The organism is Erwinia sp. PsM31 (genome assembly GCF_030433775.1).
Lineage (GTDB): Bacteria > Pseudomonadota > Gammaproteobacteria > Enterobacterales > Enterobacteriaceae > Erwinia > Erwinia aeris.
On the sequence record NZ_JARUWZ010000008.1, the window covers coordinates 1 to 113,141 of the forward strand.

Genomic DNA, 113,141 nt, shown 5'->3' on the forward strand with positions numbered 1-113,141 from the left:
AAGCCAGCAAGCCAGCAAGCCAGCAAGCCAGCAAGCCAGCAAGCCAGCAAGCCAGCAAGCCAGGATGGCTTACACAAAGCCCCCGTTACTCCGCCTGAACACTGGTGCATCGTCGCTATCCTGCAACGCGCCGGGGAAATCCTTTATCCACTGCTTCACCTTTTTATGATTGATATGCGCTACGCTCAATCCCTCAACACAGCCCCACAGCTCGCGGCCGTTTTGCGCCGTGATCACAATACATTCCGGCATCACGCGTACTTTCAGCGGCATCCCTTCGGCAAAGCCTGCCTGTTCTATCCACTCGCCGCGTAAAAATATCGCTCGGTGCGCGGCGCGGCTGTAAAACTCGCAGCGAGTGGTCGGCTGCGGCGCTTCAGTTACGCGCGGTTCTGACTTACAATCCTTCTTAGCCATGATTAACTCCCAAACAGTTATTTGTGGTTAGCGGTGATAGCGGGCTCCACCCCGTTATTACCGCGCTAAAAACACCTCTCTTCTCCTTCTTCCTGTCTTCCCTCATTGCTTAAATATACGCCTTCTCCTGTGCAAACTCGCTGAAAACGCAACGATAAAATGCGAGGCAGTTCCACAAACTGCATTAATGTTTTTCTCTGACGTACCTCGCCTGGTTAATATCTTTTTTTACCATTGCTGAAACCGATTTCTGTGCCGGACGACAGGCTATTCAACGATAAATAACGGCAAGTCGGGGCAGACAGGCAATCCTCGCCAGACGGCCAGCGGCGGAAAATCGGCGATCGGCGTCCGACTGGTCAGCGACCCGTTCTCCACTAAACTCATTAAGGTAGTTGATAGATCCCCTTTATAACGGCAAGGAGAACGGCATGTCTGAACAAAGTGAAATGACTAACGTGTTCGCCAGTAAAATGCGCGACGCCGATCTGAACTTTATCGCTAATATCGCCAGTAAATTGGGCGTCGGCCTGGGCGTTACGCTGTTTGTAAAAGGCGCGCTGGTAACGGGCAACACCATTTCCGGTAAGGAATATTACGAGAAAATCGTCGAGTTTTTTGGCGACGCGCAGGAAGGCACGGTAGAGCAGGCGATAGCGAATTATTTTAAACGCACCGGCGAGGCGTACTACACGCCGGAAGATGACGACGCGTCAGTGCCGCTTAACTTTTTGCATCTGAAAGATGTCGCCTTCCGGTTAGGATCGGAAAAGTTCTCGCATCATAAAAACGGGCTGTTAAGGATTAAAATAGAAGAGATAGATGGCTTTATGTTGGGCATTTCGTCGAACGAATAATAGCGCGGCGTGCAGAGCTTTAGCGGAGAATAATCGTGTTAGCCTGTTATGCTCAGGCTAACCGTGCACCTGTCGGTAAAGCACGCCGTTGCTGCCTGCTGAGGGCAGGCGGCAACGGCAGCAGACGCATCAGGCGGCGTTTTCCAGCACCTGCGTCATAAAGTCGCGCACCCATTTCACCCGCAGCTTGCGCTCGGCGAGGTCGCGCACAAACTTCAGCTTCGTTGGGCCGTCAAGCCGCCAGTTCTGCGGCTCTTTTTGCAACAGGCCAATCAGCCAGGACGGGTCGGCTTTGTTTTTCTCCGCAAACTCGATAAAACCGCCTTTCTCGCTCGCTTCAACGCGCCGGATGCCAATTTTCTTCGCCAGCAGGCGCAGCGTGGCGATATCCAGCAGGTTGCGCGCCGGGTCCGGCAGCTGGCCGAAGCGGTCTATAAGCTCCACTTTCAAATCGTCCAGCTCGCCTTCCTGCTGCGCGCTGGCGATGCGCTTATAGAACGACAGGCGGGTATTCACATCCGGAATATAATCGTCCGGCAGCAGCGACGGCATCCGCAGTTCGATATCGGTCTGGCTGTTGGTCAGATCTTCCAGCGACGGCTCGCGGCCTTCCTTCAGCGCGTCCACGGCGTTTTCCAGCAGCTCCATATACAGCGAGAAGCCAATCGTCTCCATCTGACCGCTCTGATCCTCGCCCAGCAGCTCGCCCGCGCCGCGAATTTCCAGATCGTGCGTTGCCAGCGCAAAACCGGCGCCCAGATCCTCCAGCGAGGCGATCGCCTCCAGACGCTTGTGCGCGTCGGTGGTCATCGCTTTTGGATGCGGCGTCAGCAGCCACGCATAGGCCTGATGATGCGAACGGCCCACGCGGCCGCGTAGCTGATGCAGCTGCGCCAGGCCAAAATGGTCGGCGCGCTCGATAATAATGGTATTCGCGGTCGGGATATCGATGCCGGTTTCAATAATCGTGGTGCAGACCAGCACGTTAAAGCGCTGATGATGGAAATCGTTCATCACCCGTTCCAGATCGCGCTCGCGCATCTGGCCATGCCCCACGGCGACGCGCGCTTCCGGCACCAGCTCCGCAATGCGATGGGCGGCTTTTTCGATGTTCTCCACGTCGTTATAGAGGTAATAAACCTGGCCGCCGCGCAGCACTTCACGCAGGATAGCTTCGCGTACCACCAGATTATCGAACTCGCGGACAAAGGTTTTCACCGCCAGACGACGGGCAGGCGGCGTGGCGATAATCGACAGGTCGCGCATGCCGCTCATCGCCATATTCAGCGTGCGGGGAATAGGCGTCGCGGTCAGCGTCAGAATATCAACATCGGCCCGCATCGCCTTGATGCGCTCTTTATGGCGTACGCCGAAGCGGTGCTCTTCATCCACAATCAGCAGCCCCAGATCGCGCCATTTGATTTCGCTTTGCAGCAGCTTATGGGTGCCGATCAGAATATCAATTTTGCCTTCACGCGCTTCTTCCAGGATCTGCGCCTGCTCTTTCGCGCTGCGGAAACGGGAGAGCATTTCAATGCGCACCGGCCAGTTGGCGAAGCGATCGCGGAAGTTGTCATAATGCTGCTGGGCGAGCAGGGTGGTCGGCACCAGCACCGCAACCTGCTTGTGGTTCTCTACCGCGAGGAAAGCGGCGCGCATCGCCACTTCGGTTTTACCAAAGCCGACGTCGCCGCACACCAGGCGATCCATCGCCAGCGGCTGGCACATATCGCTGAGCACCGCGTTAATCGCCTGCGCCTGATCCGGCGTGGTTTCAAACGGGAAGCTGTCGCAAAACAGCTGATACTGCTCGCGATCGTGCTTAAAGGCAAAGCCCGCTTTGGCCGCTCGCTGAGCATAGATATCCAGCAGCTCGGCCGCCACATCGCGGACTTTTTCCGCTGCTTTCTGCCGCGCGCGCGACCAGGCATCGCTGCCGAGCTTGTGCAGCGGCGCGTTTTCGTCTGCGCCGCCGGCATAGCGGCTAATCAGATGCAGCGAGGAGACCGGCACGTAGAGTTTGGCGTCGCCGGCATAGGTCAGCATCAGGTATTCCGCCGTGATGCCGCCGGTTTCCAGCGTGGTCAGGCCAATATAGCGGCCGACGCCGTGCTCCAGATGCACCACCGGCTGGCCGGGATGCAGCTCGGCCAGGTTGCGGATCAGCACGTCCGGGTTGATAGAGCGGCGCGTGTCCTGACGGCGGCGGCTGACGCGCTCACCCAGCAGATCGCTTTCGCAAATCAGCGCGCGGTTGCGCAGGCTGTCGATAAAGCCGTGCTCGCTGGCGCCGACGATCAGGTAAGCGCCGGGCTGCTCCGCCTCATGCAGCGCGTGAATGGTCTTCGGCACCAGCTTGATGCGGGCCAGCAGCTCCTGAAGCGCCTCGCGACGGCCTTCGCTCTCTACCGAAAAAATCACCGGGCCGCTGAACGATTCCAGAAAACGACGCAGCGCATCCAGCGGCGCTTTCGCCTGCGCCTGGACGGCCAGGTCGGGCAGCGGCTGATAGCCCAGGTTAGTGTTGACGGCCTTTTCCGGCAGCGCCTCGTTTTTCAGCTGCACGCGCGGCCAGTTTTTCAGCTCGCTGAACAGTTCGTTGGTGCGCAGCCACAGCTTTTCCGGCGGCAGCAGCGGACGCATCGGATCGACGCGACGGTTTTCAAAGCGCGCCATCACTTCCTGCCAGAAGCGTTCCGCTGCGCCTTCCAGATCGCCGGTGTTAATCAGCAGCGTATTGGCCGGAAGATAGCTGAACAGCGCGGGCAGCGACTGCTCAAAAAAGAGCGGCTGCCAGTATTCGATACCGGACGGCAGCGTGCCTTTGCTGACCTGCTGGTAAATGTGCTCGGCCTCGCGTCGGACGTCAAAGTGCTCGCGCCACTGGGTGCGGAACAGCTCAATGGCCGCTTTGTCCGTAGGAAACTCGTGCGCGGGCAAAAGATTGATCGCCTCGACCTCTTCCAGCGTGCGCTGGCTGTCGACGTCGAACAGGCGCAGGCTGTCGATTTCATCATCGAAAAAGTCGATGCGGTAAGGCTGCTCGCTGCCCATCGGATAGAGGTCCAGCAGCGCGCCGCGCGTGGCGTATTCGCCGTGCTCCATCACCTGATCGACGTGACGGTAGCCTGCCTGCTCCAGCTGGGAACGCAGCGTATCCCGCGACAGGCGCTGGCCCTTGCGCATCACCAGCGCATGGCCATGCAGAAAGCTGTGCGGACAGACGCGCTGCATCAGCGTGTTAACCGGCAGGATCAGCACGCCTTTTTCCAGCGAGGGCAGATTATAAAGCGTGGAGAGACGGGAAGAGATGATTTCCTGATGCGGCGAAAAGCTGTCGAAAGGCAGCGTTTCCCAGTCGGCCAGCGTTAATACCGGCTCATCGGTAAACTGGCGGATTTCATCCTGCAGCCGCAGCGAGGTTTGCATATCCGGTGCGATAAGCATCACGGGGCCGCCGTGTCGCGCCAGGATTTCAGCACATTCCACCGCACAGGCGGCACCGGTTAATTGTCCCAGCTGGCGCTGGTCGCCTGCTTTTGCTGGCAGGGTATATCGGGCTTGTTCAGGCATAGTCAGTTAGTCGGTCTCTTCACATAAAGGGAGAGCAGAAAACGACGCGTTTCCTGTTCGGCTAACCGAGTATACCTCTATTTCGGCGATTGTTGGGTGTAGTGCATTCTGGGTCGGTCAATGTTTGCCCAAATGAGTTCTTTTTCGCCGTGATAGCTGTGATTGCCATCGTCCCACTTCACGTAATAGCCCGCCGGCGCATCGCCCTGTTCAAACACGTTGACGACCAGTCCTTTAATTTCGCCCGTTTTATGCCGGACAATACTGCCTTTTTCATACTTTGACATTATGACCACTCCCGCCTTTACTCTACGCTGCTCCCTTTAAGGGATAATTAAGTCTATGCCCTTTTTTGCGTAATAATTGAGTAATTAACGGTCGTTTTTAGTGTGATATTTCGCCAATAAAAGCGCGTGTCGCAAGAGATAACAAAACTTAGCAAAAGAGTCAGCGGCTTAGAGGTTCCATAACGCCGGGCTAACCTTTATCATCTTCGATCACTTTTTGCCTTATTACCGCCAGAAGACGGATTACATGTATCAACCTGTCGCGTTATTTATCGGCCTGCGTTATATGCGCGGGCGAGCATCAGACCGCTTCGGGCGGTTTGTATCCTGGCTTTCCGCCATCGGCATCACGCTGGGGGTGCTGGCGCTGGTCACCGTGCTGTCGGTGATGAACGGCTTTGAACACGAGCTGGAAAAAAGCACCTTAAACCTGATGCCCCAGGCGCTGATTAGCAGCGAGAAAGGCTCGATCGACCCGCAGCAGGTGCCGGCGGATTCGCTGCAGCTGAAAGGCGTCAGTCGCGTCACGCCGCTGACCACCGGCGACGTGGTGCTGCAAAGCGCCCGCAGCGTCGGCGTCGGCGTTATGCTGGGCATCAACCCTGACGAGCCGGATCCGCTGACGCCGTATCTCGCCAATGTGAAGCAGAGCGACCTACAGCCCAATCAGTACCGCATTATCGTCGGCGAACAGCTGGCGGAACAGCTTGGGCTGAAGCGCGGCGACCAGCTGCGGCTGATGGTGCCGTCCGCCAGCCAGTTTACGCCGATGGGGCGGCTGCCCAGCCAGCGCCTGTTTACCGTTATCGGCACGTTCGCCGCCAACAGCGAGGTGGACGGCTATCAGATCCTGGTCAACCAGCAGGACGCCTCGCGCCTGATGCGCTATCCGGCTGGCCATATCACCGGCTGGCGGCTGTGGCTGGACAAACCTCTCCAGGTGGATACGCTCAGCGAGCAGAAGCTGCCGGACGGCCTGGTCTGGAAAGACTGGCGCGAGCGCAAGGGCGAGCTGTTCCAGGCGGTGAAGATGGAGAAAAACATGATGGGGCTGCTGCTCAGCCTGATTGTCGCCGTCGCCGCGTTTAATATCATCACCTCGCTGGGCCTGCTGATTATGGAAAAGCAGGGCGAAGTGGCGGTCCTGCAAACTCAGGGGCTGACCCGCCGGCAAATTGTGCTGGTATTTATGGTGCAGGGCGCAACCGCCGGCATCGTTGGCTCGCTGGTCGGCGCGCTGCTGGGCGTGCTGCTTGCCAGCCAGCTGAATAATCTGATGCCGCTGATCGGCATCTTCCTGGATGGCGCGGCGCTGCCCGTCGAGATTTCCGCCGTTCAGGTGGCCACCATTGTTGTTATCGCGATGGCCGTGGCGTTGCTTTCCACGCTCTATCCCTCCTGGCGCGCCGCCGCCGTTCAACCCGCTGAGGCTTTACGTTATGAGTAACCCGATTCTGTTGCAGTGCGACAACCTGTGCAAACGCTACCAGGAAGGCAGCGTCCAGACGGACGTCTTGCGTAATGTTTCTTTCAGCGTGGCGCCTGGCGAAATGATGGCGATTGTTGGCAGCTCCGGCTCCGGCAAAAGCACCCTGATGCACTTGCTGGGCGGGCTGGATACGCCAACCTCCGGCGACGTGGTGTTTAACGGCAAGTCGCTGAACGGCATGTCTTCGTCGGCAAAGGCGGAGTTGCGCAACCGCGAGCTGGGCTTTATCTATCAGTTCCACCATCTGCTGCCCGATTTCAGCGCGCTGGAAAACGTCGCCATGCCGCTGCTGATTGGCAAGGCCAGCAAGGCGCAGGCCGAGGCGAAAGCCATTGATATGCTGCGTGCGGTTGGTCTGGAAAAGCGGGCGGCGCACCGGCCTTCCGAGCTTTCGGGCGGGGAACGGCAACGCGTGGCGATTGCCCGCGCGCTGGTAAACAATCCGCGTCTGGTGCTGGCGGATGAGCCGACCGGCAACCTGGACGCGCGCAACGCCGACGCCATTTTCGATCTGCTGGGCGAACTGAACGTGCGTCAGGGCACCGCTTTTCTGGTGGTGACGCACGATCTGCATCTGGCGAAGCGGCTTAACCGCCAGATGGAAATGCGTGACGGCGTGCTCAGCGAAGAACTGACGCTGGCGGGCATGGCGTAATGGCAAGTTCTCTTTCTCTGCTCCTGGGCCTGCGCTTCAGCCGTGGGCGCCGTCGCGGCGGTATGGTATCGCTGATTTCAGCGATCTCTACGGTTGGCATTGCGCTGGGCGTGGCGGTGCTGATTATTGGCCTCAGCGCCATGAACGGCTTCGAACGCGAGCTGAATAACCGCATTCTGGCCGTGGTGCCGCACGGTGAAATCGAACCGGTCAACCAGCCCTTTACCGGCTGGCAGTCGCTGCTGCCGAAGGTGGAGCAGGTTCCGGGCATTGCGGCGGCTGCACCCTATATCAATTTCACCGGCCTGATTGAGAGCGGCGCAAAGCTTCAGGCGATCCAGGTTAAAGGCGTCGATCCGCAGCAGGAAACCAAACTGAGCGCGCTGCCTGCCTATGTGCAGAATAATGCCTGGCAAAGCTTCGGCGCGGGCAAGCAGCAGATTATTTTAGGTCAGGGCGTCGCCAACAGCCTGAAGGTAAAGCAGGGCGACTGGCTGACTATTATGATCCCCAACAGCGATCCCGAACATAAGCTGCTCCAGCCGAAACGCGTGCGCCTTCAGGTCAGCGGCATTCTGGCGCTGAGCGGGATGTTGGATCACAGCCTGGCGCTGGTGCCGTTGCAGGATGCGCAAAATTATCTGGCGATGCGTGACAGTGTCACGGGCATCGCGCTGAAGATGACCAATCCGTTTGCCGCGCAGAAGCTGGTGCGGGACGCGGGCGAAGTGACGCACGCCTATGTCTATATCCGCAGCTGGATTGGCACCTACGGCTATATGTACCGCGACATCCAGATGATCCGCGCCATTATGTATCTGGCAATGGTGCTGGTGATCGGCGTGGCCTGTTTTAACATTGTCTCCACGCTGGTCATGGCGGTGAAGGACAAGAGCGGCGATATTGCGGTGCTGCGCACGCTGGGCGCCAGGGACGGACTGATCCGCGCTATTTTTGTCTGGTACGGGCTGATGGCTGGCCTGCTGGGCAGCGTCAGCGGCGTGGTGGTCGGCGTGCTGGCGGCCTTTAACCTGACGCCGATTATCCACGGTATCGAAACCTTAACCGGCTACCACTTCCTGTCCGGCGATATCTATTTTATCGATTTTCTGCCGTCAGAAGTGCACTGGCAGGATGTGGGCATCGTGCTGCTTACCTCGCTGCTGCTGAGCCTGATCGCCAGCTGGTATCCGGCCAGACGCGCCAGCCGCATCGATCCGGCGCGCGTGCTGAGTGGGCAGTAACATGTATTACGGCTTTGACGTCGGCGGCAGCAAAATCGCGCTTGGCGTCTATAACGAGCAGCGCCAGCTTATCTGGAGCCAGCGCGCCGCCACGCCCACGCATGATTACGCGCAGCTGCTCGACAGGCTGGCGGCGATGACGGACGAAGCCGATAAGTTCTGCGGCACGCGGGGCAGCGTCGGTATGGGCATCCCTGGGTTGCCCGTGCCGGATGACGGCACTGTCTTTACCGCCAATGTGCCGGCGGCGCAGGGACAGCGCCTGCAGGCGGATCTGAGCCAGCGGCTGGGGCGGGAAGTGCGTATTGATAATGACGCCAACTGTTTTGCGCTGTCGGAAGCCTGGGACGACGAGTTCAAAGCCTATCCGGTGGTGCTGGGGCTGATCCTGGGCACCGGCGTGGGTGGCGGGCTGATAGTGGAAGGCAAACCGCTGACCGGACGCAACTTCGTCGCAGGCGAGTTTGGCCATATGCGGCTGCCGCTGGATGCGCTGGAAGTGCTGGGCCGCGACGTGGCGCAGCCCCTCTGCGGCTGCGGCAAGCGCGGCTGTATCGAGCCGTGGCTTTCCGGGCCGGGCTTTGCCCGCCTGTGGCGGCTGCATAATCAGTCAGATCTCAGTGCGCCGGAAATCGCCAGCCGTTATTATCAACGGGACGAGCAGGCCATAGCCCATACCGCCCGCTATCAGGCGCTGTTGGCCGTTTGCCTGGCAAACTGGCTGACGCTGGTGGATCCGCATCTGGTGGTGCTGGGCGGCGGGCTGTCTGGTTTTGACGCGCTTTACGACGGGCTGGAGCAGCAGGTGGCAACGCATCTGCTGCCGCGAGCAAAGCCGCCGCGTTTTGCCAAAGCCCGCCATGGCGATGCAGGCGGCACGCGCGGCGCCGCTTTTTTGCACATTAAGGATTAGAGGATTTAACATGCGTACACCCCGTCGCCGGCTGAGACTGGCTCGCTACAAGAAAACCCGACGCAAGGTGCAGCAGCGTTTGCGTCAGCGCATTTTCGAACGCGACCGCAATCTGGAGATCGCCATGCATCCTTTACCGCGAGTTGTTGTCCTGACCGGCGCAGGTATCTCTGCCGAGTCGGGGATCCGCACTTTCCGGGCTGCCGACGGCCTGTGGGAGGAGCACAAGGTGGAAGACGTGGCGACGCCGGAAGGCTTCGCGCGCGATCCGCAAAAAGTGCAGGCGTTTTATAACGCCCGCCGTCGCCAGCTAACCAGCGGCGATATCCAGCCCAATGCGGCGCACAAAGCGTTGGCCGAGCTGGAAGCCGCGCTGGGCGACCACTTTCTGCTGGTAACGCAAAATATTGATAACCTGCACGAACGCGCGGGCAGCCGTAACGTTATCCATATGCACGGCGAGCTGCTGAAGGTACGCTGCGTCTCCAGTGGCCAGGTGCTGCACTGGCAGGAAGACGTCAAGGAAGACGATCGCTGCCACTGCTGTCAGTTCCCGTCGGTGCTGCGGCCGCACGTGGTGTGGTTTGGCGAAATGCCGCTACAGATGGATGAGATCTATCAGGCGCTGGCGCAGGCGGACTACTTTATCGCTATCGGCACCTCCGGCCACGTCTATCCGGCGGCGGGCTTTGTGCATGAGGCGAAACTGCAGGGCGCCCACACCGTCGAGCTGAACCTGGAGCCAAGCCAGGTCGGCAGCGAATTCGAAGAGAAAGAGTACGGACTGGCAAGCGAGGTGGTGCCGGAATTTGTGCAGCGTCTGCTGGCGAAGATCAAGTAACCCATGCCATATGGGACGGCAACCTGCCGTCCTTTTTCTGCATGGCTTTTGCGATTGTGTATATGATTGCCGTTACGTTTCTCAGGCAAAAATGCAGTTCAGGCGGGATGGCTTCCGCCTTTTCGCCAGTGTTACGCCACGACTTCAGAAATCCACTTCACTGACTTGATATTAGTAAAGTTTGCCACATCACCCACAATCTCATCGATATGGCCTTCCATGCCTTTTTGCAGATCCTCGACAGAGCGGCAAACCAGATGGCAGGCGGCAACATAAGGTGCTGGCGTACCTTCAGGTGTGCCAATGATTTTGTCGATGGAGAAGGACACCAGATAGTCGCCCATCCTTGCCTGGATCAGCGGCAGATGCACATCGCGATAGTAGTCATGATCGAACTCACCGTTTTCAACGTTCGGGTATGACACGCTATATTTAATCAAATTTCACCTCTTTGGTTGCGCCCGGCACGCAGCGCGCCGGGTAATCCTCATTATAGCGAGGAGGCTCGCAAGGTGATTAGCGCTCTGAGTCACGACTGTATCTGTGCTTTGCCTTTGGCAGCGTGGCTGATACAGCAGGCCGCGCGCATAGTCTCTGGCGCAACGGCAGTCACGCCAGCCGGTAAAATAGCGTTCAAATCGGCAACCCGTCCTGGCGGCGTGGCAAACAAAAAACCAGATGCGCCACTATCCCACCCACCAGCCCCCAGAACGCCGCGCCAATCCCCAGTAGCGACAGGCCCGACGCCGTGATCAGAAAGGTAATCACCGCCGCGTCACGTTGTTTATCCTCCGCCAGCGCGCGCTGCAGGCTGCCCGCTATTGTTCCCAGCAGCGCCAGCCCGGCGAGGGTATGAATAAGCGCAGGCGGCAGCGCGCTGAACAGCTGACCAATCGCGCCGCCAAACAGGCCCGCCAGCAGATAGAAAAAGCCTGCGCAGACCGCGCCCCAGTAGCGACGCTGCGGATCGGGATGCACGTCCGGCCCCATACAGATTGCCGCCGTAATGGCCGCGATACAGACGGAAAAACCGCCGAAAGGAGAGAGCAGCAGCGAAGCCAGCCCGGTCCAGCTCATCAGCGGCGAAACGGGCACCGGATAGCCTGCCGCTTTCAGCGTGGCGATGCCGGGTGCATTCTGTGAGGCCATCGTCACTATAAAAAAGGGAACGCCAATGCCGAGCAGCGATGACCAGCTAAAATGCGGCGCGATAAATGCCGGCACGGCAAAGGTCAGCGGCTGCTGCGAAAGGTGGATCTCTCCTTTTATCGCCGCGACGGCCAGACCCACCAGCAGCGTCAGCACAATGGCGTAGCGCGGCAGAAAACGGCGCGCTAACAGGTAAGCCAGGCACATGCTGGCCGTCAGCGTAAAATCAGGCTGCAGCGAGGCGAAAGCATCCAGACCAAAACGCAATAAAATACCCGCCAGCATGGCGGCGGAAATCGCCTGCGGAATATGGTTCATCAGGCGTGCAAACAGGCCGGTCACGCCGCAGAGAAAAATCAGCCCGGAAGCAAAGATAAATACGCCGATGGTTTCCGGCATCGGCGTGCCGGGCAGGCTGGTGACCAGCAGCGCCGCGCCCGGCGTGGACCAGGCCGTCAGCACGGGCGCGCGATAATAGATCGACAGCCCAATTGAGGTCACGCCCATTGCCAGACCCAACATGCTTAGCCAGCCGCCAGTCTGCGCCGCCGTTGCGCCGGCGGCCCCGGCGGCCTGGAAAATAATGGCGGCAGAGCTGGTGTAGCCCACCAGCACCGCGACAAATCCCGCCACCACGGCAGGAAAAGTCAGGTGACGTAAAGAAAAGGCAGGACGCATGATCCTCTCCCGATTGACCGTTATAACGCACAAGCTAGCACTGTGCGCTATAACGCACAAGTGTTATGCTAAGGAAAAAAACGGGGGAGTTTTGATGCCACAAACACTACCGGAACCTGGTCGTATTCTGAGAGCGCTGCGCCTGGCGCGCGGCTGGAGCCTGACGGAAGCCGCCGTGCAGACAGGCGTCAGCAAAGCGATGCTTGGCCAGGTAGAACGCGGCGAATCCAGCCCAACCGTGGCGACGCTATGGAAGATAGCGACCGGTTTTAACGTGCCTTTCTCGCATTTTATTGCCGACCCCGCCCCTGAGAGCGCCTTTCTTCGCAGCGTAGGAACCGATGGCTGGCGACAGCAGCATACGACCATGCAGGCCAGCCCGCTGTTTCCCTTCGATCGCCAGTTGGGTTTTGACATGCTGGTGGTTGAGCTGGCCGCCGGCGCGCTCAGCGAGTCTTCCGCCCATGAGCGCGGCGTAATTGAACACGTTGTCGTTATTGAAGGCGAACTCCGGCTGGCGACCGGCGCGCAATGGCATACGCTTAAAGCAGGCGAAGGGCTGCGTTTTCAGGCCGATACGCCGCACAGCTACCGCAATGACGGCACAGCGCCGGTGCGTTTTTACAGTCTGATCCACTATCCGTGCGCCTTTAGCCTTCCGGGCGGGGGCGCGCCGAAGCCGCAGGATCCGAGCAGGTAACTGACCTGACGCAATAAACGTCGGGCAAAATAACAGATAATAACCGTCCGCACTCAGAGGGAAGGCAGATGACAAATTTACTCGAACGCTTCTTGCACTATGTTTCATTCGACACGCAGTCCAAAGCACATGTTCGGCAGGTTCCCAGTACGGAAGGGCAATGGCGGCTGGCTCGTGAGTTAAAACAGGAGCTGGAAGCGCTGGGGCTGAGCGACGTCACGCTGAGCGGGCACGCCATCGTTATGGCGACCCTGCCTGCAAACGTTGCCTGGCCTGTACCAACCATCGGGTTTATCGCCCATATGGACACGTCGCCGGACTTTACCGGTAAAAATGTTAATCCGCAGATCGTTGAGAACTATCGCGGCGGCGACATCGCGCTGGGCATTGGCGATGAGGTGCTGTCGCCGGTGATGTTCCCCGTGCTGCACCGCCTGACGGGCCACACGCTGATCACCACCGATGGTAAAACGCTGCTGGGCGCGGATGATAAAGCGGGCGTGGCGGAGATCATGACGGCTATCGCCCGGCTGAAAAGCGAGAACGTGCCGCATGGTGATATCCGCATCGCTTTTACCCCGGACGAAGAAATAGGCAAAGGCACCAGCTGTTTCGACGTGGCGGCTTTTGGCGCCGAGTGGGCCTATACCATCGACGGCAGCGATCTGGGCGAGTTTGAATATGAGAATTTCAATGCCGCTTCCGCTACCGTGAAGATTGTCGGCAACAACGTGCATCCCGGCAGCGCTAAAGGCGTAATGGTCAACGCGCTGGATCTGGCGATGCGTTTTCACGCCGCCATGCCGGAAAAAGAGGTGCCGGAGCAGACTGAAGGCTATGAGGGCTTTTACCATCTGCACGGTATCAAAGGCAGCGTGGATAAAGCGGAGCTGCACTACATCATCCGCGATTTCGACCGCGACAGCTTTGAAGCCAGAAAACAGGTGATGAAAGATATCGCCGCCACGCTGAGCGAGGGCAAACAGCCGGGCGTCAGCATTGAGGTGCAGACGGAAGACAGCTATTACAACATGCGCGAAAAGGTCGAAGTGCATGCGCATATTATTGAGCTGGCGCTACAGGCGATGCGGGAAAGCGGCGTGGAGCCGGTGACGAAGCCGATACGCGGCGGGACCGACGGCGCGGCGCTGTCGTTTAAGGGACTGCCTTGCCCGAACATTTTTACCGGCGGCTATAACTATCACGGCAAGCACGAGTTCGCCTCGCTGGATATTATGGAAAAAACGGTGACGGTGATTATGCGCATCGCGGCGCTGACGGCGGAAAAAGCGAAAAAATCCTGAGCAAGTAAAAACGGCCCTGAAATCAGGGCCGTTACGGTTATTCTTCTTCGCTGAAGTACCAGTAGCCGCTGTTAACCAATGCCGCCAGCTGCGCCAGGAAAGACGGATCGTCCAGCGCCTCGCCCAGATCCGCCGCGTGCACGGAATGCTGATTCGCTAACACCCGCAATGCGTCCGGCCGCTGCGATTCAAGCTGCTCGCCGTTAACGAACACGGCATCGCCAATAGACAGCACGCGCAGGCCGCCCAGACGTTGCAGGCTGTCGCCCTGTTGCAGCGCGTCGTAAATCTCATCCGGCTGGTAAGGGGGTTCCGGCGGCGCCACATCCAGTTCGTGGCGGGACTGGGAGATAAACTCGCCAAACCACTGGTTAAAGTGTTCCGGCTGGTTAATCACTTCCAGCATCATTTCGCGGATACCGTCCAGCTCCTGCGGCAGAATTTCTGCGGTATTTTCACGCGCTGGCACGTCCGGATCGGTAAAGCGACGGCTGCCCAGCTCGCGCGACAGCACATAGTCCGCAAAGCCGCTAATCAGCTCGCGGCCGCTTGGCGCGCGGAAGCCAACGGAATAGTTAATCGCGCTTTCCAGCGAGTAGCCTTCGTGTGGGAATCCTGGCGGAATATAAAGGATATCGCCCGGTTCCATTTCCTCATCAATAATCGCGTCGAACGGCTCGACCTGTAGCAGGTCCGGATGCGGACAGTGCTGCTTCATGGCCACTTTTTCGCCCACGCGCCAGCGGCGACGGCCGGTGCCCTGAATGATAAAGACATCGTACTGATCCAGATGCGGACCAACACCGCCGCCGGGCACGGAGAAGGAGATCATCAGATCGTCAGTGCGCCAGTCCGGCAGAAAGCGGAAAGGGCGCATCAGCGCGGCCGAAGGCTCGTGCCAGTGGTCGACCGCCTGCACCAGCAGCGACCAGTTGTTTTCGCCAAGGTGGTCAAAGCTTTCAAACGGCCCGTGCGCGACCTGCCACTTGTCGTTGTCATGACTGACCAGGCGGCTGTCGACCTCGTTTTCCATCGCAAGACCGGCCAGCTCGTCCGGCGAAATAGGATCGACAAAATTTTTAAAGCCGCGCTTGAGCACGACGGGACGCTTTTGCCAATAGCGCTGGATAAAATCGGGCCAGTTGAGATCGAGCTGATAATCCATAATGGGTCTTCCTGAAACGCTGAATTTCATCGATTATAACAGTCGGAAAGGATGGCAGGGAAAAGCATTTGCGGCCGCCGCCGCAAATAGCCGCCTTCAGGGTTTTTCGCCGACCACTTCCTGACGGCGGAAGATGACTTCCATTCGGGCGCCGCCCAGTTCGCTGGTGGTGGCGATGATATCGCCGGCATACTGCTCCACGATATCGCGCGCTACGGCCAGACCAATGCCCTGGCCGGGACGCAACGTGTCGGCGCGCTGACCGCGAATAAAAATCATATCGCGTTTGCTTTCCGGAATGCCCGGCCCGTCGTCTTCCACGATCAAATGCAGCTCATCGTCGGTCTGGCGACCCCGGATTTCCACAAATTCCAGGCAGTACTTGCAGGCATTATCCAGCACGTTACCCAGCACTTCCATAAAGTCATTTTGCTCGCCGACAAAGGTAATTTCCGGCGAGATATCCAGCGTCAGCTCCACGCCTTTCAGCTGATAAACCTTGTTCAGTGCCGAACAGAGGCTGTCCAGCAGCGCCGGCACGGAATGCAGCTCGCGCTTCAGCACGTTGTGATCGGCCTGCATGCTGGCACGGTGCAGATAGTAGCCGATCTGCTGCGAGATACGGCTGATCTGCTCCAGCATAATAGGTTCGGCCTGCTCGACGGAAAGGTTGCGGCCGCCGCGCAGCGAACGCAGCGTGGTTTGCAGCACCGCCAGCGGCGTTTTCAGGCTGTGGGTCAGATCGCTGAGCGTGGTGCGATAGCGGGTGTAGCGCTGACGCTCGTTATCCAGCAGGAAATTCAGGTTGCGCACCAGGCTTTGCAGCTCCTGCGGCGTTTCGTCGGCCAGGGTTTCGCGCGTGCCGTGCTCCAGCTCGCGCAGCTGTGCGGCCAGCAGGCCTATCGGCCGCAGGCTCCAGTGCGCGGCCAGCCACAGCAAAGGAATGACCAGCAGCAGGTTGACCAGCAGCACATAGCTGAACCACGACCATACCACGTCGGAATGCTGCAGCTCCTGAGGAATAGAATCCACCACGACCACGGTCAACGCCGGAAGGGTCGGCGTCGCCGCGTAGCGGTTTACCGCTACCGAGTGGGTAAAAGTATCGTTGTTATCGTCGTCATAGGCGGTCAGCTTATTTTGCGCTTCCTTATTATCGCCCAGCGCCTGGCGACTGATGTTGTTATCGGCATCAATTTCATAGAAATCAGCGCGCTTAAGCCATTCTCGCTTGATGCGAGAACGGATCTCCGGCACGTCGCGCAGCTGCCACAGCAGCTTGCCGTCCTCGTTATAGATAAAAACCAGGGTAGGGAAGTTAAGCGATACCCGCTCGGGCTGGGCAATGGTTAACTGGTTATTCTGCCACTGCGCCAGCGTAAAAAAGAGATTGCTCTCCGCGCGCATTACCCGGTAGGTGTTTTTATCAAAACTGACCACGTAGCCGACAACGGCCACCATGCCATAAGAGAGCGACAGGATCAGAACGACCGCCGCCGTAGCTAACAGAAAGCGGGCGCGCAGTGAAAAAGGCGTATCAGGACGAAGTAACGTCATTAAAGATCGAACCGATAACCCTGCCCGCGGACGGTGGTGATCACATCCTGCGGCCAGACGGCCTGAATTTTTTTACGCAGGCGCCCCATCAATACGTCGATGGTGTGGCTCTCACGCAGTTCAGCGTCGGGATAAAGCTGGAGCATTAGCGAATCTTTGCTGACGACCTTACCGGCATTGCGGATCAGCGTTTCGATAATGGTGTATTCAAAAGCGGTCAGCTTAATTTGTTGCTCGTTGACGCTCAGCTCGCGCCGCGACAGATCGACCTGAAAAGGCGCCAGCGAGATGATTTGTGAAGCCAGGCCGCTGTTGCGCCGCATCAGCGCCTGCATACGGGCCACCACTTCTTCAATATGAAAAGGCTTGGTCACGTAGTCATCGGCACCGGCTTCCAGCGCTTCTACCTTAGCCTGCCAGCCTTCGCGAGCCGTCAGCACCAGGATCGGCTGTTTGACTTCCAGACCGCGCCAGCGGCGGATCATCGTCATGCCGTCTTCATCCGGCAGGCCTAAATCGACCAGGGTAATATCGGGGGTATGTTCGGTAAGAAAATAGTCAGCTTCTTTGGCATCTTCCGCCGCATCTACCTGATGGCCCATTTCGCGCAGCTGCACGGCCAGATGATGACGCAGTAAGGGATTATCTTCCACAATCAATACGCGCATAACATTATCCTTTCAGTAGATTCGGTCAAAGACCGGGGCCGATTACGATCTGAGGAAAGTATAGGTTAAAGCAGATAAACAATAGATTAACACAGGCCGACTTGCGTCGGCCTTCTGATGTAGCGCGAACCAGACGTCGCGCGGAAAATTACGGCAGCTCGTCGACCATCTGCACCGCGCGGCCCAGATAGTTGGCGGGCGTCATAAGCTTCAGGCGGGTTTTCTCTTCTTCCGGCAGCGCCAGACCATCGATAAAGGCTTTCATGCCTGCGGCATCCACGCGCTTGCCGCGAGTCAGCTCTTTCAGTTTTTCGTAAGGCTTTTCAATACCGTAACGGCGCATCACGGTCTGGATTGGTTCCGCCAGCACTTCCCAGTTGTGATCCAGCTCGTCCAGAAGGCGATCGCGGTTCACTTCCAGTTTGGACACGCCTTTCAGCGTCGCCTGATAGGCGATCAGCGCATAGCCCATGCCGACGCCCAGATTACGCAGCACCGTGGAGTCGGTCAGATCGCGCTGCCAGCGGGAAACCGGCAGCTTGCTTGCCAGGTGCTGCATCACGGCGTTAGCCAGACCCAGGTTGCCCTCGGAGTTTTCAAAGTCGATCGGGTTGACCTTGTGCGGCATGGTGGAGGAACCAATTTCGCCCGCAATGGTTTTCTGTTTGAAATGATTCAGCGCGATATAGCCCCACACGTCGCGATCGAAGTCGATCAGAATGGTATTGAAGCGCGCGATGCAGTCAAACATTTCGGCAATGTAGTCGTGCGGCTCGATCTGGGTGGTGTAGGGGTTCCAGGTAATGCCCAGCGAGGTGACGAAGCTTTCGCTCATCTGGTGCCAGTCCACTTCCGGGTAGGCGGCGATGTGGGCGTTGTAGTTGCCGACCGCGCCGTTGAGTTTACCCAGCACCTCGATGCGCTCCAGCTGACGCAGCTGGCGCTCAAAGCGGTAGGCGACGTTCGCCATCTCCTTGCCGAGCGTGGAAGGCGTGGCGGGCTGGCCGTGCGTACGGGAAAGCAGCGGAATATCGCGATACTGTACCGCCAGGTCTTTAACCGCCGCGATAATTTTGTTCCAGTAGGGCACGATGACTTCACGACGCGCAGTGTTAAGCATCAGCGCATGCGAGAGGTTGTTGATATCTTCAGAAGTACAAGCGAAGTGAATAAATTCAGATACGGCGTGCAGCGCGGCAACCGGCTCTACTTTCTCTTTCAGGAAATACTCAACCGCTTTGACATCATGGTTGGTGGTACGCTCGATGGTTTTAATACGCGCGGCGTCTTCTTCGTTGAAATTAGCGACAATTGCATCAAGGTAAGCGTTTGCGTCAGCGTCAAATGCAGGAACTTCCTTGATCTCTGCGCAGGCGGCCAGTTTCTGTAACCAGCGTACTTCAACCTCAACGCGGAATTTCAGCAGGCCAAATTCGCTGAAAATAGCGCGCAGCGGGCTGACTTTGTCGCCATAACGGCCATCAATAGGGGAGACGGCAGTCAGAGAGGATAATTCCATCAGTGTAACTCCTGAAGATTAAAGAGGTTGGGGACAACGGGATAAAATTTGTTTCGCCTCTTTCACAAGGCGATTGCGTGAAAACATCAGCTGCAGGCGGCCGCCGCCTACCTGATGCCAGAGTACGGCGGAGCGAATACCGGCCAGCAGCGCGGCGCGGACTTTGCTCTGAATTTGCGAGTTTTGCAGCACGGCGGGCGAGCCGGTGACCTGGATACGCGGGCCAAGCGGGCTAATCACATCCACATAGATGGCGGCCATAGCGCTCAGCAGCGTATCGGATTCCAGGTCGTAATGCGCCAGCTGGCGATCCAGCTGCGCAATGCGTTTTGAGAGTTCGTCCAGCGCGGTTTTACTGGCGCTCAGCTTGCGCTCCAGCACCATCATGCTCAGGGTGTAGCGCGTCAGCTCCGCGCCCGCGCCGTGACGGCTGCTGCTGTTCAGCACGGCAATCAGCGTCTCCAGCCCGAAGCGCAGGTTCTCTTCTTTGCCACCGTAAACGGCGAGCGTCGAGGAGGGGTTGAGATCGACCACGCTCGACAGCGACACCTTTAGCGACTCGGGCGGGCAGTGTCCCTGATGCGCCAGCTGCTGCACCAGGTGCGCGCCCTGGCAGATGCCCGCGAGGGCCAGCGTAATGTCGTAATAATTTTTCGCCACGGTAACTCCTGTATGCGCCGCCGGACAGAGGCCCGCCCGGCATAACCTTTTTAAAGCGGCAGACGCTCTTCGATAATGCCGCCGCCCAGACAGATTTCACCCTGATAGAACACGGCGGACTGGCCCGGCGTGACCGCCGCGACCGGCTCGTCAAAACGCACTTCCAGCCGATCGGCACCCAGCGGCGTTACCGTACAGGGAATATCGCTCTGGCGATAGCGGGTTTTCACCGTGCAGCGCATTGGCGCGGCGATAATTTCGCGGTCGACCAGATGCAGCTGCTGGGCGATCAGCCCGACCGACATCAGGCGCGGATGGTCGTGACCCTGCGCAACCACCAGCAGATTGTTCGCCACGTCTTTATCCACCACGTACCACGGCTCTTCGCTGCCTTCTTTGGTGCCGCCGATCCCCAGTCCTTTGCGCTGGCCCAGCGTGTGATACATCAGCCCCTGATGCTCGCCCACCACGTCGCCTTCCGTACTGACGATAGCGCCGGGCTGAGCGGGCAGATAGCGCCCCAGGAAATCGCGGAACTTGCGTTCGCCGATAAAGCAGATGCCGGTAGAGTCTTTCTTCTTCGCCGTCACCAGTTCCAGATCTTCGGCAATGCGGCGCACTTCTGGCTTGGTCAGTTCACCAACCGGAAAGAGGCTCTGCGCAATTTGCTCATGGCCCAGCGTGTAGAGGAAGTAGCTTTGGTCTTTGTTGTCGTCCAGACCGCGCAAAAGCTGGCTTTTGCCGTCAACGTCGCGGCGACGCACGTAGTGACCGGTAGCGATAAAATCCGCACCCAGATCTTCGGCCGCGAACTCCAGGAAGGCTTTGAATTTGATCTCTTTGTTGCAGAGAATATCCGGGTTAGGGGTGCGGCCAGCCTTATACTCTTCGAGGAAATGCTCGAACACGTTGTCCCAGTATTCCGCCGCAAAGTTCACCGTATGCAGGTGGATGCCCAGCTTGTCGCAGACCGCCTGCGCATCCGCCAGGTCTTCCGCTGCGGTACAGTATTCCTCACCGTCGTCCTCTTCCCAGTTTTTCATAAACAGGCCTTCAACCTGATAGCCCTGCTGTTGCAGTAACCAGGCGGAAACGGAGGAGTCCACGCCGCCGGACATACCGACGATCACTTTTTTACCTAATGACATGAGAAATACCCGACTTTGAGTTGCAGTTAAAGGCTGCACTTTAAAATTGCGGCATATTCTACCACGCGTCGGCGGCGGGCGCATCCTCGCTAAAGGGCCACTGGAACGCGCTCAGCACCTCAAGCGGATAGCGTACGCCCTGCTGATAAATCCGCAAACTTTCGGCAACCAGCGGCGAACGGAGCTTTTTCGCGCCGATAATCGCCTCCGGCGGCAACCATAATGCGCGATCGATATCGCGATCCTGAGGGCTGGTCGGCAGCATTTTCGGTAAATCCAGCGCGAACAAAAAGCGTAGAAATGGCGTATTGTCGGGCGCGATCCATTGATGAAGCCGCAGAAAAACCTGAGGAACGGCCTCCAGGCCCGTCTCCTCGTACAGCTCGCGCGCGGCGGCCTGCAGCAGGGTCTCGTTGGCTTCCAGGTGGCCTGCGGGCTGGTTCCAGGTGGCGCGGCCGCGCACCATTTCCTCAACCACCAAAAACTGGCCTTCCGCCTGAACGACGGTGGCTACGGTAACGTGCGGTTTAAACATGCTGACTCCTTGCAGGCTTAGAGGGGAAAGTCGCCGGTGACGTCGCGCCATTCGCCGGGCGATAAGTTTTGCAGCTCCGTATTGCCCATAGCAAAGCGGATCAGACGCAGGGTAGGGAAGCCGATATGGGCGGTCATGCGCCGCACCTGACGGTTCCGACCCTCGAATAAAGTGATTTTCAGCCAGCTGGTGGGAATAGCCTTGCGCTCGCGTACCGGCGGGTTGCGCGGCCAAATCCACTCCGGCTCCTCGACGATTTCTACGCCAGCGGGCAGTGTAGGGCCATCTTTCAGATTAACGCCATCGCGCAGCGGCTGAATATCACGCTCGCCCGGTGCACCTTCCACCTGAACATAATAGATTTTTCCGGTGCGTTTGCCCGGCTGCGTCAGCTTAGCCTGCAGCGCGCCGTCGTTGGTCAGCACCATCAGGCCTTCGCTGTCGCGGTCCAGACGGCCGGCAGCATAAACGCCGCTAACGGGAATAAAATCTTTTAACGTGCTGCGGCCTGCCTCGTCGCTGAACTGCGGCAGGACGTCAAAGGGTTTGTTAAAAACGATAACACGCCTTGGCCCCTTGTCGGCGGCTTTGGCGCTGCGGGCCGGGCTGAATCGTTTAAGGCGGTGATTATTAACGGAAGATTTACGCATAGTCTTTGCACTTGTTCACAATGGGCGCATTATAACGCAAAGCGGTGAAGATTGGCGCGGCGTGAATATTCGAGTAGTATTGACGCGCATCTTACAAATCATTAACAAAAAAGCGCTCGAAGGAGAGGTTAATGGAAAGCAAAGTAGTTGTTCCGGCGGAAGGTCAGAAAATCACCCTGGATCAGGGCAAGCTGAACGTCCCAAACAATCCAATCATCCCTTTTATTGAAGGTGACGGTATTGGGGTCGACGTTTCTCCCGTGATGATCAAGGTGGTCGATGCCGCCGTGCAGAAAGCTTATAACGGTGAGCGTAAAATTTCCTGGATGGAAATTTATACCGGTGAGAAATCAGTAGAGCTGTACGGCCAGGACGTCTGGCTACCGCAGGAAACCCTCGATTTAATCAAAGAGTACCGTGTGGCGATTAAAGGCCCACTGACCACGCCAGTTGGCGGCGGTATTCGTTCCCTGAACGTGGCCCTGCGCCAGCAGCTGGATCTCTATATCTGTCTGCGCCCGGTCCGTTACTATACCGGCACGCCAAGCCCGGTTAAACGTCCTGAAGAGACCGATATGGTGATCTTCCGCGAAAACTCCGAAGATATCTATGCCGGTATCGAGTGGAAAGCCGGTACGCCGGAAGCGGATAAGGTGATCAAATTCCTGCGCGACGAAATGGGCGTGAAGAAAATTCGCTTCCCTGAGCAGTGCGGCATCGGCGTGAAGCCATGTTCAGAAGCAGGCACCAGGCGCCTGGTACGCGCGGCGATTGAATACGCCATCACCAACGATCGCGATTCTGTGACCCTGGTGCACAAAGGCAACATCATGAAGTTCACCGAAGGCGCATTCAAAGACTGGGGTTACCAGCTGGCGAAAGACGAGTTCGGCGGCGAGCTGATTGACGGCGGCCCGTGGATGAAGATCAAAAACCCGAACACCGGCAAAGAGATCGTTATCAAAGACGTGATCGCCGATGCGTTCCTGCAGCAGATCCTGCTGCGTCCGGCAGAATATGACGTTATCGCCTGTATGAACCTGAACGGCGATTACATCTCCGACGCCCTGGCGGCGCAGGTTGGCGGTATCGGTATCGCACCTGGCGCAAACATCGGCGACGAATGCGCGCTGTTTGAAGCCACCCACGGTACGGCGCCTAAATATGCAGGTCAGGATAAAGTGAACCCGGGTTCCGTTATTCTGTCCGCAGAAATGATGCTGCGTCACATGGGCTGGTTCGAAGCCGCAGACCTGATTGTTAAAGGTATGGAAGGCGCAATCGCCGCCAAAACCGTGACCTATGACTTCGAACGTCTGATGGACGGCGCTAAACTGCTGAAATCTTCAGAGTTTGGCGATGCTATGATCCAGCATATGTAAGCTGAGTTTTGTAACATGTAGCCAACATAAGATGTAAGTTTTATGTTGGCTTTTTATATTCCAGGCCTTTATCCAAATCCTTTTAAAACGGTACATAATAAGCGCAGTTTAAATAGTGCTAACGCCCCGTCTCGCAATGGAAACAGGTTATAACCCACTCTTAAAAGGGGCATCCCTGAACCGTTTCCACACCTGATTATTAAGATGTCCAGATCTCTTCACCACACAATATCCTGGGCTACATGACGTGCCTAGTGATTGCTCTAAGCGTGGCAATGCCATCGCCTTTGAAAAATTTGCAGATAATATAAATAATTCTACTGTTTCATGCAAAAGTGGTGTGATCGCTACAGAGTTATAACAGCACATCTGACGGGAGAGAGAATCCCCAGGCTATACCTCAGGAAACCGTGAGATCGCCGGGTTTGTAACGGGAAAAGTAAGATAACGGCTTGCCGATCCCTGGCAGGCTTCATCTCTCCTGTGCCTTACCATAAGGCCCGATCCCCACCGACTGTCGGCGGATCAGTTCGCCCGGCATCAGCGCCAGCGGCTCGACCTGCCCGCCATCCAGCATTTTCGCCAGCTGCATCATCGCGCTGGACACCATCTTTGCAACCGGCACGCGTACGGTAGTCAGCGCTGGCGTCACATAGGCGGCGACGGGGATATCATCAAAGCTGAGCAGGGAGACATCGTCCGGCACTTTCAGCCCCACGGCGCTCAGCGCGCAGGCGGCGCCGATCGCCATATCGTCATTACTGGCGACAATAGCGGAAAACCTGACGTTGCGCCGCAGCAGCTCGCAGGCCGCCAGCCTGCCGCTCTCGTTAGTCCAGCCGCCTTCCAGCATCAGCGCCGGATGTGGCGTAATCTCATGCCGTTTTAGCGCGGATAAATAGCCGTTCAGTCGACTGAGACCGGTGTGGGATCCCGCCATGCCTTTGATAAACGCGATTTCCCGATGTCCCTGGCCAATCAGATAATCTACCGCCTGGAACGTATCGTTTTCATGATCGGCGCAGACGGCATAGTGTGGGAACGTTTTTAAACTGCGGTTCAGGATCAGCATTGGCTTACTGATCGTCGGGATCAGCGCGTCGATCTCTTCCACGCTCAACGATCTTGGATAAATGATCAGGGCATCGCAGCGGCTGTCGATCAAAAAATTGATGGCCTGCCGCTCCTGGTCCGCCGTGTGTTTGCCGTCGGCCAGCACCAGCTGCGACCCCAGCTGTTCGGTCAGCGTCGCTACCTGATAGAGCAGCTCGCTAAAAAAGGGGCCGTTATAAAGGGTATTGGGCACCATCAGGCCAATGCTCTGGCTGCGGTTGGTCGCCAGATTACGCGCCAGTAAGTTAGGCCGGTAGCCCATCTCCTCCACGGCGCTCATGACCTTGTCCCGCACCGTTTTCGACACGTAGCCATGCCCGGCCAGCACGCGAGAAACGGTCGCTTTTGAGACGCCAGCACGCCTGGCCACATCCAGCATCGTAATCATGGAGAGTTTCCTTTCTGTATCGGCCGCTTATTGTAACCAAAAACGCAGCGGTTAAAACCCGCATTTTTTCTCGCCACGCCAGAAAAGATTAAATGATGCACGGTAAATATATTCAGATGCGTCATAAATAAATAATCTGTAACCGGTCTCACATTATTTTATGTTTAGCGATAAATAAATTACTGAATGAGTGGGTGATGGATCACAAAAAGCAAAAAGAGGATCTGTAACCGGTTGCAGGCTGATCGAATGGCGCGTAAAAATTCAGGAAACAAAGGGGGATGTTATGATCAAGATATTATTATGTTGCTCTGCAGGCATGTCCACAAGCATGGTGGTGCAGCGGATGGAAAAGGCCGCCGTAAAGCTCGGGATTGATACGAAAATTCAGGCAGTTGGCATGGAAGAGTTCAGCGAAAAGATCGCTGATTTTGACTGCTGCCTGCTGGGCCCGCAAATCAAATACAAGCTCAATGATTTTCAGAAATGCGCGGCCGAATACCATAAACCGGTTGCCGTTATTAACACCATGGATTATGGGATGCTTAACGGCGAAAAAATTCTGCAATCCGCCCTGTCGCTTATTGAATCTCATCAGGGGGCATAATGAGCACACTGGCCGATTCGCTGTTTGGGGTGATTGAAAATCGTATCAGTCCGGTAGCCGCGCGCTTATCTTCACAAAGACATGTTGTCGCTATTAAAGATGGCTTTATTGCTTCCATGCCGTTTTTAATTGTAGGTTCCTTTATGCTGTTGTTTTCTCATCCGCCGTTCAGTGAAAACAGCCAGTGGGCTTTTGCAAAATGGTGGCTGGGCATCGTCAGGCAATATAACGACCAGCTGATGATGCCTTACAATATGACGATGGGGATTATGGCCGTCTTCATCACCAGCGCTATCGCCTATAACCTGGCGCAGAGCTATAAGCTCAACGGCCTGATGGCCGCGCTGCTCTCGCTGATGACCTTTCTGGTGGTCGCCGCGCCGCAAAAAGATGGTGCGCTGTCGGTTGCCTCTCTGGGCGGTGAGGGCATCTTCACCGCCATTCTTATCAGCCTGTACTGTACCGAAATCATGCATCTGCTGACGAAATACAATATCGGCTTTAAGCTTCCCGAACAGGTGCCGCCCAAAATCCGCCAGTCTTTCGATCTGCTGATCCCGATTCTGGTTATTTTCCTCACGCTTTATCCGCTGAATCTGCTTATGGAGAGCCATTTCGGGCTGATCCTGCCGCAGGCAATTATGTCTCTGTTTGCGCCAATCCTGTCCGCTGCGGACTCATTGCCCGCCGTGCTGATAGCCGTGCTGCTGTGCCATCTGCTCTGGTTTGCCGGCATCCACGGCGCGGCAATCGTCGGCGGCCTGCTTCAGGCGTTCTGGCTGGCTAACCTGGGTATTAACCAGGAAGCGCTTAACGCGGGGCAGGAGGTCACCAAAGTCTTTGTTGAGCCGTTCTGGCAGTTCTTTATTACGGTGGGTGGCTCCGGCGCGACTATGGGTCTGGTGATCCTTTATCTGCGCAGCAAGTCTGCCCATCTGCGCTCGATCGGTCGTCTGGGCCTGGTTCCCGGCATGTTCAATATCAACGAGCCCATCATTTTCGGTTCGCCGGTAGTAATGAATCCGCTGCTGTTTATTCCCTTTGTGACCACGCCGCTGATCAACGCGGTTATCGCCTGGACAGCGACGCGCACCAACCTGATTAACCATGCCATTTCCCTGGCGCCGTGGACTACGCCCGGCCCGATTGGCGCTGCCTGGTCTACGGGGTGGGACTGGCGCGCGGTGGTGCTGGTCGCGTTTCTGATTGGCCTGTCGGCGTTAATTTATTACCCGTTCTTCAAAATGTATGAACGCCAGCTGCTGCAACAGGAAGCGGAAATGGCTGACGGCATGGTTCTGGCTGAGGAGACCAAATAATGGATGCACCACAGGATATGGAAACGACGGTGATGGAGCTGATTATCCATGCCGGTGAAGCGCGCTCTGCTGCCATGCAGGCGCTCCAGGCGGCGCGAAAGCATAGCTGGGAAGAGGCAGACGCCTCGCTGCTGGAGGCGACAAAAGCCGTGCGTGAAGCACACAGGATCCAGACTGAGCTGATCGGCGCGGACGAAGGCTGCGGCAAAATCCCGGTCAACCTGATCCTGGTGCATGCACAGGATCACCTGATGAACGCCATGCTGTGCCGTGAGCTGGTGGAAGAGATTATCTACCTGCATCGTGAAGTGCAGGAGCTGACCAAAACCCGTACGCAGTAGTTTTTAAAAAGGAACCATTTATGTCTGACAAATTACCCGCTGATTTTTTATGGGGCGGCGCCGTCGCTGCTCATCAGGTTGAGGGCGGCTGGCAGGAGGGCGGCAAAGGCCCGAGCATTGTCGACGTGCTGACGGGCGGTTCGCACGGTGTGGACAGAGAAATCACCGACGGCGTGATTGCCGGTAAAAATTATCCTAATCACCTCGCCACGGATTTTTATCATCGTTACAAGGAAGATATCGCGCTGTTTGCGGAAATGGGCTTTAAGTGTTTCCGTACCTCTGTCGCCTGGACGCGTATTTTTCCGCAGGGTGACGAGGTCGAGCCTAACGAGGCGGGCCTGAAGTTTTATGATGACGTTTTTGACGAGCTGTTAAAGCACGGCATTGAGCCAGTGATCACGCTGTCGCACTTTGAAATGCCGCTGCATCTGGTTAAACAGTATGGCGGCTGGCTTAACCGGGAGCTGATTGACCTCTTTGTGCGCTACAGCGAAGTGGTGCTAAAGCGCTATAAGCACAAAGTGAAATACTGGATGACCTTTAACGAGATCAACAATCAGCGCAACTGGCGCAAGCCGCTGTATGGCTACAGCAACTCCGGCGTCATTTTTACCGATCACGAAAACCCTGAAGAAGTGATGTACCAGGTGCTGCATCACCAGTTTGTTGCCAGCGCCAGAGTGGTGAAGCTGGGCCACGCCATCAATCCGGATTTTAAAATTGGCTGCATGCTGGCGATGGTGCCGCTCTATCCGTGGTCCTGTCATCCGGACGACGTAATGTACGCGCACAAAGCGATGCAGCAGCGCTATCTGTTTGGCGATGTGCATATGCGCGGAGCTTACCCTGCCTGGGTTCGCAAAGAGTGGGCGCAGCGCGGATTTACTATCAATATGGCGCCGGAAGACGAGCAGACGCTGCGCGAAGGCTGCACCGACTACCTTGGCTTCAGCTACTACATGAGCAACGCCGTAGAGTACGCGACCGCCCGGCAAACTGACGATACGCCGCTGGAGGCGTTCCCCGGCAGCCGCAAAAATCCGCACGTAAAAGCTTCCGACTGGGGCTGGCAGATCGATCCGGTCGGCCTGCGCTACACGCTTAACGTGCTCTATGAACGCTACCAGAAACCGCTGTTTATCGTGGAAAACGGCTTCGGCGCGTTCGATAAGGTTGAGGAGAACGGCGAGATCAACGACGACTACCGTATCAGCTACCTGCGCGAGCATATTGTGCAGATGAAAAAAGCCGTGCTGGAGGATGGTGTCGATCTGATGGGCTTTACGCCCTGGGGCTGCCTGGACTGCGTCTCTTTCGGCACGGGACAGTACGATAAGCGCTACGGTTTTATTTACGTTAACCGCAGCGATGACGGCAGCGGCGATTTCTCACGCGCCAAAAAGAAAAGCTTCGACTGGTATAAAGAGGTTATCGCCTCTGACGGTGCATCCCTTTAAATCCGGCTGACCGGAAAGGCCTGACGGGCGGTGCCATGCCGCCCGCCAACAAGCCGGAGTGAATGATGAGAATTGCAGCTTACGATATTGGCGGAACCGCCTTAAAAATGGGCGTGCTGAACGAGAAGGGCGAGATCCTGGCGCAGGAAAAAACGGCGGTCCCGAATTTTTCCGGCGAGCACATACTGGCGTCGATTCAGGCATGGCTGGCGAGCCATTCCGAATGTGAAGGAATAGCCCTGAGCGTTCCCGGCTACGTCGATCCCTGGACGGGCTTTATTACGATGGGCGGCTCTCTGCGCGATTTTGACGGCTTTGCTTTACAGGCGTGGCTACAAAATAAAACTGGCCTGCCCGTTAGCGTAGAAAACGACGCCAACTGCGCGTTGCTGGCCGAACGCTGGCTGGGCAACGCGCAGACGATGCGGGATTTTCTGATGATGACTATCGGCACGGGCATTGGCGGCGCGCTCTTTTGCAACGGCGAGCTGGTGCGCGGGCATCGTTTCAGGGCGGGCGAATTCGGCTACCTGCTCAGCGAACGGCCGGGCGCGGGACGGCTGAACAGCTACACCATGAATGAAAACTGCACGCTGGCGGTCCTGCGCAGGCGCTATTCGCTGATAAGCGACAGGCCGCTGGAAACGGTCACGGGCGAAGAGATATTCGCCGGCTATGACCAGGGAAATAAAATTTGCGTCCGGCTGGTTACGCAATTTTATCAGGATCTTTGCTCGGGCATTTATAACCTGGCGCATCTGTTCGATCCGGAATGTGTCTTCCTGGGGGGAGGCATAACCGAACGGCCAGGCTTTATCGACGAGATCAAAGCGCATCTGGCCTGGTATGGCCTGACGGTGTCTGTCGCCAGAGCCAGCCATGGCAACAGCGCGGGGCTGACGGGCGCGGTGTATCACTACCTGAACAGCCGGCATAAATAAAGCCCAGCGGGTTTTATTCAGTCATTCATCATCCATGCGGTGAGGGGCAGGGCTACCTGCTTTCAGCCCACTCTCTGTCTGTCCGCTCATTCAAGGAGCTTTTTGTATGCAAAACAAAATAAAGATTGTCACCATCGGCGGCGGATCCAGCTATACCCCGGAACTGATCGAAGGGCTGATCCTGCGCAAGGATCGGTTACCTATTGCGGAACTCTGGCTGGTGGATATTGCGGACGGCGCCGAAAAAATGGAAATCGTCGGCAATATGGCGAAGCGTATGATTGCGGCGGCCGGACTGGACTGGCAGGTTCATCTGACGCTCGATCGTAAAGCGGCGCTGAAAGATGCCGACTACGTGACCACGCAGTTTCGCGTAGGGCTGCTGGATGCTCGCCTGAAAGATGAGGTTATCCCGCTGGCCAACGGCCTGTTGGGGCAGGAAACCAACGGTGCGGGCGGGCTGTTTAAAGCGTTCCGCACCATTCCCGTTATTCTGGAAATTATTGACGATATGCGCGTGCTTTGTCCCAACGCGTGGCTGGTCGACTTTACCAATCCGGCCGGGATGGTGACGGAAGCCGCGATAAAATATGGTCAATGGGAAAAAACGGTGGGGCTGTGCAACGTGCCTTTCAGCCATATCACCCAGGCCTGTGAGCTGCTGGAGACCCCCGAGGCCGAACTAAACTTCAAGTTCGCCGGGCTTAACCATTTTCACTGGCACCGCGTCTGGGACAACAAAGGAAATGAACGCACCGCCGAACTGATCGATAAAATCTATGCGCCGGAACAGCGCGATCGCTCTGATGAAGGCCTGAAAAATATTCACCAGATCCCTTTCCACTATGAGCAGGTCAAACACCTTGGCATCCTGCCGTGCGGCTATCATCGCTATTACTATTTACAGGAGCCGATGCTGGCGCACGCTGTTGAAGAATTCAGGCAGTATGAAACGCGCGCCGAGGTGGTGAAAAAAACCGAAAAGCGGCTGTTTGAACTCTACAAGGACGTCAACCTTAACTACAAACCGGAAGAGCTGAGCCAGCGCGGCGGCGCACACTACAGCGATGCGGCCTGCGATCTGATCGCCGCTATCCAGAACAACACCGGTAAACAGATGGTGGTGTCAACGCGCAATAACGGCGCCATTGCCGATCTGCCTTTCGACTGTATTGTGGAAGTGACGGCAGCTATTACCGCGCATGGCCCGGAGCCGCTGCGTTGGGGAGCGCTGCCGCCTGCGGCGCGAGGCATGATCCAGCTGATGAAGGCGATGGAGGAAACCACTATCGAAGCGGCCGTGACCGGCGATTATGGCGCGGCGCTGCATGCGTTTACCATCAATCCGCTGATCCCGGCTGGCGATACGGCCATCAAAGTGCTGGATGCGCTACTGTATGCCCATAAGGCGTATCTGCCGAAATTTGCCGAAAAAATAGCGCAAATAGAGCGGGATAAGCCGGAAATCGTCGCGTTTGTCGACCAGCTGTTGGCGGACCGCGAAGCGCATGCCTGACGGCCAGCACCTGCCGTCCGTGTCGGGCGGCAGCCTGTATACCTGATATCTTCCTGATGCCATCGCTATCCTTTTTTAAAAAATAAGGTGATGCCATACCTGCTCAAAGGCGTAAAGAAACCTTCTTGTCGGAGGCTGATAAACACTTTATTCAGCGCCGTTACAGGTTTTTAGCGCGCTATCCGTTCATTGCCCTCTGATTTCTGACGGCCAGCATGCTGTTCTTTTTTAAGTTTACTGCTGACAGGGGGAGCCTGGCGATCTGTGGTGGGGGGAGTGCTGTTTGCGGTCGGCGATGATGAGCGCTGAACCTGTTCATCTAAAGCCGTTATAAAAGGCGCAATGTTGCTGTGTCAGGTCTTTGCCATGCTGATAAATGCTTGCGCCTTGATAAAAAATCACTCGGGGGCGGTGCTCTGAAAATAAGACTCAGTAAGAGCAATAGCCGCCTTTATGATGGGAACCGGTACCGCCATGGGGATGTTGTCCCTTAGGACAGGCGAATGCTGAAGCAGACAGCACAGCCATCAGGGACGCCAGCAAAAGCAAGGTCGTTTTTTTCATCTCTGTTCTCTTTAAGTGACGAAGCAAAGATAATATACGCTTATAAATCCCAATAAGGATCCTGATAAAAAAACAGTACTATCACGCTGTTTCCGCCAGGCTGTCCAGCTCAGCCTGCGGCGGTAAGGTAAGCGACAGTAACTAATAAACTTTCGTTACAAAAGGGCGAGTTATGCCTGCTACGAGCACGTGAAAAAAAGGGAACGGCATGGGCGGCCTGCCGTTTTTCGCTGCTACGCTTATCGAAAAGGAGGAGATTATGTGCGGACGTTTTACTCAATACCGATCCCGTGAGGCTTATCTGGAAGCCTTGAGCAACAGTATCGAGCGGGATATCGCTTACGATCCAGAGCCGCTTGGCCGCTATAACGTGGCGCCAGGTACGCGCGTACTGTTGCTCAATGAACGTGACGCGACGCTTCATCTCGATCCTGTCCATTGGGGATACAGCCCGGAATGGTGGCACAAGCAGCCGCTGATTAACGCTAAATCGGAAACGGCGGCGACGGGCAAAATGTTTAAGCCGCTCTGGCGCAGCGGGCGGGCGATAGTCATGGCCGACGGCTGGTACGAATGGAAACGCGACGGCAGTAACAAGCAGCCTTACTTTATTTATCATCAGAGCGGCGGGCCGCTTTTTTTTGCGGCCATCGGTAAAGCGCCTTTTAACAAAGAGGACGACCATGAGGGCTTCTTGATCGTAACGGCCGCCAGCGATAAAGGACTCCTGGATATTCACGATCGTCGGCCGCTGGTGCTGACGCCCGAGGCCGTGCTTGCCTGGATAAGTGAAAAAACCACCCCGGAGCAGGCGAGCGAAATAGTAAAAGAGGGGGCCGTCCCGATTGATGAATTTGCCTGGCATCCGGTTAGTAAGGCCGTGGGCAATGTCAAAAATCAGCGTCCCGAGCTGATTGATGAGGTTGAAACGGCCTGAGGTCGCACATAAAAACATCCCTTTCCGCTGCAAACAGCAAGAAGATCGTAAGGACAGGCGCTATGAGATTAAAATGGGTATTAAGCCTGGCGATAATATTTTTTTATGCAGACCCGGCGCTGGCTGCCCGGTTGTCGGACGAGGAAGTGCAGCAGCGGATTGTAGCCGAGTCCATCGCAGACTATTCGGGTAGCTGCGCCTGCCCGTTTAATTCAGCCAGAAACGGCAGCCGCTGCGGTGGACGAAGCGCATGGAGCAGGCAGGGCGGTGAAGCGCCGATTTGCTATGTAAAAGAAGTGACGGCGGAAATGATTAATCAATGGCGAGCGGCCAGTAACGAGGATTAGGCGGCACGCCGTGCCGCCGGAAACATCAGGCCTGTTTAGGCTGACCGTTGGATGCCATGATACCGCCATCGACCGGCAGATTAACGCCGGTGATATAGCGGGCGTCATCGCTGGCAATAAAGGCAATCGCGCTGGCGATATCTTCCGGTTCACCTGCACGCGCCAGCGGAATACGCTCATAGAACTTATTCAGCAGCTGCTGGTTATCTTTCATCTCTTCCGTCAGATCGGTAAAGGTAAAGCCGGGACAGATGGCGTTTACGCGTACGCCGTCTTCGCCATAATCCAGCGCCAGCGAGCGGGTAAAATTGGTGACCGCGCCCTTGGCGGCGTTGTAAACGCTCATTCCCCAGTCGCCACCCAGCCCGGAAACGGAAGAAACGTTAACCACGTTGCCTTTGCTTTTCAGCAGCGCGGGCATAAAGTAGTGCACGCAGTAGAACACGCCGTCCAGGTCAACCTTCATCAGCTGTTTCCAGTCGTCCAGCGCGATCTCATGAATGCGGCCCTGCACGATCTGGCCGGCATTATTTACCAGCACGTCCACCCGACCATATTTATCCAGTACGTTTTTGGCAAGCCGTTCTACCTGTTCCGCCTCGCCCACGTCGCAAGTTGCAACCAGATGCTCACCCTGAGCCAGTTTCGCCAGCGTCTTATCCAGCTTTTCTTTCGTGCGGCCTACCAGCACCACGGAAGCGCCTTCGCTGGCGAAGCGTTCTGCCGCAGCCTGACCAATACCGGAACCTGCACCGGTTACCACCACGACTTTTTGCTGAAAACGGGCCATATTAACCTCCTGTTGGAATAAATCTCTTGTTAAAACGCTCCGTTAACCCTGGCAGGCCTGTGACGGATCGCAAGCCCTGCAAAAAGGGGAGACAATTAACTTATTGTTATTTAGCTGGTTTTTCAGGGGTTTCAGAATGTAACTTTTTCTGAATGTAACAGCCCGGCCTGCATCTCCATGCAGAGCAGATCGCCCGCCAGCGCAGAGTGGTAAACCGATTCTCTGAGCAGCGTAAAGCCGTGACGCTGGTAAAATGTCATGGCGTCCGGCGTGGAGGAAAGGGTGAGCGTGGTGATGCCCCTGGAGAGGGCCTCATTTTTTATGGCCGTCAAAATTTGCGTGGCGTACCCTTTGCCCATATGGTCCGGCAGGGTAAAAATGGCCTCCACGCTGTGCTTTTCGCTGTCAAGAAAGCCTGTCGCTACGGGAAAACCCGGCGCGTCTGCCACAAAAAAAGGGTGCTGAACAATGGCCTGAAGATAGCCACCAGGCATTTTGTCCGGCGTCCAGGCCATGACCTTCTCTTCACCGTAGGACGCTCTACAACCGGCGCGGATAGCCAGATTGCGTAGTTGCCATAGCGCCCGCGCTTCTTCCGGGCGTGCCCGTCTGATCATCGGCTTGACCTTAGCCAGCGTGGCTGGAATAACGTTTGATGTTAAAACCTTCTTCTTTTACCGGCGCAACAAAATAGCGGCTGATAAGCTCATATTCGGCCTCTGTAGCAGCAAAATCATGGTTTTTGGCCTGGTTTCTTAACGCCAGCCGGGTTTTACACAAACTGTCTGGCTCATCCAGGAAATGCAGGATGTGCATACAGCGGGCCTGGTCCACAATTTGTTTCATCCACTGGCGTTGCGCAAGCGTATTTGCCGGAAAATCAAGCACTACGGAAGTGCCCGTTGTCAAGAGGGCAACAAGATGAGGCGTCAGCGTATCGCGCAGCCTTGCAGCGTATTTGACGTAATCCATGACGTTTTTCATTTCCGGGCCATAAAGCCCGAACAGCCAGCTGTCTTCAGACAGGATAAGCGTGCGGGGAGCACTGGCAAGCTGCTGCGCCAGGGTGGATTTACCGGAAGCAATTTTACCGCACAGCAGATGCAGCAAGGGTGGAGAAGCAGCAGAATCGACCATAACATTCCTCGTTAACGACAATACCCTTTTTACAGCAAACCGTTCAGGGCGAGCGAAGGCGCATTAGAAACAGCGCCAGATGGTAAAGCACATCCTCTACAGCGAACCTGATGGGCACCGAATAATTGATAATCAGCACGGCTAAAACCAGTAAAATCAGGCAGCTTGTTATAATACGCGGCATTATCACCTCTCTGCGCCCCTGGAGCGGCAAACCCAATGAAACCGGAAAAAGTCGTAAACATAGTTAAACACAACGGTATAAGGCAGAAAAAAGGCGACCAGCGCAATTTGCAACATAAAGGCTTTCAACAATGAGACGGTAAACCACCAGGCGGTTACCGGGATCAGGACGGCAAGCAGTCCGGCTTCAAAAAGGACGGCGTGGAGGATCCTGACAGGCAGGCTCCGCCTGAAACCCATTCTTATCTGAACAGCATCAAACAGGCGATTAAAAATAACATTCCACAGCATCGCCGTGACGGCGGACAGCGCTGCCAGCACGGCAGATTGCGTTACGGGCACGGCTAATATCGCCGCCAGCATGAGCGCAATCAGGACATTAGCCACCACCTCAAAAAGTATTGAGTGAAAAACCCTTTCTTTCAACGTTTTGTTTAACACTGTTTCCATTAAAGTTTCCGATAATCTCAACGGTTGCGCCCGGCAGGCAGGCGGTTACGGGCCGGTAGGGTAGCAATCCTGCTTACCGGAAACTTTGTCTACCATCATTTCTTGTCTTTATCGCGGGATCCTGAACACATAAAACAGGTTAACGCACCCTGTGGCGTCATTTCTGAGACTGAAAGCGAAAAAAACTTGATAAACTGCTGGTCACAGCAGAAGCGACGCCTTTCGCCGAATAAATGCCGCGCCGTCTACCTTTCCTTTACGACCTCATGACCCTTCAGGCAGCGTCATAGCGTCGAACCGCACGGTTCCCTTATCAGGACTGACAGCTCGTCTGGTTAGCTGCGTGGCTTTTCAGAATCAGCACCAAATAAATTTACAGCGCCCTCACGCGTACGCATTTCCCGCACTAATGTAAAAATATCAACTACTCCAGCTGTGCTAAATCGAATTTTCTTATTCCTGGCGCAGGCCGGGATTTTTTTCTCGTCCATTTGAGAAGACGCTGAAGCAGAAAGGGGGCTCTATGTTCATTCATGAAATGGTAGTGAGGATTGGTGTTGTATCTTCAGCCGGAGCGAGTGTGGCGAGTCAGTTAGGTGGCATGAACTACAGCGTGTTGTTTGGCTCTTTTGCCGGAGCGGTGTTTTATGTTGCCGGCGCAGCTGACATCGCTTTGCGCGTGCGGGCTGCTTATTTTGTTGTCTCATGGATCGTGGGCGTGTTCGGCGCCGATGTTGTAGGCGCCAAACTGGCTGGCCTGTTGGGATATAGCGACAGGCCGCTGGATGGGCTTGGAGCGGTACTGCTCTCGGCGCTGGCCATTAAAACCTTAACATTCTTTAATCAGCAGGATCCGGCCGCCTGGCTGGCCCGCATCAAAGGAGGCTTTCATGGTCACAAATGATCCTATGGTGATTACCAATGTGATCACCTGCTCGGCAATTGCCCTGCGGCTGATGTTTTTCCGTAAGCCCGGCGCGCACCATCAATGGTGGGCATCATGGCTGGCCTATCTGCTGGTGCTGGCCTATGGTTCGGTTCCGTTTCGTTATTTCTTTGATGATTACAGTCATAGCAGCTGGGCTTCTATCCTCATCAATCTGGTGTTCTGCGCGGCGGTATTTCGCTCAAAAGGCAACGTAGCGGAGATCCTTGCCGTGCTGCGCCCCGGTAGATGAAATTTTCGCCTGCCGGTCGGCTTGTCTCACTGGCAGGAGTTCTTTTTTTGAACGGTACTGTTAAGGTCATACGCCGTATTAATATATTATTCTTACCTAAGCTAAATTAGCGTAATAAATACATGTTCACTCTGCCGCTTATCCATCAATCTGTTGCGCGTTCTTTTCAGACATAACCTGCTGTATTAAAAGGCAGTCAATCCCCGCTCCCGCTATTAATAAATCGCTTTCTTTCACGATGCGAATAAAGCCAAATCCGCCAGAAATGTTCTGTTACGGGAAAGTTTCATTAATAATGGTAAAACGAACGATTTCCTTACATTATTTACCAGCGGTAGTTAATCTTCATTGGGTTTACAACTTTCTTCTGCCAGGATTAGTCTGTTTTTCTCTTTAATCCCCTGTAGATTTGCCGGATAAAGAAACATTTTCCGGTAAAAGATGGGTAAAAATGGCAAAAAAGTTAAATCTGTTTAAATCAAGGGTTGAGATGCTCAGCCATTGCTCAGTAAAATAGGGCCAAAACTCAAATCAGGAGAATTTCGTGTCAGAAGCTGCGTATGTCTATCATCCGGAACGACTGGAAGAAGCGAAGAACATCGCTTTGGGGTGGCGAATTGTAGGCCAGATGGAGCCGCAAACGCTTGAGGATGCTATTCAAATGTTGCGAGACAGCTCGGCCTACGCTGCACAGGTGTACGATCTGCTTTACGCCGAAATCGCTGAGCATCAAAAAGCGCAGGAAAACCGCTGATTACCTTCGGGCCAGCGCGTCGGCCCGATAGCGTTGCCAGGTTTCCCAGCATTTTTGCGGATCGACATTAGCGTATCCGCAAAAAGGATCCAGCGTGCGGGCTATATTATCCGGTACTAAAACCTGCGTGGTGATATCCCGAATCTTTTCCACTTCTTCCTTCGTTAACGGCGAGCCTTTACGCCATTCAGCCTTCGCCAGTAGCCCTCCCAGCGCAGGAACAGATATAACCGCCATAGTTGCGTCTCAATTAATTGCCTGCTCAGATCGTCGGCTCGTCCGGAGAAAACTTTAGGTTGTTACGAAATTTAAATTTATTTAAATAAATTTTAACAACTCATTAAAGTAATAAAGAGGGGGATGTATCAGTGCGGTTTCAGTTTTCAGATAAAAAAATGCCCGCAAAGAGGATAATCACGGGCCAACACCAGGGAAACTTGATAGAAGAATAGTGGCATGAAGACGGTAAAACGCAACCGTCCACGGGCAAAAATCGTTATAATAACGCCTGAAGTGCGAGGGTTATCAAAATTCTTCTGCAATCAGCCACTGGTCCGCTTCATCGAACATTTCTTCAATAATTCTCAACATTACCGATTTGTCGCTTTTGCTGGCGTCCGTTTTCACGCCGTTTGCCTGCATAGGTTTTACTTTGACGTCGGCATCGGGGAAAACTCGCTTAATGCGCTTTTCCAGTTCATCTAAAATCAGCTGCTGCGCGTTTGGTAAGCCCGCAACGTTGCGCTTATCGTAAATCAGTTCAACAAACATGAGAGGGATCCTGGTTATCAATGCTGGATAAAAATACAGTTAAATCTGCCTGGCTTCAACTGAAATTTGTTGGTGGCGGCGATAACTTTCCTTATCTGGTCGACACTTGCGGCCCCTCCCGCTGCGCAGCAATCATCAAAAATTGCTGTGCACATAGACTACACTTTCCTCGGTTAACTTAAGGAGAGAAAAGATGAAAAAATTGTTACTTTTTCCACTGATTGCCGTGGCCACTTTGCTGAGCGGCTGCGCAAATGACCATATCATTCATATGCGCGACGGCAGCACAAAGGTGGTTGAAGGGAAGCCGGAAATTGATAAGGCGACCGGTATGGTTATCTACACCGATGAATCCGGCAGGCAGCAGGCGGTAAACCAGGCGGATATTAAAGAGATGAGCAGCCTGTAACGCAGACCAGGCCACTTCCGATTGCGGCCCAACCACGACGCGGGCAGGATACTGTGCCAGACCTGTCAGACACTTGCCCGGAGAATGCTCATGCTTCGTTTACTTGCCCTCGGTGGCCTTTGCGCCTCTTCTTTTTTTGCTCAATCCTCTGAAGGCACTGCGCCGTTACAAAACAGCGAGTATCAGATTACCTGTCCGGGCAGGCCAACCATGACAGTGACCAACGCACAGTATGGCCTGACCACGGTATTGTGGGCGGGCGATAACTTCCAGATTGCGTCCGGCAGCCAGCAGTCCCGTACCGATAACGGCGATAAAGTGGCTATCGTGCTGTTTCGCAACGGCGACCAGATGGTGATGAACAAAAGCACCAATGAGACCTTTTTCTCGTATGACGGTAAGAAAAACCTGGTTTCCTGTAGCCGCACCGGCGAACGCGAAAACAGCACGGTAACATTGCAACGAACCGATGCGTCGGGAAAGGTCGAATCCTGAGTAGTCAGTCGGGCAATCTTGCCGGGAGGCCGGAGCGGGCCGCAAACTTTTACGTATAAAAGAGGAGTCTATGACTATCAGAATAACGCACCAGCCTGGCGCGGACGAACTGGCGGAAATTGAAGCCGGCCTGCTGGCTTATAACTCGCAGTTTATGGCTATCGGCGAGTTAAAAAGTATCGGGGCATTTATTGAAGACGCCAGCGGCAAAAAACTTGCCGGCCTGACGGGTTCAACGGTGGGCAACTGGTTGCGCATTAATATGCTTTGGGTAAGCGAAGCATTGCGTGGGCAGGGTACAGGCACGGCGCTGATGCAGGCGGTGGAAGAAGAGGCCCGTCGACGCGGCTGCCTCTACGCTCAGGTCGATACCGCCAGCTTCCAGGCCCGGCCCTTCTATGAAAAACAGGGCTACGTCGTCCGGCTGGTGCTGGATAACTATCCGCGCGTGCACCAGCGGTTTTACCTGACGAAAACGCTGTAGCAGGAAGACGACGATTATTCTCCTGGCCGCTGACGCAGATCCAGCGGCGAGTTCTCCGCCTCGTCCAGCAGCGCCAGCCACTCCCGCATCGTCACTTCCTGCCAGGACAGATGGCCTTTTGTGGTTCCCATCAGCACCACGTCCGGGCGCAGCGCCCGATAAAACTCCAGCGTTTTTTTTAGATCGGCCTCGTTGCTTTCCGGCACCAGCACGGTTACCCAGCGCTGGTGGCTGAGGCTGATAGTATCGCCGACAAACAGATAGGTTTTGCCATAGGGCGAAGCATAAAGGTAGGTGGTGCTGCCCGGCGTATGGCCCGGCGTGGGCACCACGTGCAGGCTGCCGCAGTGCACTTCCGCCTGATTAAAGGTGTCGTCCGCTTCGGCGAACGAGCTGACGGGGCCAAGCGCGCGGTTGTGGCAATAGAGCGCCGAATTAAAGCGCTGCTGCAGCAGTCGCGCGCCCGGGCCAGCCTCGTGCCAGTGGGTCAGATAGTGGCGAAAAATCCCGCCGAGATCGCTGATAATATTATGGTCTTCATGATCCTCAACGCGTGAAATCAGCACGTTGCCGCGTGAAAGCTTCAGCAGAAAACCGTGCATCATCACTTCCGGATCGCGTTCGCCCGGCGGAAACTCCGGCGTTGAGATCCACAGATCTTCATACAGCTGCTTCATGAATGCTCCCGCAGTACCGCATGCCCTGACAGAGTCAGCCTGCCGACATCGCCTGCGACCCGCAGCTGGCCATGCGCGCCAAGCGGCAGCGTGACGGTGTTCCAGTGATGGCCAAATTCCAGCCCGGTCACCACCGGCAGGCCGGTCAGCTCGCGTATTAGCGTCCACACGCTGTCAAAGTCATAGCCGTTGTCGTACTCGCTGAGTTTTACGCCGGTAAAACTGCCGGTGACAATGGCTTTCTGCCGTGCCAGCACGCCGTGCTGCGCCAGCTGCAGCAGCATTCTCTCCACGCGGAAAGGGTGCTCGTTAATATCCTCAATCACCAGGATGCCGCCGTCGATCTCCGGCAGCCAGGGCGTACCGATCAGCGAAGTCAGCATCGCCAGATTTCCGCCCCAAACCGTGCCCGAAACGTCTACATCCTGCGGCGCGGTGGGCCATTCCAGCGTGAATTCGGGCGAGGTCAGCGCCCGCCAGAAATGATCGAGGGTGAAATCAGAAACGACCTCCGCGCCAAAATTGCCTGCCAGCATCGGGCCGCTGAAGGTTTGTCCGCCCGCCTTCAGCAGCGCCATCTGGATCACGGTAAAGTCGCTGTGGCCGCAAATTGCCAGCGGGCGCTCGCGCAGACGCGCCGCCAGCGCGGCGGCATCGAAACCGGGAAGCAGCCTGGTGGCGCCGTAGCCGCCGCGAACCGTCAGCACAATATCCGCTTCGACCTGTCGTAAATCCAAATCCTGTAGCCGCTGCTCGTCGCTACCGGCAAAACGTTGGCTGCGACGGGCGATCGTTTGCAGGTTAGTCACCTGATGACCCTGCTCCTGCAAACGCCGCACGGCGAGCTGCGCGGCCGCCTGATTCTGGCAATAGCCGGAAGGCGCGATCAAATGAAAAGTGCGTGGAGTAACGGACATAATCTTCACTTTTATCCTTAATTGGCTAAATTTTGGCCCTTATTCAACGGTTTTTCGTCGCGGTAAAGCTGTTAGCCTTGTACTTTCAGGCGGGACATCTGTTTTCTGCGCAGGGTTAATGAATCATTTTACGCAATCCAGGGTCCAATACGGCTGATAATGACGAAAAGCGCAGCTGAAGTCATCCACCGCTGCGCTAAATTAAGAGTTTCGGTAATATTATCCCGGCAAATCGCCGCTATGATAAAACGCGAAGCTAAAGCTGAGAGGAATAAAATAGCGTGAAGAGCATAAAAACAGTGGCGATCGTGAGTATGCTCCTGCTGGCAGGGTGCGCCAGCCAGCCGCATAAACCGAATGAACATCAGCGGCAAACCCCGCTCACCAAGGCGCCGCCGGGGAAGGTTGCTCAGGCCTGGTCGCTGTTTACGGAAAACGCCGCGCATAACTACGGCGTCGATCAGAAGCTGGTTGAGGCGATCATTTCCGTGGAATCGGGCGGCAATCCAACGGTAGTCAGCAAGTCGAATGCCATTGGATTGATGCAGATAAAAGCCTCTACGGCGGGCCGGGAAGTCTATCGGGTACAGGGCCGTCGCGGGCAGCCAAGCACCTCGGAACTGCGCGATCCGGTGAAAAATATCGATATTGGTACGGCTTATCTGAAAATTTTGCAGGATAGTTCGCTGTCGGGGATCCGCGATCCGAAAACGCTGCGCTACGCCACTATTGTTTCCTACGCCAATGGCGCAGGCGCGCTGCTGAGAACGTTCTCACGCGACAGGGATCGGGCTATTGCCATGATCAATGCCATGACGCCGGAAGAGTTTTATCAGCATGTACAGAACAAGCATCCGGCAGCGCAGGCGCCGCGCTATTTGTGGAAAGTGACCACGGCCTACCGGACAATTTAGCGGACGCGCGACCTGATAAAGCTTGCTGAGTCAGCGGGATGGCTTACGGCTACTGAAAGCGGGTGGCTTTTTCGCGCGCCAGACGTTCCAGCGAGAAAATCACGTTCTGTAACAGGCGCTCCTGGCTGAAATCCAGCGAGGCGAAGCGAAAGCTCAGGCGCGGCGTGACCACGGTTTCATTTTTATTGCCTACCACGCTGCGCTCGCCGACGTTAATCAGCGTAGCGTCCGCCTCAAGGCGACCATATTCGCCCAGTTCAACACACACTTTCTTAAAGATTTCGCCACCCTCCAGGCTTTCCGGAATGGGAGAATCGCTTAACACGCCGATACCGCCCAGCGAGAGATCCTGGACTCGCATCCGGCCCTGGCCGCTGCCGTCCGGCCATTTGACATAGCAGTAAAAAATGGGGTCAAGCGGGACGGCCACGCGAAAGAACTCACGTCGTTGGATCATCAACAGTTCGTCGGGCAGCCCGGCGCCAAAGGCAGGCAGGCCTTCATGACTGTCGTTTTCAAGGGCGTTAAGCGTAAACTCGACTTTTGCGCCGTAGGTTTCTGCGGCCAGATGCAGTTCATTCATTTCCAGCGCCAGCTGGTTTTCATACTCATTGCTGCCGTAGTCGACGATCAGACGCTCTTTATCCGCATACAGCAGCCGCGTAATAAACTGGCCCCTTGCATGGGAAACCAGAACAGGCGTCTGATTTTTCAGCAGATTTTTTAATACGGCAAGCACGGCGAGCGGGCCACGCTTGAGATATTGTTCTTTTTCTTCTTCTTTCACGTCCTACTCCGATTGGGTGTCAGCAAACCCGCACCTGGCGGTGTTACGTCAAATTATCGGCATCGGCGCGTGACGCTTTAGCCGGTCCGAAAAAAAAATTGCAAAAAGTTTGGCTTTAAATCACAGAGTTAGAAATCTTGCCTATACTTATGCCGTCTAATCAGTACAAGCAAAGGAGCAGTAAATGGGAATTTTGTCATGGATCATTTTCGGTCTGATTGCCGGTATCATCGCTAAGTGGGTTATGCCGGGTAAAGATGGTGGCGGTATTATTATCACCGTGATCCTGGGCGTAGTCGGCGCCGTGGTCGGCGGCTGGATCAGTACGCTGTTCGGTTTCGGCAAGGTAGACGGCTTCAACTTCGGCAGCTTTATCGTGGCGGTCATTGGCGCCATCGTTGTGCTGTGGATCTACCGTAAAGTCAGAAGCTAATCGCGCAGCGGTAAAGCTTACTGAGAAACCCCACGCTCCGGCGTGGGGTTTTTCTTATCTGCCTCAGAAATCGTAGCCGACGGTGGCCATCACCGAACGTTCCGCTCCCCAGTAGCAGTAGCCCGTGCCGTAGCAGGCCGCGACGTAGTGACGGTCGGTGAGGTTAGTCGCGTTAAGCTGCACAAACGCGCCTTTCAGGCTGGGGTTCCAGACGCCAAGATCGGCCCGTACCGAAGCGTCAAACAGCGTGACGGAGGGCAGGCGCGTGGTGTTTTCATTGTCTGCCCACTGCTTGCCGATATAGCGTACGCCCGCGCCCGCGCTGACGCCCCACGCAAACTGATATTTACCCCAGAAAGAAGCCATCGAATTTGGCGTCACATAAGGCGTGTGGCCGTCGTTGCCGTCCACGGCATCCTTATAACGGACGTGATTAAGCGTGTAGCTGGCCAGCGTGCTCAGGCGCGGCGTCCACTGGTGATGGGCTTCCAGCTCCAGCCCCTGCGAATGCACTTTGCCTGCCGGGTCGTAATAGGATTCCTTAACCACGCGGTTGCCCACATCTTTCTGCGTTAAATCGTACACTGCCGCGCTATAGAGATCCGAGGTGCCCGGCGGCTGATATTTCACGCCGGTTTCATACTGCTCCGAGGTCGTCGGCTGCAGCAGATTGCCGTTAATGTCGGAAAGGGACTGCGGCGTAATCGCCTGGCTGTAGCTGACGTAAGGCGAAACGCCGTTGGCAAAGGCGTAAAGCAGCGCGGCGCGCCCGCTGAGATGATCGTCCTGGCGGCGATGCTTGTCTGCCGTCGCATCGTTCTCCGTTTGCGATACGATACGGTCATAGCGCCCGGACAGATCCAGATGCCACTGCTGCCAGCTCATCTCGTCCTGCAAATAAACGCCGGTCTGATAGTAGCGGCGCTGCGAGCGGGAAAAATCGTAATCCGGCTGCGGCCCCAGCGCTTCACCCGTGCGCGCGTTCAGCTGGCTGGCGTTGCCGCTGGCTTCGTAAAGATCGTTTTTATACTGATGGTACTCCGCGCCCAGCACGACTTTGTGTGCCAGCTCGCCCGTGGCGAAATCCGCCTCCAGCTGATTATCCAGCGCAAAGGCATCGAGTGACGAGCGGGAGCCGGAGTAATAGCGGTTCAGCCGATCCGCGTCAGCCGTATCCCAGCCAATTTGGTAAACCTGATCGAGATCGACATTGGAATGGGCGTAGCTGGCGTTGGAGCGGAAAGCCCAGGTATCGTTAAAGCGATGGGCAAATTCATAGCTGTAAATCTGCTCGCGCCGTTTAAATTGATCCAGAGAACTGTCGCCATCGTAAAAGCCGGTACTCAGCTTGCGTCCGTTATGTTCAGTAATACTGCCGTCGCCGGGCACCGCGCCGTGATAGCCACCGGAAGGATCCTTCTGTAGATAAGCGCGCAGCAGCAGAGAGGTATCTTCATCCGGCTGCCAGAGCAGGGAAGGGGAAAGGGCGTATTTCTCTTCGCGCGTATGATCGTATTGCGTATCGCTGTGGCGGCTAAGGCCGGTCAGCCGGAATGCCCACTGTTCGTTAATGGCGTCGGTATAATCAAAGGCGGTGCTGGTGCTGTTATGGTTGCCCGCCGAGGCGCGGAAATGGCCCTGCTGGCTGAACTGCGGACGCTTCGAACTTTCCATCACCAGCCCGCCGGGCACCGTTTGACCGTAAAGCGCCGATGAGGGGCCTTTAATTACGTCGATACGTTCCAGAAACCAGGGATCGACCTGCAGTATATTGTAGCTGCCGGGATCGCTCATCAGCCGCAAGCCGTCCAGGAAGATATTATCCACGTCGCCGCCGTGGAAGCCGCGCAGCGAAACGGTATCGTAGCGGCTGGCTGCGCCGGCAAAATTCGTAAAAGCACCGGCGGTATAGCTCAGCGCCTGGTTGACGTCGGTTGCGCCCTGATCCTCCATCTGCTGTCGGGTGACAACGGAAACGGCCTGCGCGGTAAGCGCCAGCGGCCGGTCGGTTTTCATTGCGCCCTGGCTGGTGGTGGCGTTATAGCCGGAGGTCGGCGTAGTGGCCGTTTCGGCAGGAGCGGCGGTAACGACCAGCGTATCGGCGGCGCAAAGGGCAACGGGCGAGACAAACAGCGTAGTACAGAACAGCAGGCGTTTTTGAGCGAAAACCATGCTTCTTCCCTTTCAGAGTTCAAACAGAAAGCGCTGCCGGACTTGTTAACGGCTGGCAGCAAAAGTGTAAAGAGTATGACAATCTTAATGATAATTATTATCTTTACAACTACGGCGTACAATCCGTGATTTTTCTGATAAACGGCGTGAAGGGGAAAAATAAGCAGGAGGAATCAGGCAAGCGTGCGTGATTTTCTGGTAAGCAACGAAGGGAGAGAAACAAGCAGGAAGAAATCAGGCGATCCTGGACCGCCTGAAGAAAGGCTTACTGGCCTTTAGTGATATCGCCGACGTTATTACATACCACCCCTTTCGGGCAGTAGAGATCCATTAACTTCAGCGTGACGCCGTTGGTCCAGCCGAAGCCGTCCTGTAGCGGGTATTCACCGCCGCCGCCGCCGCCCAGGTTATTGCCTTCCACCACATATTTTTCGACCAGCTTGTGCTCTTTGTCATAGGTGGTCTGCACGTTTTTCAAAAAGCGCATGCCGATATCTTTCGCCAGCGTCTGCTTGCCGTAGTTGTTCAGCCCTTCCACGGCTGCCCACTGCAACGGCGCCCAGCCGTTTGGCGCATCCCACTGCTGGCCGTTGTTGACGTTGGTTGTTACCAGGCCGCCTTCCTTCACCAGCTGCGCCTGGACCGCCGTCGCCGTGCGGTTGGCCTGATCCGCCGTTGCCGCCTTGAGATAAAGCGGGAACAGCGTCGCGGCCGTCAGCTGCGGACGAACTTGCGCCATCTTCCAGTCATAGTCGGCGTACCAGCCCTGTTTTTCATCCCAGAAATAGCGGTTAATCGCCTGCTGGCGCTGTTCGGCCCGCTGCGCAAAGCGCTCGCTGGCGTCCGCCTGACCGGCCTCTTTATTGGCGCGCGCCAGCGTTTTTTCCAGATGAAACATCAGCGAGTTCAGATCGACCGGCAAAATAGCGGTGGTTTGAATCGAGGAGATATCGTCCGGCTTAGCGAACCAGCGTGAGCTGAAATCCCAGCCGGAGGCCGCGCCCGAGCGAAGATCGCGATAAAGCTCGCCCTTATCGCGTCCTTTAGCTTTTTCCACCGTCGCGATGTCGTCCATATAAGATTCGGTACGCGGCACGTCACGGGCGTCCCAATAGCGGTTCAGCAGCGCGCCGTCTTTCAGCTTCACCAGCCGCTTGCTGGCTTCGCCCGCTTTGAGGTGGTCAGCGCCGTTCATCCAGTAGTCATACTCTTTCTGCAGCTCCGGCAGGTACTGACGATAGACGCTGTCGCCTTTATGCGTCGCCAGCAGGTCGACCATCAGGCTGAAGAAAGGCGGCTGCGAGCGGCTGAGATAATAGCTGCGGTTGCCGTTAGGGATATGGCCATATTTATCCAGCAGCGAGGCGAAGTTATCCACCATATCCTGCACGCGATCCCAGTGGCCGCTTTCCGCCAGGCCAAGCATCGTGAAATAGCTGTCCCAATAGTAAATCTCCCGGAAGCGGCCGCCCGGCACGACGTAAGGCTTGGGCAACGCCAGCAGAGAATCCCACTGGTTAACCGGCGTGGCGTTACGGGTCAGTACCGGCCACAGCCCGTCGATATGTTCACGCAGGCTCTGTCCGGCAGGCGGCACGTAGGCCGGGCCGTTGGTGGGCAGCGTGAAGTTAGTATTCACAAATCGGCGCAGGTCGAAATTGCGCTGTTTTCTCTGCATCTGCCAGTCTGCCAGGATCAGGCTGGGACTGGTTTTCGGCAGGGCGTCTGCGAAGGTCTTTTGATCGGGAAACAGTTTAGCGGCCTGCACCGCCTTAAACAGCGGCCCCAGCGTCATATCAGGCGGCTGCGGCTGCCCATCGGCGGCAGCGGCGAAGCCGGCCTGCGTCAGCGCGGCAATCAGCAACGGCAGCGACAGCACGGTTTTCCATTGACGTTTTTCAACTTTCTGCATTAGTCGTTCTCCCTATCCCAATCGAATAGCTGTAAGTTATTGACCCTGAAACAAACTTTAGACGAAATTCCGGAGTTCGCCCGGGCCGGTGCCGCGAAATGTGATGCACCAGGCTTTTTATCAACGGCGCATGAAAGAAAAGGGGTACAAACTGGAAATATTTAATCAAATCTATTAAGCAAATAAAGTAAAAATGGCTTATTCAGGATGCGGCGGCTAATAGCTTCCTGAAAGCCATCTGATATCAGCGGCCGTCCGTAAAAAACAACCCGCTAACTGGAACGGTGGTTTTATGAAGGATCTTTTTTCGATAATTGTTTAGCGAGCTGTTTGCTACGCTTGCCAACAAGCCGCCGCTTTATGTTACTGAAAAAGGTCGGATGGTGAAATAATGAAAATAAAAGCCGCCTGTTTTGTGAAGAAGCATCCTCATTGCAACGAGGAACGATAAATTACTTTTGCAAATCACTATTATGGTTAATATATTACAGGTGACTTTAGGATGACATCACGGTTTTATCCTCTGTCCTGAGGAAAATTTTTTATCGTGACGTGGGAAAGTATATTGACGCAAACGCTTGAGGTCCATTCAGGGATTGACAGAATTATTGGAAAAAAGGAACAACCGGCATGACAACACACGGCGACAATATTTTGCAGACAGGCGGCGATCCTCGCGCGCTGGCGGAATTTTCCGCCCTGCGGCAGGAAATCGCCTTGCTCAATCAGCCTGGCGAGTCAGGCCCGGACTGGCAGCGCGTGGAGGCGCTCGCGATCGCGCTTTTTCGGGCGAACGGCATGGATTTGCAAAGCGTGGCCTGGTATACGCTGGCCAGGGCGCACAGCGCCGGGCTGCCGGGATTGTGCGAAGGGTTTGAAATCATTACGGCAATGATGAAACATCAGTGGCCGACGCTCTGGCCGCAGCCGCTTTCCGCCCGGCTGGCGATTGTGACCTGGCTGAGCGCCGGGATGCAACAACGGCTTAAGGAGCTTCAGCCGGAAGCGAGCGATCTCGATCTGCTTTACCGACTGCAGGCGCAGCTGGAACAAAATGTCAACACGCTTGAGGTGCTGGCCTACAAGCATCTGAGCCAGCTTGATCGCCTGAATATCCAAATCAGCGAGCTTATAGCGCAGCTTACCGTGCCGGAACGCCAGCTCAAAACTGACCGGACCATGCTGACGAGGGCGACCCTGGCGCGGGCTGGCCGTAGCGATGAGTTCACGCCGCTGGTTTACGTGCCGGGTGATATGACCAGCTCTGGCGCGCTCACGGTCAGTTTTAGTTTTTGGGAGCGTAGCCGGGGCTTTTTTGCCGGCATGGTTGTCGCCTGCCTGCTGTGCGCTTTAGGCTCGTGGGCTTTGCAGCTGATGCAGCCCGAGCCGGATAAAGCGCAGCGGATTGCTCTGCTGGCCCGCCAGGTTACGCCAGAGCTGGGCGGCCAGGATAAAAACTGGCAGGAGGCCGTTATGCTGGCCGCGCTGCCCAGGGAGCAGCTGGTGCTGTGGCATACGGCACGGTTGAGATTAAAAAAAATGCTGGCGCTGGTGAAGGTGCCGGAGGAGCAGCGCGCTGGCTGTCTTACCTATACGGAATTCGAGGCTCAGCTGGTCACTCTTCGGCAGCCTCTGGAAGCGATGCAGCCCGCAGAGGAGCTGTTGCGTCAGCTTGAGTCGAATCCGCTATCGCCGGTATTAAGAGGGAAAATAGAGAATCGCTTAAAACAGCTGCTGGCGCGCTACGCGCTTATTCTTCAGTCTGCCAGTAAAGACGCTTCGGAGAATAATAAATAATAGCCTGCGCGCTTCTTTTTAAACGAATGACGTTTTCCTGAAATAGTATAAAGAAGATGGGCGGAATATGTGTTCTGTTTCTTAACGGAGCTTTTCATCGTTATAGCCAGGCTCGTAACAAGACCCGCTTGTTTTACCAGTCGTTTTTCAAAAATAACCCTGTGGTATTTTATCAGGTTCATTTTTACTGCGCGCTTCTGTTTCCCCCAGAGATGGGGCGTAGGTTATTTTTACAGGGGGTAAGCAGCGCCAGCAAATAAACAGGGTGGATAAGAAGCGAATTTACAGGGCATGTAACGGGCAGGGCACTGTCGTTGTATTAGCGCGCCAGCAGCCGTTATCTGGCGCGCTTATGGCTGGCTCCTTTATTCGATAAAGGGGCCGCTGATTATTTAGCGCATTTACCGCACTGATTTTGCGCAATCAGCGTGAAAAAGTCGTTGCCTTTATCATCGACCAGGATAAACGCCGGGAAGTTTTCCACCTCAATCTTCCACACTGCTTCCATACCCAGTTCCGGGTATTCCACGCACTCCAGGCTCTTGATACTCTGCTGCGCCAGCACCGCCGCCGGGCCGCCGATACTGCCCAGGTAAAAGCCACCGTGTTCGCGACAGGCATCGGTCACCTGCTGGCTGCGGTTGCCTTTCGCCAGCATAATCAGGCTGCCGCCGTTGGCCTGTAAACGATCGACATAAGAATCCATTCGTCCGGCGGTCGTCGGGCCAAGCGAGCCGGAAGCATAGCCTTCGGGGGTTTTGGCCGGGCCGGCGTAGTAAACGGGGTGATCTTTCAGGTACTGCGGTAAACCTTCGCCTCTTTCCAGCCGTTCGGCGAACTTCGCATGGGCGATATCGCGCGCTACGATAATGGTACCGCTCAGCGAAAGCCGGGTGGAAACCGGGAAGCGCGACAGCTGCGCCAGCACCTCTTCCATCGGCCGGTTGAGGTTAATCTGATGCACCTCGCCTTCACCCTGCTGGCGCAGTTCGGCCGGAATATAGCGTCCCGGATTATCCTCCAGCTTTTCAATCCAGATGCCATCGCGGTTGATTTTCGCTTTGATATTGCGGTCGGCGGAGCAGGAAACGCCCATGCCGACCGGGCAGGAAGCGCCGTGGCGCGGCAGGCGGATCACCCGAATATCGTGGGCGAAGTATTTGCCGCCGAACTGGGCGCCCAGCCCCAGCTTCTGCGCGGCCGCCAGCAGCGCCTGCTCCAGCTCGCGATCGCGGAACGCCTGGCCATGCTCATTGCCTTCAAACGGCAGGCCGTCATAGTAGTGCGTTGAGGCCAGCTTGACCGTTTTCAGGGTGCTTTCGGCCGAGGTGCCGCCGATCACAAAGGCGATATGGTAAGGCGGGCAGGCCGCCGTGCCCAACGTGCGCATTTTCTCGGTCAGCCAGGCTTCCAGCCTGCCGGGGTTGAGCAGAGCGCGCGTCTCCTGCCACAGGTAGGTTTTGTTGGCGGAGCCGCCGCCTTTAGCCATGCAGAGAAATTTATACTCATCGCCGTCCACGCTGTAGAGATCGATCTGCGCAGGCAGGTTAGTACCGGTATTAATCTCGCGATACATATCCAGCGCGACGTTCTGCGAGTAGCGCAGATTATCCTGGCTGTAGGTGTTGTAAACGCCCTGCGACAGCGCCGCTTCATCGCCGCCGCCGGTCCAGACGCGCTGGCCTTTTTTGCCCATAATAATGGCCGTGCCGGTATCCTGGCAGGTTGGCAGCACGCCTTTCGCCGCGATCTCGGAGTTTCTTAAAAATTGCAGCGCCACATACTTGTCGTTCTCGCTGGCCTCCGGATCGCTCAGAATAGCGGCGACCTGGCGCTGATGTGCGGGACGCAGCATAAAAGCGGCATCGTGAAACGCCTGCTGCGCCAGCAAAGTCAGCGCTTCCGGCTCGACTTTCAGCACTTCCTGACCGGCGAATTCGCTGACGGAAACGTGATCGCTGCTCAGCAGATAGTATTCGGTTTCGTCAGGGGCGAGAGGAAAAGGGTTCTGATAGACGAAAGGTTTGTTTGACATTTTGCTCACCTGGTAAGCCGTAGCGTGCGCCACGGCAAGGAAAGAGGCCGGGGCCGGAAAAGGCCCGTCAGCCTGGGTTTTTTTACGGTCAGAACATCATGACCATCCACGGATAGGCAATCAGCATCATGCCGCCGAGGAAAATCGCGCCGAAAATAGTGCCAAGCCGCCAGTAGTCTTTGGTCGGCAGATAGCCGCTGCCGTAGTAGATTGGGCTGGGGCCGGTGCCGTATGGGGTAATAATCCCCATCACGCCGAGCGAGGTCACCATCATCAGGCAGTAGACCGGCATATTGATGCCCGGAATGGCGGCAGCGATGGTCAGCATGGCCGGCAGCAGCGCGGTGGTATGAGCGGTGGTGCTGGCAAAAAGGTAGTGCAGCAGGAAGAAGGCCACCAGCAGCATCACGGCCGCCACTTGCGGATCGATGCCGGTCAGCAGCTGGCCGCCTTCTTTGCCCAGCCAGGCAATAAAGCCGACGCGCGCCAGGCCATCCGCCAACGCCACCAGCGTGGCGAACCAGGCGAAGGTGTTCCAGGCCGGTTTATTGCTGGTAATATCGTTCCAGTTCAGCACGCCCGTCCACAGCATCAGCACCACGACCAGCAGCGCCGCCATGGCCGGTTCAATCCAGCTGGTGGCGAAAATCCACATCAGCAGCGCGCAGCAGACAAACAGCAGCAGCAGCATTTCGTTGCGCGACAGCTTGCCCAGTTTTTCCAGCTCGCTTTTTGCCCAGCGCGGCACCTCGTCGTTGATCTTCACTTCCGGCGGATAGAACCAGTAGGCCAGTAAAGGCATGGTTAAGATCAGCAGCAGGCCCAGTGGCAGGAAGGCGAGGAACCAGTTCCCCCATGAGATATCGAAGCCCACGATGCTTTTCACCAGCGCCAGCGCCAGCAGGTTAGGCGCGAGCGCCGACAGGAACATCGAGCTGGTAATACAGGCTGCGGTGATCGCCACCCACATTAAATAAGAACCAATTTTGCGCGCGCTGGGATCGTTGGGTTTGGAACCGTACAGCGGCGGCAGGTTAGCAATAATCGGGTAGATAGTCCCGCCGCTGCGCGCCGTGTTGGACGGGGTAAAAGGCGCCAGCAGCAGATCGGCGAAGGTAATGGCGTAGCCCAGCGTCAGGCTGCGTCGCCCCAGATACTTCACCAGGATCAGCGCCAGACGGCGGCCAAACTGCGTCTTGTCATAACCCGCAGCGAACATAAACGCGCCGAAAATCAGCCAGACCGTAGAGTTGCCGAACCCGCTGACCGCCCATTTAAAGGACTGCGTGGCGGCCTGGAATTTGGGGTCGGCCAGCTCGGCCGGACTGAACAGCAGCCAGTGGCTGAACAGGGCAATGACCACCACCCCGGTCAGGCCGATCACCGCACCGGGCAACGGTTCGAAGATCAGGCCAACGATGACGCCGACGAACACCGCGAAGAAGCGCCAGGCGTAAGGCTCCAGCCCGCCGGGGACCGGCGTCAGCAGCAGCAGCACCGTGACCAGCACGGGCAGAAAAAGCATAACAAGACGTTTTTTGGTTCCCGGTGAGGCGGGCGATCCACTCGACGTTGATTTTGTTTTCATAGTGTTGATCTGCAAGTTAACAGTAATAAAAGAGATATGTCCCGGTTAATGGCTACGCCCTTTTTAAACGGGCTTATTTACCGCGACCCTGGTGACAGGATGACCTTTTTAAACATGTTTTTAACATACTATTAAGGAACTGTGAAGATAATGCAGGTCGCCCTGAATAATAATATTGATCTGGATCAATAAATATTTCCAGCCATTTTGTTCTTTTTTTTGGAAAATGCATTTTCCCTGATTGTCTTCCCAAAATTGTTACGTGTAGAGCAGTTTACTGTTACGTTTTTATTTCCTGAAATAGCTGGTACTATTTTTAGTGTATTGATTTTATTGGTTTTATTTTTAGGTGGCAATTGGAATTTGCTTTTAGTTAACTAATGAGTAACAATCAGAGCGGTGGCGGCGTGACATAATGCGGTAATTGTTTCTGGTAATTTAAAAAGTTTAATAACTAAATTAACCGATTTAATAAATCCAGAATTGATATATTTATTGCATAAAGCAGAACCCGTTAATTAAGCGAAGATGTTTCTTATGTAACACGGTTCAAAAATTTAAATTTTGGAGTCGATAATAATGAACACGCTCACCCCGATCCTTAATCCGCTGACGCTGCCGAATGGCGCCGTATTAAAAAACCGTCTGGTAATGGCGCCAATGACCACCTGTACGGGATTCTACGACGGCACCGTCACCAGTGAACTGGTAGAGTATTATCGCGAACGTGCCGGCAGCCTGGGCGCGGTGATCGTGGAGTGCTGTTTTATTGATCCCAAAGGGCCGGCATTTCCCGGCGCGATAGGCATTGACAGCGATAACAAAATCGCGGGCCTGGCGCGGATAGCAAGCGCGATCAAATCCAAAGGCTCGCAGGCTATTCTGCAAATTTATCACGGCGGCAGGATGGTGGAGCCGGAGCTAATCGGCGGCAGAACGCCGGTTGCACCCAGCGCCATCGCCGCGCCGCGTGAAGGCGCCACCACGCCGCAGGCGCTGACCGGCGAAGAAGTTGAGGTGATGATCACCAAATTCGGTGACGCGGTGAACCGCGCCATCAAGGCCGGCTTCGACGGCGTGGAGCTGCACGGCGCGAACACTTACCTGATCCAGCAGTTCTATTCGCCCAATTCCAACCAGCGCGACGACCAGTGGGGCGGCAGCCGCGATAACCGCACGCGCTTCCCGCTGGCGGTGCTGGATATCACGCATAAAATGGCCGAACGCTTCGCGGACGATACCTTTATCATCGGCTATCGTTTCTCGCCGGAAGAGCTGGAAGTCCCCGGTATTCGCTTTGACGACACGATGTATCTGCTGGAAAAACTCGCCGAGCGCGGGCTGGACTACGTGCATTTTTCCGTAGGGCAGCTGCTGCGGCCTTCTATCGTCGACACCCAGGATCCCACGCCGCTGATTACCAAATTCCGCGCTATGCGCTCCGAAACGCTGGCAAAAATTCCGGTGATCGGCGTCGGCGGCGTGGTGAATAAAGCCGATGCCGAAAGCGGGCTGGAGCACGGTTTCGATCTGGTGGCAATCGGCAAAGCCTGCATCGCCTATCCTGACTGGGCCGATCGCATTATTCACAACGACCATCTGGAACTCTATATCGACAGCAACCGGCGCGAGGCGCTGAAAATCCCCGAGCCGCTGTGGCGCTTCTCGCTGGTGGATGCGATGATCCGCGATATGAGCGCGACCGGCCGCAAATATAAAGCGGGCGTTTATCAGGAAAAAGTCGAGGCGGAGGCGCTGAAGCTAAAAATCAACGTCGCGCTGGATACCGATCGCATTACCGATATCACGCTGGTGCCGGACGATACGCTCGACGTCGATTTCACCACCACTTTCGAAAGCCTGCGCAACCGCATTCTGGTTGCTAACAGCCCGCATGTGGATGCGATTACCGGCGCCACCACCCAAAGTGAAGCCCTGAAAAAAGCGGTTTCGCGGGCGCTCGCTACCTCCAGCAAAGAGCATGTAATAGAAGAGGGCGGCAATCCGCAGGCGCCGCAAAACTACGACGTGGTGGTTATCGGCAGCGGCGGCGCGGGCCTGGCGGCGGCTATCCAGGCGCATGACGAAGGCGCGCGCGTGGCCATTATCGAAAAAATGCCGACCATCGGCGGCAATACCATCAAGGCCTCGGTAGGCATGAACGCGGCGGAAACGCGCTTCCAGAAGCTGAAAGGCATCAAGGACAGCAAAACGCTGTTCTATGAAGAAACCCTGAAAGGCGGCCATTTCAAAAACAATCCCGTGCTGTTGAAAGAGTTTGTGGAGCTGGCGCCTGAGGCTATCGAATGGCTGGCGGCGAAAGGCATTGAGCTGAACGATATCACCATCACCGGCGGCATGAGCATCGACCGCACCCATCGTCCGGCAGACCGCTCGGCAGTAGGGGGCTTTCTGATCAGCGGCCTGGTGAAAAACATTAACCAGCGCAATATCGAGGTGCTGCTGGAAACCTCGGTGGAAGAGATCATTTATACCGACGGCAGGGTCAGCGGCGTGAAGGTGGTCGATGAATATTATGACAGCCGCATTCTTAACGCCCGCAGCGTCATCGTTGCCACCGGCGGCTTCAGCGCCAACCGCGAGATGGTCACCCATTACCGGCCGGAGCTGGACGGCTTTGTCACCACTAACCATAAGGGCGCGACCGGCAGCGGTATCGCGCTGCTGCAAAAACTTGGCGCGGGCACGGTGGATATGGGCGAAATCCAAATCCATCCAACGGTAGAGCAAACCACCTCCTATCTGATCTCCGAATCGATTCGCGGCGGCGGCGCCATTCTGGTCAGCCAGGCTGGACACCGTTTCTGCAACGAGATGGCGACCCGCGATAAAGTGTCGGCGGATATTATCGCGCTGCCGGAGAAAAGCGCCTGGGTGATTTTTGACGAACAGGTCAGGCTGAACAACAAGGCGGCCGACGAATACCTTGCCAAAGGCTTTGTGGTCAGCGCGTCTTCGCCGCAGGAGCTGGCGATCAAGCTCAATATGGATCTGCACGCGCTGCTGGCGACGCTGGAGCGCTACAACCTGTTTGTCGAGCGCCAGCAGGATGAGGATTTCGGTCGTCAGACCGCGATGCGCCATCCGCTGAACCAGGGGCCGTTTTACGCCATCCGCATCGCGCCCGGCGTGCACCATACGATGGGCGGCGTCACCATCAACAGCGATACCGCCGTGCTGGATGAGCAGCAGCAGGTTATTGCCGGGGCATGGGCGGCGGGTGAAGTCGTCGGCGGCATTCACGGCGGTAACCGTATCGGCGGCAACGCTATTGCCGATATCATTATCTTCGGCACGCTGGCCGGACGTCACGCGGCTGATTTCGCCCTGCATCATTAACACACCGGAGAGCCATGATGCCAGCTGACGCGCGACTTTACGCTTACTCTGCGGTGCTGATGGGCTCGCCCATCCTGCTGAAGCTGGCGGAGCACGACGAAAAGCTGGCGGGCGACGTGTTCCGCCTGATCCGCCAGCAGGAAAATCTGTTTACCGTGAATCGTGCCGGTTCGCAGCTGATGGCGGTGAACGCGGCGGCGGGCAGCCATCCCGTTGCGGTCAGCGCGCCGGTGTTTGCGCTGATCAAACGCGCCAGGGAAGTGAGCCTGCTGGCCGGAAGCTGTTTCAACTTCGCTATCGGGCCGCTGGTCAAGCGCTGGAAAATCGGTTTTCAGGGCGACAGCGTGCCGCCCGCGCACGAGCTACAGGCGCTGCTGGCATTAACCGATCCCGCCCGCGTGCAGCTGGACGAGCAGCAGCAGACGGTGTTTCTGCCGCAGCCCGGCATGGAGATCGACCTGGGCGCGATAGCCAAAGGCTATATCGCCGACGTGGTCAGGGATTTTCTGCATCAGCGCGGCTGCTTCTGCGGGCTGATCAATCTTGGCGGCAATCTGCAAACGCTTGATGCACCCGCAGGCGAAACGGCATGGGCGATAGGCGTGCAGCTGCCTTTTGGCGAGCCGGGCGCGCTGATCGGCAGCGTCGCCGTCAGCAATAAATCGGTGGTGACGTCGGGCGTGTATGAGCGCTACTTCGAGCTGAACGGCCGCCTCTATCACCATATCCTCAATCCGCAAACCGGTTATCCGCTGGACAACGAGCTGCTCGGCGTAACGGTCATTTCTGACCGTTCGCTCGACGGCGATATTTTTACCACGCTGCTGTATGGCCTGGGCGTAGAACAGAGCCTTGTTTTCCTGAAGGATTATCCGCAGATCGAGGCCATTTTCGTAACGCGAGAGCAGCAGGTGGTGCTGGCAACCCAACAGCCTTTCCGGCTGCTGGACGAGCGCTGGCGGGTTATTGACAGTACTGTTTAAGCAGCTCGCTGTATTCGGCCTGTAGCCGATAGCGGTAGACCGGCCTGCCGGTTGCGCCATAGTGGATGCTGGTAAAGAGTATATGGCACTGCGCCAGCCAGATCAGGTATTTGCGGCAGGAGACGCGGGAGATGTTGACCGCTGCGGCCAGCTCGTCGGTAGAGAACTCTTCCGCCGGATGCGCGTCAATCCACTGGCAGAGCGTGCGCAGCGTCTGCGGCGTCAGGCCTTTCGGCAGGCGTTTGCCTTCGGCTGGCGCATCCCTGTCGCCGTGGAGCAGCCGATCCACATCGGCCTGCTGATACCAGGGCTGGCTGTCCATCAGCGTCTTGCGGCGACGCCAGCCGGTCAGCGCCTCTTCAAAACGCGAGAACTGGAAAGGCTTGATCAGATAGTCCACCACGCCGTAGTGCAGCGATTGCCTGACGGTATCGGCATCGGCGGCGGAAGAGATCACAATTACATCCACCGCCTGCTTCGCCTGGCGCAGCGCGGGCAGCAGATCCAGCCCGCTCTCCTGCTGCAAATAGATATCCAGCAGGATCAAATCAATGCCGCCATGCAGCGCCATCTCCTTTGCCTGTTGCAGGGTCGAGGCTATGCCCACGCAGTGAAATCCTTCCAGCTGGCCGATATAGCAGCGGTTCAACTCGGCGACCATGGCGTCATCATCGACGACTAACACGTTAATCATGCGCTTTTGTTTCCTCTATCCCAGGGCAGTTGGACTAAAAATTGCGTATAAACGCCGGGTTCGGACTCTACAATAATTTTTCCGCCAAGGCTTTCGGTTTGTTGTTTGACGAGGAACAAGCCCATGCCCCGATCGTCTCCTTTGCTGGAAACGCCTTTCTCAAAGATAGCATCTGGTTCCGGGATGCCCGGCCCGTCATCGCTGACCTCGCAGGCCAGCCAGCCGTTCTGATAGTGCAGCAGCACGCTGATTTCGCCGCCGGGCTGGCCGTCTGCGGCCTCCAGCGCGTTCTCAATCAGGTTACCCAGAATGGTGATCAGCGCGGCGGACTGCGTTTCGCTGCCGCAGTCCGGCAGCAGGCTGTCCTCGCTGACGATCAGCCGGTGGCCACGATCGGTCGCGCGTTCGATCTTGCTTAACAGAAAGCCCGCAATCACCGGCGATTTAATTTTCATCAGCAGCGAGCCAATCTCTGTCTGATAGCCGTTGGCGGTTTTCAGGATATAGCTTTCCAGCTGCTGGTAGTTTTTCATATGCAGCAGGCCGAGGATCACATGCAGCTTGTTCATAAATTCATGCGAGCGCTCGCGTAGCGCGTCAACATAGTTGACCAGGCCGTCCAGCCGCTGCACCAGCTGGCTGACCTCGGTTTTATCCCTGAAGGTACAGACCGCGCCGATAATCATGCCCTTGCTGCGCACCGGCATGGTATTGCTGAGCAGCACGCGCCCCTTGAAATGCAGCTCTCTGTCGCGCTGCGGCACGCCGCTTTGCACCACTTCGCGCAGGTTGGCGATGAGCGGGCCGGGCGCTTCGTCCTGCGGATGGCGCGCTTCGGTAAAAAGCTGCTGCGCGGCGCGGTTGATCAGCGTGACCTGTACGCGATCGTCCACCGCAATAACGCCTTCCTTAATCGATTGCAGCATCGCCTGGCGCTGCTCATACAGCATCGAAATCTCGTAAGGCTCCAGACCGGAGAGCACGCGGCGGGAGGCCCGCACCAGGCACCAGGTGCCGATAGCGCCCGCCAGCACGCCGAACAGTGCCGTCCACAGTACCGACCAGCGGGTACGCGCGATCTGCTGCGCGACCTCGCTCAACGAGATACCTACCGCCACCACGCCAATCTGCCGCTGCCGGGCGTCGTAAATCGGCGTAAATACGCGTAGCGCCTGCGCCAGCTGGCCGCGATTGATCGACACGTTTTCCTTACCCGCCAGCGCCGGCTGCAAATCCTCGCCGATGAAAGGGCGGTTGATGGCGGTTTTATCAGGGTGAGAATAGCGGATACCGCGCATATCGGTGACCACGACAAACAGCAAATGGTTGCTTTCCTGTACCGCCTGAGTAAGCGGCTGAATAATGTTGCGATCGGCGGGCAGCAGCAGGCCGCGCTGTACTTCGGCAGAATCGGCCAGGGTACGCGCCACCGCCAGCGCTTTATCCTTAACGCCGGTGCGGGTGATATGGCTTATCTGGAAAAAATAGAACAGATGAACGATCAGCAAAACCACGGCGAGCACCGCGCCGACCATCAGGCTGACGGAGGTGCTGAGCTTCAGCGGACGTTTACGGGACGGGTTACTCATGATCGCTCCATGACTGGCGGGACGAAACGGGCTGGCGAAGGATTACTATAGCGGACGACGCCGGCAGGAAAAAGCGGACGGCCCGTCGCCGGAGCGCCATCAGGCGACAGCGCCTGAGGTCATCTGGCGCGGCGCCCGCCGTGCTTCTGCCGCTATTTCTTCGCGCAGCAGGGCAATCAGTTCGCGCAGGCCCTGCGGCACGCGCCGATGGCCCGGATAGTAGAGGCATAGCGCAGGTTCGACGGGCGACCAGTCGGGCAATACCACGTGCAGAGCGCCGTTCAGCAACGGCTCTTTTACGCGGTCTTCCAGACAGTAAGCGATACCCGTTCCGGCAAGCGCCAGCTCCAGCGCCAGCGTGGTTTCGCTGACGCAAATTTGTCCCGGCACGTCGATCACGCGGTAGTCGTTGCCCTGACGAAACTCCCACTTATAGATCACGCCCTGGCCGGTGCGCATACGGATACAGGAATGCGCGCGAAGATCTTCAGGCTCCAGCAGCGGCGGGCGGTGATAAAGATAGCGCGGCGCAGCGACGGCAACCCATTTCAGATCCGCGCCCAGCTTTACGGCGACTAAGTCTTCCGGCACGGTGCCGCCAAAACGGATACCGGCGTCGAAGCCTTCCGCCACGATATCCACCATGCGATCGTCCACGCAGACTTCCACCTCAACCTCCGGATACTTGCTGAGGAACTTTGGCAGATAGCGGCCCACAATCAGTCGCGCACCGTCGCTCAGCACATTCAGGCGCAGACGGCCTGCCGGACGATCGCGCAGGCGATTTACCTCATCCAGCGCGTCGCCGATCTCCTGAAAACCGACGTTCAGCCGCCGCGCCAGGCTGGCGCCCGCTTCGGTAGGGGCAACGGTGCGGCTGGTGCGGTTCAGCAGCCGCACGCCCAGCCGCGTTTCCAGATTGCGGATAGCGTGACTGAGCGCGGAGGTAGTAATGCCCAGCTCCACGGCGGCTTTGGTAAAGCTGCGCAGGCGTTCCACCATGCGAAAAGCGTTCAGGTCGGCGAGATCGCTGCGTGACAGCGCGGCTGTGGGTTTAACGGGCATGGGATCGTCCAGGGGATGAGCCAGATTCAATGCTGCAACGCTGGCGGTGCTAAAGGAAACCAAGTTTAATGATATTCGCTAATCAGACGCAACCGGCAACGCCGCTTCTTTAACTGAAAGCGGCGTTACCCATCGCCAGGCTGGTGTCAGGATGCCGCGCGGCCAGCGAGCACGGTTTTTGCCGCGCCTGCTGGCAAAAATAGCCGGCAGTACTGGCTATCTTCCTCAGGCAGGCTGTTCCTCCTGCGGCAGCGAATTTTCAAAGGTCACAAAACGGTGCGGCCCGGCCAGGCCAATACCTGTCTCTTCCAGATACTCTTTGATCCGCAGGTTAATCTCCTGCTGAATATCCATGTACTGGTTATAGTCGGAAAACTTCAGGATATGTACCACCTCAAACATAATGCGATCGGACTCGAAAGAGGCCAGGTGCGCGCGGTCAAAGCGGGTTTTATCAATGCGGCCGATCACCTCTTCAATCATGGGGCCAATCTTGCGCAGCTGCTCGGCCGATGTCGCCAGCGGCACGCCAAAGCTGAAGACGATACGGCGCGTCTGCATCCTTTTATAGTTGTGGATGGTTTGCTGCAGCAGGATGGCGTTGGCACAGACGATCTGCTCGCCGCTCAGGCTGCGGATGCGCGTGGTTTTCAGCCCGATATGTTCGATAGTGCCCGCCACGTCGTTAAACACCACAAAGTCGCCGATCTCAAAAGGCTTATCAATACCGATTGAAAGAGAGGCGAAAAGGTCGCTCAGCACCGTCTGTACCGCGAGCGCGATGGCGATACCGCCGACGCCCAGGCTTGCCACCAGCGCGGTAATATTGACGCCCGCATTGGCGAGTATCGACAGGATCATCACCGACCAGACCAGCGCCCGGAACAGCAGCCCAAGAATGATGGTAGTGACAGGATTGCGGTGCGAGTCCGGGCCGAAATTGGTCAGCGAATAGCGCAGCCAGGACTGCACGGCCTGATCCAGCCACAGCGCGATTTGCAGCGCCAGCACCAGGAACCAGGCGTGCGGGATGGTGCCGCTGACCTGGCCGGGCAGCACGATAAACTGCAGGCTGAACAAAAAAGAAGCAATAAAAATCAGCGTGACCCGGGTTCTTTTCAGCACGTCCAGAAAGACGCGGTGCGCCACACGATTTTCATGATCTTCCGCCCACGAGCCTATCCGTTTTTCCAGCAGCGAGATAACTTTGCGGATCAGGAAGAAAGTTACAGCGGTGATCACCACTACCAGCAGAATGTTACCCCAGAAGGTCACTGACGTAATCAACTTCAAATAGTTTGTATGAAAAATTTCTTTCACACGGCCTCCTTTATTCTGAATGGGTAAGAGAGTAAGTGTAGTAGAAAATTCAAAGAGATAGCTGTTTTTTGATTGCTAATTAAATTTTACTGTTAAAATGAAGCTGTACTTAAATATTTGTGGGGATTTTTTAATCTAACTTGCTGTTATAAAAGGCTGTATCATGTTTTTGTGGTTATTATTTCAGCTTCAGGTGGCTGGGTAATAATAAGCTTTTCCATTGAGTTGCTATAAAAATTAATAATTAATCTGGTGGGCCAGGCTGAGTATTTATTTTCTGGCTGATAGTTATATTCTTATCAGGAAGTTTTAGCCGTTTCTGCTGATGGAGTTGGTCGGGTTTTAACGCAAAGAGCAGGTAATAAACGAGGCAAAATGACTTCTGATATTTGCATATAGATAGCATGAATAGTTCGTAGAGATACTACAGGCGGAGTGGCAATGTGGAACTAAGCCTCTTTCAGCCAGGATAAAAGTCATGAGCCAACAAAGTCCGTTAACGCTTCCGGTTATCGATTTCGCTCAATTAACCGCATCGGCGCAGCAGCGTTCAGCCTTGCTCGACTCGCTTGCCCGGGCGGCACGTGAAGTCGGGTTTTTCTATCTGATCAATCATGGGATCAACCAGCCATTGATCGACAGAGTGCAGCAGGTTGCTCGCGCGTTCTTTGCTTTACCGTCGGAAGAAAAGCTCAGGGTCAAAATGGCGAATTCGCCGCATTTTCGCGGCTATAACCTTGCTGGCGTAGAGATAACCCGTAATCAGCCTGATTATCGCGAACAGTTCGATATCGGCGCGGAACGAGAGGCGCTACCCGTCTCGCCAAATATTCCGGCATGGCAAAGAATGCAGGGGCCTAACCAGTGGCCGCAGGCGCTGCCGGAACTGCAACTTGTGCTAACGCGCTGGCAGCAGGAAATGACTGAGGTTGCATTGAAACTGCTGCGCGCTTTCGCCGAGGCGCTGCAACTGCCGCAGGACGCTTTCGACGGCCTTTACGGCGCTTTCCCCAATGAACATATCAAACTGATCAGTTATCCGGGGCGCACCGACAGCGAATCGCGTCAGGGCGTGGGCGCGCATAAGGATTCCGGTTTTTTGACGCTGCTGCTGCAGGATGATAAGCCAGGTCTGGAGGTTGAGATTCGTCCTGGCGAATGGACAGCGGCGACGCCTTTACCCGGTTCGTTTGTAGTCAATATTGGGGAGCTGCTTGAGCTGGCGACCAACGGCTATCTGCGTGCCACCGTGCACCGAGTAGTATCGCCGCAGACGGAACAGGAGCGTTTATCTGTCGCCTTTTTTCTTGGCGCCCAGCTTGACGCCGTGGTGCCGGTATATCAGCTGCCGGAAGCGCTGGCGAACCTGGCGCAGGGGCCGGACAGCGATCCGCAAAATCCGCTGCTGCGGGAGGTCGGCTGGAACTATTTAAAAGGGCGGCTGCGCTCGCATCCCGACGTGGCGCAGCGCTTCTATGCAGACTTCACTGAGCACTGTTGAGAAAGATGCGCTCCACAGGCGCATTGGCCAGTTGCCTTTGATAAGCGCTGCTGCTGCGGTTCGGCATGATGGAACAACATAACAGGGGGCTAAGAAAGCTATAGGGAACCTCAGCGGAAGATGTCCGCATGCCGGAAACGGCATGCGTAAAGACGGCCGCCTGTTAATAGCCTGATGATGCAGCAGTATGAAAGGCCACGAGAAATCGGCTGCCGGATTCAGGCCCGGCAGCCGCGTTTTTATAGCTTTTCCCACGCTGGCAGATGATTAGCTCGTTTTCGCCATTCCTGGAACGCCGCCATAATCACCCCGAAAACCAGACCGGCTATCAGCGTCGAGGTAGCGGCATAAAGCAGCGTGGCTCCCTGAGATTTCCAGAAAATAAACCACATTACTATCCCCCAGAACGGCGTATAGACGACGGCAAAGCTGAAAAAGTTCGTCCAGAATGTTGAGAAGGGCGGTGGAGGCACATGGATCCCCAACCGCCACAGAAATATATGGCACGGAGGGGCGTAGATGCTGGGCCACATCCCCCTGCCTTCCATAATCGCCATGGCACGATTTTTTCTTTTTTCGAAAACTGAGTCCCCGGTCATTTGCATACCCCCCTCTTGTTTTTCTTTTGTCTAATTATAACGGAAGGGTCAAAAAATATACTTTTTTTAAGATTTTTTAGAAAATTCTGGAAACATCATCGGAACGGGAAAAAAGTAGTTATAATCCAGCAGGTTAATTTATCTCCCCAAAGAGGGTGTCTGCGCTTTATGCGTCGGTAAAAATAAATTATTAGCCAGTAAGTTGACCTGGAAGTTGTTATTAATTAATTGGATGATCTTTATTAGGGCACTAAGTATTTGCCTGGCGCTTACCTCCAGCCAGCTTTGTCGATGCATGATCCCGGCGCAGATGACTGCGGGAAGGCAAGGCGCAAACTGTTGCCGATTCGCTTCAAAAGGGTAGAGCACGGTGTCCAGAGTGAAATCGGAAACGCCAGTGCCGATAATCTCACCATCTGCCCGCGCGTTGAGTTCCGTCAGCCGTGCGTTCTGCACAATTTGCAACTCAAGCCATTCTTAAGTGCGCACGTCGCAAAGCATCCTTTGGTTCTCAGGTTCCTTAAGCTGGTCGACTTTTTCCTCATTCATTCCGGCCTGACTGCTTATCAACAGTGAGTATGCTTGTTGCTCGTCAGTGCTGATAAACAGGTTAAGTAACCTCCGCCACAGGCTGCTGGGTAGCCACTGCTCCGCTATTTGCGCTTTCAGCGTAGCAGTTAGCTGATGACGCGCCTGATACCGCTTGCCTTCCCGGCAAACGTTCTGAGGCTGCATTTTCCGAAACCTCCTTTTAAAGGTTGAAATTGTTAATATAGTTACCAGAGGTTATGCGACAGGACTGCTCAGTGAAATAATGGCCTGGCGGAGAATCTGTCGGACAGGTAATTCAGCTATCTTTTATAGTTTTTTATAAATTCCCAATATGGTTTTCAGGCTGGTTGCTAATAACCATCCTGCTGGCAGCATAAAAATATCAACTACCTTTGATCTTTCCGGTGGAAATTTTATACTACCAGGCCCGATTTTGGTATTTTTAAAAAAGTAACGATATTCGGGAAGCCGGAAATTACTTCCACAATCAGTATAAATCAGGCAAGTAGTTTTGAAAGTGAATACATTTTTCGGATAAATGTCGATTCTGGCAGGATTCATAAGTTATATCCTTTCTTCAGGACATTAATTGCATATAATTCCCGCAGACTCGTCTGATTATCGCCCATCAACTTAAATCACAGCGCAATAAATGGTACCCTTGCCGATGACGGCGAACGATCGCCGTTTTATTAATCAGTAGATTTAAGGAAATGATGTATGAGTTTTACCCTGAGCAGCCTGAAAAATATCCGTTCGCTACGTGCACAGGCGCGCAATATGGCTACAGAGGATCTTGAAGAGATACTATCAAAGCTGAAAATTATCGTGAATGAACGTCGTGAAGCCGCCAGCGCGCAGGCAGCCGAAGCCCGCGAAAAAGCGGAAAAGCTGGCAATGTACCGTGAACTGATGCTTGAAGACGGCATTTTACCGACAGAACTGGTCAATAATTTGCCGCCCGTCGCCCGTGCAAAAAAGAAGCGCGCGCCTCGTCCCGCAAAATATAAGTACCTCGACGGCAATAATGAAGTCAGATACTGGACCGGGCAGGGCCGCACGCCGACACCTGTTAAGAATGCCATTGCAAACGGTCAGTCGCTGCACGATTTCCTGATCTAATCGATCGGATATCAGGCCAATAAGGCAGAACGTCAAGGCTGCCTTATTTTGCCTTACGGCTCTTTAAGAGCAATATATCAATTACGCCGTGCAGAGTGGTCTTCTGGCGCTGAAGCGTATCTTCCTTTGATTATAAATCCCGGCCCCGCAAACCGATCGCTGCGCTAAACCACCCAGGCCCGACAGCCCCGGTTGCAGGCTGCGGTCAGCTTTTCAGGTAGAGAGCAGCGCGCGTCTAAAAGAGTCAATATGCGCGCGGGTTGCTGCCGTCACGCGCTGAATATCCCCGGAGGCCAGCGCCGCAATAATTTCATTATGCTCAGCAATAACCTCATCCATATGGCTGATGCTCGACAGCGTTGTCGCCCAGAAGCGCTGCGCCTGCGCGTGAATAACGCTCAGGATATCCGCAAGCCGTCGGTTGCCCGCAATATCCGCCAGCACCTGGTGAAACTCGCGATCCAGTAACATCATTTTCTCTCTGTTGCGCGAGCCGCCGGCAAGCCCGATCTGCTGATTCAGCTCGCGCAGCTGGTTAAGGTGCGCCTTATTTACTTTCTGGCTGGCAAGCTGCGCGCACAGCGTTTCGTTAACCAGCCGCACCTCAATCAATTCCAGCGCATCATCGATCGACAACGGGGCGACCATAACGCCCTTGCGGGGAATGATTTGTAGCAGCCCTTCGGTAGCCAGGCGGTGGATCGCCTGATTGATCGGCGTGCGCCCCATTTCCAGATCGTCCATTACCTGGGCGGTATTAAGATAATCACCGGGCTTGTAACGCAGCGTGATCAGCCTGTGCCTGAACGCCAGGTAGGCCTGTTCGTTCAGCGACAGATATTTTTTCCGCTCGATCGGGTTCACATTTTCACCAGCTGACTCATTCATGATGCCGTTCCTGTTTAAGCCTTTGCGACATATTACACAAAAAGCTGGCATGAAAATCGCTAGTTTGAAATGCGAGTGAAATTTCACTCTAATTTCAAATGAGGGTTTTGCCATGCACCTACAGTTCATTACCGGCGACGAAGCCGCAGCCAGACTCGATGTCGACGTAACCCGGTTTGTTATTGCGGGCTGGGCAGGGCGCGATCGGGATGCCGTCCTGCACCATATTCGGGAGCTTGAAGCGCTGGGCGTGCCTGCTCCTGGTGCAGTGCCGCTTTTTTACCGCGTCGCCACTAATCAGCTCAGCCAGAACGCTTTGCTGGAAGTCGTGGGCAACGAAACATCCGGTGAAGCCGAACCTTTCGTCTTTTTTCATCGCGGAGAGTGCTGGGTTTCTCTTACCTCCGATCACACCGATCGCTATCTGGAAACCTTTAGCGTGGCGCTTTCCAAGCAGGCCTGCATCAAACCGGTGGCAAGCGGCGCGTGGCGCATGCGCGAAGTGGCGGAGCACTGGGATGCGCTGGAGCTGACTTCCTGGATAAAAGAGCAGGGCGAATGGGTGGTTTATCAACAAGGTTCGCTGTCGTCGCTGCTGACTCCACAGGCGCTGCTTACGCGCTATCTGGAGGGCGAAACGGCCGCTGACGGCCTGGCCATGTCCTGCGGCACGCTGAGCACTATCGGCGGCATCCGTCCGGCCAGCGAGTTTCGGATGGCACTGCACGATCCGGTGCTGGGCCGCACGCTGGAGCACGCTTACCGCACCGGCGCACTGCCGGTCGTCGCATAAGGAGCGCGGCTATGACGACACTCTGGCAGGCAAGTCAGCAGCTACAGGCGGGGAACGTTCAGCCTGAAACCTTCACGCAGGCGGCATTGGCTGCCGCACGCGATCCTGAAAAAGAAGGCTCGCGCGTTTTCATCACTCGTTATGAGGCGCAGGCCACGCAGCAGGCTATTGAGGCGGGAGAACGCTGGCAAGCCCGGCAATCACGTAGCCCGATCGATGGGCTTCCCATCAGCATTAAGGATCTGTTCGATGTAAAAGGCGAGGCGACGACGGCGGGTTCACGCCTGTTAAGCGATGCGCCGGTCGCCACGGCGAACGCGAGCGTGGTAGAGAAGCTCAATCGGGCTGGCGCCGCGATAGTCGGTAAGACCAATATGACCGAGTTCGCCTTCTCCGGGCTGGGCATCAATCCGCACTACGGCACGCCTGCCAACCCGTGGCGGCGCGAGGAGAAACGTATTCCCGGCGGCTCCTCTTCCGGCGCGGCGGTGGCCGTAGCGGATGGGCTGTGTCTGGGCGCTATTGGTACCGATACCGGCGGTTCCGTACGTATTCCCGCCGCGCTCTGCGGCCTGACCGGCTTTAAACCTGGCGCCAGCCGAATCGATCAGGCGGGCACGTTGCCGCTTGCGCCTTCGCTGGACAGCATTGGCGTTATTGCGCATGACGTTCGCAGCTGCTGGCTGCTTGACAGCATCATTGCCGAAAAGCCTCTTGAGATGCGGGAGTCGGATCTGCGCCACGCCCGCTTTGCCGTACCGCAAACTCGCGTTCTGGACGATCTTGATCGGGACGTAGCGCAGGCGTGGCAGTACGCGCTTGATCTTCTCCGGGAAGCCGGGGCCACGCTGGTGGCCTTGCCACTTACCGAGCTGGATGAGCTGAATACCCTGAACGCGCGCGGCGGTATTACGGCTTATGAAGCCTGGCAGTGGCATCAGCGTACGGCTTTGGCCCGGCCCGAAGCTTACGATCCGCAGGTGCTGATGCGCCTGCAGCGCGGCAGCCAGCTGACTGAACAGGATGCCGCTGAACTTTATCAGCAGCGCGCAGCCTGGCAGCGGCGTATCAACATCCCGCTGGAAGGCTTCGACGCGCTGCTGATGCCCACCGTGCCGCAGATCGCGCCGACTATCGCTTCGCTGGACGAGCCGCAGCGTTATATGGAGATCAATGCCCTGATGCTGCGTAACACCAGCGTTATCAACATGCTGGATGGCTGCGCCATTTCCTTACCCTGTCACCCGGCCGGTCATGCGCCGGTTGGCCTCAGTCTTGCTGCCGTTCATGGCGACGATGCCCGCTTAATCAGCTGGGCTGTTGCCGTGGAAACTGCCCTTACCCGGAGATCCTGAAAATGAAGCAACCTCACGGCATGCTGTTTGTCGCCACCAATATTGGTGCGGATGACGAAGCGGATTTTAACCAGTGGTATGACCATGAACACGTTGAGGAGCGCGTGGCCATCAGCGGCTTTTTAAGCGGCACGCGCTACCAGGCGATTAACGCCGAACGTAAATATCTGGGCCTGTACGAAACCGAATCGCTGGAGGCTTTTACCAGCGTGGACTATCACGCGGCGTTCACGCGCCAGACCGAGTGGTCGGTGAAAAATCTGCAAAAGATGGTCAACCCGATGCGCCGGGTCAGCGCGGTTACCCATACCCACGGCAAAGGCACCGGCAGCCAGCTGGCGGTGGTCACGCTTGCACAAGCGGTCGACAGCGCGGCGCTGAGCGCCTGGCAGCAGCAAATCGGCCAGACGCCGGGCTATATCTCTTCCAGCCTGCTGACGCCCGATGCGGATCTGAGCACGCCGCTGCCGATGGAAGGGAAAGAGAACCGCCAGATGCTGCCGATGCTACTTATCAGCTGTAGCGATGCGCCATGCTGCGATCGGCTGGCTTCCGTTGCGGCAGAACTGCTGACGGGCGAGGTGCAGCGCTATGCCCTTAGCTGGACACTAACCCGACAGGAGATGACTCATGGCTGATACGCACTCCACGCTGCATCAGGCGGTACGCCCGAAGCGAAGCAAATCAAAAACGGGTCGCCTGGCGGCGGCCAGCTCGATTGGCACGGCTCTGGAATGGTATGACTTTACCGTTTACAACATCATGGCCGCGCTGGTGTTTAACCACGTGTTCTTCCCCAGCTTCGATCCGCTGGTCGGAACGATCCTGGCGTTCTCTACCTATGCGGTCGGCTATATTTCCCGGCCGCTGGGCGGCTTTGTCTTCGGCCATCTTGGCGACGTCGCCGGTCGTAAGGCGGTGCTGATTATTACGCTGGTGATTATGGGCGTCACGACCGCCCTGATGGGCCTGCTGCCGGGCTATGCCGTTTGGGGGATCTGGAGCCCGATCCTGCTGGTGGCGCTGCGCTTTGTGCAGGGCATCGCACTTGGCGGCGAATGGGCCGGCGCGGTACTGCTGTCGATGGAACATGGCGATGCTGACAAGCGCGGCCGCAATGCTTCTTTCGCGCAGGTGGGGCCTTCCTGCGGAACGCTGATCGGTACTGGTTTTATCACCCTGGTGACGGTAGCCATGAGCGCCGGACAGTTTCAGGCATGGGGCTGGCGCATTCCTTTTCTGCTGAGCCTGCTGCTGGTGATGTTTGGCCTGTGGCTGCGCCGTGGCGTGGAGGAGACGCCAACCTTTGTGGCGATGCAGGCGGCGGAGAAAACCACGCATACGCCGCTGAAAGAGGTTTTTCTTAACTACCCTAAACAGCTGCTGATTGCCGGTGGCGCACGTATCGGGTCGGATGTGCTGTACGCGCTGGTGGTGGTGTTCACGCTGACCTATGTGACTACCGTCCTGCATATGCCGCGCCCGCTGGCGCTGCTGGCGACGATGCTGGGCGCCATTGGCAATGCCGTTACCGTGCCGATGTTTGGCGCGCTGTCGGATAAGTGGGGAAGGCGCCCGGTTTACATTACCGGCGCGCTGCTGGCCGTCGTCTGGTCGTTCGTGTTTTTTGTACTGCTCGACAGTACTCAGCCGGTATTAATCGTGCTGGCGGTGATTGGCGGCTTGCTGATCCATGCCATGATGTACGGCCCGCAGGCGGCGTTTGTCACCGAGCAGTTTCCCGGCCACGTGCGTTATGCTGGCTCCTCGCTCGCCTATACGCTGGCCGGAATTGTTGGCGGCGGTTTCGCACCTTTAATTATCACCACGCTGTATAAAGAGATGGGCAGCACGCTGTGGGTGTCGCTGTATGTTTGTCTGGCGCTGGCGATAACGCTGTTTGCCGTGTGGAAAGCGAAAGAAACGGCGCACCATCGCTAACAACAGGTGGCGAAGGAATGCCACACCGTTATTTTTCCGCTATTGTTGCCTGCACTTTGTCCATACCTTCTTCGCTCCTGGAATAACGCTCTGTTTGGCTATGTATAGCGCACAGCGATGAGGAAAATCAGCTGTACGGCGGCTTGTTTATTCCAGTCAGGCAGTTCTTATACCGGCTGTTAAACCTGAACGGACGTAATTTATCAGTGCTGATGCAAGAGCGAAGAGTGAACACCAGAGATTCATCTATCTGCAATATTTTAGTCTTTTGACGTCTACTTGAGTATTCAAAATCTATAGTGAAATGGGGGTACTTGATGTTCGGTTTGGTGGAGGCCCCTTTCCAGGTAAAACTCAATGCCCGTCGGGTAGAGACTGCCAAGCTAAAAGAGAAAGCTTAAAAGCTAGCTTATGGTGGCGGTCTGTATCTCCTGATCAAACCTAATGGCGGTTCAATATCGTGTAGCTGGCAAAGAGAAGCTGTTGGCACTAGGTATGTACCCTGAAGCCAGTTTGGCCAATGCTCGTGCAAAATGTGAAGAAGCGAAAAGGGGCATTGCTGGGGGTATCGATCTGATGGAAGCAAAACGAGATGAGAAGACCGTCCGCGAAGCTCGGATAAATAACACTTTCAAAAGCATTGCTTTAGCTTGGCAAGCAGCAATCAAAACAAATGGTCTGCTGGTTAGGCTTCAGACATCCTGGAAGCTATTAATAACGATGTATTCCCTTACATTGGCAAAAAAAAATAACCGAAATCAAAGCGCTAGATCTGCTTAATGTGCTGTGGCGCATTGAAGGGCGCGGGCTACCGAAAAAGCCAAAAAAGTGAGGCAGTGCTGCGGGAAAGTTTTCCGCTCAGCAATAGTCACGGTATAACCCCGCACCGGCACTTACCAGCGCGATACAGGGGCGTGAGTCCAGTCATTACCCTATCCTCACGACCAAATAATCACCTGATTTTTTAAATGTGTTGCACAGTTTCTCGGGGGTGCGTCGGGGTGTAAAAAAATAAACCTTTGGATAGCCTCAGTTAATCCTCGTAGGTATCCTTTAAGCTTTTAATTTTCATTCCAACCCTTCCAGGTTTGTCCTGCAATGATGTAAGCTAAATTTATTATTGTGAATATGAAAGAGGAATTTGTTCATGAGTTTAAGAAAAGTTGGTAATATGGGGCGTGGTGATTTTGACAGACTTTGTAGTGCATCTGGCTTGATTTACAACAGCTCATCGGAGGATGATTCAGGAGGATGGGATGCTATTGTCGAATTTCCTCTGATAGGTGGTATAGCTTTATTAAATAGTCTGAACGAACAGCCTATACAATGTTTAGTGCAGATAAAGGCTACTGATGGAACAAAAAAAAATGTGCAGGTCAAACTATCTAACATGAAACGCTTCTGTGACACACCACTTCCCTGCTTTTTCTTTTTTGCTCGTTATAATGGAAATATAAATATTGAATCTGCTTATCTAGTGCATATTAATAGGGATAACATGTTTCAGGTATTGAAACGGATCCGTCAAAATGATGTAGAAAAAAACGCCGCTTCATAAACTCTCTTTTACGGTAAACTATTCCGATGAGGATGAAATAGTTCTCTCTAATGAAAATGCACTTAAGAATGCTATTGAGAAGCATATCCCTTTTGGGATGAAAAAATATTGTGAAGATAAACTGCAAGATTTAGGAGATATAGGATATAAGGAAAGTCGTTATATGTTAAATTTCAAAACTATTAGTGATGATGATTATAAATCTCTTATTAGTGCCACGCTTGGCTACCCGGGCAGAATAAATGTTAAAGATGTACAAGGTTGGGATACTAGATTTGATATTAATTTTCACATGGAAGAGTTTGCAACTGAACAAGCCATTATTGAAATAAAATCAGTGGAAGCATTTTCAACAGGCTCTATAATATTCGAAGATGAAAAAGAAGATGCTTCTTTTAATTGTGAATTTTTTGTTTCTCCTGTTGCTCTTAATGCTCCAGCTGAATTGGCAAGCTTCAGGATTCGCTCGGATTTTTTTGATATACTAGTTGGAATTAAAAATAATAAGCTGAAGATAGATTTTGCATCATATGATAAGGCCATTCATCTATCTGATCTTAGAGAATTACTGCTGCTAATGAAGATATTAAACGCACCCAACGGTGATCTTAAGTTAACCATAAAAAATAAGGGGAATAACGAGGCGTTTTTTGTTGCCTCTAATAATTCTTTTTCCGTGAGCCCAATTACCAACGAAATCATAAAGGCAGAACAAATAGCCTTGTCTTTGATACAAGTTGCTTCTTACTTCAGAGTCGATAAAGTTTGCAAAGTAAGTTTAAATGAACTAATACAGAAGCAACAAGATATAGAAATAATGCACGCTTTAATTACTAAGGTCCCGGGTGGTGCACAAACTCTTCGTTTAGAGAACCTACATTTCAACGATGACATTGATTCTTCTAAGGAATTACGTATATTTATTGCCATTCCTTTATTTTTATCGTCTTTTTCTATTTGTCTTGCTTGCGTTTTAAAGGGTTCATTTACATATAAAAATAAGGCAGTGATATTTAAAAATTATGAAGTAAATGTTGAAAAATTAATTCGTGCAGACGATCTTCAAGAAGTAAAAAAACAATGTCAGATAATTTCTGATAAAGTAAACCAGAGATTCGAGAATGAGAGTATAGATTTTTACTATTACAACTCATTCTCGCAGGCAAAGATTTAATCATCCAAGTGAATTATTTTGAAAGGAATAACATTACTGCCTAACTAATGGTCTATTTTTTAATGCGATCACTGCATAGTGATAAGTTCGTTGTGAACGAATACTTTAGGTACCTTTTCAATATCGCCTAGGCTTCCTACGTTTTCGGGCTGGCCTCCTATGAGCTGAAAGGGGGATTCTTTAGGTAACGAGCAAGTCGGTTGCACTGACTTTTTTGATGATAAAAAAATCATCCTTCGTGGCGACTTTATCCGAGGGGTCGATTTGAATGCCGTCGGGTGCATAGATGAAAAATTTTTAAAGCTGCTGAGCCCTTTCTAGTTGCGGATTGCCTTGCGCAGCGCGTCAACATCGGAGCAGCTCTGCGCAACGTCCGACATAGACATGATGTAACCAGAGTGCGCTCCGTTCTGGTAATACTTGCGGCGAAAAAGCGTTGCTGATTTATTCAGCTTGGAGGATTTGGGATGGTCCTTTTTTTTGCTGAACTGTCAGTGCCAACACTTAACAGAGCAAGAAAACGTGAAGAGATGATGCTGTAAATATCCCTGCAAAACGAACCATTCACTTTAGAGATCCTCCGATATACTGGTTATGTCTCCTAAGGAAATCGTTATGCGTAAGATCCGATTTACTGAACACCGGATCATCGCCGTCCTTAAATCCGTGGAAGCCGGTCGCACCTTCAAAGATTTTTATCGTGAAGCCGCTATTCTTGAAGCTAGCTATAACAACTGGAAGGCAACGTATGGCGGATGGAAGCGACTGAGGTAAAAATCAGAAATCTTGATGATAATTGTCGTCTGAAAAAGATTTTTGCCGACCTGAGCCTGCAAAATCGCGCGTTAAGAGACCTCATATAAAAAACTTTGAAACTAGCGATAAAGCGTAAACTCGTCAGCTATCTGAAAGAGGTGTTCTCTATGAGCATCCCTGAATAACCTGACATCAGAAAAATACCAGCTGATAGCTAAAAAACCTGGATATATCAAAAGTATGTGTAACTAAAAGCAGATGTGCTTACAGTAAGAGAGCAGAAACGTCTGGATGTATAGGAGCAAATCCACCGATACTCATTTTTAGCTACGCTGTAGCGAGATGAAATGAGACGTCATGAAAATAAAAATCCACGCAATTGCGTGGATTTTATAGCTTTTTACGACTCTTGTGAGGTTCAACGAAACCTCATGAGACAGCAAATTTTATTTAAACGTTAAACAAGAAGTTCATCACGTCGCCATCTTTCACGATGTACTCTTTGCCTTCTGAACGCATTTTACCGGCTTCTTTCGCGCCCTGTTCACCTTTGTAGGTAATGAAATCTTCATAGGCGATGGTCTGGGCACGGATAAAGCCTTTCTCAAAGTCGGTATGAATTTTACCGGCGGCCTGCGGAGCGGTGGCGCCAACCGGAATAGTCCAGGCGCGCACTTCTTTCACGCCAGCGGTGAAGTAAGTTTGCAGGTTCAGCAGAGAATAACCGGCGCGAATGACGCGGTTCAGGCCCGGCTCTTCGATACCCAGCTCGGCCATAAACTCTTCGCGATCGGCATCTTCCAGCTCGGCGATGTCGGATTCAACGGCAGCACAAACCGGCACTACGATGGAACCTTCTTTAGCCGCGATTTCACGCACCTGATCCAGGTACGGGTTGTTTTCAAAACCGTCTTCGTTAACGTTGGCGATATACATCGTTGGCTTCAGCGTCAGGAAGCTCAGATAGCGGATGGCCGCTTTGTCTTCTTCGCTCAGATCCAGCGAGCGCAGCATGCCGGCGTTGGACAGGTGCGGCAGGCATTTTTCCAGCGCGGCCTGTTCAGCTTTAGCGTCTTTATCGCCGCCTTTCGCACGCTTCTGTACGCGTTGCAGCGCGCGTTCGCAGGTATCCAGGTCAGAAAGCGCCAGTTCGGTGTTGATCACTTCAATATCGTCAGCCGGGTCAACTTTATTGTTAACGTGAATGATGTTGTCGTTCTCAAAGCAGCGGACAACGTGGCCGATAGCTTCGGTTTCGCGAATGTTGGTCAGGAACTGGTTGCCCAGGCCTTCGCCTTTCGACGCGCCTTTTACCAGGCCCGCGATATCCACAAATTCCATGGTGGTTGGCAAAATGCGCTGTGGCTTGACGATCTCCGCCAGTTTGTCGAGACGGGAATCGGGCATTGGCACCACGCCGGTATTCGGCTCAATGGTACAGAACGGGAAGTTTGCCGCTTCGATACCCGCTTTGGTTAACGCATTGAACAGTGTGGATTTCCCGACGTTAGGCAGGCCCACAATACCGCATTTGAATCCCATGTTTGAATCACCTTAATTAATTGCAGGGGAAGAAATCTTCCCCGGTAAGCTGGTTAGCACAAGTTTTTGCGCATTATACACGTAATTATCGCCTGGATGGCGGGGATTTCTACCCGCGCGTGGGAGAAGGGGGTTGAGATCTTGCTCACGTTTTCACATACTGACAATCTTTGACAACAGACGGAGAACGCCGCGGATGCACTGCTTCCTGCTTACGCCACCCTGAAATCTCCCTTCCACGCCTGTTGCGCTTCTCGTCTTTCTGGCGAGTTCAAACTGTGTCCCGAACTGGCGGCGCGGTAATCACCTGCATTTGATAAAAAACGGAAATCAGCATGTTCAAACTGAGCAACCTCAGGGCTGCCGACGTCAAAAATGACGTTCTGGCCGGCGCTGTCGTCTCTGTGGCCCTTATTCCGGAAGCCACGGCCTTTTCTCTGCTAGCCGGCCTGTCGCCGACTATCGGTCTGCACACCGCCTTTATCCTGGGCCTGATCACCGCGCTGTTCGGCGGCAAACCGGGGATGATCTCCGGCGCGGCCGGCTCGATTGTGGTGGTGCTGGTCAGTCTTATTCAGACTCACGGCTATGAATACGTGCTGCTGGCGACGATTTTCGCCGGGCTGATCCAGCTGGCTATTGGCCTGTTCCGCCTGGGGAAATTTATCCGCCTTGTGCCGCAGCCGGCTATCTACGGTTTTGTAAACGGACTGGCTATCGTTATCGCACTGGCGCAGATCCCGATGATTAAAAACCAGGGGCCGGTCATGTATGCCCTGGTGGCGCTGGCGATGCTGATCGTCTGGTTGTTTCCTAAATTTACCAAAGTCATTCCCGGCTCGCTGGCGGCGCTAATCGCCATCAGCGCCATTGCCATCGGCTTTGGACTGGATACCAAACGGGTAGGGGATTTGGCCGATATCTCCGGCACGCTGCCGTTCTTCCATCTGCCGGAAGCGCCGTTAAGCTGGGCCACGATGAAAATTGTGCTGCCTTATTCGGTGATTATCGCGCTGGTTGGGCTGATAGAATCGCTGTTAACGCTGGCAGTACTGGATGAAATGGGCAGTAAAAAAGGCAACGGCAACAAAGAGTGCGTGGCGCAGGGCATCGGCAACACGCTGTGCGGGTTCTTTGGCAGCTTTGCGGGCTGCGCGATGATTGGCCAGTCGATCATCAACTTTACCTCCGGCGGGCGTGGACGCATCTCTAACCTGGTCGGCGCAGTATTGCTGATCCTGTTTGTGGTCAGCCTGTCGAAATATATCGCCCTGCTGCCGGTGGCGGCGCTGGCCGGTATTATGTTTGTGGTCTGTATTAATACCTTTGAGTGGAGCTCGCTGCGCCGTCTGAAACGTATGCCAAAGCCCGATGCGGTTATCATGATTGCGGTCACGGTGGTCACCATCTATACCGATCTGGCCATGGCGGTGATTTTTGGTGTGATCATCTCCGCGCTGGTTTTTGCCTGGCAACATGCCCGCATCAGCATTGTGGCACAGGAAGAGCGCGACGAGCAAAAGACCTATCGGCTGGAAGGGCCGCTGTTTTTTGCCTCTGCCGCCAGCTTCCAGGAACTGTTTACGCCAGCCAGGGATCCACAGGAAGTGGTGATCGACTTCGCCCGTACGCGGGTGATGGATTCCAGCGGCGTCGAGGCCATCGATAAATTGACCGCCCGCTATATAGCGGAAGGAAAAAGCGTCAGGCTGCGGCATCTTAGTGAAGATTGCATCAGTCTGTTAAAACAGGCAGGGCCTTTCTGTAGCCACGAGCTGGATGCGCCTGATTATAAAGTTGCGGCCGATAGCGACTAAAAGCGTAAAGCTAAGGCTGGCCCTGCCGATATATATAAAAATCGTTATATTGCCCAGTGGTTTAGATTAAATCACTGGTTTTTGACGATATGACGAATATAATCACTGGCAGGGCGTCCTGAGCTGGCTATAAAGCATGACTAATAATTACTGTTACGTTCCGATTCACTCTCTTAGCGGCGAGCTGATTGCGCTTGAGCTCACCGTTTTACCACACCAGACCGCGCCGCAAACCGGGGACGCCGAGAGCCGATTGTTGGATCAGCTGCTGACGGTAGAACGCTACGCGGACTATTTTCAGCTGCACGGGCTGCTGTGCTGCCTGACCATCGATTTTCCGCTGGCTTGCGCGGTAACCGAATCGCCTTTTATCCAGCAAATCCTCAGCCAGCTGCCTTTTTTGCGGCTGAAGCTTTCTGAAAATTTCCCCAACCTGCACGACGGGCCAAACAATCCTCTGCTGCGGGCGCTGACCGATCGGCTGAACATCTTATGGCTGGATGATTTAGGGGCAGGCGATGCCAATCTGAATGCGTTACAGTCGAAGATGTTTGAAGTGGTTAAGCTGGATCGGCAGTTTTACCTCGATAATATCAGCAAGCCGTTTTTTAACGTGCTGATCGCCCATATTCGCCGCTACACCAACCGCGTGCTGGTGGAGGGCGTAGAGAACGAAGGGCAGCTGGAGAAGCTGGCCGCCAACAAAGTCTGGGGCGTGCAGGGCTACTATGCGCAGACGATGGCGCTGGACGCGCTTGATGGCACGGATGGGGGTTAACGGTTAGCCAGAACCGGAAGCCAATAGCTGTCTGACGTAGGGTTCAATCTATTTTGGGGAAGAATATTCCGATCCCCTTCAGGCCTGGCTGAGAGTTTGAAACAATGGATAGCAGCTCTTTACCTGAACAGAAAAAGTTATTTATAAGCATCGAATAACGTTTCCTTATCTGAAATTAAATGGCTTCCACAGGGAAGTAAGGACAACTCATGGCAATTGAGCAGGTTATAGGAATTGACCTTGGAACCACTAATAGCGCGGTTTGCGTCTGGCAAAAGGGTCAAGCCGTTTTAGTCCCGAATAAATGGGGCGAGGTATTAACGCCCTCGGTTGTAGGCCTTGATGAGCAAGCTAATCTGATTATTGGACGTCCGGCGCGCGAACGGTTGCAAAGCCATCATGCGCTGACCCAGGCGAGTTTTAAGCGTTATATGGGCACGGAGGTTTCGCTGGCACTTGGTTCCAGGCAATTTCGTGCCGAAGAGTTGTCGGCATTATTACTGCGCCAGCTCAAAGAGGATGCGGAAAGCTGGCTTGGGCAAAAATTAACACAGGCCGTTATTACCGTACCCGCTTATTTTAATGACGTTCAGCGTCGGGCGGTGAAAAATGCTGCCCGGCTGGCTGGGCTGGACGCAATACGCTTGCTTAATGAGCCAACCGCCGCGTCACTTGCTTTTGGCCTGCTGGAAAATCGTGAGCAAAAATACCTCACTTTCGATCTTGGCGGCGGGACATTTGACGTATCCGTCATTGATATGTTCGAGGGCGTGGTGGAAGTTCGTGCCAGCAGCGGCGATATCCGGCTTGGCGGCGATGATTTCTCACAGGCGATTGTACAGTGGATGCTGAGCCAGCATCCCGAGCTGAAATCTGCGCAGGCCGGGCTGGCAGCGGCGCTGCTGGCAAAAGCGGAAAGCATGAAGCAAATGCTGAGCCACGCTACCGAGGCTAAGGCTTCGCTGGAATGGGCCGGTCGGCAGTGGAGCTGGACTTTTACGGAGGCTCAGCTGGCCGAGTGCAGCCAGCCGCTGCTGATGCGTTTACAGCGTCCGGTACAGCAGGCGCTGCACGATGCGCGTTTTTCTCTTCAGGATCTCGACCACATATTGCTGGTGGGTGGCGCAACCCGTATGCCGCTGGTTCGACAAACCGTTGCGCGGCTTTTTGGGCGTTTCCCTCGCCACGATCTCAATCCAGACGAAGCCGTTGCGCTTGGCGCAGGCATACAGGCCGGAATGGTGATGGCCGATGCTGCGGTCGAAGACATTATTCTTACCGACGTGATGCCGTTTTCCCTCGGCATTGAGGTGGTTAAGCGCCATGGTAATCAGATTGAACCCGGCTTTTTCCTGCCGCTTATTGAGCGCAATACCTTTTTGCCGGTAAGCAAAACCGAGACGCTGAATACAGTTAGCGACAATCAGACCTGCGTCCTGCTGAAAATATATCAGGGAGAAGGGCGCAGGGTTCAGGATAACGTTTTTCTCGGCGAAATGAGTATTGATATTCCTCCTCGACCGGCAGGTGAACTGACCGTTGACGTGCGGTTCACCTACACGCTGGACGGCCTGCTGGAAGTGGAGTGTCGCTATGACGGCAGTCCGGTAATAGCACGGCTGGTGATAGAAAAGGTGCCGGGGCAGATGAGCGAAGAGCAAATTGCCGCCAGCCTGCAAAAGCTGGCCGATATTAAACAGCATCCTCGCGATCGCCAGGAAAATCGTGAGCTGCTCGCTCGCTGTTCGCGCCTTTATGAACGCTTACTTGGCGATGAGCGAGCATGGATGGATCGGCTGACTACCGCGTTTGAACAGGCGCTGGAGGGTCAGGATCTTCGCCGTATTGCCTCATCAAGAGAAGATGCCGAACACTTTTTACAACAATACAAAGAGGGCCTCCTGCCATGAGCATCTGGCAGACGCTTGAACTGTCACCCACGCGTGATGAAGGGGAAATCCGCCGTGCGTATGCCCGCCAGTTAAAAAAACATCGACCGGATAGCGATCCGGCAGGCTATCAGCAGCTGCGTGAAGCATTCGATGAGGCAAAGCGACGGGCGCAGGCTGACATTATCGTTGATCACGAGGACAGCACTGCCGATATTTTACCGCCGATACAGGAGAAGCACGAACCTGAACCTCTGATCCAACAGGGTGAAGTCGCCAACGGCTTTACCGTTGGAGAAACAGCCGTCCCTCCTGAAGCAGATTTGCTGTACAGCGAAAAGGAGCTGCATAAACTGGCGTATCAGCTGGTAAACACAGAAATGACAGGCATTATTATGATGAATCGCCTGTCAGAGAGAGTGTTCAAAGCGGGGAGCCTGCAGCAGCAACAGCTTTTCCATCGACAGCTTGCGGCTGCGCTGGCAGAGAGCCCCGGTTTGACCGAAGGCCTGCTTGAACGCGTCAGCGGCCTGTTGGGGTGGGGAATGGACGAGTACGACTACAGCCATATTATTCCGTATCACATTCAGGAGGCGCTGCATGAACAACTACGCGAAACTGAAGTGAACCGGGCATGGAAAGAGATGGAGGCAGAAGAGAAGCACGGCACGATGCTCAACAGGGCAGCGATTCGCCTGCTAAAGAGCGATAGCGAAAAGGTGCCTTTCTGGATACGCCTGATACCGGGTTTGCTCACGCTCCTTGCACAACAGGCAAACAGGTTGGGGTATTATTTTCCTGAAATTGTTCCACGGCTAAATCAGCCTGTGCTGCGGTTCCTGAGTCAACCTCGCGCGGCGCTCAGCTGGCAGGGGATTTTTTTGCTGGTGTTCTGGGCGTTGGTCTTTAATGCGGTTATCCCTCTGTCGGGCATCAATACGACCGTTAGCGCTATCGCTGTTCTGACAGTGATGTTTTACCTGTATATCAATGACGCCGTCATGCTGGGCCTTCAAAGCAGGCCGCAATGGGTGAAGTGGTTTCTCTTTACCGAATTTATTTTCTCGCTGATGGCGATCCAGCTATTTTTTGGCGGACTGTTTTTTGCCGCCATCGTTACTATGCCGGCTTCCGGTCATGGCGGCGTTGCGCTGGTTATGCTGCTTGCGATACTGGTGTTGTCGATGGTGTTTTGGGCGGCATGGCCACAAGGCATCCCTTTTATACGCCGCCCCGGCAAAGTAATGAGCCGAATCTTTGCCAGCCCCTGGAAGTTAATGGAATGGATGGATTTCTCATGGTTTTCGGTTATTTGGGCACTACTCTGCCTGGCCGTATTTGTTCTGACTGGCGTAGCGCTGCTTAAGCTCTTTGCTTAATCCAGACGGCTGGTTGAGCGCTTTTATCAGCAATCAGCCAGCCTTAATTGGCTTAACCTTTAAAACTGTGCAGCCGGTTCATCGCCTTTAGCCTGTCTTCCTTCAGCCACACCTCGGTGCAGCGCGCCGCTTCGTCAATGGCGTTGTCGATCAGCGTCTGTTCCGCCGCCTGCGGCTTGCCCAAGACAAAACCCACGACCTTGTTGCGATCGCCCGGATGGCCGATACCGATGCGCAGACGGTGGAAGTTCAGGTTATTGCCCAGCCTGCTGATAATATCTTTCAGGCCGTTATGGCCGCCGTGGCCGCCGCCCTGTTTGAATTTTGCCACGCCCGGCGGCAAATCCAGCTCGTCATGCGCTACCAGGATCTCTTCCGGCGCGATACGGTAGAAGGTGGCCATTGCCGCAACGGCCTTGCCGCTCAGGTTCATAAAGGTCGTCGGCACCAGCAGCCTGACGTCTTCGCCACCGATATTGAGCCGGGCCGTGTAGCCGTAAAACTTACTCTCTTCTTTTAACGACTGATTGTGTCGTTGAGCCAGTAAATCCACATACCAGGCGCCCGCGTTATGGCGCGTGGCGGCATATTCCGCACCGGGATTGGCAAGGCCGACAATCAGTTTAATGCTGCTCACTTGTCTGTTTTCCTAAAAGGCTGCATCAGGGAAGGGCGCTAGTGTACTAAGAGCGGCGACAGAACTCAAAAGTGCGCGCTATATCACAATAGTTGATCAGGGTGATAATGCGTTTTCTATAGAAAAATCAGCGAAGTGCGCGTAAAGTTTTGTCAAACTTTTAGCAACAAATGTGATCTGGCCCGCAACGCATCCGCCAGCCATTGCATAAACTTATGGCACTAACCGCACAGGAATGCACTGGCATCTGGAGGTGACAAATGAAACGCAGACACGCTAATTTAACCGGCAACGCCCTGATGGTGATCGGCCTGGCCGTCATGGTAACCGGCATAGGCTATGCCGTACTGAATCAACTGCCGCAGCTACAGCTGCCGCAAATGCTGGTTAACGGCTCTATTTTCGCCATCTTTATCGGCGCGCTGATGTGGTTGGTCGGCGCCCGCCTTAGCGGCCGCGAAAAAATCACCGATCATTACTACTGGGTGCGCCACTATGGCGACAAGCGCTGCCGTCGCGCTTCGGGACACGGCCATCACTGATAGCCGGCTACGCCATAAAAAAAGCGGGACAGATAATCTGTCCCGCTTTTCGTTTAGCCGCAGCTATCCGATTAGTGCTCAAACATCGCAGAGATAGACTCTTCGTTGCTGATACGGCGAATAGCCTCCGCCAGCATGCCGGAGAGCGTTAGCGTACGCACGTTCGGCAGGGCTTTGATCTCTTCCGGCAGCGGAATGGTGTCGCAAACCACCACTTCGTCAATTACGGAATGACGCAGGTTTTCAACGGCATTGCCGGAGAAAATAGGGTGAGTGGCGTAAGCGAAGACACGCTTCGCGCCACGCTCCTTCAGCGCCTCGGCGGCTTTACACAGCGTGCCGCCGGTATCAATCATGTCATCAACCAGCACGCAGTCGCGGCCCGCCACGTCACCGATGATGTGCATCACCTGCGAAACGTTGGCGCGCGGACGACGCTTATCGATGATAGCCATATCGGTATCGTTCAGCAGCTTGGCGATTGCGCGGGCGCGCACCACGCCGCCGATGTCCGGCGAAACCACAATAGGGTTTTCCAGACCGATTTGCAGCATGTCTTCCAGCAGGATTGGGCTGCCGAAAACGTTATCAACCGGGACGTCAAAGAAGCCCTGAATCTGTTCAGCATGCAGATCCACAGTCAGAACGCGGTCAACGCCGACGCTGGAAAGGAAATCCGCGACTACTTTAGCCGTGATAGGCACACGAGCAGAACGCACGCGACGGTCCTGACGGGCATAGCCAAAGTAGGGGATAACAGCGGTAATACGACCAGCGGAAGCGCGGCGCAGGGCATCCACCATAACAACCAGTTCCATCAGGTTATCGTTGGTAGGTGCACAGGTGGACTGGATGATGAAAATATCACCACCGCGTACATTTTCATTGATTTGTACGCTCACTTCACCATCACTGAAACGACCGACGGCGGCGTCGCCCAGGCTAGTGTAAAGGCGGTTGGCAATACGTTGTGCTAGTTCCGGGGTGGCGTTACCAGCAAAAAGCTTCATATCAGGCACGAGAAGAACCTCAGGCTTTGCGTCCAGAGAATGAACATCTGCGTCAGCGGCACTGGGCGGTATACCGCTGACGGGTCCATACGGGTGTAATCGAGCGCCGCGCCGCTTCAGGAACAGGGTGAAGCGGTCGCCGCGGCTCTTATTGCTCGGAAAGGTAGCGGTGCAGCGGCGAGACGTTAACGCCTCGCGCAACAAAGCCCTGCCACTTTTTCAAAGCAAGCTCAGCCACCTGACGGGCAGCGGGCTCGGTGTCAAATTCAGCGAACACGCAAGCGCCGGTTCCGGTCAGGCGCGACGGCGCGTATTCTAGCAGCCAGGAAACAAGCTGTTCAACCTCGCGAAAACGTTTTCTTACTACTGGCTCACAATCATTGCGGTAATTATCCGCTAATAACTGGCTGATTTCCCTTACCGGCGTGTTGCGGATCAGTTCGGGATCGTTAAACACCACCGGCGTCGAGATGTGAACGCCAGGGTGGATCACCAGATACCATTTTTCTGCCGGGTTAACCGGCGTCAGCGTTTCGCCAACGCCTTCAGCAAAGGCGGCAAAGCCATGCACAAAGACCGGCACGTCCGCGCCCAGCCGCAGGCCCAGCGCCGCCAGCTCGGCAAAACTGAAGCCGGTTCGCCAGTAGTGATTCAGCGCCACCAGCACGGTAGCGGCGTCCGAAGAGCCGCCGCCCAGTCCGCCGCCCATCGGCAGCCGTTTTTCTATAGCGATCGAAGCGCCTGCGTTTTCCGGCAGGACGCCCTGCTGCCTGGCGCGCGTCTGCAACAGCCTGGCCGCGCGAACGATCAGGTTCTCTTCGTCCGGCACGCCGTCGACCGGCGTCAGCAGCGTAATCTGGCCGCTGCTGTCCGGCTGAATGCTTAACGTATCGCCATAATCCAGAAACTGGAACAGCGTTTGCAGCTCATGATAGCCGTCAGGACGACGGCCGGTAATGTAGAGGAATAAATTAAGTTTAGCGGGCGCGGGCCACTTAGCGACCACCGACTTAGCGACTGCCGTCATTTTACCGTCCAGCCATCCATTTTCAGCTTGATGCGCTGATCGCCTTCGCGCAGCTCCATATTGGCCGGCAGGGCAGGCTGCTGCTTGTTGTCATAGGCCTGATAGGTCACCGTCCACTGCTGGCCGTTACGGCTGTAGTTGACTTCACGCAGGCGATATTTATCGTCCAGCGTATAGTCGGTTGAGTCGCCCGGCAGGCCCATCATCCACTGACGCAGGCTGTTGAGCGGAATATCCATACCGGTCAGCTGCGAAATCATCTTCTCGGCGTCGTTGCTGGTATAGCGCTTGCCTTTATTGTCGACCAGCTGTACCACGCTGCCCTGTGCGTCCAGCTGGAGTTCGGTGCTGCCCAGCGGGTTGGTCAGCAGCAGACGATAGCGATCCGGCGCGGTTTGCTGCCAGTTGAAACGGGCGTAGACCTTTTGCTTGTCGGACAGATAGGCAAAAGCGCCGCGCGTCTGGTACTGGGTGATTTTTTCGACAGCCTGCTGATGCTGCTGCCACTGTGGCGAGGTGACGCTTTGTCCTGGCCCCTGGGGTTTATTAACGCTACAGGCAGCCAGCAGCACGCTGGCAAGCGGAAGAAGCCGCAGCAGGCGGCGATTCGACATAAACATGGGGACTCCTCAGACTCCGTTCAGGCGCTGACGCGCAAAGTAACCGTTCAAACTATCGACCGCCAGGGGCCGCGTCAATACTCAATTTGTCCTGTTTCGTGCTGAATAGCTATATCAATCGCAGCGAACGGCGAATGTGGCTTTTCTTGATCTCGCGCATCTTGTAGAATGCGCCTCACAAAACCCTATCAACAGTGGGATCTCCCAGACCTGACTCATGACGTTGCTGGCACTCGGAATAAATCATAAAACGGCTCCTGTGGCTCTGCGCGAACGCGTGACGTTCTCGCCGGATACGCTGGATCAGGCTCTCGACAGCCTGCTTGCTCAGCCGCTGGTACAGGGCGGCGTCGTGCTGTCTACCTGTAACAGGACCGAGTTATACCTTAGCGTTGAACAACAGGAAAACCTGCAGGAACAGCTGGTGAAATGGCTGTGCGACTATCATCAGCTCAGCGCCGATGAAGTGCGTAAAAGCCTGTACTGGCACCACGATAACGAAGCCGTCAGCCACCTGATGCGCGTCGCCAGCGGGCTGGATTCGCTGGTGCTCGGCGAGCCGCAGATCCTGGGCCAGGTGAAAAAAGCCTACGCCGATTCGCATCGCGGCCACACTATCTCCAGCGAGCTGGAGAGAATGTTCCAGAAATCCTTCTCTGTCGCCAAGCGCGTGCGCACGGAAACCGATATCGGCGCCAGCGCCGTTTCCGTGGCCTTTGCCGCCTGTACGCTGGCGCGGCAGATCTTTGAGTCGCTGTCCACCGTCAACGTGCTGCTGGTCGGTGCGGGCGAAACCATCGAGCTGGCCGCGCGCCATCTGCGCGAGCATAAAGTGCAGAAGCTGATTATCGCTAACCGCACCCGCGAACGCGCCCAGAAGCTGGCCGACGAGGTTGATGCCGAAGTCATCAGCCTGGCGGAGATCGACTCGCGTCTGGCAGAAGCCGACATTATCATCAGTTCTACCGCCAGCCCGCTGCCGATTATCGGTAAAGGAATGGTGGAGCGCGCGCTGAAACAGCGCCGCAATCAGCCGATGCTGCTGGTGGATATCGCCGTGCCGCGCGACGTCGAGCCGGAAGTGGGCAAGCTGCCTAACGCCTATCTCTACAGCGTGGACGATCTCCAGGCGATTATCGAAAGCAACATGGCGCAGCGTAAAGCGGCCGCCGTGCAGGCGGAAACTATCGTCGTGCAGGAAAGCGACGAGTTTATGTCGTGGCTGCGCGCGCAGAGCGCCAGCCAGACCATCCGCGAGTATCGTTCGCAGGCCGAGCAGGTGCGCGCCGAGCTGGAAGAGCGCGCCCTGGCGGCGCTGGCTCAGGGCGCGGATGCGCAGGCCGTGCTGCGTGAGCTGGCCCATAAGCTCACCAACAAATTGATCCACGCCCCAACCAAATCCCTTCAGCAGGCCGCCCGCGACGGCGATGACGAACGCCTGCAGATTTTACGCGACGGCCTGGGGCTGTAGCGTTTTTACCTCTTTATATACAGGGAATATTCATGAAGCCTTCTATTGTTGCCAAACTGGAAGCCTTGCAGGAACGCCACGAGGAAGTCGAGGCGATGCTGGGCGATGCTGGCGTGATTGCCGATCAGGAGCGATTTCGCGCGCTGTCGCGCGAGTATGCGCAGTTGACCGATGTCAGCCAGTGTTTCCGTCGTTGGCAGCAGAATCAGGAAGATATCGCCGCCGCCGAAGAGATGCTTAACGATGCGGAAATGCGCGATATGGCGCAGGAAGAGCTGAAAGAGGCGCGTGAGGCCAGCGAGCAGCTGGAGCAGGAGCTACAGGTGCTGCTGCTGCCGAAAGATCCGGACGACGAGCGCAACTGCTATCTGGAAGTGCGTGCCGGCACTGGCGGCGACGAAGCGGCCATTTTCGCTGGCGATCTCTTCCGCATGTACAGCCGCTATGCGGAATCGCGCCGCTGGAAAGTGGAAGTGATGAGCGCCAACGAGGGCGAGCACGGCGGTTATAAAGAAGTGATCGCCAAAATCGTCGGCGAAGGCGCCTACGGCCGCCTGAAGTTCGAGTCCGGCGGCCATCGCGTGCAGCGCGTGCCGGAAACGGAATCGCAGGGCCGTATCCACACTTCCGCCTGTACCGTTGCGGTGCTGCCAGAAGTGCCGGAAGCCGAGCTGCCGGATATCAACCCGAGCGATCTGAAAATCGATACCTTCCGCTCATCGGGCGCGGGTGGCCAGCACGTTAACACCACCGACTCCGCTATCCGTATTACCCACTTGCCGACCGGCATCGTGGTGGAGTGTCAGGACGAGCGTTCGCAGCACAAAAACAAAGCCAAGGCGCTGGCGGTGCTGGGTTCCCGCATCCGCGCGGCCGAAAGCGCCCGTCGTCAGCAGGAAGAAGCCTCAACGCGCCGCAACCTGCTGGGCAGCGGCGATCGCTCCGACCGCAACCGCACCTATAACTATCCGCAGGGTCGTATTACCGATCACCGCATTAACCTGACCATCTACCGTCTGGACGAAGCGATGCAGGGCAAGTTGGATATGCTGATTGAGCCTGTAGTGCAGGAGTATCAGGCAGACCAGCTGGCCGCCCTGTCCGAGCAGGAGTAATGGAGATTCGCCAGTGGCTGAAAGGAGCCATTACCGAACTGGCGGGCAGTGAAAGCCCGAAAAGAGATGCGGAGATCCTGCTGGGCTTTGTCACCGGCCGCTCCCGCAGCTGGCTAATCGCCTTTGACGAGACGGCGCTGACCCAAAGCGAGCAGGATCGTCTGGCTGCGCTGCTGGCTCGCCGCGTTAACGGCGAGCCGATTGCTTACCTGATCGGCGAGCGTGAATTCTGGTCGCTGCCGCTCAGCGTTTCCCCCGATACGCTTATTCCCCGGCCGGACACCGAGCTGCTGGTGGAGCAGGCGCTGGCACATCTTCCTGCCGAACCGGCGGCGGTACTGGATCTGGGCACCGGCACCGGCGCGGTTGCGCTGGCTATCGCCAGTGAACGGCCCGACTGTCGCGTCACCGGCGTCGATCGCATCCAGGGCGCCGTTGAGCTGGCGCAGCGCAACGCGCAACGTCTTGGCATCCATAACGCCGCTTTTCGCCTCAGCAACTGGTTCAGCGCGCTGGCGGGCGAACGCTTTGCCGTTATCGTCAGCAATCCTCCCTATATTGATGAAGCCGACGAACATCTGCGGCAGGGCGACGTGCGTTTTGAGCCGCAAAGCGCGCTGGTGGCGGCGGATGGCGGCCTGGCTGATATCCGGATTATCGCCGCTCAGGCGGGAGAGGCGCTGCTGCCCGGCGGCTGGCTGCTGTTAGAGCATGGCTGGCAACAGGCGCAGGCCGTGCAGGCGATCCTGCGGGCGGCCGGTTTTGTTAACGTCGCCACCGCCCGGGATTATGGCGGCAATGACCGCGTGACTTATGCGCAAAAACCCTGAACGAGGGAAAATAAATGGCTGACTGGTACAGTGCTGTAAAAAATTTGCATCTGCTGACGGTAATCCTTACCGCCACGCTGTTTCTGCTGCGTTTCTTTTGGCTTCAGACCGGCTCAGGGATGCTGCAAAAGCGCTGGGTACGCATCGTGCCCCATCTTAACGACACGTTGCTGCTGCTTTCGGGCGCGATGCTGGTGGCGATAACGCACTTTTATCCCTTTACGCCTCAGGGCGCATGGCTGACTGAAAAGCTGTTTGGCGTTATTATCTATATCGCGCTTGGCTTTATTGCCCTTGGGCGCAAACCACGCGCGCAAAAAACGCGCTGGATAGCTTTTATCGTGGCGGCCGCGATGCTGGTAATGATTTACCATCTGGCCACCACAAAAATGCCATTGTTGGGGAATGTATGACGTCGATAGCAACTGAAGAAGACACAGCGACCCCGCTGTGCGAGGCGGTAATTGCGGCCACGCTGGCCATCCGTCCTGAGTTTCCTGCTGAAGACGTGAAGAAGCAGCTGGCGGAGCTGGTTAAAGAGGCGCGCGCCACCATTCCATTACAGCTGGAGCAGGATTTGCAGCTGGAGAAACTGATTGAGCTGTTCTGGCAGCGTTGGGGCTTCGGCGGCGCGAGCGGCGTTTACCGCCTGTCCGACACGCTGTGGCTGGATAACGTGCTGAAAACCCGTCAGGGCACCGCCGTCTCGCTGGGCGTGATCTTTCTGCATATCGCTCACGAACTCTCGCTGCCGCTGATGCCGGTGATTTTTCCCACGCAGCTGATTCTGCGGGCCGACTGGATTGACGAAGAGATGTGGCTGATCAATCCCTTTAACGGCGAAACGCTGGATGAGCACACGCTGGAAGTGTGGTTGAAGGGCAATATCGGCCCGGTCGCTGAACTGTACGACGACGATCTACAGGAGGCCGAGCCGCAGCTGGTGCTGAACAAGATGCTGGATACCCTGAAAGCCGCGCTGATGGAAGAAAAGCAGATGGAGCTGGCGCTGCAGGTCAGCCAGGTGCTGGTCAATATGGACCCGGACGATCCTTATGAAATCCGCGATCGCGGGCTGATTTTCGCGCAGCTGGACTGCGAGCATGTGGCGGTAAGCGATCTGACCTATTTTGTTGAACAGTGCCCGGAAGATCCGGTCAGCGAAATGATTAAATTACAGATCCATTCGATTGAACAGAAACAGATCACGCTGCACTAATCTGTTAAACAAAGAATAAGGCGAAGAGATGAAACAAAAAGTCGTTAGCATTGGTGATGTTAAGGTTGCAAACGATCTGCCGTTCGTGCTGTTTGGCGGTATGAACGTACTGGAATCGCGCGATCTCGCTATGCGTATCTGTGAGCACTACGTCACCGTGACCCAGAAGCTGGGCATCCCTTACGTGTTTAAGGCCTCGTTCGACAAGGCTAACCGTTCTTCGATTCGCTCCTATCGTGGGCCGGGTCTGGAAGAGGGCATGAAGATTTTTCAGGAGCTGAAGCAGACCTTCGGCGTGAAAATTATCACCGACGTGCACGAAGCCAGCCAGGCGCAGCCGGTGGCCGACGTGGTTGACGTGATCCAGCTGCCTGCTTTCCTGGCGCGTCAGACCGATCTGGTGGAAGCGATGGCGAAAACCGGCGCGGTCATCAACGTCAAGAAGCCGCAGTTCGTCAGCCCTGGTCAGATGGGCAACATCGTTGAGAAGTTCGCGGAAGGCGGCAACGAGAAGGTTATCCTGTGCGATCGCGGCGCGAACTTCGGCTACGATAACCTGGTGGTGGACATGCTGGGCTTTAACGTCATGAAGCAGGTTTCCAACGGTAGCCCGGTCATTTTCGACGTGACGCACGCGCTGCAGTGCCGCGACCCGTTTGGTGCCGCTTCCAGCGGTCGCCGTGGTCAGGTTACCGAGCTGGCGCGTGCCGGTATGGCGGTCGGCCTGGCGGGGCTGTTTATCGAAGCGCATCCGGATCCGGCCAATGCGAAATGCGATGGCCCGTCCGCGCTGCCGCTGGACAAGCTGGAGCCTTTCCTGATGCAGATTAAAGCGATTGACGATCTGGTGAAAAACTTCCCGGCGCTGGATACCAGCAGCTGATAAAAATCAGGCCGGCTGCCCCGAGGGCGCCGGCCTGAACAGCTAACCTGTTAATCAATTCGCCTTACATCCTGTCACCGCAGATCTGCGAGTCACGCCGTATCTCATACCTTAACCGCAGAGTCGTTATCCGCCTTACCCTCAGGCCGCGATATCTTGCGCCGTAACGCCTACAGCATCACCGTCATCAGATAGCCGATAAACAGCGCCAGGTGCGCCGCGCCGTTCAGCACGTTGGTTCTGCCGGTCGAAAAAGAGATCTGACACAGCAGCAGCGAGGCCAGCATAATCACCATGTGCGGCGGCTCCAGGCCGAAAATCAGTTCCTGGCCGGTGAGCGTGGCGATAATGGTTACCGTAGGCACGGTCAGCGAGATGGTGGCCAGCACCGAGCCGAAAAAGAGGTTCATGGCACGCTGCACCTGATTCGCCAGCACGGCTTTAATAGCGCCCAGGCCTTCCGGCGAGAGGATCAGCAGCGCCACCAGGAAACCGGTGAACTGTTCAGGCGCGTTCAGTTCGGTCAGCAGCGCGCCCAGCGTATTGGAATCCATTTTGGTGACGGCAATCACGGCCACCAGGTGCACCAGCAGCCAGCAGGTATGCCAGACGCTGGAGTGGGCGGACGGCTTGCCGTGATGCGGGTCGTCGCCCTCGTCCTCATGCTCATAAACGAACAGGCTTTGGTGCGTTTTGGTCTGGATCAGCAGAAACACGCCGTACATCGCGGCAGAAATGGCGGAAATCAGCAGTGCCTGGCCAGCGCTGAAATTGCCTTCCGGCAGCGCGTTGGGGAAAACCAGCACCAGCACGGCCAGCGGGAAAATAGCGATCAGATACTGCTTTACGCCCGCCAGATTAACGTACTGGGTGGCAAACTTGCGCCCGCCCAGCAGCAGCGCGAAGCCCACCAGCCCGCCGGTTACGATCATCACGATAGAGTAAAGCGTATCGCGCATCAGCATCGGCGCCGCATCGCCCGTCGCCATCAGCGCGGAAATCAGACTGACTTCCAGGATCACTACGGAGAGGCTGAGGATCAGCGAACCGTAAGGCTCGCCGAGGCGGTGCGCAAGCACGTCCGCGTGTCGCACCACGCTGAACGCGCTGCTAAGGATAGCCACCAGCGCCAGCAAATTAATGCCGATGATGGCCGGTAAAGATTCTGAGGCGCCCCAAAACCACAGGATAACCAGGGCCGCGAGCGGCAGGACCAGGGATGATTCTTTATGACGTGTTCTGACGCTTTCTTGCGCGCTCATAGGCAATATTTCCTTTTCTGACCGTCCAACTGCGAAACAGACGCAACCATTGCTGTGTGCATTGATTATATAACAACCGCCCGCAGTGTAACGGCAGTAAGGTTAACTGATGGTAAACTTTACATGATTTTACCTGAATAACCTGATAATTATCCGGGCTGGGCCTAAATCTGCATCTCCCTGTAATTATCTTGATTCACAAAGTGTTTTTTATCTCTCTCTGCTTTTTATCATGACTATTAAAGCGGAGATTTATCAATTTTACCGAGATAAACGACTGTTACGGAATAGTTAGTATGTGACCTCACTAAAAAGAGATAAGTGGCATCCGCAGCGATTTTGTTCCAGGCTTAAAACGTCTGATAACAAGGAGATCGATAATGCCATACCGTTCAAGAGAATCCCTGCCTGACAGCGTCAAAAACGTGCTGCCCGCTCACGCGCAGGACATTTATCAGGAGGCGTTTAACAGCGCCTGGGATGAATACAAAGAGAAGAAAGATCGTCGGGGCGATGAGTCGCGCGAAGAAGTGGCGCACAAGGTGGCGTGGGCAGCCGTTAAAAACCAGTATGAAAAGGGCGACGATGATAAGTGGCATAAGAAGCATTGAATGCCGTGGGGCTGCTCGTCGCGGGCAGCCTCGTCTGTCCTCGCCGTCACCGCTGATTTTTCTCCGTCGTCACCCTGAAGTTCCCCGTTATGCCGCCGATGATAAACCTAAGGTAAATTTATTCTTTTGTGACGCGCTTCAAACTTGATCGGCACGCCTGAAATGACTTAAGGTCAGGTAAGCGTAACGACACATTTATGTCACAACAAATGCAGCAGGGAACGGGCAGTAGCGGAGAGGGCGAATGTTAACAAGAGACTTCCTGGCCAAAGCAGATTGTAAAACGGCCTTTGGCGCCATTGAGGAATCGCTGCTGTGGAGCTGCGAGCAGCGAGCGGCCTCGCTGGCGGCTACCCTGGCCTGCCGTCCCGATCACAGTCCGGTGTGGATTTTTGGCTACGGTTCGTTGATGTGGAACCCGGTATTCGAGTCCGATGAGGTAGCGGAAGGCACGCTAAACGGCTGGCATCGCGCGTTTTGCCTGCGGCTTACCGCCGGACGCGGCACCGCCCAGCAGCCGGGGCGGATGCTGGCATTGAAAGAGGGCGGCAGCACCACCGGGCTGGCCTTCCGCCTGCCGGAAGCGAAGCTGGCCGAGGAGCTGGAGCTGTTGTGGAAACGCGAGATGGTTACCGGCTGCTACCTGCCGACCTGGTGCGAGCTGAAGCTGGCCGACGGTCGCAGCGTGACGGCACTGGCCTTTGTTATGGATCCGCGTCACGCGTTGTATGAGGCCGACTCCTGCCCGCAGACTATCGCGCCGCTGATTGCTCAGGCCAGCGGGCCGCTGGGCACCAACGCGCAATATCTTTTCTCGCTGGAGCAGGAGCTGAAAAGGCGCGGGCTTTATGATGACTGCCTGACCGATCTGGTTCAGCGCGTCCGCGATCTTCAGGTCTACCACAACGACCTGGCCGGCTGAGCCGCGTCCTCAGGAGCCGGGATTGATCAGCCAGGTGCCCGGTTTATCAATATCCAGCTGCTGAGTATGCACGGCAGAATCGGCAGCGTGGACCTCAATAGTATAATGTCCCGCAGACAGATTAAGCGCGGCGTAACCGCTGGTATTCGGCTTCGCCTCGACAGGTTTGCCGTTCAGCATTACCGTTTCGCCGCTGGTCAGCTTGAGATAGACCGTGGCGATGGTCGGCTTGTCCGCAGGCGTGACGGCGGTCGATGGCGTCGCGCCTCCGGCATTATCGGCCGCAGCAGACTGTTCCGGCGCGGAAGCGTCATCGCCATGGTTAAGCGCGACGAGCAGCCCGATCAGCGCCAGTAGCGCGACGCCAGCGGCAATCATCAGCGGTTTCGCCAGTTTGTGGTGGCGTAGCGAGGCATACTCCGCACTGGCCGAGGCGGGCGCCACGGTAATAGCTGGCGGTTCCGGCTGCACTTCCGGCGTCACGATTGGCGTCACGATCTCTTCAGGCACCCTGGTCACGCTGGTCACCAGCTCTTCTACCGTACTCACCGGCAGCGCAATCAGCGCGGCAAACTCATCGACAGTCTGCGGACGATCCTGCGGTTTCATCGCCAGCGCGCGGTCAATCGCATTCAGCAAAGGCAGCGAAAATCCTTCAGGGCGCAGCTGGGTCAGCGGCTGGTAGCGATCCTCGATACAGCGAACCACGCTGACCGGCGGCGGACTGCCGGTCACCAGCGTATGCAGCACCGCGCCCAGCGCATAAATATCCGTCCACGGCCCCTGATCGCTGTCGCTCTCTTCGCTGTACTGCTCGATAGGCGCATAGCCTGGCTTAAGCATGATTTCCGTCTGGTCGGAAAGGTTGCCGATGGTCTTGCGGGCGGAGCCGAAGTCCAGCAGCACAGGCAGCTGGTTATCCTGGATCTGAATATTGTCCAGCGAGATATCGCGATGCAGATAGCCCGCCTGATGGATGGTGTCGATAGCGCCGAACAGCGGCGGCAGCAGCTGGCGGATCCAGGCGTCGGTCAGCGTTTCAGGGCTGCCCAGCTGCCACTCCTTTAGCGTCATGCCGCTGTAGTACAGCGTGCCCATATAGGCGGTGCCGTTTTCTTCCCAGAAGCGCAGCACGTGCAGCAGGCCGGGATGGTTAAACCGGGCCAGCAGGCGGGCTTCCTGGATAAAGCTGTTCAGCCCGGCGGTAAACAGTTTCTGATAGCGTTCGCCGCGCAGCGCGATAGTCAGGTTCTCATCGCGCGAAACCAGCGATACCGGCAGATACTCTTTAATAGCGATGGTGCGTTCCAGCAGATGATCCCAGGCGCGATAAACAATGCCGAAGCCGCCGCCGCCGATAACCTCTTTGATTTCAAATTCGTTAAAACGGTGCCCGGCCGGAAGGGCATTGGGCACGTTTTTCTTATCGTTTGCCGACATAGTAAACACTCTCTAAGCGTTAGCGACTTTTCACCCTGCGGGAAAATGCAGTCAGTTAACGGTGCGCCAGGCGCCAATAGCCGGATCGGCCAGATCTGCATGCAGGTCGTTCACCAGCAGCACATTTATTTTCACTTGCGGATTGGTCAACGCGCCCCACGTTTTGCGCAGCGCCTCAACGCGATTTTTCAGCAGCGCGGCATCGTTCGCCTGGCTTTTGCTCATTTTCACCAGCAGCGCGCCTTCAAAAGACCAGACGTGCAGCTGCGGATTAAACGTCAGCAGCAGCCAGCTGTCCGGCGCGCTCTTTTTGGCCACGACCAGGCGCTGGTTATTCGCGGCGACGATAGTCAGCTCGCCCGGCGACGGGTGCAGGTTACGTAAAGGGAAGCCCTGATAAAACTGTACGGGGATCGCCTGGGTCTTGCCGTTGCTGGCCAGCGTCAGTTCGCTTTTGCCTTCCAGCCAGCCTTCCGTGGAGCAGCTAAGATGGCGGGCATCCGGAATAAACAGCGACTGGCCTCGTTCGTCCCACCAGGTGCGGAAGTGGCAGCCGCCCGGCAGATCGAAATGCTGCAGCGGCGCGCTGTTGGCAGGCTGCGACAAATCCAGCGGTTCCGCGTTGCTGGCGGTGGCCGCAGCGGTGCCGTCGGCAATAACGATCGGCCGCCAGTTTTGCACTTTTGCGGCGGTGCCGGAAGCGAGCACCGAGCCCGCCTCGTTGGTCATCTGCCACGGCAGCTCGCTCAGCTTGCCGCATTGGTTATTCAGCAGCTTGCCTACGCGCGGCAAAAAAGTGTTGAGCACGTTCGACTCTTTGCTTTTGCCCGAGACGATGCGCAGAGGGATATTCTCCTGACACCAGTCCTTCGGCGCATTACTTTCCACGTTATCGATAAAGACTTCCAGCGCCAGGCTGGGAGAATAGACCACGCGGTAGTCTTCCGCCTGAGCGGTAGTTGCAAACAACAGTGTGACAGCCGGCAACCAGAATTTCATAGCGTTCCTTGGTTAATCACGCGACGGAAGAAAGCGAGCGGAATCCGCCATCGATTGTAACAGGGTGGTATCCTGCGGCGAGCCAACCCAGACAGCTACCGCGCTTAAATTATCTTTTTTCTCGCTGCGATTGATCGCTTTATGCATCAGCGCCAGCCATTCATGGGGCGAGCTGACCATGCGCAAAGCCTGCTCCATCTCGCCGGGCTGCAAATTGCACCAGAAGCCGTCGGTGCAGACCAGAAAGACGTCGCCATCCTCCAGCGGCATCACTTCACTGTAGCTGACGGGCTGTGTCCCTTCTGCGCCAAGAGCATTATAAAGTAAGTTACTGTTAATGCCGGTATTATCTACACCAGCATCCTTTAGCTGCTGGGCCAGGCTATGGTCGCGCGTCACAGAATGGATAAACCCGCGGCGGAAGTGGTAAACCCGGCTGTCGCCCGCGTGCGCCCACCAGGCCAGCTGCCGATCGCGGTCGATAAACAGGGCCGCCAGCGTGGTGCTCATCCGCTCAAAATTCAGATTTTTCCTCTGCGCCAGGCGGATCGCTTCTTCCGCATCCTCCACCCATGCTTTGCTGTCGCAGGCGGTAAAAGGACGATCGTCAGCGTGCGTCAGCAATACGTCGCGGGCGATGCGGGCAGCCTGTTCGCCGCCAGCCGTGCCGGCAACGCCGTCGCAGACCAGAAAACACGCTGAGTGCTCGCCTACGCGCGCGCCGGTTTCATCCTGATTACTCTCACGCGCGCCCGTTTGCGACGTGGAGGCATGATTTATTTTCATTCTTGTTCCGGTCTGATTTGCGAATCTTTGTACTGATTCACTTCCATATCATAGGCCTGTAGGAAAGCGTCGCCAAAAAGGGTATGAAAATCATCCTCAATTTCGCCAGAGGTATTTTGATAGTGACGCAAAAAATAGTCCCACAGGGCGGCTTTTTTTATGGCGCTGAGGCCAATGCGCGGCAGATTGCCGTCGCGGCGGGCATGATCCTCCAGCCGCTGCGGATTAAACGATTGCAGCATGGCGGCGATAATCGCCCGGATCCCGGCAATCATGCCCAGCTGGTGGGCCTGCAAATCGACCAGCGCATCGCGTACCGCCTGCTCAGGCGGCATAAAACCCGGCATCTGGCTCTGATAGATCTGCATCAGCACCGTTTTGCCCGACGGCAGGATCTTGAACGGGTTATTGGCCTCGTTCAGGATCATGGTCATTTCCGCCTTCACGCCGCGCTTAAGGATCGAGCGGGAAGAGAGCAGGGCGACGGTGCCTTGCGAAAACAGGCTCAGCATTCTGCCCGTAGTACGCATCTGTTCTTCGGTAAAAGGCGGTTTTCCCGGCCCGCTTTCCAGCCCCATCCCTTCCATCAGCGCGGCCAGCAGACGCTGCTCGTTGCTTGCGCCGGCGGCGCGTTCGGCCTGGGCAGGCTCGTGAGCGACAGGATCGATACCCAAACGGGCATCGCCGGGACGGTGCTGCTGCCGCACGGGCGAAGGCTCGCGCTCCACCGGGACGACAATCGGCACCTGTTCGTTCAGGATCCCCAGGGGATCTTCCGGCAGCGCCCGATCCTCGGTAAACAGCGTCAGCGGGTCAACGTCGCTGAAGGGCTTTTCTTCAATGCGGGTAGGATCGCTCACCGCAATCTGATAGTCACCGATCCCCAGCAGATCGCCGTGCTGCAGCAGGATCTGCTTACCGCGCGCCAGCGGGACATGGTTATGTAAAATCGCAATCACGCTGCCATGATTGGTCAGCCTGCACTCGCCGTTCCCGGCAACGTGCACCACGGCCTGAAGACGTGAAATCGCGCGTTCGCTGTCTGGCAAAACCAAATCGTTATCTACGCTTCGGCCTATTGTGCCGCCGGGCGGAGCAAAATCACAAACGTTAACGGGCGCCTCGGTTTTGCTCTCAACAAGGGTAAATCGCATGCGCTTTTCCTGAAACCTGGGTCATTCGGTCACCCTATTCAAACATCGGTGGATAGAGTCCATGACGACCCGGCTGCGCTACGGCGGCCGGGTCAAAAAGTTGTGTAAAGAGCCGGGCGGTAAGATTACCGCTGTGTTTATGGCTGGCTAACGGATAGCCGTCGCTTTGGTTAGTCCACCAGTAACTGGTATAGCGCATAGGGTCAAAACGGTTGGCTACCTCATGCCAGGCCAGCGTGCAGGGAAGATCCTGATAGCCGATCACGTCCATAATATCGGAGCGGCTGGTATCGGGCAGCGACAGCGGCGGCAGGCTCAACAGCGCCTGCTCAAGCTGGGCCGGCGTACAGGTTTGCGAAACCGCGTGATGAAGCGTTTCGCCCAGCGCCCGAAACCAGTCGCCGGAAACGGCAAGCTGCGCCGGATGCCAGTGGCTGACCGGCACGCTCTGTAGCGCCAGCAGGGGCCAGCTGCGGCCAACGCGATCGCGCGAAGGTAACAGGCAGCCAATCTGTACCCGCTGTACGCCAAGCGTGGCGGGCAGGGCGAAATTCCAGACGGGCGCGCGGCTAAAGAGTTCGCCTACGGCTTCGCCATGCTGATACCAGTGCGATAAGCCGAGCTGGAACCAGTTTGACCAGCTGGCCACGATGGGTTCAGGCAGACGACGCTGTAAAAAATCGCCGGTGCCCGGCAGCTTGCCGTACCAACCCAGCTCGCTTTTTTCCGTCATGGTTATCCCCTTTCCCGCTAAGGGTTCGTGGCCTGAACCGACGAACCAGAGGTTGCCGCGGTGCCGGCGTCCTGCTTGCCCGCGCTGTCAATACTCACGGCCAGCTTGCGCATAATCAGCGCGTTGTCTCTGACAAACGGCGAGGTCTGGATCTGGCGATCCAACAGCTGGCTTAAATGCCAGTCCAGCTGCTGAAGCTGCCGGGTCGTTACGCTGGCGGGTAGCGTTCGCTGCAAATTCTGCATCACCCAGCCGCGTAAGAACTCGCCATCGTAGCTGCGCGGCTGATAAAGCATCTGGTAAGCGCGCAGGGCGTTGCGGCTGAAATCGCTGTCGTCGCCCTTATCATTACGCAGCGCCTCGGTAATATTCTGCGCCACTCGCGGCAGCAACAGCGTCTTTAGCGCATTTTGATAAAAGCCCAGCGCGGCCGTGCCGATCTGGTCACCACGGTAAAGCCCCGCCCGCATACTCAACGGCGGATCGTCCAGCGAGAAGCTGTCGCTTTGCGGCAGGGCAACCAGGCTATTTAAGAAGGGTAGCAGATCCAGGATATCGCCGGTGTTATTGTTCACCAGCCGCTGCGCCTGCTTATCAACCGGCTCAAGGCGGGCCTCCACCTGCTGCAGATAGCGCTGATTTTTATAATAACTGGTGGTCCAGAACAGCGTAGCGATCAGCAGTGCCAGCGCCAGCGAGGCGTAGCTGGCCCAGTGCAGCAGCCGATTACGGTGTTCCCAGGTGCGATCGCTGCCGGCAAGGCCGCTCTCCTGGAAAATCAGATCCCTGAGCAGGGAATGGATAAAATAGCTTTGCCCTTTATTAGCCGGGATCGGCGCGTTGCGGTGCACCGTATCCCAGCTGGCGATAGAGTGGCTGGTGGCCTGCGGCAGCTGTAGCTTGCGCGTCAGCTCGCCCATAATGCGGTCGAAAGGCAGACCCTCCTGCGTGCCGCTGGTGAAAAACAGGCCGCGCGGCGCCCAGGGCAGGCCCTCTTTTTCCGGCGCAAAGACGATCTCCAGATACTCCGCCAGCAGGGGCCGCAGCGAGGCAAACTCCTGCGGAAACAAAAAGCAGTCCGCGCGCTGGGTCAAATCGCTCTCTTTTGCCATCTTTCCGGCCAAATCGGCCTGAAGGCGTGCCGTCAGCTCGCGGAACTGCCGGTCAAACTGGGCGCCAATGGTCGGTTCGCTGAGGCGATCGGGCTCCCACGGGAAGGTAAAGCCCCAGATCCCGTCGCGCTGGCTTTTATCCAGAGAGCCGTTGTAGCTCATAAATCCTTTCAGCAGATCGGTTTTGGTCACCATGACATACACCGGAAAGTGAATGCCGGTCTGCTGGTGCAGCTCTTTCATGCGGCTGCGCAGCGCGGTTGCCTGCACGTAGCGCGCGTCGGCCGAATCGCTAAGCAGATCGGCCACGCTGATGGTCATGATCACGCCGTTAATAGGCTGGCGGGCGCGGTAGCGCTTCAGCAGCGAGATAAAGGTTTGCCATTCGCTGGCGTCTCTGGCGCGCTGACTCTCCTGTAGCGTATAGCGTCCGGCGGTATCCAGCAGCACGGCTTCTTCGGTAAACCACCAGTCGCAGTGGCGGGTGCCGCCTACGCCGCGCAGCGCGCTTCTGCCGAGCGTGTCGCCCAGCGGGAACTCCAGTCCGGAATTCAGCAGCGCCGTGGTCTTACCCGCGCCCGGCGCGCCGACGATGATGTACCAGGGCAGCTGATAGAGATACTGCGCGCTAAACCGTTGCAGCCAGCCGCGATGACGATTGCGGCCGGGAAAATGCTTTTTCTTCAGCAGAGTCGCCGCCTCGCTGAACAGCGCGCTGAGCAGCTCTTCCGCCGCCGCCTGCTCGGCGTGGTCAAGGTTATATTTTTGCAGATTGTTCAGCAGCTTGCTGTTAAACCAGGCGCGATAAAGCTGGGGGATCAGCTGGAAAAGGATCCACAAAAAATAGCACAGGCCAATGGCTATCTGGCGGTTAATGCTGCTTTCCAGCCAGTGAATATCGTTCAGCGACAGCAGCGGCCCGGTCATCCAGATCAGCGCGCAAAGCGCCGTAATGCCGAAAAAGCCCCACAGCAAGCGGCTGGAAAAAAGAGAAAAGAGAAGGGAAGGCATCAGTATTTCTCCGCCTGACTGGATTGGACTTCAGGTGCCGGTAACAGCACGATTTCTACCCGACGATTGCGCGCCCGGTTTTCGCTGCTGTCGTTGGGCAGCAGCGGATTGCTGTCGCCACGGCCTTCGCTGCGGATAAGATGATTCGGCTCCAGCATCTGCTGACGCATCAGCGCGCTGACGGTATGGGCCTGCGCAAGCGAATATTCATAGTTAGAGGCGAAATGGGCAGAGCGCACGGGCTGATTATCGGTATAGACGCTGACCAGCACGGTGCCTTTGATATTGTCCATGGCGGCCGAAACGCGAGTGATCAGCGCGCGGCCTTCAGGCAGCAGATCGCTGCCCGCTGGGCGGAAAAGCTTATCAGAGGCGATAATGACCTTGCTGCCGTTAGTGCCGTCGGCCACGTCGAGCTGCCGTGCCGCAATCAGGTCGTCCAGTCGTTGCCGCAGATCCAGCAGCGCCTGAGCCGAACTGCTACGGGCAATTTCGTTACTGGGCAGCGGCGTTTCCCAAATGGCACGCAGCAGCGGTTCAGCGGCATTGCCCAGCCGCCAGTTAAGCCCCGAGTAGATCAGACCGGCGAGAAAAGCGGCCAGCGCCACGCTGGCCCAAAGCGGAACCGGCGGACGCCACAGCGTATTTTGCCCGACGGGTTGCTGCGGCTGCGGCTGCATGGGCGGCGGCAGCGCGCCGCGCGTGTCGGTAATCAGCTGGGCCAGACGGGTGCGGATAGCGTCGCGCTGCAACCGGCCTTGCTCTACCGCGCGGTAGCGGCCTTCATAGCCCAGCAGCAGGCAATAGTGGATGGTTTCAAGCAGCCACAGGTGCTGCGCCGGCGTCTGCGAGATGCGGGACAGCAGCTGAAACACTTTTTCGCCGCCCCAGCTTTCATTATGAAACGTCACCAGCAGGCCGTTGCCCGACCAGACGCCGCGCGTGCCCCAGGGCGTCTGGGCCGCGGCCTCGTCCAGCGCGCTGCACAGGCAGTAACGGGCGCCGATAATCATATCGAACGGCAGGCCAGCCTGTTTACAGCGCGTCTCAAACTGGCGGATCTCATCCACCAGCTGTTGGCGCAGGCCAGCGGGATCGTCATGGGTTGCCGCCAGGCGGATCTGCACAATTGCGTTCAGCAAAGGCGCGGCGGCGGCGAGTAGCGGGTTTTCCTGGCTGACGGTGGCAGGCGCGTCAGCATGGTGTTCCGGGGTCATCAGGCTTTACTTTCTCATCCAGGTGGCGGGCAAGGCGCCTTTTGCTTTCTCTGAGTGGGCGATCCCTGCGGACCGCGCCTATTCCAGGATCCAGGTGGCCGTGTCGTTATTGCGACAGGCTTTGCTTTGTCCGCCGACGTCAACGCACACCTTTTTGGTTTTGCGCGGCCGTGGCCGATCGCTACGCAGCGTGGCGTCATAAAGTTCGCTTTTCACGCCGGCTTTGAAAGGCACGTAGCCGATCAGCTCCTGCTGATCCGGTTCGGCGATAGCCAGCCAGTGGTTTTCCACCTCGCCCAGCACGGTAAAAGGCTTGCCGTTTTCCAGGTAGCGAACCAGGCTGCCGCCGAAATCAGGACGGTTCATAACGGAAGCGTTGTACAGCGCCCGATAGGTTTCATTGACTGGCGTAAAGGATTGAGGAGCCTGGATCGCATGACGATGCGTCAGGGTCACGCCGTCGACGCTGGAAGTGACCAGCGTATCGTCCGTGACGGCAGGAGCAGGAGCCTTACAGGCCGACAGGGCGAGCGCTGCCAGCAGAGTTAACGCGATGCTTATTTTCACATTGATCCTCGTGAATATCGTCAGTGGTTACGGCTACAATCCACTCTTCACGGACGGCAGGGCCGCCACGTGAAAATCATTCTGTTTTACAGAAAGATAAATTTGTATTTAGTCTACATGACGCTTTTGAGAATGGGAACAATTGCGAACGGGGGCGTAACATGTTATTGACAGCCGCCCGGCGATATTGGCCCGTTTAGCGGAATAAAGTGCCCGGATATTGCCTGTTCCTCTTTTTCAAACAGGCGAATCGAATGCGCATTAGCGGTGCCTTTATTCCTCTCTCATCGGGCTAAATCCTTCCTGCCTGGTTACCGATCCGCAGGCTATAAGTGACGCTGTCACTTTTGGTCGCCATGGCACAACGGTGGCTGACCATGCCGGCACGCCTGGCGCATCATACTAACCGCGCCGGGGTGCCTGGCTCGTAATGGCAATCCTTACGGGATAAAGCATACCGGAGCGTATGCGCTCAACGCTCCCGGTTAACCGTTGCCGAAACGTCCAATCAGGCCAGCGGCGCCCAGCGTATGGCCCTTCAGTCGGCCAAACAGCGCCTCGCGCGTTAAGCCCTGCTCCAGTCCGTTTGCCGGTAAATCGGTGGCGATCAGCGTGAAGTTATAATGATGCTCGCCGCTGCCGACCGGCGGGCACGGGCCGTGATAGCGCAGAGTGCCCGGCGAATTTTTCCCGCCCGTATAGCCTTTGCCGCTGGTCAGCTCGCCCTGGGCAAAGCTGGTGCGCTGAAAAGGAATGTTGTAGGCCACCAGATGATCGACGCCCAGCCCCTTGGCGCCTACAGGATCGGTCACCACCAGCGCAAAGCTTTTGGTGCCTTCAGGCGGGTTATTCCAGCTCAGCGCCGGCGAAATGTTTTCTCCCGTACAGCTGGCGTTGCCTTTGGCGGCGCCGGCGAATTTTTTCGCCATCAGCGCGTTATCGTTAAAGTCGGGGGAGCTGAGCGTAAAAACCGGGGCGGCAGACGCGGACGCGGCCGTCAGCAGCAGCGCTGCGAGCAGACTTTTTTTCATCAGAGGTTTCCGGGTTAAGAGGTTAGCGCAAAGTCTGGTTGATAATTCGCCGCTCTGCCAGCAGGCACGGCGGGTGCCGCTGACAAAATAAAAGTGTTAAGCTAGTTTTTTGTGATCTACATCCAGGTTTCTTATTCAGAAAAAGGCTTAACGACCGCTGATAACGTGATGAAAAAAATAACTGCCTTTCCCATTCCCGCCAGAGCGCTGGTTTCAGCCGGGCTGCTGGCCCTGTCGCCGCTTGCTCAGGCGCTGATGACGGAGACCCGCGTCGCCGACGCGCCTTTTGCCGATCCTGCCCGCTTCGCCCGTGAGCTGCCCGATCTCGGTAGCAGCAGCAGCGGTTCGGATCAGGCGCTGGAAAAGCGTATCGCGCAGGCGATGAAAAGCATCGGCGAAGCCAGTATGAACAGCGATGAAGATAAATCGCTGAGCAGCGAGGCGGGCGCCTGGGCCTTTAATCATTTCCGCGACGAGGCGGCAAAGCGCGTTGAAAACGAAGGGCAACAGCTTCTTTCTCCCTACGGTCAGGCCAACTTATCGCTGCTGGTGGACAGCAACGGCAATTTCGACGGCTCGTCCGCGCAGCTGCTTACGCCGTGGCAGGATAACTATCAGTATCTGACGTTCAGCCAGCTGGGCGTTGAGCAGACGGATGACGGGCTGGTCGGCAACGCGGGGCTTGGCCAGCGCTGGCTGACCGGTAGCTGGCGGCTGGGCTATAACGCCTTTGTCGACGAGCTGTTTACCGAAAACCAGCGGCGCGGATCGCTGGGCGCAGAGGCCTGGAGCCACTATCTGCGCTTTTCCGCCAACTACTATCAGCCGCTTTCCGGCTGGCGGCAGCGTTCGACAACGCAGGAGATGCGGATGGCGCGCGGCTACGACATCACCACGCAGGGCTATTTGCCTTTCTATCAGCAGCTCGGCGTCTCGCTCAGCTACGAACGTTATCTGGGCGACAATGTCGATCTGTTCAACAGCGGTACGCAGAGCAGCAACCCTGCCGCAATTAAAGTGGGCGTTAGCTATACGCCGGTGCCGCTGTTTACGCTGACCGCATCGCATAAGACGGCGGACAGCGGCGAAACGCAGGATCAGCTCGGGCTAAAAATGAACTATCAGATCGGTGTGGCGCTGAGCAAGCAGCTGTCGGCGGATAACGTGGCCGCCGCGCGTTCGCTCAGCGGCAGCCGCTACGACGCGGTAACGCGCAGTAATCTGCCGGTGATGGAGTTCCGCCAGCGGAAAACGCTGTCGGTGTTTCTGGCAACGCCGCCGTGGCAGGTGCAGCCGGGCGAAACGCTGCCCCTGAAGCTACAGATTCGCCAGGCGAATCCGCTGAAGGCGATTAGCTGGCAGGGCGACACCCAGGCGCTGAGCCTGACGCCGCCTGCCAACAACGTCAGCCCGGACGGCTGGAGCATCATTGTTCCGGCCTGGGACAGCTCGCCGGAAGCGACCAACGAATACCATCTGTCGGTGACCGTCGAGGACAGCAGGCAGCAGCGGGTGACCTCGAACTGGATCACCCTGAAGCTGACGCCGCCGGTAACCTTACAGTCTTCCGGCGCGGACTCGTTCAATTTGATGGCGCCCTGACCAGCACCTGATGTGACAGTTATCACAGAAATAGCTGGGCAGAGCGGCCGGAATTTGCCACTCTTTCTAAAAAAATTACGGCTGCTTATTATGATCGTCCGTCCTCATCGCCACTGGTTTGTTCGCCTTTTTTCCTGGCACGGCTCCGTGCTGCCCGGCATCCTGTTCCGGCTTGGCCTGAACCTGCTGATGTCGATTATCGCCATTTTCTGCCTGGACTGGTACGAAACCCTGGGCGTAAAGCTGACGCTGGCGCCTTTCAGCCTGCTCGGCGTCTCCATCGCTATCTTCCTGGGTTTTCGCAACAGCGTCTGCTATGCGCGCTTTTCCGAGGCGCGGCAGCTCTGGGGCAGCCTGCTGATTACCTGCCGCGATATTCAGCGCCAGGTGCTGGCGATCTCGCCGGCCGATGCGCCGCGTATCGCCGCTTTGCTGATGGCCTTTTGCTATAGCCTCAAGCACCAGCTCAGGCGCACCGATGCGCGGGAGGATCTCAACCGTTTCCTGGGCGACGAAGCCGAAGACATCCTGCGGCGACGCGCGCGTACCAATGCGATTGAACTGAAAATATCCCAGTGGCTGGCCGACCAGCGCCGCAGCGGAGCGATCTCGGATATCGTTTACGCGCAGCTGGATAACAGCATTCATCAGCTTTCGCTGGTGCTGGGCGGCTGCGAGCGGCTGGCCAGCGTGCCGGTGCCGTTCGCCTATGGCCTGCTGCTGCACCGCACCGTTTACCTGTTCTGTACGCTGCTGCCTTTCGCGCTGGTGCCGGATCTGCACTATATGACGCCGCTGGTGTCGGTTTTTATCGCCTATAGCTTTCTTTCGTTGGATACGCTGGCGGAGGAGCTGGAAATGCCTTTCGGCTACGCCAACAACCATCTGCCAATGGATGCGATGTGCACCAATATAGAAATCAATCTGCTGGAGATGAACAACCAGCGCGAACTCCCCGAAGCGCCGGTTCCCGATCGGTACTATCGCCTGACATAGGCACCTGACCCACGCTGTTTTCTGATGCGTGCTGCATGTTTGCTACAGGCACCAGGCCCACGCTATTTTCTGTTACCTGACGCAGGCGTCCAGCCGCGCTGTTTTCTGGTGCGTACTGCACGCCCGAGGTGCGCGCTTTGTGCCGGGCGATTGATAATTGACGTTCGCGATCACAAAAACATTATTTACTGGTTCAGTTGCATAACCGTGCTGTTTTACCGTCTCGCCAGCCCGCACCGCCTGAGCGTTATTCATTTTATATGCAATTAAAGTGAATAGCGACATATCCTATCTCTTTGATTTTTCTTTTTATCACTTTTTTTATTCATTTTTGTACTGGCTGGCATAAAGTCTGCAACATACAGTGTGGTACACCAAATTAACATTATTGAAACCTTTAATTTACCTGCCGCGCGCGAGGAGCGTTATTATGATGGTCATCCGTCCCGTAGAGCACGACGACCTGGCGCAGTTAATGACGCTGGCCGGTAAAACCGGCGGCGGGCTGACGTCGCTGCCTGCCGACAGCGCCACGCTGAGCGCAAGGATTGAGCGCTCAATACAAACCTGGCGCGGCCAGCTGCCGCAGGCCGATCAGGGCTATGTCTTTGTGCTGGAAGAGCTGGCGACGCGCCGCGTAATCGGGATTTGCGCCATCGAGGTGGCGGTTGGTATGCAGGATCCCTGGTATAACTTTCGCGTCGGCACGCAGGTGCACGCCTCGCGCGAACTGAACGTCTACAAAGTGCTGCCTACGCTGTCGCTCAGTAACGATCACACCGGCAGCAGCGAACTCTGCACGCTGTTTCTCGATCCCGATTACCGCAGCGGTAAAAACGGCTATCTGCTCTCGAAATCCCGCTTTCTGTTTATGGCCGCCTTCCGCCACCGCTTTATGCAAAAAGTCGTGGCGGAGATGCGCGGCGTCAGCGACGAAAACGGGCATTCACCTTTCTGGGAGAGCGTAGGCAGCCGCTTTTTTTCCATCTCTTTTACCACCGCCGACTACCTGAGCGGCACCGGCAAAAAAACCTTTATTGCCGAGCTGATGCCCAAGCATCCGCTTTATATCGACTATCTCTCTGCCGAAGCGCAGGCCACCATCGGGCAGACCCATCCGCAAACCGCACCGGCGCGCGCGGTGCTGGAGGCGGAAGGGTTTCGCTATCAAAACTATGTGGACATTTTTGACGGCGGCCCAACGCTGGAATGCGATATCGATCGCGTGCGGGCGATCCGCAAAAGTCGGCAGCTGCGCGCGGCGATCGGGCCGGCAGGGAGCGACAGGCTGCCGCTTTGCCTGGTGGGCAACGAGCGCTACGAAGATTTTCGCGTCGTGTTGCTCAACGCCGACCCGCATGCGGACACGCTGGCGCTGACGCCGGAACAGGCGGCTGTTTTACGTTGCGGGCAGGGCGACAGCCTGCGCGTGGTCACTCTGGGCTGCGAGGAGAAAAAAGCATGACCCATTTTATTAACGGAGCGTGGTTGACCGGCGACGGCGAAGCGCTCAGCAAGCAGGATCCGATCGACGCGCGGCCGCTGTGGCAGGGCCGGGCCGCCAGTCCGGCACAAATAACGACGGCGGTCGAGGCGGCCCGCGCCGCCTTTCCCGACTGGGCGAAACGTCCCTTTGCGGAACGCGTCGCGCTGGCGGAACGCTTTGCCACGCTGCTTTTGCAACATCAGACAGAGCTGGCCGCCACTATCGCCCGGGAAACCGGCAAGCCGCGCTGGGAAGCCGCCACAGAAGTGCAGGCGATGATCAATAAAATCGCCATCTCCGTCAGCGCTTATCACGCCCGCACCGGAGAAGCGCAGCAGGGCGACAGCGAGCTGCGGCACCGGCCGCACGGCGTGCTGGCGGTTTTAGGCCCGTATAACTTCCCCGGCCATCTGCCGAACGGGCATATCGTGCCCGCGCTGCTGGCCGGAAATACGCTGGTGTTTAAACCCAGCGAGCTGACGCCGATGACCGCCGAGCAGACGGTTCGCCTTTGGCAGCAGGCGGGGCTGCCGGACGGCGTGCTGAATCTGCTGCAGGGCGGCGGCGACTGTGGCAGGACGCTGACGCAGTCCTCGCTGGACGGCGTGCTTTTTACCGGCAGCGCGGCGACCGGCTATCAGCTGCACAGGCAGTTCGCCGGCCAGCCGGAAAAAATGCTGGCGCTGGAGATGGGCGGCAACAACGCGCTGATCGTCGAGGATCCGCAGTCGATCGACGCCGCTGTTCATCTTACTATTCAGTCGGCCTTTATCACGGCGGGACAGCGCTGCACCTGCGCGCGTCGGCTGTTGGTGAAGCGTGGCGCGCAGGGCGATGCGTTTCTTGCCCGCCTGGCGGCGGTTGCGGCAAAAATCGAGCCGGGACGCTGGGACGCCGATCCGCAGCCTTTTATGGGCAGCGTGATTTCGCCGCAGGCGGCAGAGCACATATACGGGGAATGGCAATCGCGTGTGGCGGCGGGCGGCGAAGTGCTACTGCCGATGCGCTGGCCGTCGAAAACGAGCGCTATCCTGACGCCGGGCATCATCGACGTGACGGCGTTGACGCTGCCGGACGAAGAAGTGTTCGGGCCGCTGCTGGCGGTGATCCGCTATGACGACTTCAGCCAGGCGATCCGCATTGCCAACGCCACCCGCTACGGTCTTTCCTGCGGGTTGATTTCGCCGCATCGCGAGCTGTTTGATCGGCTGCTGATCGAGGCGCGAGCCGGGATCGTCAACTGGAACAAACCGCTGACCGGCGCGGCCAGCACCGCACCTTTCGGCGGCATCGGCGCGTCCGGCAACCATCGTCCCGGTGCGTTTTACGCGGCGGACTACTGTGCGTGGCCGCTGGCTTCGCTGGCCTCGGCCGATCTTTCGCTGCCCGCCGCGCTGTCGCCCGGCCTGGATTTCAGCCCCACAGGAGAAGCATCATGAGCGCCCGCGAAGTCAATTTTGACGGCCTGCCCGGTTTAACCCATCACTATGCCGGGCTGTCGTTTGGCAACGAGGCCTCCTCCCGGCATCAGCATCAGCTCTCTGACCCCAAACTGGCGGCAAAGCAGGGCCTGTTGAAAATGAAGGCGCTGGCCGACAGGGGCTTTGCGCAGGGCGTGATCCCACCGCACGAAAGGCCGAACATCGCGGCACTGCGCCAGCTGGGCTTCAGCGGCACCGAGCCGCAGGTGCTGGCGAAAGCGGCCGCGCAGGCCCCGATGCTGCTGTCGGCGGTCAGTTCCGCTTCGGCAATGTGGGTCGCTAACGCCGCTACCGTCTCGCCTTCCGCCGACAGCGCCGACAGCCGCGTGCATTTGACCGTGGCGAACCTGAACAACAAATTTCACCGCTCGCTGGAAGCGCCCACCACGGGCGCGATACTGCGCGCGATGTTCCGCGACGTGCGCCACTTCTGCGTCCATGACGCCTTGCCGCAGGTTGCGATGTTTGGCGATGAAGGCGCGGCCAACCATAATCGTTTCAGCGCGGGCTACGGGGAGCCGGGCGTACAGCTGTTCGTTTATGGACGCGAAGAGGGCGGCGGCGGCCTAATCCCGGCACGCTATCCGGCGCGGCAAACGCTGGAGGCAAGCCAGGCGGTGGCGCGGCTGCATCAGCTTGATCCGAACCGGACGCTGTTTGCGCAGCAGAATCCGGCGGTGATTGACCAGGGCGTATTCCACAACGATGTGATCGCCGTCAGCAATCAGCAGGTGCTGTTCTGTCACGAGCTGGCTTTTCTGGAGCAGCAGGCGCTGTTCGATCGGCTGCGTGAAAGGCTGCCGGGCTTTACGCCGGTGGTGGTGCCGGATGCGCGGGTCAGCGTCAGCGACGCCGTCGCCACCTATCTGTTTAACAGCCAGCTGTTAAGCAAGCCGGACGGCAAAATGCTGCTGGCGCTGCCGGAAGAGGCGCGTCGGCACGACGGCGTCTGGCGCTGGCTGAACGAACTCACGGAAGGCGGCGCGATCGACGAGCTGCACGTCTTCGACCTGCGGGAAAGCATGGGCAACGGCGGTGGGCCAGCCTGCCTGCGGCTGCGCGTGGTGATGAACGAGGCGGAGCTGGCGGCGGTCAATCCGGCGGTGATGCTGACCGATACGCTGTTTACCTTGCTCAATGCGTGGGTGGATCGCCACTACCGCGACAGGCTTTGCCAGGCGGATCTGGCTGACCCGCAGCTGCTCACGGAAAACCGCGAAGCGCTGGATGAGCTGACTAAGATGCTAGACTTAGGAAGTATCTACTCTTTCCAACGCTAATCAGGGAGGAACAGGGCGCGTCGGGCTGACCCCGGGCGCGCGCTGGCAGTCGCAGGGAGAACTATAATAAGGAGAACCTATGCAGGACTTTCTTCAGCAGACGTTAAGCACAGAGCCGCCTGCACAAGTTTCCGGCCGCAACGACCAGCTAAGCTGGCAGTGGCTGGACCACGGCATTCTTGAACTTAATCCGCATCAGCCCTGTACGCAGGCGCTGGTGATCTCCGCCGGGATCCACGGCAACGAAACCGCGCCCATTGAAATCCTGAACCAGCTGGTCGGCGAGCTGCTGGCGGGCAAGCGGCCGCTCAAGGCGCGCGTGCTGGTTATTCTGGGCAACCCGGAAGCGATCGCCAGCGGCAAACGCTATCGCCATTGCGATCTCAACCGGCTGTTCGGCGGCCGCTGGCAGCAGTACGATGACCATCCCGAAGCGCGGCGCGCCTGGCGACTGGAACAGGCGCTGGAGACGTTCTGGCAGGTGAGCTGCACCGAAGAGAGCCGCTGGCATCTGGATTTGCATACCGCCATTCGCGGCTCCTGGCACAGCCGCTTCGGCGTCATGCCGCTGCGTGAAACGCCCTGGCCGGACGCCTTCCTGCACTGGCTGAGCGCGGCCGGACTTGAGGCGCTGGTGTTCCATCGCTCGCCGGGCGGCACCTTTACGCATTACAGTTCGCAGCACTTTAACGCGGCCAGCTGCACGCTGGAGTTAGGTAAAGCGCTGCCTTTTGGCCGCAACGATTTAACGCTTTTTAGCGCCGCGCGCGACGCGCTGGCCGCTTTGCTCTCCGGTGAACCTTTACCGCCCGTGGGCGAGCCGCCGCAGCGCTATCGGGTTTCGCAGCAGATCACCCGTTTTACCGAGGCTTTCGTGCTGCATATGGGCGCGGAAACGCTGAACTTTACCGCTTTCCCGCAGGGCACGCTGCTGGCGGAGGATGGTGACAAACGCTGCTACGTGCAGCAGGCGCGGGAATATGTTCTTTTCCCCAATCCCGACGTGGCGAAAGGGCAGCGCGCCGGATTGATGCTGGTGGAAGATAACGCCCATAATGAAACCAGCGGCAGCAGCTGATAACGCAACGACGCCGACCGGGACGCTTCATGCCAGCCCGTCGGTGGTCGTCCCGCCTTACTTTTTCCTTTCTCGTTCCTGTCGGCTGTATTACACTCCTCCACAATTTCTGCATTAAACGCGCTAAATACATATCCTTTTGCAATTCCTCACCATAATCTTCGCATTCTCTCCATGATTGCCGCTTTTTTATCTTTTATGCTTTCAAGGCTTTACCCACGTTCTGACTACTTGACGTTCAGCGCAATAAACTGAATCCCGACATTACGACAACGCTGTCGTCACAGAAATGCAAAAGGAAAATAGTATGCGTAAATTAACTTCTCTGGTTGTAGCTATGACACTGGCAATGGGCGCGGCGAATATTGTTCATGCCGCAGCAGATAACATCACGCCGGCACCGGCTGGCGCAGATAAACCAATGATGCACAAGCCGCCTCGCCACGGTGGGCCGCACGAGATGTTCAAAGGCCTGAATCTGACGGACGCGCAGAAAGAGCAGATGCGCAGCATCATGAAAGAGGCGCATAAAGAGATGCCGCGTCCTTCCCTGGAAGAGCGCCGCACGCTGCACAGCATCATCGCGGCTGACAGCTTCGACAAGGCCAAAGCGGAAGCGCAGGCGGAGAAAATGTCGGCTAACGGCAAAACCCGTGCGCTTTCCATGCTGGAAACGCAGAACAAAATGTATAACGTGCTGACGCCGGAGCAGAAAAAACAGTTCAATGCGAACTTTGAAAAACGTCTGACCGAGAAGCCGCACCGCGGCGAGCCTGCGCCAGCCGCACCGGCCGCTGAATAAGCCTTAGCCGCCGGGTGCGATCGCCCGGCAGGCCACGCCTGAGACCGCCGACGCTGTTTCCTGAACCAGGGAGCAGCGTCGGCGGTTTCGTTTATCTGGCTGTCGGCGCTGACGTGGCGTCAGCCAAGCGGAACGATCGGGAACTTGCCGCTGACGATGGGCTTGCAGAGGATTTTATAGCCGTCGCTGTCGAAACCCTGTGGCGTGGAGGTCAGCTTGCCCGCCTCGCTGATATCATCCACCGAGCCAAGGTAAAACCAGTTATTGATCACGTGGATCTGCGTTTTCAGCGGGCCTTCCTCCACCACGCCGACCGCGCCCTCCCAGGGCCAGCACTGCACGCGCACGCGTTCCAGCGCGGCCAGCAGCCTCTCGTGATGGGCTTCCGGCGTCTCTTTACCGCAGCAGGCGCCCGCACAGCGGCCCAGGCTGGCGCGAAAACAGGCGCGGCCTTTGCTGACGTTCTCCAGCCCCAGCAGGCCCAGGCAAAGCCGCTGTTCGTCGGCGATTTTCTGTAGCGTTTCCAGCGCCGATCGGCGGCTGGAGTAAAGGCCAAACAGATCGGAAGTATGGGAAAAATCGACTTCTTTGGCGTAAACCACGCTGGGCTTCAGATCGCTTATCAGCAGCGAGCAAAGCTGGCGGTTTTTGCGCAGGCGCTTATTGAACAAAGGCTGCTGCACCTTGATCATCTGCGCTTCCAGTAACAGCGCGCCCAGTTCGCCCGCCGTGGTGATATAGCTGACGTAACGCGC

The 113,141-nt window shown here is 56.2% G+C and carries 109 protein-coding genes and 3 pseudogenes (1 of these 112 running past the window's edge); 58 read left to right on the forward strand and 54 right to left on the reverse strand.

The window, feature by feature from the left end; all coding sequences use genetic code 11:
• Positions 1–69: 69 nt before the first annotated feature.
• The gene (locus QCD69_RS08580; protein ID WP_301251724.1) at positions 70–417 is read right to left on the reverse strand and encodes a SymE family type I addiction module toxin; all 348 of its coding nucleotides are present in this window, start codon (positions 415–417) and stop codon (positions 70–72) included.
• A gap of 431 nt (positions 418–848) precedes the next feature.
• Here QCD69_RS08580 and gvpU point away from each other — a divergent pair, with 431 nt between their 5' ends.
• Positions 849–1,274 (forward strand): gas vesicle accessory protein GvpU, encoded by a 426-nt coding sequence (gene gvpU / locus QCD69_RS08585; RefSeq protein WP_253454561.1) that lies wholly within the window; start codon positions 849–851, stop codon positions 1,272–1,274.
• Positions 1,275–1,403: 129 nt separating this feature from the next.
• Here gvpU and mfd read toward each other — a convergent pair whose 3' ends face one another.
• The gene (gene mfd, locus QCD69_RS08590; protein WP_253454560.1) at positions 1,404–4,847 is read right to left on the reverse strand and encodes a transcription-repair coupling factor; all 3,444 of its coding nucleotides are present in this window, start codon (positions 4,845–4,847) and stop codon (positions 1,404–1,406) included.
• 77 nt (positions 4,848–4,924) lie between these two features.
• The gene (locus QCD69_RS08595) at positions 4,925–5,134 is read right to left on the reverse strand and encodes a hypothetical protein (RefSeq protein ID WP_125289634.1); all 210 of its coding nucleotides are present in this window, start codon (positions 5,132–5,134) and stop codon (positions 4,925–4,927) included.
• 247 nt (positions 5,135–5,381) lie between these two features.
• Here QCD69_RS08595 and lolC point away from each other — a divergent pair, with 247 nt between their 5' ends.
• Genes lolC through cobB form a run of 5 tightly spaced genes read left to right on the forward strand, consistent with a single transcriptional unit; the run spans position 5,382 to position 10,276 of the window.
• Entirely contained in the window at positions 5,382–6,581 is a 1,200-nt protein-coding gene (lolC, locus tag QCD69_RS08600; protein WP_301251727.1) for a lipoprotein-releasing ABC transporter permease subunit LolC, read from the forward strand.
• Entirely contained in the window at positions 6,574–7,278 is a 705-nt protein-coding gene (gene lolD, locus QCD69_RS08605) for a lipoprotein-releasing ABC transporter ATP-binding protein LolD (protein WP_125289636.1), read from the forward strand. Before lolC ends, lolD begins: the two co-directional genes overlap by 8 nt.
• Positions 7,278–8,522 carry a lipoprotein-releasing ABC transporter permease subunit LolE gene (gene lolE / locus QCD69_RS08610; RefSeq protein WP_253454558.1) on the forward strand — a complete coding sequence of 415 codons (1,245 nt, stop codon included), beginning with the start codon at positions 7,278–7,280 and terminating at the stop codon, positions 8,520–8,522. Before lolD ends, lolE begins: the two co-directional genes overlap by 1 nt.
• Position 8,523: 1 nt before the next feature.
• Positions 8,524–9,435, forward strand: a complete 912-nt coding sequence (gene nagK, locus QCD69_RS08615) for an N-acetylglucosamine kinase (protein ID WP_253454557.1) — start codon at positions 8,524–8,526, stop codon at positions 9,433–9,435.
• 10 nt (positions 9,436–9,445) lie between these two features.
• Entirely contained in the window at positions 9,446–10,276 is an 831-nt protein-coding gene (cobB, locus tag QCD69_RS08620; protein ID WP_253454556.1) for a Sir2 family NAD+-dependent deacetylase, read from the forward strand.
• Positions 10,277–10,407: 131 nt separating this feature from the next.
• Here the strand turns inward: cobB and QCD69_RS08625 are convergent, their stop codons facing one another.
• Positions 10,408–10,701: an EthD family reductase gene (locus tag QCD69_RS08625; RefSeq protein ID WP_301251730.1), complete on the reverse strand. Its 294-nt coding sequence runs from the start codon at positions 10,699–10,701 to the stop codon at positions 10,408–10,410.
• A gap of 208 nt (positions 10,702–10,909) precedes the next feature.
• Positions 10,910–12,103 carry a benzoate/H(+) symporter BenE family transporter gene (locus QCD69_RS08630; RefSeq protein ID WP_253454554.1) on the reverse strand — a complete coding sequence of 398 codons (1,194 nt, stop codon included), beginning with the start codon at positions 12,101–12,103 and terminating at the stop codon, positions 10,910–10,912.
• 94 nt (positions 12,104–12,197) lie between these two features.
• Here QCD69_RS08630 and QCD69_RS08635 point away from each other — a divergent pair, with 94 nt between their 5' ends.
• Together QCD69_RS08635 and pepT are read left to right on the forward strand one after the other, a co-directional pair.
• Positions 12,198–12,803, forward strand: a complete 606-nt coding sequence (locus tag QCD69_RS08635) for a helix-turn-helix domain-containing protein (RefSeq protein WP_301251731.1) — start codon at positions 12,198–12,200, stop codon at positions 12,801–12,803.
• A gap of 68 nt (positions 12,804–12,871) precedes the next feature.
• Complete coding sequence (gene pepT / locus QCD69_RS08640; RefSeq protein WP_253454552.1) at positions 12,872–14,107, forward strand: peptidase T; 1,236 nt, start codon at positions 12,872–12,874, stop codon at positions 14,105–14,107.
• Between the two features lie 37 nt (positions 14,108–14,144).
• On the opposite strand, the gene QCD69_RS08645 is transcribed toward pepT, so the two are convergent.
• The 8 genes from QCD69_RS08645 to rluE form a co-directional block, all read right to left on the reverse strand.
• Positions 14,145–15,272 (reverse strand): ribosomal protein uL16 3-hydroxylase, encoded by a 1,128-nt coding sequence (locus QCD69_RS08645; protein ID WP_253454551.1) that lies wholly within the window; start codon positions 15,270–15,272, stop codon positions 14,145–14,147.
• A 96-nt stretch (positions 15,273–15,368) separates the two neighbouring features.
• Positions 15,369–16,829 carry a two-component system sensor histidine kinase PhoQ gene (gene phoQ, locus QCD69_RS08650; RefSeq protein WP_125289644.1) on the reverse strand — a complete coding sequence of 487 codons (1,461 nt, stop codon included), beginning with the start codon at positions 16,827–16,829 and terminating at the stop codon, positions 15,369–15,371.
• Positions 16,829–17,497, reverse strand: a complete 669-nt coding sequence (gene phoP, locus QCD69_RS08655; RefSeq protein WP_125289645.1) for a two-component system response regulator PhoP — start codon at positions 17,495–17,497, stop codon at positions 16,829–16,831. Before phoP ends, phoQ begins: the two co-directional genes overlap by 1 nt.
• Positions 17,498–17,645: 148 nt before the next feature.
• A complete protein-coding gene (purB, locus tag QCD69_RS08660; RefSeq protein ID WP_125289646.1) occupies positions 17,646–19,016 on the reverse strand; it encodes an adenylosuccinate lyase in 1,371 nt (456 codons plus the stop codon).
• An 18-nt stretch (positions 19,017–19,034) separates the two neighbouring features.
• Positions 19,035–19,676, reverse strand: a complete 642-nt coding sequence (gene hflD / locus QCD69_RS08665) for a high frequency lysogenization protein HflD (protein WP_125289647.1) — start codon at positions 19,674–19,676, stop codon at positions 19,035–19,037.
• Between the two features lie 50 nt (positions 19,677–19,726).
• The gene (gene mnmA / locus QCD69_RS08670) at positions 19,727–20,824 is read right to left on the reverse strand and encodes a tRNA 2-thiouridine(34) synthase MnmA (protein ID WP_125289648.1); all 1,098 of its coding nucleotides are present in this window, start codon (positions 20,822–20,824) and stop codon (positions 19,727–19,729) included.
• A 58-nt stretch (positions 20,825–20,882) separates the two neighbouring features.
• Positions 20,883–21,359 carry an NUDIX domain-containing protein gene (locus tag QCD69_RS08675; RefSeq protein ID WP_125289649.1) on the reverse strand — a complete coding sequence of 159 codons (477 nt, stop codon included), beginning with the start codon at positions 21,357–21,359 and terminating at the stop codon, positions 20,883–20,885.
• A 17-nt stretch (positions 21,360–21,376) separates the two neighbouring features.
• Positions 21,377–22,009: a 23S rRNA pseudouridine(2457) synthase RluE gene (gene rluE, locus QCD69_RS08680; RefSeq protein ID WP_301251732.1), complete on the reverse strand. Its 633-nt coding sequence runs from the start codon at positions 22,007–22,009 to the stop codon at positions 21,377–21,379.
• A 131-nt stretch (positions 22,010–22,140) separates the two neighbouring features.
• Between rluE and icd the strand changes: the two genes are divergently transcribed.
• Positions 22,141–23,391: an NADP-dependent isocitrate dehydrogenase gene (gene icd, locus QCD69_RS08685; protein WP_301251733.1), complete on the forward strand. Its 1,251-nt coding sequence runs from the start codon at positions 22,141–22,143 to the stop codon at positions 23,389–23,391.
• Positions 23,392–23,863: 472 nt separating this feature from the next.
• On the opposite strand, the gene QCD69_RS08690 is transcribed toward icd, so the two are convergent.
• Complete coding sequence (locus QCD69_RS08690; RefSeq protein WP_253454548.1) at positions 23,864–24,892, reverse strand: LacI family DNA-binding transcriptional regulator; 1,029 nt, start codon at positions 24,890–24,892, stop codon at positions 23,864–23,866.
• 286 nt (positions 24,893–25,178) lie between these two features.
• Here QCD69_RS08690 and QCD69_RS08695 point away from each other — a divergent pair, with 286 nt between their 5' ends.
• The 8 genes from QCD69_RS08695 to QCD69_RS08730 all read left to right on the forward strand — a co-directional run bounded on the left by QCD69_RS08695 (position 25,179) and on the right by QCD69_RS08730 (position 32,924).
• Positions 25,179–25,499 carry a PTS sugar transporter subunit IIB gene (locus QCD69_RS08695; RefSeq protein ID WP_253454547.1) on the forward strand — a complete coding sequence of 107 codons (321 nt, stop codon included), beginning with the start codon at positions 25,179–25,181 and terminating at the stop codon, positions 25,497–25,499.
• Positions 25,499–26,818 carry a PTS sugar transporter subunit IIC gene (locus QCD69_RS08700; RefSeq protein ID WP_253454546.1) on the forward strand — a complete coding sequence of 440 codons (1,320 nt, stop codon included), beginning with the start codon at positions 25,499–25,501 and terminating at the stop codon, positions 26,816–26,818. The genes QCD69_RS08695 and QCD69_RS08700 overlap by 1 nt, the downstream gene beginning before the upstream one ends.
• Positions 26,818–27,159 carry a PTS lactose/cellobiose transporter subunit IIA gene (locus tag QCD69_RS08705; RefSeq protein WP_253454545.1) on the forward strand — a complete coding sequence of 114 codons (342 nt, stop codon included), beginning with the start codon at positions 26,818–26,820 and terminating at the stop codon, positions 27,157–27,159. Before QCD69_RS08700 ends, QCD69_RS08705 begins: the two co-directional genes overlap by 1 nt.
• A gap of 20 nt (positions 27,160–27,179) precedes the next feature.
• A complete protein-coding gene (locus QCD69_RS08710) occupies positions 27,180–28,619 on the forward strand; it encodes a 6-phospho-beta-glucosidase (RefSeq protein ID WP_301251736.1) in 1,440 nt (479 codons plus the stop codon).
• 65 nt (positions 28,620–28,684) lie between these two features.
• Positions 28,685–29,560, forward strand: coding sequence for an ROK family protein (locus tag QCD69_RS08715; protein WP_301251808.1), 876 nt, complete (start codon positions 28,685–28,687; stop codon positions 29,558–29,560).
• A 106-nt stretch (positions 29,561–29,666) separates the two neighbouring features.
• A complete protein-coding gene (locus QCD69_RS08720; protein ID WP_253454543.1) occupies positions 29,667–31,076 on the forward strand; it encodes a 6-phospho-beta-glucosidase in 1,410 nt (469 codons plus the stop codon).
• A gap of 823 nt (positions 31,077–31,899) precedes the next feature.
• On the forward strand, positions 31,900–32,577 hold the full coding sequence (locus QCD69_RS08725; RefSeq protein WP_301251737.1) for an SOS response-associated peptidase family protein: 678 nt from the start codon (positions 31,900–31,902) through the stop codon (positions 32,575–32,577).
• A gap of 62 nt (positions 32,578–32,639) precedes the next feature.
• Positions 32,640–32,924, forward strand: a complete 285-nt coding sequence (locus tag QCD69_RS08730) for a hypothetical protein (RefSeq protein ID WP_301251738.1) — start codon at positions 32,640–32,642, stop codon at positions 32,922–32,924.
• A gap of 25 nt (positions 32,925–32,949) precedes the next feature.
• Here the strand turns inward: QCD69_RS08730 and QCD69_RS08735 are convergent, their stop codons facing one another.
• From QCD69_RS08735 to QCD69_RS08750, 4 genes are all read right to left on the reverse strand, one after another.
• Positions 32,950–33,714 (reverse strand): SDR family NAD(P)-dependent oxidoreductase, encoded by a 765-nt coding sequence (locus tag QCD69_RS08735; RefSeq protein WP_253454540.1) that lies wholly within the window; start codon positions 33,712–33,714, stop codon positions 32,950–32,952.
• A gap of 131 nt (positions 33,715–33,845) precedes the next feature.
• On the reverse strand, positions 33,846–34,331 hold the full coding sequence (locus QCD69_RS08740) for a GNAT family N-acetyltransferase (protein ID WP_301251739.1): 486 nt from the start codon (positions 34,329–34,331) through the stop codon (positions 33,846–33,848).
• A gap of 10 nt (positions 34,332–34,341) precedes the next feature.
• Entirely contained in the window at positions 34,342–34,851 is a 510-nt protein-coding gene (locus QCD69_RS08745) for an AAA family ATPase (RefSeq protein WP_301251741.1), read from the reverse strand.
• Positions 34,852–35,037: 186 nt separating this feature from the next.
• On the reverse strand, positions 35,038–35,484 hold the full coding sequence (locus QCD69_RS08750; RefSeq protein ID WP_253454537.1) for a PACE efflux transporter: 447 nt from the start codon (positions 35,482–35,484) through the stop codon (positions 35,038–35,040).
• Between the two features lie 523 nt (positions 35,485–36,007).
• On the opposite strand from QCD69_RS08750, the gene QCD69_RS08755 reads away from it, so the two are divergent.
• From QCD69_RS08755 to QCD69_RS08765, 3 genes are all read left to right on the forward strand, one after another.
• Positions 36,008–36,388, forward strand: coding sequence for a putative holin (locus QCD69_RS08755; RefSeq protein WP_125289672.1), 381 nt, complete (start codon positions 36,008–36,010; stop codon positions 36,386–36,388).
• On the forward strand, positions 36,375–36,662 hold the full coding sequence (locus QCD69_RS08760) for a phage holin family protein (RefSeq protein WP_253454536.1): 288 nt from the start codon (positions 36,375–36,377) through the stop codon (positions 36,660–36,662). Before QCD69_RS08755 ends, QCD69_RS08760 begins: the two co-directional genes overlap by 14 nt.
• 544 nt (positions 36,663–37,206) lie before the next feature.
• Positions 37,207–37,416 (forward strand): hypothetical protein, encoded by a 210-nt coding sequence (locus tag QCD69_RS08765; protein ID WP_125289674.1) that lies wholly within the window; start codon positions 37,207–37,209, stop codon positions 37,414–37,416.
• Here QCD69_RS08765 and QCD69_RS08770 read toward each other — a convergent pair whose 3' ends face one another.
• Together QCD69_RS08770 and QCD69_RS08775 are read right to left on the reverse strand one after the other, a co-directional pair.
• Positions 37,417–37,653, reverse strand: a complete 237-nt coding sequence (locus tag QCD69_RS08770) for a hypothetical protein (protein ID WP_253454535.1) — start codon at positions 37,651–37,653, stop codon at positions 37,417–37,419.
• Positions 37,654–37,941: 288 nt separating this feature from the next.
• Entirely contained in the window at positions 37,942–38,187 is a 246-nt protein-coding gene (locus QCD69_RS08775) for a DinI-like family protein (RefSeq protein ID WP_125289676.1), read from the reverse strand.
• 193 nt (positions 38,188–38,380) lie between these two features.
• Here QCD69_RS08775 and QCD69_RS08780 point away from each other — a divergent pair, with 193 nt between their 5' ends.
• From QCD69_RS08780 to QCD69_RS08790, 3 genes are all read left to right on the forward strand, one after another.
• Positions 38,381–38,596, forward strand: a complete 216-nt coding sequence (locus QCD69_RS08780; RefSeq protein ID WP_253454533.1) for a YgdI/YgdR family lipoprotein — start codon at positions 38,381–38,383, stop codon at positions 38,594–38,596.
• Between the two features lie 90 nt (positions 38,597–38,686).
• Positions 38,687–39,091 carry a hypothetical protein gene (locus tag QCD69_RS08785; RefSeq protein WP_301251744.1) on the forward strand — a complete coding sequence of 135 codons (405 nt, stop codon included), beginning with the start codon at positions 38,687–38,689 and terminating at the stop codon, positions 39,089–39,091.
• A 70-nt stretch (positions 39,092–39,161) separates the two neighbouring features.
• On the forward strand, positions 39,162–39,575 hold the full coding sequence (locus QCD69_RS08790; protein WP_253454531.1) for a GNAT family N-acetyltransferase: 414 nt from the start codon (positions 39,162–39,164) through the stop codon (positions 39,573–39,575).
• 14 nt (positions 39,576–39,589) lie between these two features.
• Here the strand turns inward: QCD69_RS08790 and QCD69_RS08795 are convergent, their stop codons facing one another.
• A complete protein-coding gene (locus tag QCD69_RS08795; protein ID WP_253454530.1) occupies positions 39,590–40,252 on the reverse strand; it encodes an MBL fold metallo-hydrolase in 663 nt (220 codons plus the stop codon).
• On the reverse strand, positions 40,249–41,169 hold the full coding sequence (gene ldcA / locus QCD69_RS08800; protein ID WP_301251746.1) for a muramoyltetrapeptide carboxypeptidase: 921 nt from the start codon (positions 41,167–41,169) through the stop codon (positions 40,249–40,251). Before ldcA ends, QCD69_RS08795 begins: the two co-directional genes overlap by 4 nt.
• 314 nt (positions 41,170–41,483) lie before the next feature.
• Between ldcA and emtA the strand changes: the two genes are divergently transcribed.
• The gene (gene emtA, locus QCD69_RS08805; protein WP_125289821.1) at positions 41,484–42,083 is read left to right on the forward strand and encodes a membrane-bound lytic murein transglycosylase EmtA; all 600 of its coding nucleotides are present in this window, start codon (positions 41,484–41,486) and stop codon (positions 42,081–42,083) included.
• Between the two features lie 49 nt (positions 42,084–42,132).
• Here the strand turns inward: emtA and QCD69_RS08810 are convergent, their stop codons facing one another.
• On the reverse strand, positions 42,133–42,870 hold the full coding sequence (locus tag QCD69_RS08810) for a flagellar brake protein (protein WP_253454528.1): 738 nt from the start codon (positions 42,868–42,870) through the stop codon (positions 42,133–42,135).
• Positions 42,871–43,054: 184 nt separating this feature from the next.
• Here QCD69_RS08810 and QCD69_RS08815 point away from each other — a divergent pair, with 184 nt between their 5' ends.
• On the forward strand, positions 43,055–43,303 hold the full coding sequence (locus QCD69_RS08815) for a GlsB/YeaQ/YmgE family stress response membrane protein (protein WP_253454527.1): 249 nt from the start codon (positions 43,055–43,057) through the stop codon (positions 43,301–43,303).
• Positions 43,304–43,366: 63 nt separating this feature from the next.
• Here QCD69_RS08815 and QCD69_RS08820 read toward each other — a convergent pair whose 3' ends face one another.
• Positions 43,367–45,475, reverse strand: a complete 2,109-nt coding sequence (locus tag QCD69_RS08820) for a TonB-dependent siderophore receptor (RefSeq protein WP_253454526.1) — start codon at positions 45,473–45,475, stop codon at positions 43,367–43,369.
• Between the two features lie 265 nt (positions 45,476–45,740).
• Positions 45,741–47,387 carry an alpha,alpha-trehalase TreA gene (gene treA, locus QCD69_RS08825; protein WP_301251747.1) on the reverse strand — a complete coding sequence of 549 codons (1,647 nt, stop codon included), beginning with the start codon at positions 47,385–47,387 and terminating at the stop codon, positions 45,741–45,743.
• A gap of 630 nt (positions 47,388–48,017) precedes the next feature.
• On the opposite strand from treA, the gene QCD69_RS08830 reads away from it, so the two are divergent.
• On the forward strand, positions 48,018–49,184 hold the full coding sequence (locus QCD69_RS08830) for a type VI secretion system ImpA family N-terminal domain-containing protein (protein WP_253454524.1): 1,167 nt from the start codon (positions 48,018–48,020) through the stop codon (positions 49,182–49,184).
• Positions 49,185–49,572: 388 nt separating this feature from the next.
• Here the strand turns inward: QCD69_RS08830 and fumA are convergent, their stop codons facing one another.
• Both fumA and QCD69_RS08840 read right to left on the reverse strand, forming a co-directional pair.
• Positions 49,573–51,219 (reverse strand): class I fumarate hydratase FumA, encoded by a 1,647-nt coding sequence (fumA, locus tag QCD69_RS08835; RefSeq protein WP_301251750.1) that lies wholly within the window; start codon positions 51,217–51,219, stop codon positions 49,573–49,575.
• 88 nt (positions 51,220–51,307) lie between these two features.
• A complete protein-coding gene (locus QCD69_RS08840) occupies positions 51,308–52,807 on the reverse strand; it encodes a DASS family sodium-coupled anion symporter (RefSeq protein ID WP_125289686.1) in 1,500 nt (499 codons plus the stop codon).
• A 579-nt stretch (positions 52,808–53,386) separates the two neighbouring features.
• Between QCD69_RS08840 and QCD69_RS08845 the strand changes: the two genes are divergently transcribed.
• Together QCD69_RS08845 and QCD69_RS08850 are read left to right on the forward strand one after the other, a co-directional pair.
• Positions 53,387–56,167, forward strand: coding sequence for a flavocytochrome c (locus tag QCD69_RS08845; RefSeq protein WP_253454522.1), 2,781 nt, complete (start codon positions 53,387–53,389; stop codon positions 56,165–56,167).
• A 17-nt stretch (positions 56,168–56,184) separates the two neighbouring features.
• The gene (locus tag QCD69_RS08850) at positions 56,185–57,150 is read left to right on the forward strand and encodes an FAD:protein FMN transferase (protein WP_253454521.1); all 966 of its coding nucleotides are present in this window, start codon (positions 56,185–56,187) and stop codon (positions 57,148–57,150) included.
• Here QCD69_RS08850 and dcuR read toward each other — a convergent pair.
• From dcuR to QCD69_RS08870, 4 genes are all read right to left on the reverse strand, one after another.
• Complete coding sequence (gene dcuR / locus QCD69_RS08855) at positions 57,131–57,844, reverse strand: two-component system response regulator DcuR (RefSeq protein WP_253454520.1); 714 nt, start codon at positions 57,842–57,844, stop codon at positions 57,131–57,133. The genes QCD69_RS08850 and dcuR overlap by 20 nt on opposite strands.
• Positions 57,841–59,433, reverse strand: coding sequence for a sensor histidine kinase (locus QCD69_RS08860; RefSeq protein ID WP_301251753.1), 1,593 nt, complete (start codon positions 59,431–59,433; stop codon positions 57,841–57,843). Before QCD69_RS08860 ends, dcuR begins: the two co-directional genes overlap by 4 nt.
• 99 nt (positions 59,434–59,532) lie before the next feature.
• Positions 59,533–60,498 (reverse strand): LysR family transcriptional regulator, encoded by a 966-nt coding sequence (locus tag QCD69_RS08865; protein WP_253454518.1) that lies wholly within the window; start codon positions 60,496–60,498, stop codon positions 59,533–59,535.
• Positions 60,499–60,723: 225 nt separating this feature from the next.
• Complete coding sequence (locus QCD69_RS08870; protein ID WP_253454516.1) at positions 60,724–61,818, reverse strand: mechanosensitive ion channel family protein; 1,095 nt, start codon at positions 61,816–61,818, stop codon at positions 60,724–60,726.
• 478 nt (positions 61,819–62,296) lie between these two features.
• On the opposite strand from QCD69_RS08870, the gene QCD69_RS08875 reads away from it, so the two are divergent.
• Complete coding sequence (locus QCD69_RS08875; RefSeq protein WP_301251754.1) at positions 62,297–63,319, forward strand: isopenicillin N synthase family dioxygenase; 1,023 nt, start codon at positions 62,297–62,299, stop codon at positions 63,317–63,319.
• A 239-nt stretch (positions 63,320–63,558) separates the two neighbouring features.
• Here QCD69_RS08875 and QCD69_RS08880 read toward each other — a convergent pair whose 3' ends face one another.
• From QCD69_RS08880 to QCD69_RS08895, 4 genes are all read right to left on the reverse strand, one after another.
• A complete protein-coding gene (locus QCD69_RS08880) occupies positions 63,559–63,924 on the reverse strand; it encodes a DUF6404 family protein (protein ID WP_253454514.1) in 366 nt (121 codons plus the stop codon).
• Between the two features lie 132 nt (positions 63,925–64,056).
• Entirely contained in the window at positions 64,057–64,383 is a 327-nt protein-coding gene (locus QCD69_RS08885; protein ID WP_301251755.1) for a hypothetical protein, read from the reverse strand.
• Between the two features lie 12 nt (positions 64,384–64,395).
• Positions 64,396–64,653 carry a hypothetical protein gene (locus QCD69_RS08890; RefSeq protein ID WP_301251756.1) on the reverse strand — a complete coding sequence of 86 codons (258 nt, stop codon included), beginning with the start codon at positions 64,651–64,653 and terminating at the stop codon, positions 64,396–64,398.
• Between the two features lie 123 nt (positions 64,654–64,776).
• The gene (locus QCD69_RS08895) at positions 64,777–65,031 is read right to left on the reverse strand and encodes a hypothetical protein (protein WP_301251757.1); all 255 of its coding nucleotides are present in this window, start codon (positions 65,029–65,031) and stop codon (positions 64,777–64,779) included.
• Between the two features lie 159 nt (positions 65,032–65,190).
• On the opposite strand from QCD69_RS08895, the gene QCD69_RS08900 reads away from it, so the two are divergent.
• Positions 65,191–65,592 (forward strand): H-NS family histone-like protein, encoded by a 402-nt coding sequence (locus QCD69_RS08900; protein WP_253454512.1) that lies wholly within the window; start codon positions 65,191–65,193, stop codon positions 65,590–65,592.
• 213 nt (positions 65,593–65,805) lie between these two features.
• Here the strand turns inward: QCD69_RS08900 and QCD69_RS08905 are convergent, their stop codons facing one another.
• Positions 65,806–66,480, reverse strand: a complete 675-nt coding sequence (locus QCD69_RS08905; protein ID WP_301251758.1) for a GntR family transcriptional regulator — start codon at positions 66,478–66,480, stop codon at positions 65,806–65,808.
• Between the two features lie 112 nt (positions 66,481–66,592).
• Here QCD69_RS08905 and QCD69_RS08910 point away from each other — a divergent pair, with 112 nt between their 5' ends.
• The 7 genes and pseudogenes from QCD69_RS08910 (at position 66,593) to QCD69_RS08940 (ending at position 73,301) form a co-directional block, all read left to right on the forward strand.
• A complete protein-coding gene (locus QCD69_RS08910) occupies positions 66,593–67,273 on the forward strand; it encodes a DUF2848 domain-containing protein (protein WP_301251759.1) in 681 nt (226 codons plus the stop codon).
• An 11-nt stretch (positions 67,274–67,284) separates the two neighbouring features.
• Complete coding sequence (locus tag QCD69_RS08915; RefSeq protein WP_301251760.1) at positions 67,285–68,628, forward strand: amidase; 1,344 nt, start codon at positions 67,285–67,287, stop codon at positions 68,626–68,628.
• 2 nt (positions 68,629–68,630) lie between these two features.
• Positions 68,631–69,266 (forward strand): DUF4286 family protein, encoded by a 636-nt coding sequence (locus QCD69_RS08920; protein WP_253454508.1) that lies wholly within the window; start codon positions 68,631–68,633, stop codon positions 69,264–69,266.
• Entirely contained in the window at positions 69,259–70,569 is a 1,311-nt protein-coding gene (locus QCD69_RS08925; RefSeq protein WP_253454507.1) for an MFS transporter, read from the forward strand. The genes QCD69_RS08920 and QCD69_RS08925 overlap by 8 nt, the downstream gene beginning before the upstream one ends.
• Before the next feature lie 317 nt (positions 70,570–70,886).
• Positions 70,887–71,518 (forward strand): annotated as a pseudogene (locus tag QCD69_RS08930) (tyrosine-type recombinase/integrase); the annotation flags it as partial.
• Positions 71,519–71,716: 198 nt separating this feature from the next.
• A complete protein-coding gene (locus tag QCD69_RS08935) occupies positions 71,717–72,127 on the forward strand; it encodes a hypothetical protein (RefSeq protein WP_301251762.1) in 411 nt (136 codons plus the stop codon).
• A 97-nt stretch (positions 72,128–72,224) separates the two neighbouring features.
• On the forward strand, positions 72,225–73,301 hold the full coding sequence (locus tag QCD69_RS08940) for a hypothetical protein (RefSeq protein WP_301251763.1): 1,077 nt from the start codon (positions 72,225–72,227) through the stop codon (positions 73,299–73,301).
• Positions 73,302–73,369: 68 nt separating this feature from the next.
• On the opposite strand, the pseudogene QCD69_RS08945 reads toward QCD69_RS08940, so the two are convergent.
• Positions 73,370–73,762: pseudogene (locus tag QCD69_RS08945) on the reverse strand (phage portal protein); the annotation flags it as partial.
• Between the two features lie 154 nt (positions 73,763–73,916).
• Here QCD69_RS08945 and QCD69_RS08950 point away from each other — a divergent pair.
• Positions 73,917–74,233, forward strand: a pseudogene (locus QCD69_RS08950) (transposase); the annotation flags it as partial.
• Positions 74,234–74,507: 274 nt separating this feature from the next.
• On the opposite strand, the gene ychF reads toward QCD69_RS08950, so the two are convergent.
• Complete coding sequence (ychF, locus tag QCD69_RS08955) at positions 74,508–75,599, reverse strand: redox-regulated ATPase YchF (protein ID WP_253454506.1); 1,092 nt, start codon at positions 75,597–75,599, stop codon at positions 74,508–74,510.
• A 335-nt stretch (positions 75,600–75,934) separates the two neighbouring features.
• Between ychF and QCD69_RS08960 the strand changes: the two genes are divergently transcribed.
• The 4 genes from QCD69_RS08960 to QCD69_RS08975 all read left to right on the forward strand — a co-directional run bounded on the left by QCD69_RS08960 (position 75,935) and on the right by QCD69_RS08975 (position 81,462).
• Entirely contained in the window at positions 75,935–77,416 is a 1,482-nt protein-coding gene (locus QCD69_RS08960) for a SulP family inorganic anion transporter (RefSeq protein ID WP_253454505.1), read from the forward strand.
• 136 nt (positions 77,417–77,552) lie between these two features.
• On the forward strand, positions 77,553–78,194 hold the full coding sequence (locus tag QCD69_RS08965; protein WP_253454504.1) for an EAL domain-containing protein: 642 nt from the start codon (positions 77,553–77,555) through the stop codon (positions 78,192–78,194).
• 209 nt (positions 78,195–78,403) lie between these two features.
• Positions 78,404–80,104, forward strand: coding sequence for an Hsp70 family protein (locus QCD69_RS08970; RefSeq protein ID WP_301251765.1), 1,701 nt, complete (start codon positions 78,404–78,406; stop codon positions 80,102–80,104).
• The gene (locus tag QCD69_RS08975; protein WP_301251766.1) at positions 80,101–81,462 is read left to right on the forward strand and encodes a J domain-containing protein; all 1,362 of its coding nucleotides are present in this window, start codon (positions 80,101–80,103) and stop codon (positions 81,460–81,462) included. Before QCD69_RS08970 ends, QCD69_RS08975 begins: the two co-directional genes overlap by 4 nt.
• Before the next feature lie 52 nt (positions 81,463–81,514).
• Here the strand turns inward: QCD69_RS08975 and pth are convergent, their stop codons facing one another.
• Positions 81,515–82,099: an aminoacyl-tRNA hydrolase gene (pth, locus tag QCD69_RS08980; RefSeq protein WP_125289707.1), complete on the reverse strand. Its 585-nt coding sequence runs from the start codon at positions 82,097–82,099 to the stop codon at positions 81,515–81,517.
• A gap of 260 nt (positions 82,100–82,359) precedes the next feature.
• Between pth and ychH the strand changes: the two genes are divergently transcribed.
• The gene (ychH, locus tag QCD69_RS08985; RefSeq protein WP_125289708.1) at positions 82,360–82,641 is read left to right on the forward strand and encodes a stress-induced protein YchH; all 282 of its coding nucleotides are present in this window, start codon (positions 82,360–82,362) and stop codon (positions 82,639–82,641) included.
• A gap of 71 nt (positions 82,642–82,712) precedes the next feature.
• Here ychH and prs read toward each other — a convergent pair whose 3' ends face one another.
• The 3 genes from prs to lolB all read right to left on the reverse strand — a co-directional run bounded on the left by prs (position 82,713) and on the right by lolB (position 85,298).
• Positions 82,713–83,660 carry a ribose-phosphate diphosphokinase gene (gene prs, locus QCD69_RS08990; protein WP_124232585.1) on the reverse strand — a complete coding sequence of 316 codons (948 nt, stop codon included), beginning with the start codon at positions 83,658–83,660 and terminating at the stop codon, positions 82,713–82,715.
• A 139-nt stretch (positions 83,661–83,799) separates the two neighbouring features.
• A complete protein-coding gene (gene ispE, locus QCD69_RS08995; RefSeq protein WP_253461009.1) occupies positions 83,800–84,657 on the reverse strand; it encodes a 4-(cytidine 5'-diphospho)-2-C-methyl-D-erythritol kinase in 858 nt (285 codons plus the stop codon).
• Positions 84,658–84,674: 17 nt separating this feature from the next.
• On the reverse strand, positions 84,675–85,298 hold the full coding sequence (gene lolB / locus QCD69_RS09000; RefSeq protein ID WP_253454501.1) for a lipoprotein insertase outer membrane protein LolB: 624 nt from the start codon (positions 85,296–85,298) through the stop codon (positions 84,675–84,677).
• A gap of 217 nt (positions 85,299–85,515) precedes the next feature.
• On the opposite strand from lolB, the gene hemA reads away from it, so the two are divergent.
• Genes hemA through kdsA form a run of 6 tightly spaced genes read left to right on the forward strand, consistent with a single transcriptional unit; the run spans position 85,516 to position 90,816 of the window.
• On the forward strand, positions 85,516–86,769 hold the full coding sequence (gene hemA / locus QCD69_RS09005; protein WP_253454500.1) for a glutamyl-tRNA reductase: 1,254 nt from the start codon (positions 85,516–85,518) through the stop codon (positions 86,767–86,769).
• Positions 86,770–86,801: 32 nt separating this feature from the next.
• Positions 86,802–87,884 carry a peptide chain release factor 1 gene (prfA, locus tag QCD69_RS09010; RefSeq protein ID WP_253454499.1) on the forward strand — a complete coding sequence of 361 codons (1,083 nt, stop codon included), beginning with the start codon at positions 86,802–86,804 and terminating at the stop codon, positions 87,882–87,884.
• Complete coding sequence (gene prmC / locus QCD69_RS09015) at positions 87,884–88,714, forward strand: peptide chain release factor N(5)-glutamine methyltransferase (protein WP_301251768.1); 831 nt, start codon at positions 87,884–87,886, stop codon at positions 88,712–88,714. The genes prfA and prmC overlap by 1 nt, the downstream gene beginning before the upstream one ends.
• Positions 88,715–88,728: 14 nt before the next feature.
• Positions 88,729–89,127 carry a SirB2 family protein gene (locus QCD69_RS09020; RefSeq protein ID WP_125289714.1) on the forward strand — a complete coding sequence of 133 codons (399 nt, stop codon included), beginning with the start codon at positions 88,729–88,731 and terminating at the stop codon, positions 89,125–89,127.
• The gene (gene sirB1, locus QCD69_RS09025) at positions 89,124–89,933 is read left to right on the forward strand and encodes an invasion regulator SirB1 (RefSeq protein ID WP_253454497.1); all 810 of its coding nucleotides are present in this window, start codon (positions 89,124–89,126) and stop codon (positions 89,931–89,933) included. Before QCD69_RS09020 ends, sirB1 begins: the two co-directional genes overlap by 4 nt.
• 28 nt (positions 89,934–89,961) lie before the next feature.
• The gene (kdsA, locus tag QCD69_RS09030) at positions 89,962–90,816 is read left to right on the forward strand and encodes a 3-deoxy-8-phosphooctulonate synthase (RefSeq protein ID WP_125289716.1); all 855 of its coding nucleotides are present in this window, start codon (positions 89,962–89,964) and stop codon (positions 90,814–90,816) included.
• Positions 90,817–90,986: 170 nt separating this feature from the next.
• Here the strand turns inward: kdsA and chaA are convergent, their stop codons facing one another.
• Positions 90,987–92,078 carry a sodium-potassium/proton antiporter ChaA gene (gene chaA, locus QCD69_RS09035; RefSeq protein ID WP_125289717.1) on the reverse strand — a complete coding sequence of 364 codons (1,092 nt, stop codon included), beginning with the start codon at positions 92,076–92,078 and terminating at the stop codon, positions 90,987–90,989.
• 380 nt (positions 92,079–92,458) lie between these two features.
• Between chaA and chaB the strand changes: the two genes are divergently transcribed.
• Both chaB and QCD69_RS09045 read left to right on the forward strand, forming a co-directional pair.
• On the forward strand, positions 92,459–92,689 hold the full coding sequence (gene chaB, locus QCD69_RS09040; protein WP_253454495.1) for a putative cation transport regulator ChaB: 231 nt from the start codon (positions 92,459–92,461) through the stop codon (positions 92,687–92,689).
• 244 nt (positions 92,690–92,933) lie between these two features.
• Complete coding sequence (locus tag QCD69_RS09045) at positions 92,934–93,611, forward strand: gamma-glutamylcyclotransferase (protein ID WP_253454494.1); 678 nt, start codon at positions 92,934–92,936, stop codon at positions 93,609–93,611.
• A 9-nt stretch (positions 93,612–93,620) separates the two neighbouring features.
• On the opposite strand, the gene QCD69_RS09050 is transcribed toward QCD69_RS09045, so the two are convergent.
• From QCD69_RS09050 to QCD69_RS09090, 9 genes are all read right to left on the reverse strand, one after another.
• Positions 93,621–95,051, reverse strand: coding sequence for a serine/threonine protein kinase (locus QCD69_RS09050; protein WP_253454493.1), 1,431 nt, complete (start codon positions 95,049–95,051; stop codon positions 93,621–93,623).
• A gap of 51 nt (positions 95,052–95,102) precedes the next feature.
• Positions 95,103–96,050 carry a hypothetical protein gene (locus QCD69_RS09055; protein WP_253454492.1) on the reverse strand — a complete coding sequence of 316 codons (948 nt, stop codon included), beginning with the start codon at positions 96,048–96,050 and terminating at the stop codon, positions 95,103–95,105.
• A 12-nt stretch (positions 96,051–96,062) separates the two neighbouring features.
• Positions 96,063–96,836 (reverse strand): PP2C family protein-serine/threonine phosphatase, encoded by a 774-nt coding sequence (locus QCD69_RS09060; RefSeq protein ID WP_253454491.1) that lies wholly within the window; start codon positions 96,834–96,836, stop codon positions 96,063–96,065.
• Entirely contained in the window at positions 96,833–97,990 is a 1,158-nt protein-coding gene (gene tagH, locus QCD69_RS09065) for a type VI secretion system-associated FHA domain protein TagH (RefSeq protein ID WP_253454490.1), read from the reverse strand. Before tagH ends, QCD69_RS09060 begins: the two co-directional genes overlap by 4 nt.
• A 34-nt stretch (positions 97,991–98,024) precedes the next feature.
• A complete protein-coding gene (tagF, locus tag QCD69_RS09070) occupies positions 98,025–98,723 on the reverse strand; it encodes a type VI secretion system-associated protein TagF (RefSeq protein WP_301251770.1) in 699 nt (232 codons plus the stop codon).
• Positions 98,724–98,740: 17 nt separating this feature from the next.
• On the reverse strand, positions 98,741–100,846 hold the full coding sequence (gene tssM / locus QCD69_RS09075; RefSeq protein ID WP_301251771.1) for a type VI secretion system membrane subunit TssM: 2,106 nt from the start codon (positions 100,844–100,846) through the stop codon (positions 98,741–98,743).
• Positions 100,846–102,063: a type IVB secretion system protein IcmH/DotU gene (gene icmH / locus QCD69_RS09080; RefSeq protein WP_253454487.1), complete on the reverse strand. Its 1,218-nt coding sequence runs from the start codon at positions 102,061–102,063 to the stop codon at positions 100,846–100,848. The genes tssM and icmH overlap by 1 nt, the downstream gene beginning before the upstream one ends.
• A 78-nt stretch (positions 102,064–102,141) precedes the next feature.
• Positions 102,142–102,630: an SH3 domain-containing protein gene (locus QCD69_RS09085; protein WP_125289727.1), complete on the reverse strand. Its 489-nt coding sequence runs from the start codon at positions 102,628–102,630 to the stop codon at positions 102,142–102,144.
• Between the two features lie 485 nt (positions 102,631–103,115).
• Positions 103,116–103,661: a YbhB/YbcL family Raf kinase inhibitor-like protein gene (locus QCD69_RS09090; protein ID WP_301251773.1), complete on the reverse strand. Its 546-nt coding sequence runs from the start codon at positions 103,659–103,661 to the stop codon at positions 103,116–103,118.
• A 168-nt stretch (positions 103,662–103,829) separates the two neighbouring features.
• On the opposite strand from QCD69_RS09090, the gene QCD69_RS09095 reads away from it, so the two are divergent.
• Together QCD69_RS09095 and QCD69_RS09100 are read left to right on the forward strand one after the other, a co-directional pair.
• On the forward strand, positions 103,830–105,263 hold the full coding sequence (locus QCD69_RS09095; protein ID WP_253454485.1) for a YchO/YchP family invasin: 1,434 nt from the start codon (positions 103,830–103,832) through the stop codon (positions 105,261–105,263).
• 90 nt (positions 105,264–105,353) lie between these two features.
• Positions 105,354–106,259: a bestrophin family protein gene (locus QCD69_RS09100; RefSeq protein WP_253454484.1), complete on the forward strand. Its 906-nt coding sequence runs from the start codon at positions 105,354–105,356 to the stop codon at positions 106,257–106,259.
• A gap of 72 nt (positions 106,260–106,331) precedes the next feature.
• On the opposite strand, the gene QCD69_RS09105 is transcribed toward QCD69_RS09100, so the two are convergent.
• Positions 106,332–106,544 (reverse strand): hypothetical protein, encoded by a 213-nt coding sequence (locus tag QCD69_RS09105; RefSeq protein WP_301251776.1) that lies wholly within the window; start codon positions 106,542–106,544, stop codon positions 106,332–106,334.
• A gap of 145 nt (positions 106,545–106,689) precedes the next feature.
• Here QCD69_RS09105 and astA point away from each other — a divergent pair, with 145 nt between their 5' ends.
• The 5 genes from astA to spy all read left to right on the forward strand — a co-directional run bounded on the left by astA (position 106,690) and on the right by spy (position 112,386).
• Positions 106,690–107,724, forward strand: a complete 1,035-nt coding sequence (gene astA, locus QCD69_RS09110) for an arginine N-succinyltransferase (RefSeq protein WP_253454482.1) — start codon at positions 106,690–106,692, stop codon at positions 107,722–107,724.
• Positions 107,721–109,184 (forward strand): succinylglutamate-semialdehyde dehydrogenase, encoded by a 1,464-nt coding sequence (gene astD / locus QCD69_RS09115; RefSeq protein WP_301251777.1) that lies wholly within the window; start codon positions 107,721–107,723, stop codon positions 109,182–109,184. The genes astA and astD overlap by 4 nt, the downstream gene beginning before the upstream one ends.
• Entirely contained in the window at positions 109,181–110,506 is a 1,326-nt protein-coding gene (astB, locus tag QCD69_RS09120) for an N-succinylarginine dihydrolase (RefSeq protein WP_301251778.1), read from the forward strand. Before astD ends, astB begins: the two co-directional genes overlap by 4 nt.
• A 79-nt stretch (positions 110,507–110,585) precedes the next feature.
• Complete coding sequence (gene astE, locus QCD69_RS09125) at positions 110,586–111,584, forward strand: succinylglutamate desuccinylase (RefSeq protein WP_301251779.1); 999 nt, start codon at positions 110,586–110,588, stop codon at positions 111,582–111,584.
• A gap of 307 nt (positions 111,585–111,891) precedes the next feature.
• The gene (gene spy / locus QCD69_RS09130; protein WP_301251780.1) at positions 111,892–112,386 is read left to right on the forward strand and encodes an ATP-independent periplasmic protein-refolding chaperone Spy; all 495 of its coding nucleotides are present in this window, start codon (positions 111,892–111,894) and stop codon (positions 112,384–112,386) included.
• Between the two features lie 119 nt (positions 112,387–112,505).
• Here the strand turns inward: spy and cho are convergent, their stop codons facing one another.
• Positions 112,506–113,141, reverse strand: the 3' portion of a protein-coding gene (gene cho / locus QCD69_RS09135) for an excinuclease Cho (RefSeq protein ID WP_253454477.1). 228 nt of this gene lie beyond the right edge of the window; only the last 636 of its 864 coding nucleotides appear in the window; its start codon lies beyond the right edge, outside the window — the gene reads right to left on this strand; it ends in the stop codon at positions 112,506–112,508.

Excerpts from the sequence above, each read along its gene's own strand:
- tssM (WP_301251771.1), bottom strand. The coding sequence starts at position 100,846 with ATGCCTTCCCTTCTCTTTTCTCTTTTTTCCAGCCGCTTGCTGTGGGGC.
- QCD69_RS08745 (WP_301251741.1), bottom strand. The coding sequence starts at position 34,851 with ATGGTCGATTCTGCTGCTTCTCCACCCTTGCTGCATCTGCTGTGCGGT.
- tagF (WP_301251770.1), bottom strand. The coding sequence starts at position 98,723 with ATGACGGAAAAAAGCGAGCTGGGTTGGTACGGCAAGCTGCCGGGCACC.
- QCD69_RS08815 (WP_253454527.1), top strand. The coding sequence starts at position 43,055 with ATGGGAATTTTGTCATGGATCATTTTCGGTCTGATTGCCGGTATCATC.
- kdsA (WP_125289716.1), top strand. The coding sequence starts at position 89,962 with ATGAAACAAAAAGTCGTTAGCATTGGTGATGTTAAGGTTGCAAACGAT.
- QCD69_RS08725 (WP_301251737.1), top strand. The coding sequence starts at position 31,900 with ATGTGCGGACGTTTTACTCAATACCGATCCCGTGAGGCTTATCTGGAA.
- astA (WP_253454482.1), top strand. The coding sequence starts at position 106,690 with ATGATGGTCATCCGTCCCGTAGAGCACGACGACCTGGCGCAGTTAATG.
- QCD69_RS08910 (WP_301251759.1), top strand. The coding sequence starts at position 66,593 with ATGCACCTACAGTTCATTACCGGCGACGAAGCCGCAGCCAGACTCGAT.
- QCD69_RS08920 (WP_253454508.1), top strand. The coding sequence starts at position 68,631 with ATGAAGCAACCTCACGGCATGCTGTTTGTCGCCACCAATATTGGTGCG.
- QCD69_RS08750 (WP_253454537.1), bottom strand. The coding sequence starts at position 35,484 with ATGGAAACAGTGTTAAACAAAACGTTGAAAGAAAGGGTTTTTCACTCA.
- chaA (WP_125289717.1), bottom strand. The coding sequence starts at position 92,078 with ATGAGCGCGCAAGAAAGCGTCAGAACACGTCATAAAGAATCATCCCTG.
- QCD69_RS09050 (WP_253454493.1), bottom strand. The coding sequence starts at position 95,051 with ATGTCGGCAAACGATAAGAAAAACGTGCCCAATGCCCTTCCGGCCGGG.
- QCD69_RS08645 (WP_253454551.1), bottom strand. The coding sequence starts at position 15,272 with ATGGATTATCAGCTCGATCTCAACTGGCCCGATTTTATCCAGCGCTAT.
- QCD69_RS08710 (WP_301251736.1), top strand. The coding sequence starts at position 27,180 with ATGTCTGACAAATTACCCGCTGATTTTTTATGGGGCGGCGCCGTCGCT.
- QCD69_RS08915 (WP_301251760.1), top strand. The coding sequence starts at position 67,285 with ATGACGACACTCTGGCAGGCAAGTCAGCAGCTACAGGCGGGGAACGTT.
- QCD69_RS08880 (WP_253454514.1), bottom strand. The coding sequence starts at position 63,924 with ATGCAAATGACCGGGGACTCAGTTTTCGAAAAAAGAAAAAATCGTGCC.
- QCD69_RS08965 (WP_253454504.1), top strand. The coding sequence starts at position 77,553 with ATGACTAATAATTACTGTTACGTTCCGATTCACTCTCTTAGCGGCGAG.
- QCD69_RS08690 (WP_253454548.1), bottom strand. The coding sequence starts at position 24,892 with ATGATTACGATGCTGGATGTGGCCAGGCGTGCTGGCGTCTCAAAAGCG.
- pepT (WP_253454552.1), top strand. The coding sequence starts at position 12,872 with ATGACAAATTTACTCGAACGCTTCTTGCACTATGTTTCATTCGACACG.
- QCD69_RS09105 (WP_301251776.1), bottom strand. The coding sequence starts at position 106,544 with ATGTCGCTATTCACTTTAATTGCATATAAAATGAATAACGCTCAGGCG.
- QCD69_RS08720 (WP_253454543.1), top strand. The coding sequence starts at position 29,667 with ATGCAAAACAAAATAAAGATTGTCACCATCGGCGGCGGATCCAGCTAT.
- nagK (WP_253454557.1), top strand. The coding sequence starts at position 8,524 with ATGTATTACGGCTTTGACGTCGGCGGCAGCAAAATCGCGCTTGGCGTC.
- fumA (WP_301251750.1), bottom strand. The coding sequence starts at position 51,219 with ATGTCAAACAAACCTTTCGTCTATCAGAACCCTTTTCCTCTCGCCCCT.
- QCD69_RS09055 (WP_253454492.1), bottom strand. The coding sequence starts at position 96,050 with ATGAAATTCTGGTTGCCGGCTGTCACACTGTTGTTTGCAACTACCGCT.
- purB (WP_125289646.1), bottom strand. The coding sequence starts at position 19,016 with ATGGAATTATCCTCTCTGACTGCCGTCTCCCCTATTGATGGCCGTTAT.
- QCD69_RS08975 (WP_301251766.1), top strand. The coding sequence starts at position 80,101 with ATGAGCATCTGGCAGACGCTTGAACTGTCACCCACGCGTGATGAAGGG.
- QCD69_RS08730 (WP_301251738.1), top strand. The coding sequence starts at position 32,640 with ATGAGATTAAAATGGGTATTAAGCCTGGCGATAATATTTTTTTATGCA.
- QCD69_RS08820 (WP_253454526.1), bottom strand. The coding sequence starts at position 45,475 with ATGGTTTTCGCTCAAAAACGCCTGCTGTTCTGTACTACGCTGTTTGTC.
- lolD (WP_125289636.1), top strand. The coding sequence starts at position 6,574 with ATGAGTAACCCGATTCTGTTGCAGTGCGACAACCTGTGCAAACGCTAC.
- treA (WP_301251747.1), bottom strand. The coding sequence starts at position 47,387 with ATGCAGAAAGTTGAAAAACGTCAATGGAAAACCGTGCTGTCGCTGCCG.
- QCD69_RS08635 (WP_301251731.1), top strand. The coding sequence starts at position 12,198 with ATGCCACAAACACTACCGGAACCTGGTCGTATTCTGAGAGCGCTGCGC.
- QCD69_RS08845 (WP_253454522.1), top strand. The coding sequence starts at position 53,387 with ATGAACACGCTCACCCCGATCCTTAATCCGCTGACGCTGCCGAATGGC.
- QCD69_RS08960 (WP_253454505.1), top strand. The coding sequence starts at position 75,935 with ATGTTCAAACTGAGCAACCTCAGGGCTGCCGACGTCAAAAATGACGTT.
- QCD69_RS08890 (WP_301251756.1), bottom strand. The coding sequence starts at position 64,653 with ATGCAGCCTCAGAACGTTTGCCGGGAAGGCAAGCGGTATCAGGCGCGT.
- QCD69_RS08630 (WP_253454554.1), bottom strand. The coding sequence starts at position 12,103 with ATGCGTCCTGCCTTTTCTTTACGTCACCTGACTTTTCCTGCCGTGGTG.
- QCD69_RS08935 (WP_301251762.1), top strand. The coding sequence starts at position 71,717 with ATGAGTTTAAGAAAAGTTGGTAATATGGGGCGTGGTGATTTTGACAGA.
- phoP (WP_125289645.1), bottom strand. The coding sequence starts at position 17,497 with ATGCGCGTATTGATTGTGGAAGATAATCCCTTACTGCGTCATCATCTG.
- prmC (WP_301251768.1), top strand. The coding sequence starts at position 87,884 with ATGGAGATTCGCCAGTGGCTGAAAGGAGCCATTACCGAACTGGCGGGC.
- QCD69_RS08865 (WP_253454518.1), bottom strand. The coding sequence starts at position 60,498 with ATGCCCGTTAAACCCACAGCCGCGCTGTCACGCAGCGATCTCGCCGAC.
- QCD69_RS08705 (WP_253454545.1), top strand. The coding sequence starts at position 26,818 with ATGGATGCACCACAGGATATGGAAACGACGGTGATGGAGCTGATTATC.
- QCD69_RS08770 (WP_253454535.1), bottom strand. The coding sequence starts at position 37,653 with ATGGCGGTTATATCTGTTCCTGCGCTGGGAGGGCTACTGGCGAAGGCT.
- QCD69_RS09060 (WP_253454491.1), bottom strand. The coding sequence starts at position 96,836 with ATGAAAATAAATCATGCCTCCACGTCGCAAACGGGCGCGCGTGAGAGT.
- QCD69_RS08850 (WP_253454521.1), top strand. The coding sequence starts at position 56,185 with ATGCCAGCTGACGCGCGACTTTACGCTTACTCTGCGGTGCTGATGGGC.
- QCD69_RS08715 (WP_301251808.1), top strand. The coding sequence starts at position 28,685 with ATGAGAATTGCAGCTTACGATATTGGCGGAACCGCCTTAAAAATGGGC.
- QCD69_RS08675 (WP_125289649.1), bottom strand. The coding sequence starts at position 21,359 with ATGTTTAAACCGCACGTTACCGTAGCCACCGTCGTTCAGGCGGAAGGC.
- phoQ (WP_125289644.1), bottom strand. The coding sequence starts at position 16,829 with ATGACGTTACTTCGTCCTGATACGCCTTTTTCACTGCGCGCCCGCTTT.
- lolC (WP_301251727.1), top strand. The coding sequence starts at position 5,382 with ATGTATCAACCTGTCGCGTTATTTATCGGCCTGCGTTATATGCGCGGG.
- QCD69_RS08700 (WP_253454546.1), top strand. The coding sequence starts at position 25,499 with ATGAGCACACTGGCCGATTCGCTGTTTGGGGTGATTGAAAATCGTATC.
- QCD69_RS08830 (WP_253454524.1), top strand. The coding sequence starts at position 48,018 with ATGACAACACACGGCGACAATATTTTGCAGACAGGCGGCGATCCTCGC.
- QCD69_RS08755 (WP_125289672.1), top strand. The coding sequence starts at position 36,008 with ATGTTCATTCATGAAATGGTAGTGAGGATTGGTGTTGTATCTTCAGCC.
- QCD69_RS09020 (WP_125289714.1), top strand. The coding sequence starts at position 88,729 with ATGGCTGACTGGTACAGTGCTGTAAAAAATTTGCATCTGCTGACGGTA.
- QCD69_RS08760 (WP_253454536.1), top strand. The coding sequence starts at position 36,375 with ATGGTCACAAATGATCCTATGGTGATTACCAATGTGATCACCTGCTCG.
- QCD69_RS08740 (WP_301251739.1), bottom strand. The coding sequence starts at position 34,331 with ATGATCAGACGGGCACGCCCGGAAGAAGCGCGGGCGCTATGGCAACTA.
- QCD69_RS09045 (WP_253454494.1), top strand. The coding sequence starts at position 92,934 with ATGTTAACAAGAGACTTCCTGGCCAAAGCAGATTGTAAAACGGCCTTT.
- chaB (WP_253454495.1), top strand. The coding sequence starts at position 92,459 with ATGCCATACCGTTCAAGAGAATCCCTGCCTGACAGCGTCAAAAACGTG.
- hemA (WP_253454500.1), top strand. The coding sequence starts at position 85,516 with ATGACGTTGCTGGCACTCGGAATAAATCATAAAACGGCTCCTGTGGCT.
- lolB (WP_253454501.1), bottom strand. The coding sequence starts at position 85,298 with ATGTTTATGTCGAATCGCCGCCTGCTGCGGCTTCTTCCGCTTGCCAGC.
- QCD69_RS08695 (WP_253454547.1), top strand. The coding sequence starts at position 25,179 with ATGATCAAGATATTATTATGTTGCTCTGCAGGCATGTCCACAAGCATG.
- QCD69_RS08860 (WP_301251753.1), bottom strand. The coding sequence starts at position 59,433 with ATGAGTAACCCGTCCCGTAAACGTCCGCTGAAGCTCAGCACCTCCGTC.
- spy (WP_301251780.1), top strand. The coding sequence starts at position 111,892 with ATGCGTAAATTAACTTCTCTGGTTGTAGCTATGACACTGGCAATGGGC.
- astD (WP_301251777.1), top strand. The coding sequence starts at position 107,721 with ATGACCCATTTTATTAACGGAGCGTGGTTGACCGGCGACGGCGAAGCG.
- QCD69_RS08940 (WP_301251763.1), top strand. The coding sequence starts at position 72,225 with ATGAAAAAATATTGTGAAGATAAACTGCAAGATTTAGGAGATATAGGA.
- QCD69_RS08895 (WP_301251757.1), bottom strand. The coding sequence starts at position 65,031 with ATGAATCCTGCCAGAATCGACATTTATCCGAAAAATGTATTCACTTTC.
- QCD69_RS08925 (WP_253454507.1), top strand. The coding sequence starts at position 69,259 with ATGGCTGATACGCACTCCACGCTGCATCAGGCGGTACGCCCGAAGCGA.
- ldcA (WP_301251746.1), bottom strand. The coding sequence starts at position 41,169 with ATGTCCGTTACTCCACGCACTTTTCATTTGATCGCGCCTTCCGGCTAT.
- sirB1 (WP_253454497.1), top strand. The coding sequence starts at position 89,124 with ATGACGTCGATAGCAACTGAAGAAGACACAGCGACCCCGCTGTGCGAG.
- QCD69_RS08970 (WP_301251765.1), top strand. The coding sequence starts at position 78,404 with ATGGCAATTGAGCAGGTTATAGGAATTGACCTTGGAACCACTAATAGC.
- cobB (WP_253454556.1), top strand. The coding sequence starts at position 9,446 with ATGCGTACACCCCGTCGCCGGCTGAGACTGGCTCGCTACAAGAAAACC.
- QCD69_RS08785 (WP_301251744.1), top strand. The coding sequence starts at position 38,687 with ATGCTTCGTTTACTTGCCCTCGGTGGCCTTTGCGCCTCTTCTTTTTTT.
- QCD69_RS08580 (WP_301251724.1), bottom strand. The coding sequence starts at position 417 with ATGGCTAAGAAGGATTGTAAGTCAGAACCGCGCGTAACTGAAGCGCCG.
- QCD69_RS08775 (WP_125289676.1), bottom strand. The coding sequence starts at position 38,187 with ATGTTTGTTGAACTGATTTACGATAAGCGCAACGTTGCGGGCTTACCA.
- QCD69_RS08905 (WP_301251758.1), bottom strand. The coding sequence starts at position 66,480 with ATGAATGAGTCAGCTGGTGAAAATGTGAACCCGATCGAGCGGAAAAAA.
- QCD69_RS08875 (WP_301251754.1), top strand. The coding sequence starts at position 62,297 with ATGAGCCAACAAAGTCCGTTAACGCTTCCGGTTATCGATTTCGCTCAA.
- ychF (WP_253454506.1), bottom strand. The coding sequence starts at position 75,599 with ATGGGATTCAAATGCGGTATTGTGGGCCTGCCTAACGTCGGGAAATCC.
- QCD69_RS08595 (WP_125289634.1), bottom strand. The coding sequence starts at position 5,134 with ATGTCAAAGTATGAAAAAGGCAGTATTGTCCGGCATAAAACGGGCGAA.
- QCD69_RS09090 (WP_301251773.1), bottom strand. The coding sequence starts at position 103,661 with ATGAAAAAAAGTCTGCTCGCAGCGCTGCTGCTGACGGCCGCGTCCGCG.
- emtA (WP_125289821.1), top strand. The coding sequence starts at position 41,484 with ATGCTCCTGCTGGCAGGGTGCGCCAGCCAGCCGCATAAACCGAATGAA.
- QCD69_RS08780 (WP_253454533.1), top strand. The coding sequence starts at position 38,381 with ATGAAAAAATTGTTACTTTTTCCACTGATTGCCGTGGCCACTTTGCTG.
- lolE (WP_253454558.1), top strand. The coding sequence starts at position 7,278 with ATGGCAAGTTCTCTTTCTCTGCTCCTGGGCCTGCGCTTCAGCCGTGGG.
- astE (WP_301251779.1), top strand. The coding sequence starts at position 110,586 with ATGCAGGACTTTCTTCAGCAGACGTTAAGCACAGAGCCGCCTGCACAA.
- QCD69_RS09095 (WP_253454485.1), top strand. The coding sequence starts at position 103,830 with ATGAAAAAAATAACTGCCTTTCCCATTCCCGCCAGAGCGCTGGTTTCA.
- rluE (WP_301251732.1), bottom strand. The coding sequence starts at position 22,009 with ATGCGTAAATCTTCCGTTAATAATCACCGCCTTAAACGATTCAGCCCG.
- QCD69_RS08735 (WP_253454540.1), bottom strand. The coding sequence starts at position 33,714 with ATGGCCCGTTTTCAGCAAAAAGTCGTGGTGGTAACCGGTGCAGGTTCC.
- icmH (WP_253454487.1), bottom strand. The coding sequence starts at position 102,063 with ATGACCCCGGAACACCATGCTGACGCGCCTGCCACCGTCAGCCAGGAA.
- tagH (WP_253454490.1), bottom strand. The coding sequence starts at position 97,990 with ATGCGATTTACCCTTGTTGAGAGCAAAACCGAGGCGCCCGTTAACGTT.
- QCD69_RS08840 (WP_125289686.1), bottom strand. The coding sequence starts at position 52,807 with ATGAAAACAAAATCAACGTCGAGTGGATCGCCCGCCTCACCGGGAACC.
- icd (WP_301251733.1), top strand. The coding sequence starts at position 22,141 with ATGGAAAGCAAAGTAGTTGTTCCGGCGGAAGGTCAGAAAATCACCCTG.
- QCD69_RS08790 (WP_253454531.1), top strand. The coding sequence starts at position 39,162 with ATGACTATCAGAATAACGCACCAGCCTGGCGCGGACGAACTGGCGGAA.
- dcuR (WP_253454520.1), bottom strand. The coding sequence starts at position 57,844 with ATGATTAACGTGTTAGTCGTCGATGATGACGCCATGGTCGCCGAGTTG.
- QCD69_RS08795 (WP_253454530.1), bottom strand. The coding sequence starts at position 40,252 with ATGAAGCAGCTGTATGAAGATCTGTGGATCTCAACGCCGGAGTTTCCG.
- gvpU (WP_253454561.1), top strand. The coding sequence starts at position 849 with ATGTCTGAACAAAGTGAAATGACTAACGTGTTCGCCAGTAAAATGCGC.
- QCD69_RS08900 (WP_253454512.1), top strand. The coding sequence starts at position 65,191 with ATGAGTTTTACCCTGAGCAGCCTGAAAAATATCCGTTCGCTACGTGCA.
- ychH (WP_125289708.1), top strand. The coding sequence starts at position 82,360 with ATGAAACGCAGACACGCTAATTTAACCGGCAACGCCCTGATGGTGATC.
- astB (WP_301251778.1), top strand. The coding sequence starts at position 109,181 with ATGAGCGCCCGCGAAGTCAATTTTGACGGCCTGCCCGGTTTAACCCAT.
- prfA (WP_253454499.1), top strand. The coding sequence starts at position 86,802 with ATGAAGCCTTCTATTGTTGCCAAACTGGAAGCCTTGCAGGAACGCCAC.
- QCD69_RS09100 (WP_253454484.1), top strand. The coding sequence starts at position 105,354 with ATGATCGTCCGTCCTCATCGCCACTGGTTTGTTCGCCTTTTTTCCTGG.
- mnmA (WP_125289648.1), bottom strand. The coding sequence starts at position 20,824 with ATGTCATTAGGTAAAAAAGTGATCGTCGGTATGTCCGGCGGCGTGGAC.
- mfd (WP_253454560.1), bottom strand. The coding sequence starts at position 4,847 with ATGCCTGAACAAGCCCGATATACCCTGCCAGCAAAAGCAGGCGACCAG.